The following is a 111246-nucleotide window of genomic DNA, read 5'->3' as shown; positions in this document are numbered from 1 at the left end:
GCTGGCACGGCCACGACGCCGGCCAGTTCGCCTTCGTCACCTTCGACGAGGCCGAGGGCGCGCACCCGTTCACGATCGCCTCGGCCTGGGCCGGCGACGGCCGGCTGCGTTTCCTCATCAAGGCGCTGGGCGACTACACGCGCACGCTGCCCCAGGCGCTGAAGGCCGGCCACGCGGCGGCGGTGGAAGGCCCGTACGGCCGCTTCCGCTTCGACGGCGAGGCGCGGCGCCAGGTGTGGATCGGCGCCGGCATCGGCGTCACGCCCTTCGTCGCCCGGCTGCAGTCGCTGGCGCGCCGCCCGGACGGCCGCACGATCGACATGTTCCACCCGACCGCGGCCGTCGACGCCACCGCGCTGGCGCGGCTGCAGGCCGACGCCGGTGCCGCCGGCGTGCGCCTGCACGTGCTGCAGGACGCCCGCGACGGCCGCCTGGACGCCGCCCGGCTGCGCCAGCTGGTGCCCGACTGGCTGCAGGCCGACTTCTGGTTCTGCGGCCCGGCCGCCTTCGGCGAGGCCCTGAAGCGCGACCTGGCCGCCGCCGGCCTGCCGCCGGGGCGTTTCCACCAGGAGCTGTTCGAGATGCGCTGAGGCGCGGGGCGGCCTCAGCCATCGCGCGTGAAATCGCGCTCAGGCCTTCGGCAGGCGCAGAACGCCTCCCGGCGTCCTGCGTCCGGGCTCAGCCCTCGCGCGTGAAATCGCGCTCGGGCCTTCGGCAGGCGCAGAACGCCTCCCGGCGTCCTGCGTCCAGGCTCAGCCCTCGCGCGTGAAATCGCGCTCAGGCCTTCGGCAGGCGCAGAACGCCTTCCGGCGTCCTGCGTCCGGCCTCAGCGCCGCTGCAGCGCCCGCGCGATGCGCCCGCGCGGCACCGTCGGCTTGGGCACACGCTGGTCGAACCAGCTGCGCACGTCGGCCTCCAGGCCGATGCCGTGCATGTAGTTGTAGATCGCCTTCTTCAGCGCCACGCCGAGCGCGTCGTGGTCGACACCCGTGGGGTCGACGAAGCCGACGTCGTTGCGTGCGAAGCTCGTCGGCGGCAGCGGCTGCAGCGTCACGCCGTAGGCCGCCGGGTCGCGGCCCACCGGCGAGTGCACGGTGCAGGTGAAGCGGTGGAAGAAGCCCGACTGGATGCAGCCGGCCTCGAAGAGCTGGCGCACGTACTCCAGCGCGTCGACCGTGTCCTGCACCGTCTGCGTCGGGAAGCCGTACATCAGGTAGGCGTGCACCAGCACGCCGGCATCGCTGAAGGCGCGCGTGACCCGCGCCACCTGCTCGACCGACACACCCTTCTGCATCAGCCCCAGCAGCCGGTCCGACGCCACCTCCAGCCCGCCGCTGATCGCGATGCAGCCGCTGTCGGCGAGCTGGCGGCAGAGCTCGGGGCTGAAGCTCTTCTCGAAGCGCACGTTGCCCCACCACGAGATCGCCAGCTGCCGGCGCTGCAACTCGGCGGCCAGCGCCTTCAGCGACTTGGGCGGCGCGGCTTCGTCGACGAAGTGGAAGCCCGTCTGCCCGGTCTCGGCGACGATGGCCTCGATGCGGTCGACCAGGGTCTCGGCGCCGGCGGCGTCGTAGCGCGAGATGTAGTCCAGGCTGGTGTCGCAGAAGCTGCACTTCTTCCAGTAGCAGCCGTGCGCCACCGTCATCTTGTTCCAGCGCCCGTCGCTCCACAGCCGGTGCATCGGGTTGAGCATGTCCAGGAGCGACAGGTAGCGGCCCAGCGGCAGCCCGTCCCAGGTCGGCGTGCCGACCTCGGCAAACGGCACGTCGGCTTCGCCGATGTCGAGGTAGCGCACCGTGCCGCCTTCGTCGCGCATGAAGGTGCGCACCAGGCGCTGGCGCGAGCGTTTGCCGGCCCAGTGCTCCAGCAGCGCCAGCAGCGGGCGCTCGCCGGCGTCCAGCGTCACCGCGTCGACGTAATCGAACAGGCGCGCGTCCGACAGCTCGCGCAGCTCGGTGTTGACGAGGCCGCCGCCCAGCGCCACGCGCAGCCCCGGCTGCACCGCCTTCATCGCCTGGGCGATGCGCAGCGCGCCGTAGACCGAGCCGGGGAAGGGCACGCTCAAGAGCACGACGTCGGGCCGGTGTTCGGCCAGCGCGGCCTGCGCCAGGCGCTCGAGCGTCGCGTCGACGAGGTTGGGCGGCGCTGCCAGCGCCTGCGCCAGCGGCTCGAAACTCGGCTGGCTGGCGGCCAGTTGCTCCGCGTAGCGCACGAACTCGAAACGGGCGTCGACCGCGTCGCGCAGCACGTCGGCCAGGTCGTCCAGGTACAGCGTCGCCAGGTGGCGCGCGCGGTCCTGCGTGCCGAGTGCGCCGAAGGCCCAGGCCAGCGGGTCGCCACCTTCGGGGTCGTCGGGGTCGACGTAGACGTCGAGCGAGCAGAAACGTGCGCCCTCGGGCAGGAAGGCGCGGCCGGCGATGCGGTGCGCCAGCGTCGCGTCGCCGCCTTGCAGAAAGCGGATCGTCGGCGTGATCGTCGCCACGTAACGCTCGAACTGCGCCTCGAAGGCGTCCAGCCGCGCCGTGCGGCGTTCGGGCGGCAGCGCCTTGGCGGCTTCGCGCACGGCAGCCAGCCCGGCGGGCGTGAACAGCTCCAGCACCAGCGCCAGCGCGAGGTCGGTCTGCATCGCGGCGATGCCGCGCGAACGCAGGAAGCCGGTCAGGTAGGCGGTCGAGGGGTAGGGCGTGTTCAGCTGCGTCATCGGCGGGATGACGGCGAGCACGCGGAGGTCGGGGGCGCTCATCGGTGGCGGGATTCTCGCCCGCAGCGGCCGTGCGCGCGGCAAAGGCAGCAAGACATGCCTTTTCCGGCAAGTCTGAAAGCTGCGGAGTTCGGCTAGGCGCAAGCCAGCACGCTCCCTAGAGTGCGTGTTCCCGGCCCCCGCGGCCTGCCGTCCGGCAGGCCGCGGGGGCCGCCAAGAGAACCAGGAGACAAGATGAGACGATGGTTGCGGGCCACCCTGGCCCTGCTGCTGGCCGCGCCTGCGGCTGCGGCGCTGGCCCAGGCGGCGACATTCCCCGAACGCGGCAAGCCGCTGCGCATCGTCGTGCCGTTCGCGGCCGGCGGCGGCGTCGACGCCGCCGCGCGGCTGCTGGGCACGCAGCTGCAGAAGCAGCTCGGCGTCAACGTCGTCGTCGAGAACCGTGCCGGCGGCAGCGGCACGATCGGCGGTCGGGCGGTGCAGTCGGCTGCGGCCGATGGCCAGACGCTGCTGTTTTCGGCCGCCACGCACGTGCTGGCCCGGCAGGTCCTGAAGGCCTCGCCTTATGACCCGCAGACCGACTTCGTGCCGGTGGCGCGTGTCGGCGAGGCGCCGCTGATGCTGGTGCTCGCCCCCTCCAGGACGCAGACCCGGCTGGCCGACGTGCTGGCCACGATCCGCCAGCAGCCCGACAAGTGGTCGGCCGGCATTCCCGCGGCCGGCGCGCCCAGCCACCTGGCGACCCTGCTGATGGCGCGCGACGCGGGGCTCAAGCTCAGCTACGTCCCGTACAAGGGCACCCAGCCGGCGCTGATGGACGTCGCCGGCGGCCACACCGACCTGGTGCTGGACTCGATGATCTCGCTGCTGCCGATGGCCAAGTCGGGCAAGGTCCGGCCGATCGCGATCACCTCGGCGCGGCGCAGCGCGCTGGCGCCCGAGGTGCCGACCTTCCAGGAAGCCGGGCTGCCCGAGTTCGCCTATGCCTCGTGGTACGGCGTCTGGGCGCCCGCCGCCACGCCGCCGGCCCGGGTGGCGGTGCTGAACACGGCGATCAACGCCGCCACCGCCGAGCTGGCGCGCAGCGGGGCCTGGGCCAACCTGGGCATCACGCCGGTCACCGAGAACCCCGAGCAGTTCAGGCGCTTCGTCGCACGCGACGTCGCCCAGGGCGCCGAGCTGCTGCGCAGCGCCGGGTTCCAGCCGGAATGACGGCGCGGCGCGCCGCGCCGGCCTTCGCATTCGGGACGTCGCGGGCAATCCCGGGCCTGACGACAGGATGGCCGCCGAATAATGCGGCAGCGCATCCACCGGCCGCTCGCCTGCCGGTGCGAGGCCTGGCCCGAGTGACTGGAGCGCGCCGTGACCCGACCCGCCGTTCGTTCTCCTGCCGCAGCGCATGCGTGAGCGCGCGCCGGCCCCGCGCCGCTGGCCCTACCTGCTCGCGCTGTTGGCGACCCCGGCCGTGCTGCTCGCCTGGCGCCAGGCGGCCGCGCCCGCCGACACGCTGTTCCTGCTCTTGCTGCTGCCCGTCATCGCCTGCGTGTCGACCGGCGGCGTCGGGCCGGGCCTGCTGGCGGCCGCGCTCGCGGCAGCCGGGGCGGTGTATGCGGCGCCGGGCGCCGGCGCGCCGGCCTGGGGCGTGTTCGTGCTGGAGTCGCTGCTGATCTGCACGCTCGCCGTGTCGCGGCCGCGGCCCGCAGCGCCGCCTGCGGCCCCGGCGCCCGACGACACGCACGAGCGCCTGCGGCAGCTGGCCGCAGAACGCGACGCGCTGGCCGAGCGCGAGCGTTTCATGCGCGCCATCGCCGACGCGCTGCCCGGCATGGTCGGCTACTGGGACGCGGACCTGCGCTGCCGCTTCGCCAACGTCGCCTACCTGAAGTGGTTCGGCCGCACGCCCGAGCAGATGCTGGGCATTCGCATGCAGGACCTGCTGGGCGAGGAGCTGTTCCGCGTCAACGAGCGCTACATCCGCGGCGCGCTGGCCGGCGAGGAACAGCGCTTCCAGCGCACGCTGACGCGCGCCGACGGCAGCATCGGCTACACGCTCGCGTCCTACATCCCCGACCGGGTCGATGGCCGGGTGCGCGGCTTCAACGTCATCGTCGCCGACATCTCCGACGTCAAACGCGCCGAGCTCGAGCTCGAGCGCGTCAACGTGCAGCTGCTGCAGCGCGCCGCCGAAGCCGAGGCCGCCACGCGGGCCAAGAGCGCCTTCCTGGCCAACATGAGCCACGAGATCCGCACGCCGATGAACGCCATCATCGGCCTCACGCACCTGCTGGCGCGCGACGCCACCGACGATCAGCAGCGCAGTCGCCTGGGCAAGGTGGACGGTGCCGCCCGCCATCTGCTGCAGGTGATCAGCGACATCCTCGACCTGTCCAAGATCGAGGCCGGCAAGATGAGCCTGGAGCGCGAGGAGTTCCGGCTCGACGAAGTGCTGGAGCGCTCGCTGTCGATGGTGCGTACCAAGGCGGCGGAGAAGGGGCTGGAGCTGGCCGTCGACACCGCGCCGCTGCCCGAGCGCCTGATCGGCGACCCGACGCGGCTGGCGCAGGTGCTGATCAACCTGCTGGCCAACGCCGTGCGCTTCACCGACCGTGGCGTCGTGCGGCTGCACGGCCGCGAGCTGCGGCGCGACGAGCACCGGCTGCTGGCGCGCTTCGAGGTGCAGGACAGCGGGCCGGGCATCGCCCCGGACCAGCTCGCGCGGCTGTTCGAGGCCTTCGACCAGGGCGACAACTCGACGACGCGCCGCCACGGTGGCACCGGCCTGGGCCTGGCGCTGACGCGTCGCTTCGCCACGCTGATGGGCGGCGAGGCCGGCGTCGACAGCCGCCTGGGCGAAGGCAGCAGGTTCTGGTTCAGCGCCGAGTTCGAACTGCCGCCGCCCGAGAGCGTGCAGGCGCCGCTGCCGCCGCCGTCGCTCGACGACCCGTGGCCGCTGCGTGCCGACCTGCGCGGCCGGCGCATCCTGCTGGCCGAGGACAACCCGATCAACCAGGAGGTGGTGGTCGATCTGCTCGAAGCGGCCGGGCTGCAGGTGGACACCGCCGACAACGGCCGCCAGGCGCTGGAGATGGCGCTGCGCACGCCTTACGCGCTGATCCTGATGGACGTGCAGATGCCCGGGCTGGACGGCCTGGCCGCCACGCGCCAGATCCGCGAGCACCTGGGCAGCGCCGTCCCCATCGTCGCGATGACCGCCAATGCCTTCGCCGAGGACCGCGCCGCCTGCCTGGAGGCCGGCATGAACGACCACCTGCCCAAGCCGGTCGAGCCACAGCGCCTGTTCGACACCTTGCAGCGCTGGCTGTAGAAGCCGCCCGGGCCGGGCCGAAGGCGCGCGCGGCGGGCCGACAATGGCCGCCCCGCCACCACGCCCGCGCCCATGTCCCGCCCCATCACGACCCTGTTCATGCTGTGCTCGGTGGACGGCAAGATCTCCACCGGCGACGTCGACACCCGCGACTTCGACCGCGACCTGCCGGCGCTGCCCGGCGTCGGCGATGGCCTGGCGCAGTACTACGAGCTGGAACGCTGCACCGACCTGTTCGCGCTGAACAGCGGCCGCGTGATGGCCAAGATCGGCGTCAACGAGGCCGGGCCGGCGACCGTGCGGCTGCCGGTCAGCTTCGTCATTGCCGACGACCACCACCTGACGCTGGCCGGCGTCGACCACCTGCTAGGCCGCTGCCGCCGGCTGTTCCTGGCGACCGCCAATGCGCAGCACCCGGTCTTCCAGCGCCGAGGGGCGCACGGGCTGGAGATCCTGCCCTTCGACGGCCGCATCGACTTCGCGCGCCTGCTGCACACGCTGAAGGCGCAGCACGGCGTCGAGCGCCTGACGATCCAGACCGGCGGCACGCTCAACGCGCTGCTGCTGCGCCAGGGCCTGGTCGACCGTGTGTCGCTGGTGCTCGCCCCGGCGCTGGTGGGCGGCGCGACGACGCCGACGCTGGTGGACGGCGCACCGCTGCGCGACGCCGCCGAACTGCGCCAGGTGAAGGCCCTGGTGCTCAACGAGGTGCGCCGGCTGCAGCACTCGTGGCTGCTGCTGGACTACGAGGTGCTCAACGGCGAAGGCGCGGCCGCCGGCTGATGGCGTGCGTCGGCGAGACCGTCCGAGCTTGCGGCTTGGTGCCCGGGACATGCCGGCGTCGCGCGCACGGCGCTCGCGCGGAGGCGGACCTGGGCCAAGGGCGACACCTCAGCGCGGGGCCTCCGTGACCGTCCAGCGGCCACGGCGGAAGCGGCGCACGAAGCCTGGCTCCGCGGCGGCGGCGGACGGCGATGCGGCCGCCGCCTCGCCGTCACGCAGCGTCGGCGCACACGGCGCCGCGCCGCGGGTCTCGCCCGGCGGCTGCGCCGGCGCGCCGCCCTCGGCGGTGCAGCCGTCATCGTCCGCCGCGCGGCTGCCTTCGTCCTGGGGAATCTCGGGGTCTCGGGCCATGTTCGTCGTTCCCGCACGGCGTACCACGAAGGTGGCGCCAAGGCCGGCGTTTGTCGGAGTATGGGCGTGGTCCGTGACGGCGTGGCTGCGGGCGCGGCGAAGCACCTTGCCGCCGTGTTGCGGTTCGCCCGCGCCGGCCGTCCGTCGCCGACCTCGGACTGGCGAGCTCAGGGCGCTTCGTGCGCTCGGCCGACGGGGTGGCGTCGTTCTCGTTCACGACGGCAGGCTGAAGAAGAAGCTCGCACCGTCGCCGGGCCGGCCCTCGGCCCAGACCCGCCCGCCGTGGCGCTCGACAATGCGCCGCACGATCGTCAGGCCGATCCCCGTGCCGTCGAACGCGTTGCCGTGCAGGCGCCGGAAGGGCTGGAACAGCTCGTCCGCGCGCGCTTCGGGGAAGCCGACGCCGTTGTCGCGCACCTCCACCACCACCTGGCCCGGCGTGCGCTCGCCGCTCACGCGCACCCGCACGCCGGGCCGTCCGGCGCTGAACTTCAGCGCGTTGCCCAGCAGGTTGACGAACACCTGGCGGATCAGCCGGCCGTCGGCCTGTGCCTCGGGCAGCGACTCGCGGGAGATGGCCTGTGCCAGCTCGGCGCCGTGGCTCAGCGCGAGGACCTGCAGAGCCTCGTCGAGCACGCCGTCGAGTGCCGTGGGACGCAGCTCGATGTCCTCATGGCTGACGCGGGCCAGCGTGAGCAGGTCGCTCACCAGCTCCACGAGGCGCCCGGTTTCGCTGCGCATCAGGTCCAGCATGCGCTGGGCGCGCTGCGTGTCGCCTTCGGATAGCGCCTGTCCGGCCAGTGCCGACAGCCCGCTCAGGCCGCCCAGCGGACCGCGAAGGTCGTGCGACACCATCCGGTTGAAGGACTCGAGCCCTTCGACCATGTCGCGCAGCTCGACGGTGCGCGCCTCGATGCGTTCCTCGAGCGAAGCGTTCAGCCGCCGCAGCTGGGACTCGGCGCGTTCGCGCCGGTCCAGCTCGGCGTCGAGCTCCACCTGGTAGCGCCCCAGCGCCGCCACCACCAGGCCCAGCCCGACCAGCGCGAACGGCACCGCCGCCCAGAGGTTGAGCGCGGTGGTGTCCATGCCGAGCCCGAGCGCGCTCAGCACCATCACCGGATAGACCAGCATCGAGGCCAGTGCCACCCGGTTGCCGATGCCGGCCACCTGGCGCAGGGCACCGGCGCACAACACCGCCAGGTAGACGAAGAGCGCACTGGCGGCCATCTGGCCGCCGAGATCCTTAAAGCCCAGAGCCCGCAGCAGGCTCGAGGCGGCGACGAAGCCCACGAAGGCCAGTGCGAAGCCCAGTGCCGGCTGGCGGCCGCGGCCGATGAACTGGCGCACGCCTGCCACCAGCGCGGCCAGCGCCGAGACGCCCAGCACCAGGACGACGAAGAAGCCGGCCGTCAGGGGCTGGCGTGCGGCACCCGAGGGCAGCAGGCCGGGCATGTTGACGAGCGCCGACGCGGCGTAACTCAGTGCCAGCCAGCTCAGGCCCCAGTCGGGGCGGAACCGGCGCCCGTACCAGAACACCAGTGCCAGCGTGAAGTGCACGAGGCCGGCGCCAAATGCGTAAGCCTCGGCTGGGGTCAGGCCCGACAACATGGTGGTGGTCTCCGGTCCGGGGCTGCGTCGACGGGCAGGATAGGGACATTTCTCTTCCCCGAGGCGGTCCCGCTTACCGCGGCGGCGGCAAGTCCTCGCCCAGCGCGCGCCGCCACAGCCAGGCCAGGCCCAGGCGGACATCGAGGCTGGCGCTGCGCTGCTCGGGCGTGGCCAGCGGCCGAACGGGGCTGTGCCGTTCGGCCACGGCGAACGTGAACACGTAGGCCGGCTCCTGCCCCATGCGCAGGTCGGTGACGAAGAGCGCGTCGCCTTCGGCGTGCAGCTTGTAGAAGCCTTTGCTGAACGCGGCGACGAGGCGCACGCCGGCGACGTCCTGCAGCTCCGTCGCGAGTTCGGCGCCGCGGTCGAAGCCGTCGAAGTGCATCGCCCGGCCGCGGTCGAGCAGCGAATGGAAGCCTTCGTGGTAACGATCCCCGTCGATCGCGACGACGCGCCAGAGCACCGTGTTGAAGGCCGTCGGCGTGACCAGCACCTGCCCGGCGGCGATGCCCTGCGCCGCCAGCGCGGCGCGCGCCACGCGTTCGACATGGGCCTGCGCTGCCGCGCTCCAGGCGAGATAGGCGCAGCCCAGCAGCAGCCCGGCGGCGTTGGCCTGCAGCCCGCGCGCGCTGCCCCGCGAAGCCAGCGCCCAGCCGGCGCCGGCCAGCAGCGGCAGCGTGAACAGCGGGTCGATAATGAAGATGCTGCCGACGGCGAACGGCCAGTCGCTGAAGGGCAGCGCCAGCCGCGTGCCGTAGACCGTCATCGTGTCCAGCAGCGGGTGCGTGACGAGTGCCAGCCAGATTGCCAGCCACCAGCGCCGCCACAGCGCGGCCTCGCCGTGCAGCCGCGCCACGGCGGCGGCCAGCGGCAGCGACAGCAGCGTCAGCCAGAACAGCGAGTGCGTCGCGCCGCGGTGCAGCACCATGTTGCGGATGGCGTCGCCGTGGTCGACCAGCACGTCCAGGTCGGGCAGCGTGCCGGCCACCGCGCCCCACAGCGCCGCCTTCCATACCGCCGTGCGCCGGCCCATCACCGCCACGCTGACGGCGGCGCCCAGCGCCAGTTGCGAAACGGAGTCCATGCGCCGATTCTGGCGGCGGCCTCCGCCCCCGGGTTAACACGGGTTTGCCGGCCCGGCGGGAACCTGGCTTGCTCCGCCGACGCCCCACCCTCGTTTCGGGAGACGCCCATGCCTTACGTCGACGGTTTCGTCATCGCGGTGCCCACCGCGAACAAGCAGCAGTTCATAGCCCACGCCAGCCGCTTCGACGCCCTGTTCATCGAGCAGGGCGCCACCCGCATCCTCGAGTGCTGGGGCGACGACGTGAAGGCCGGCCAGTGGACCGACTTCCGCCGCGCGGTGCAGGCCACCGAGGACGAGACCGTGGTCTTCGCCTGGGTCGAGTGGCCTGACAAGCCGACTCGCGACGAGGCGATGGCGCGGCTGGACGAGTTGATGAAGACCGACCCGCGTGTCGATCCGGCCGAGAACCCGATGCCCTTCGACGGCAAACGCATGATCTTCGGCGGCTTCGAGCCGGTGGTCGTGCTCGAGCAGGGCGCCTAGCGTGCGCCCGGCCGACGCCGGCCGCCGCCGCTGGCTGGCCGGCGCGGCGGTGCTTGCCGCCTGGCCCGGGCAGGCGCTGGCGGCCACCGTGCCGGCGCGCACCATCCCGTCCAGCGGCGAGGCGCTGCCGGCGGTGGGCCTGGGCAGCTGGATCACCTTCAACGTCGGCGAGGACGCGTCGGCGCGCGAGGCCTGCACCGAGGTCGTGCGCGCCTTCTTCGCCGCCGGCGGGCGCCTGATCGACAGCTCGCCGATGTACGGCTCGTCGCAAGCGACCATCGGCCACGCGCTGGCGCGCCTGGGGCGGCCGCCGGCGCTGTTCTCCGCCGAGAAGGTGTGGATCGGCGACGCCCGGCGCGGCGCGGCGCAGATGGAGGCTTCGCGCGCCTTCTGGGGCGTGCCGCGTTTCGACCTGATGCAGGTGCACAACCTGCTGGCCTGGCAGGAGCACCTGCCGCGCCTGCTGGAGATGAAGGCCGCCGGGCGGCTGCGCTACGTCGGCGTCACCACCTCCGAAGGGCGGCGGCACGGCGAGATCGAGCAGATCCTGCGCAGCCAGCCGGTCGACTTCGTGCAGCTCAGCTACAACCTGCTGGACCGCGAAGCCGAGCGCCGCCTGCTGCCGCTGGCGCAGGAGCGGCGCATCGCCGTCATCGTCAACCGCCCGTTCCGCCAGGGCCGGCTGCTGGACAGCCTGCAGCGCCACCCGCTGCCCGGCTGGGCCGCCGAGATCGGCTGCGACGGCTGGGCCCAGGTGGCGCTGAAGTTCGTGATCTCGCACCCGGCCGTCACCTGCGTGATCCCGGCGACGAGCCAGGTGGCGCACCTGCGCCAGAACATGGGCGCGATGCAGGGCCGCCTGCCCGATGCCGCGCTGCGCGAGCGCATGGCCGCCGAGGTGGCGGCGCTGTGACGGCCGCACGATGAGCGAGTGGTGGACCTACCGGCCGTCCGACTTCCTGATGTTCGCGCCGGCCACCTACTGGCGGCTGTTCGAGCTGCTCAACCGCGCCTGGTGGCCGCTGCAGCCGCTGCTGCTGGCGGCCGGCCTCGCCTGGCTGGTGGGGGCACAACGTGGTGCGCGCCTGGCGCCGCGGGCCGCGGCGGCGGGCCTGGCGGCGGCCTGGGCCTTCGTCGCCTTCGCTTTCCTGCAGCCGCTGTACGCGCCGATCAATTGGCTGGCGTCGGGTTTTGCCGTCGGCTTCGTCGTCCAGGCCGCGCTGCTGGCGCTGCTGGCCACGCGTGCCGACCTGCGGCCGCTGGGCCCGTGCGCGCGCCGCAGCGTCGGGCTGCTGCTGTGCGCCGCGGCGCTGCTGGTGTATCCGCTGCTGGCCGTGGTGTCAGGTCGGCCCTGGCGCCAGGCCGAAATCTTCGGCCTGGCGCCGGACCCGACCGCGATCGGCACGCTGGGCGCGCTGCTGATGGCAGGCGCTGCGGGCCGACTCACGCGCTGGCTGGTGGCCGGCGCGTGCACGCTGGCGCTGGGGTGGTGTGCGCTCGGCGTGACGACCTTGTTGACGATGGGTGCCGGGCAGGGCTGGGTGCTGCTGGGCGCCGCGGGGCTGGCGCTGGCGGGCCTGGCCGCGGGGCGACCCGGGCGATCCGGCCCGCGCCGGCCTAACCCGCCGCCCCCAGCCGCGCCGCCGCGCTGAGCACCGCCAGCACGCCGGCGGTGGCGATGTCGGCGTGGCGCCCGGCGCCGAAACGTGTGCCGGCCACGCCCGGCGTGGCGGCCTCGACCAGCGCCCAGGCCTGGGCGTCGGAGCCGCCGCCGATCGAACGTTCCTCGAAGTGCACGATCTCCAGCGCGATGCCGAAGGCGCTGCGCACCGCCTGCGCCGCCGCGTCCACCGGGCCGGCGCCGCGGCCGACCAGGCGGCGCGCGCTGCCGTCGGCGCCGGTGACGTCCAGCGTGATCTCCACGCCGCCCGGCACCGCCGCCAGCGCATGGCCGTGCCAGTCCAGCGCGCCGCCGGCGGCCGTCGGCGCCAGGTAGGCGGCGTCGAACAGCTGCCACAGCGTGTCGGCGTCGACCTCGGCTTCGGCGGCGTCGGCGTGCGCCTGCACGACGCTGCTGAACTCCACCTGCATCCGGCGCGGCATCGCCAGGCCGTGGTGGCGCTCCATCAGCCAGGCGATGCCGCCTTTGCCCGACTGGCTGTTCACGCGGATCAGGCCGTCGTAGGTGCGGCCCAGGTCCTGCGGGTCCACCGGCAGGTAGGGCACCTGCCACAGGCCGCCCGGCTCCTGCGCCGCCAGGCCCTTGCGGATGGCGTCCTGGTGCGAGCCCGAGAAGGCCGTGAAGACGAGGTCGCCCGCGTACGGGTGGCGCGGGTGCAGCGGCAAGCCGGTGCAGGCCCCGACCTCGCGCGCGACGTGGCCGATGTCCGAGAAGTCCAGCCCCGGCGCCACGCCCAGCGCGTAGAGGTTGAGCGCCAGCGTCACCAGGTCGACATTGCCGCTGCGCTCGCCGTTGCCGAACAGCGTGCCTTCGACACGCTGCGCGCCGGCCAGCAGCGCCAGCTCGGCGCAGGCCACGCCGGTGCCGCGGTCGTTGTGCGGGTGAATCGACAGCACGACGTGCTGGCGGCGCGGCAGGCGCCGGTGCATCCACTCGATCTGGTCGGCGAAGACGTTGGGCGTGGCCACTTCCACCGTGGTCGGCAGGTTCAGGATCACCGGGCGGCCGGGGCCGGCGTCCCAGGCTTCCAGCGCCGCGGTGCAGGCGGCCAGCGAGACCTCGGGCTCGGTCATGCAGAAGGTCTCGGGCGAGTACTGCAGCACCCATTCGGTCTCGGGCGCGGCGTCGGTCAGCGTGCGCAGCAGGCGCACGTGGCGGTCGACGAAGGCCAGCACCTCGTCGACGCCCATGCCGAAGACGACGCGGCGCCACAGCGGCGCGGTGGCGTTGTAGAGGTGCACGATGACGCGGCGCGCGCCGCGCAGCGACTCGACGGTGCGCACGAGCAGGTCTTCGCGCGCCTGGGTCATCACCATCGGCGTGACGTCGGCGGGCAGGCGCTGTTCGTCGATCAGGCGGCGCACGAAGGCGTGGTCGCTGGCCGAGGCGGCCGGGAAGCCGACCTCGATCTCCTTGAAGCCGACGCCGACGAGCAGCTCGAACAGGCGCAGCTTGCGCTCGGCGTTCATCGGCTCGAACAGCGCCTGGTTGCCGTCGCGCAGGTCGGTCGACAGCCAGACGGGCGCCTGGGTGAGCGTCTGCGACGGCCAGCGGCGGTCGGCCATCACGGGGGCGGGATAGGGGCGGTACTTGGTCTCGGGGGTTTGCAGCATCGGGGCCTCGAAGGCATGCGCCGCGTGGCCCATCGGCTGGGCGGCGTGCGGACGCAGGTGTCAAAGACGGAAGGCGAGGGGGAACGTGCTGCGGATGCCGGCGAACGGCACGACGCTCCCCTGCGGTGCCCTGGCAGGCGCCGCTTCGAGGCCGGGATCTGGGGGAGTGTCTAGCGACCCGCGAACGGGGTCGTGTCAGCCGCGCGCACGTGCGGATCCCGGCCCAGCGTCAGGCATAGGCGTAGGGAGTGCGGGAGGCGGGCGGGCATGGGGGGATTATGGGGGAAGCGGCAGGCATCACTCACTTGATGAATACCGGCTTGAATGGCGCAGCGCAGACGCTTGCGGCGAATTGGCGCGGGTAGGATTCACCGCCCCGCAGTAACAAGAGGAAATACCGCCACCATGGCCCGCCCGAAGGCTGACAAGCCCGCCCAGGAAGAACCCCTCGAGAAACAGCTCTGGAAGTCCGCCGACAAGCTGCGCAAGAACATCGACGCGGCCGAATACAAGCACGTGGTGCTGGGCCTGATCTTCCTGAAGTACATCTCCGATGCCTTCGAGGAACTGCATTCCAGGCTGGAGGCCGGTGTCGGCGTGTACGCCGGTGCCGACCCGGAAGACAAGGACGAGTACAGCGCCGAGAACGTCTTCTTCGTGCCGGCCGAGGCCCGTTGGTCCTTTCTGCTGAGCCAGGCCACGCAGCCCACCATCGGCAGCCTCATCGACGCCGCGATGGATGCCATCGAGCGCGAGAACGCGTTGCTCAAGGGTGTGCTGCCCAAGGTCTTCTCGCGCCAGAACCTTGACCCGCTCAGCTTGGGCGGGCTGATGAAGCTTATCGGCAACATCGCCCTGGGCGATGCCAAGGCTCGCAGCGCCGACGTGCTGGGCCATGTGTTCGAGTACTTTCTGGGCGAGTTTGCGCTGGCCGAAGGCAAGCAGGGCGGGCAGTTCTACACCCCGCGCTCCATCGTAGAGCTGCTGGTGGCGATGCTGGAACCTTACAAAGGCCGGGTGTTCGACCCCTGCTGCGGCTCGGGCGGCATGTTCGTGCAGTCGGAGAAGTTCGTGGCTTCGCACCAGGGCCAGGTGAAGGACATCTCCATCTACGGCCAGGAGAGCAACCAGACCACCTGGCGGCTGGCGCGCATGAACCTGGCCATCCGCGGCATCGAATCGTCGCAGGTCAAGTGGAACACCGAGGGCTCGTTCCTGAACGACGCCCACAAAGACCTGAAGGCCGATTTCGTCATCGCCAACCCGCCCTTCAACGTCAGCGACTGGAGCGGTGAACTGCTGCGCAAGGACGGGCGCTGGAAGTACGGCGTGCCGCCGGTGGGCAATGCCAACTTCGCGTGGCTGCAGCACTTCCTGCACCACCTGGCACCCAATGGCCGGGCGGGCGTGGTGCTGGCCAAGGGCTCGCTCACCAGCAAGAGCGGCGGCGAAGGCGAGATCCGCCGCGCGCTGGTGGCCGAGGCCAACCTGATCGACTGCATCGTCAACCTGCCGGCCAAGCTCTTCCTCAACACCCAGATCCCGGCCTGCCTGTGGTTCATGAACCGGGCGCGCGAAAACGGCCATCCGCGCAAGGGCGAGATCCTGTTCATCGACGCACGCAACCTGGGGCATCTGATCAACCGCCGCACGCGTGAGCTGAGCGGCGACGACGTCGAGCACATCGCCGCCACCTACCACGCCTGGCGCACCGGCGAGCCGGGCTACGCCGACGTCAAGGGCTTCTGCGCCTCGGTGTCGTTGACGCGCGTGGCCGAGCTGGACCATGTGCTGACCCCCGGGCGCTATGTCGGCCTGCCCGACGAAGAAGAGGACTTCGACTTCGCCGCGCGCTTCGCGGCGCTGAAGGCCGAGTTCGAGGCGCAGCTGCTGGAAGAAGCGCGGCTGAACGCCGCCATCGCCGAGAACCTGGCCAAGGTGAAGCTGTGAGCCGCAAGCGCGCCAGCGGCGGTACACCCGCCGGCCCGGCAAGCCTGGCCGAGGCCGAGGTCGACGCGCTGTACCAGGACATCCGGCAGCGCGTCGAGCAGGCGCGGGCGCAGGTGCTGACGCAGGTGAACCAGGCGCTGGTGCTCAGCTACTGGCAGGTCGGCAAGACCATCAGGACACGGGTGCTGCAGGGCGAACGCGCGGCCTATGGCGCTGGCGTGCTGAAGGCACTGGCCGGGCGCCTGACGCGCGACTACGGCAGCGGCTTCAGCCATTCGGGGCTGACACGCATGGCCCGGTTCTTCGACTGCCAGCCCGACGAGCAGATCGTTGCGACGCTGTCGCAACAATTGAGCTGGTCGCACTTCGTCGAGCTGATCAAGATCGACGACCCCACGCGCCGCGCCTTCTACACCGAGCTTTGCGCCCAGGCCCGCTGGCCGGTGCGCACGCTGCGCGAACGCATCGACGGCCTGCTGTTCGAGCGCACCGCCATCGCCAAACAGCCCGAGGCCGCGATCTGCCAGGAGCTGGCGCTGCTGCGCAACGCCCAGAGCCAGGGCGCCGGCGCCAACCCTGCGCTGTTTCTGAAGGATCCCTACCTGCTGGACTTCCTGGACCTGAAGGACGGCTTCACCGAGAAGGACCTGGAAGCCGCCATCCTGGCCGAGCTGGAGCGTTTCATTCTCGAGCTGGGCAGCGACTTCGCCTTCATGGGCCGGCAGAAGCGCATCCAGGTGGGCGGGCACGACTACGTCATCGACCTGCTGTTCTTCCACCGCCGGTTGCGGCGGCTGGTGCTGGTCGAGCTGAAGCTGGGCGAGTTCAGGCCCGAGCACAAAGGCCAGGTGGAGCTGTACCTGAAGTGGCTGGCCCGGCACGAGCAGCAGCCCGGCGAGAACGCGCCGATCGCCATCCTGCTGTGCAGCGACAAGGACGACGAGGTGGTCGAGCTGATGGACCTGGAAAAGGACCAGATCCACGTGGCCGAGTACTGGTTGCAACTGCCGCCGAAGGAGGTGCTGCGGGACAGGTTGCACCGGGCGCTGGGGGAGGCGAGGGCGAGGTTGGAGTTGCGGGGGGATGCCCAATGAAGGAATGGAAGACAACCAGTCTCGGCGAACACGCCACCATTCAGACCGGGCCGTTTGGCAGTCAGCTGCACGCAGCAGACTATGTTGATGTCGGAATTCCGACGATTATGCCTACCAATATCGGCGCGCGATTGGAGGTCATTCACAACGGAATAGCAAGAATCACCGAGGCGGATGCCGAGCGCCTGGATCGCTACCGAGTTAGCGAGGGGGATATCGTATACAGCCGAAGAGGTGATGTTGAGCGTTGTGCATATGTCACTCACGCTGAGTCGGGTTGGTTGTGCGGTACGGGTTGTCTGCGCATCCGCTTCTCCTCCTCGGATGTCCACCCGAGATTCTGCGCGTACTATCTCGCCACCGATGAAATCAAGGGCTGGGTAAGTGGGCACGCTGTGGGGTCGACGATGCCCAACTTGAACTCGTCAATCCTGCGGCGATTGCCGATTCAGTTGCCGCCGCTGCTTGAGCAGGTGGCTATTGCCGAAGCGCTTCACGGGTTCGACCAAAAGAGCGACTTTCTGCGTCGTCAGAGCCAAACCCTCGAAGCCATGGCCGAGACGCTGTTCCGGCAGTGGTTCGTCGAGGAAGCGGACGAACAGTGGGAGTCCTGCACGGTTGGCGAGATGCTCTCCATCCGCGGGGGCACGACACCCAGCACCAAAGAGGCGAGCTACTGGGATGGTGATATCGCCTGGACATCCCCCCGAGACTTGGCCGGAGCCAACGGCGTCTACCTGTTCGACACGAGTCGAAAGATCACACCCCTTGGCCTGGCGCAGATCGGCTCAGGCTTGCTACCGCCGGGCACGGTCCTGATGTCCTCGCGGGCGCCCATCGGCTATCTGGCGATCACCGATATTCCGATTGCCATCAATCAAGGCTACATTGCCATGATCTGTGACGATGGCATCCCGAACTACTTCGCGTACCTTTGGTGCAAGCACCACATGGACGACATCAAGGCGGCCGGCAACGGCTCCACCTTCGAGGAGATTTCAAAGTCGAACTTCAAGGCGCTGCCGTTCAAGCTGCCGCCGACGGAAAAGCTCGAAGCCTTTGACGAGATCGCGACACCGATCTTCGGCAAGCTGCGCAGCAACGAGTTGCAGATTCGTCAGCTCGAGTCTCTGCGCGACACGCTGCTGCCCAAGCTGATGAGTGGCGAAGTGCGGGTGAGCTTCTGATGCAAAAACTGCGGGCGGTGATCGAACAGCATGGCCGTTGGGCGCCTTTGACGCTGTACGTGGATCGTGTCGAAGCCGCCCGAGAAGCCGATTTCAGCAATGCCTTGGAGAATGCCAAGGCATTGCTGGAGAGCATCGGGAAGGAAATCTGCCTCGCTCGCGGCACACCGCTCGACGCTGCCTCAACGGTCAACGGCGTGCTGAAGAAGGCCTTTGCCGCCTTGGGCTACAGCGGCGCTCAGTTGGTCACCCAGATATCGGCCTCGCTGGCCAATATCGGCCAGCAGATCGGTGAACTGCGCAACGAGATCAGCCCCACGTCCCACGGCCGGCCGCTCGCCGAACTGGAAGCCCGCAACAGCCAGGTCGACCTGCTGACGCGCGAGTTCCTGCTGGACAGCACGGTGGTGGTGGCTGTGTTCCTCATCCGGGCCTTCGAAGATCGGCAGGCGCAGCGGGCCGCCCCGCCGGCGGCCGTCCTCGCCGAAGACGGCAGCGCCAAACTCGGTTACGAGGACAACGAGGCGTTCAACGACTACTGGGACGAGACCTTCGGCGAGTTCGCTATGGGCGAGTACGCCTACCCGGCCAGCGAGATCCTGTTCGCGCTGGACGGGCAGGCTTATGCGGCCGAGTGTCGGGCCTTCGCCGAGTCCGATGCCGACGACAGCCCTGGGGAAGGCGCATGAGCTACCTCACCGAATCCGCCATCGAAGCCTTCGCGATCAAGCTGCTGGAACGCCAGGGCTGGCGCCATCTGCACGGCGCGGTGCTGGCGCCCGATGGCGACGCGCCCGAGCGCGCCCGCTACAGCGAGGTGCTGCTGGCCGGGCGCTTCGAGCAGGCGGTGCGCCGCATCAACCACCGCCTGCCCGCGGCGGTGGTGGCGACGGCGATCAAGGAGGTGCAGCGCTACACCTCGCCGGACCTGCTGGCGGCCAACGAACACTTCCACCGCTGGATGACCGAAGGCGTGACGGTCGAGCGGCAGCAGGACGGCCAGACGCGCGGCGAACGTGTCGGGCTGATCGACTTCGTCCGCCCCGAAGCCAACGACTTCCTGGTGGTGAACCAGTTCACCGTGGCGCAGGACGAGCAGCCGCACGCGGAGCGCAAGCGCCTGGACCTGGTGCTGTTCGTCAACGGCCTGCCGCTGGTGGTGGTGGAGCTGAAGAACGCCGGCAGCGAGAACGCCACGCTGAAGACGGCGTACCAGCAGGTCGAGACCTACAAGCAGACACTGCCGGCGCTGTTCCACTCCAACGCCTGGGTGGTGATCTCCGACGGCCTGGAAGCACGGGCGGGTTCGCTGTCGGCCGGGCTGTCGCGCTTCATGGCCTGGAAGAGCGCCGACGGTCGCGCCGAGGCCTCGCATCTGGTGAGCCAGTTGGAGACGCTGATCCAGGGCATGCTGCCGCCGGCCACGATGCTGGACCTGCTGCGGCACTTCATCGTCTTCGAGCGGGCACGCAGGCAAGACCCTCAGACCGGGCAGATGACGGTCAGCAGCGTCAAGAAGCTGGCGGCCTACCACCAGTACTACGCGGTGAACGCGGCCGTGGCCTCCACGCTGCGGGCTGCCGACCTCAGCGCGCCGCAGGTCGTGCGCGAGACGCCGGCCTCCTACGGCGTGCCCGGTGTACAGGATCAGCCCCGGGGCGACCGCAAGGCCGGCGTGGTGTGGCACACGCAAGGCTCGGGCAAGTCGCTGTCGATGGTGTTCTATACCGGCAAGATCGTGCTGGCGATGGACAACCCGACGGTGCTGGTGCTGACCGACCGCAACGACCTGGACGACCAGCTCTTCGACACCTTCGCCGCGTCGCGCCAGTTGTTGCGGCAGGAGCCGGTGCAGGCGCAGGACCGCGAGCACCTGAAGCGCCTGCTGAAGGTGGCGGCCGGCGGCGTGGTGTTTTCGACGGTGCAGAAGTTCCAGCCCGCCAGCGGCAACGTGCACGACGAGCTTTCGCCGCGCCGCAACATCGTCGTCATCGCCGACGAGGCGCACCGCACGCAGTACGGCTTCGAGGCCCGCACGGTGGACGTGAAGGACGCCGCCGGTCAGGTCATCGGCAAGAAGCTGGTCTACGGCTTCGCCAAGTACCTGCGCGACGCGCTGCCCAACGCCACCTACCTGGGCTTCACCGGCACGCCGATCGAGAAGGCCGACGTCAACACGCCGGCGGTGTTCGGCCACTACGTCGACGTCTACGACATCGCGCAGGCGGTGGATGACGGTGCCACGGTGCGCATCTACTACGAAAGCCGGCTGGCCAAGGTGGGCCTGAGCGACGAGGGCCGGCAACTCGTCGCCGAGCTGGACGAAGCGCTGGAGGCCGACGAGCTGAGCGAGACGCAGGAGGCCAAGGCGCGCCGCACCCGGATGGAAGCGCTGATCGGCAGCGAGGCGCGCGTGCAGAACATCGCGCGCGACATCGTGGCCCACTTCGAGGCGCGGCAGGAGGTGTTCGCCGGCAAGGCCATGGTGGTGAGCATGTCGCGCCGCATCGCGGTCGAGCTCTACGAGCAGATCAGCAGGCTGCGGCCGGCGTGGCACGACCCCGACCTGCGGCGCGGGGTGATGAAGGTGGTCATGACGGCCTCGTCCGCAGACGGCCCGAAGCTGGCGTTGCACCACACCACCAAGGAGCAGCGCAAGCTGCTGGCCGAGCGCATGAAGGACGACGCCGACCCCTTGAAGCTGGTGATCGTGCGCGACATGTGGCTCACCGGCTTCGATGCTCCGGCCATGCACACGCTTTACATCGACAAGCCGATGAAGGGCCACAACCTGATGCAGGCGATCGCGCGCGTGAATCGTGTGCACCAGGACAAGCCGGGCGGTCTGGTGGTGGACTACCTGGGCATCGCGGCCGACCTGAAGCAGGCGCTGTCGTTCTACTCCGACGCCGGCGGCAAGGGCGACCCGGCGCTCGCCCAAGAGCAGGCGGTGCGGCTGCTGCTGGAGAAGATTGAGGTGGTCTCGGCCCTGTACCACGGCTTTGCCTACGAAGGGTTCTTCGCGGCCGACGTCGGCGAGAAGCTGTCGCTGATCCTGCGGGCCGAAGAACACATCCTGGGCCTGGAGGACGGTCGCAAGCGCTATATCCACGAGGTGGCCGCGATGTCGCAGGCCTTCGCGATCGCGGTGCCGCACGACGAGGCCATGGCCGTCAAGGACCAGGTGGGCTTTTTCCAGGCGGTCAAGGCGCGGCTGGTCAAGTTCGACGCCCCGTCGAACGGCCGTAGCAGCGAAGAACTGGAGACGACGATCCGCCAGGTGATCGACCGGGCGCTGGTGTCCGAACAGGTGGTCGACGTGTTCGACGCCGCCGGCATCAAGAAGCCGGACATCTCTATCCTCTCCGACGACTTCCTGGCCGAACTCAAGGGTTACGAGCACAAGAACGTGGCGCTGGAGGTGCTGAAGAAGCTGCTCGGCGACGAGCTGAAGGCGCGCGCCAGGCGCAACCTGGTGCAGAGCCGCTCGCTGACGGACCTGCTGGACGCCGCCATCCGCAAGTACCAGAACAAGATCCTGACGGCTGCCGAGGTGATGGACGAGCTGATCAAGCTCAGCAAGGACATCGTCGCGGCCGACGAGGAGGCCCGGCAACTGGGCCTGAGCCCCTTCGAGTACGCCTTCTATACCGCGGTGGCTCACAACGATAGCGCGCGCGAGCTGATGCAGAAGGACCAGTTGCGCGAGCTGGCGGTGGTGCTGACGCAGCGCGTGCGCGAGAACGCCAGCATCGACTGGACGATCAAAGAGAACGTGCGCGCCAAGCTGAAAGTTATGGTCAAGCGCACGCTGCGTCAGTACGGCTACCCGCCGGACATGCAGCTTCTGGCGACCGAGACTGTGCTGAAGCAGGCCGAAATGCTGGCCGACGAGCTGACGCGTTGAAGCCCTGCGCGCTTGCAAGCCGTGGCAAGCTCGCTCAGGAGCCGGGGAGTACGGCACCCTGTGGCGGGACCGCTTTCGTCTGGTTGTGTTCGCGCCTTCACCCGTCGGCGCTCTCCAGATACCCCCACACCATCCCCACCACCTCCTCCCCCATCGCCCGCACCCTCGCCTGAGACCTCCCCGTCTCCGATACCCGCTTCCCCACCGCACTCAGCGTCGTCGTGATCAGCTCCGCTGCCAGCGCGCGCCGCGCTTCGGGCGCCTGCGGCATCACCTCGTCGACAAACGCACGCAGCGCACGTTCCCCGGCCGCACGCGTGTCCAGCGCCTCCGGCGCATCCCGGTACAGCGGCGCCGCATCGTCCAGCGCCCCGCGGATCGCCGCTTCTTCGCATTCGGACTTCAGGAAGGCGTGCACCAGCCGCCGCAGGCGCTCGCGCGGCGGGCGGCGGCGGTCGTCCAGCAGGCGCGCCAGCATCTCGCTGGTGGCGCGCCACTCGTCGCTCTGCAGCCGGAACAGGATCGCCGCCTTGTTCGGGAAGTACTGGTAGATCGAGCCGACGCTGACGCCGGCGCGTTCGGCCACGCGGGTCGTCGTGAACCGGCGTGCGCCTTCCTTGGCCAGAACCTGAACCGCGGCCTCCAGGATGGCGGCCACCAGGTCGTTGCTGCGGGCTTGTTTCGGCTTGCGCCGCGAGGTGATCGCGGGCTGGCGCGGTTCGGTCATCGTCGGCTCCCGGAACGCGAATGGCGAATGTGAAGGGTGCTTCATATTATTCATGGCACTCCCCCTCGTGAAGGACTGCCATGAACACCCTCGACACCGCGCCGCTGGCGCCCCTGCTGAACCGCCTCTTCGCCGAAGCCGACGCCGCCATGCCGGCGCTGCACGCGCTGCTGGCCGAGCTCTCGCCCGACGAACAGGCCGCCGCAGTGCGCAGCCGCAGCGGCTACCGCGAGCTCTACGCCCGCCTGAAGGACCAGCCGCTGCCCGTCTCGCGCGAGACCGGCCGCCTGCTCTACCTGCTGGCGCGTGCCACCGGCGCGCGCACGGTGGTCGAGTTCGGAACCTCGTTCGGCCTGTCGACGCTGCACCTGGCCGCGGCGCTGCGCGACAACGGCGGCGGCCGGCTGATCGGCACCGAGTTCGAGCCCGGCAAGGTGGCGCGCGCCCGCCAGAACCTGGCCGCCGCCGGCCTGGCCGAAGGCGTCGAGATCCGCGAAGGCGACGCGCTGCAGACGCTGGCTGAAGGCCTGCCGCCGGTGGTCGACCTGCTGCTGCTCGACGGCGCCAAGGCGCTGTACCCCGACGTCCTGGCGCTGGTGCTGCCGCGGCTGCGGCCGGGCGCGCTGGTCGTCGCCGACAACGCCGACGACAGCCCCGACTACCTCGCCCAGGTGCGTGCGCCGGGCGCGGGCTGGGTCTCGCTGCCGTTCGGGGCCGACGTCGAGCTGTCGATGCGGCTGGGCTGAGCCGGCGGCTGCCAGGCAGCGCGCCCCGGCGTTACAGCGCGACGGCGTCGGCCAGCACGCTCTCGCGCAGCGCCGGATGCAGACTGGCCTCGGTGACGACGTCCACCCGGCGGCCCAGCAGTTCCTGGGCGTCCAGCAGCAGGCCACCGAGCGCCAGCGCGCTGACGCCGGGGCGCAGGCTGACGAGCAGATCGACGTCGCTATCGTCGTTGGCGTCGCCCCGGCTCATCGAGCCGAACACGCGCACCCCCGTCACCCCGCGCCGCCGGGCGAGCGCCAGCAGTTGTTCCCGGTGGGATTCGATCAGCGGGTGCATGGCGGCAGTTTATCCCGCGGTCCGCGCCGCGGCAGACAGCCGAACGCCACCTCCACCAACGCCCCGCAGGCCAGCGCCTCGTCCAGCCGGCGGCGCGCGCGGTCGCGGTGGGCGCGGTAGCGCGCCGCGTCGGGCGGCACGTCGCCCAGCGCGCTGGCGGGGTGGAAGACCAGCGCACGCTCCCATTCCTTCAGCACCGGCAGCAGGTGCGCGCGCAGCAGCGCCAGGCCGTCGGCGTCGGCCGGCGGCAGCACGCCGATCGAGCTGCCGGCGCGCAGCAGCCCGTGATAGAAGGGCCGCTCCAGCGCCAGCGCGATGTGCGTCTGCATCGCACGCACCTGGGCCTCGGCCTGGCGGCTGTCCATGCCGGCGTGGCGCCAGCCGGTCACGCGGCCGTCGCCGTCGCGCTCGATGCTCAGGCCGTAGCGCGCCGGGTCGCGCACCGCCGGGGCGGCCTCGTCGCGCACCTGGAAGGGCTGGGCCGAATAGAAGTCGGGCGCGCTGCGCGCGACGAAGTCCAGCGTCGTCGCGATCGTCGCCTCGGTCTCGCCCGGGAAGCCGACCAGCAGCTGCACCGACAGGATCATGCCGGCGCGCTGCACGTTGGCCAGGCCCTGCGCCAGCCCCAGGCTGGACGGCGGGCGCTGCATGCTCCGCAGCACGGCCTCGTCGGCCGACTCCACACCCACCGCGACGTAGCGGCAGCCGGCGCGGAACATGTCCTCCAGCAGCTCGGGGTCGAGCTCGTTGGGGTAGCCCCAGCAGCCCCAGAGCAACGGCGAGCCGCGCTCGATCAGCAGCCGCGTGAAGCGGCGCATGCGCGGCCGCGGCGTCAGCATGCTCGAGTCGTGGCAGGCGACGAAGCGCACGCCCTGCGCGGCGTAGAAGGCGAACTCGTCGGCCATGTGCTCGGCGCTCTTGTGGCGCGAGCTGGGCGACTGGTTCGGGTAGCTGCAGAAGGCGCACTTGTAGGGGCAGCCGCGGCGCGACTCGTAGAAGGTCGCCAGCGGCCAGCCGCCGCCGTCGCTGACGAGGTCGGGCCGCGGCAGCGGGATCTCGTCCAGCACCGCGGCATGCGTCAGGCCGCTGGCCATCACGCGGCCGCCCTGGCGCCAGCGCAGGTTGGGCACGGTGTCGACGGCGGCGCCGGCGTGCAGCCGCGCCAGCAGCGCCGGCAGGGCCTGCTCGCCGTCGCCCACCACCTGGTAGTCGGCGCCCGAGGCCTCGAACCACGACGGGTTCAGCGTCGCGCCGGCGCCGCCCAGCAGCACCGGCACGCCGGGCAGGTGGCGGCGCACACGCGCCACCAGCGCGGCCACCGACGGGGCGTCGAACAGGTGCGTGGTACTGAGGCCGACGGCGGTGGGCGCGCCGGGCGTGCGTACCAGCGGCGCGTCGGCCTCCAGCTCGCGCTCGCCGACGAGGTCGAAGGCGATGCCGGCCTGCGCCAGGATGCCGGCCAGCGCCGCGGTGGTCAGGAAGCCGGCGCCGGCGCCTTCATCGAACAGCTTGTCGGCGGAGAACGCCGCGCCGCGGCCGCCGGCGTAGTGCAGCGCCAGCAGCTCGGCGGGCTCGGCGCCGAGAAAGGGCGCCAGCTCCAGCGCGGGGTCGCCGACCAGCGGGTTGGGCGCGTCCTGCGTCGCGGTGCGGATGTGCTTGAAGCGGTCGTTGTAGACCAGCAGGAAGCGGGCCTCCCTGCGTGTCGTCGGATGGCTCAACGGCGTTCCCTCCGGCCTGCGGCGGCGGCGGCGCGGGCGGGGGCGGCGCTCGCCGGCGGCAGGTGGACTAGCGTCGCCCGGGCGCGCCCGGCTGCGGAACCCCGCAAATGCCGGGTGCGGCCGCCTGCGGGGCGGCGCAATCGTGTCCGTCGGTGAGAACTCGCCCCGGCGGGGCTGGGCAGGCGTCGGCGGGGCCGCTCAGACGACGCGCAGCACGACCATCGTCTGGTTCAGCAGCTGGTAGGCGATCTCGCCGAAGGTCGCCGGGCCCTCGACGCCGCCGATGGCCTTGCCTTCGAGCTCGCCGAACAGGAAGTTCAGCACGCAGTTGCAGGCCAGCACGGCGCCGGCTTGCTCCTGCTCGGCCAGCCTGGCGCGGAAGGCGGCGGCGTAGTCGTCGATGGGGCGCGCGACGCGGTAGTCCACGCCCGGGAACACCGGCGCGTAGAGCTGCACGCGGCCGCCCGCCGCCGGCACGCTCTGCAGCGAGGCGTTGATGCGCGCGCCGGCGAAGTCGCCCACCAGCGGCAGGCGGCCGTGCTCCAGCCCGCGCGAGCGCAGGTAGGCGGCGAAGTCGACGGTCTCGCCGTTGACGCGGCAGCTGCCGACCTCGAAGCTCGTCTCGTCGAAGCGCAGCACGTCGCCGTCGTCGGGCTCGAAGAGGTTGACGATGTCGAGGCAGGCCAGCTTGTCGGCCGGCAGCGTGATGTAGGCGACGACGGCGCGGTCTTCGTGGCGCGTGGCGCTGCGGCCGTCGTAGACGGTGGGTTTGACCTGGCCGATGTCCTCGACGCGGCAGCCGGCGATCCAGCCGACGGTCGGTTTGACGAAGGCGTCCTCGTAACCCGCGGCTTCGGCGGCGAAACGCTGGTGGGCAGCGCTGCCTCCGGGGATGATGGTCAGCGACACGCCGTTGTCCGGCGCGTTGCCGGCGATGCCGGCGAGCTCGTCGGCACCGTAGCAGGCGAAGCTCACCTGGCCCAACGGCGTCAGGTCGGTCACGAAGACCTGCTGCTCGTGGGCGACGGTACCGCCGGCGGCGACCATGAAGTACGGGATCGAGCCGCCGATCCAGTCCCCGGGCGGCAGGGCGCGCAGCGCGGCGTCGTGGCCGGCGATGCTCAGCGCGGCACCGGAACGGATCAGGTCGGCGGCGACCTGCAGCGAGACGAGTTGGTTCATCGGTGGCCTCAGACGGTGGTGAGCTGCTGGACTTCGTTCGGAAGAATGCGCTCCCACTTCGTGAAGAACGCGTGCATGTCGGCGATCTTGTTGCCCAGCGGGTCGCCGCTGCGCTCGATGCGCTTGCACAGCAGCTGGGTGCCCAGGTGCTGGGTCTTGATGCGTGCAATGGCGCCGTCGGCAAGCCGCTTCCAGCAGGGATGGTTCAGGTCGGGAATGGCCATGCGTGTCTCCATGAGGCGCACCGGCGCGCCTGTTGCCTCGAGCCCCGGGAGCCGGCCGGGGAAGCTGCGATTTGACACGCAGAAAACGGCAAAGTCGATCAGGCCAAACCTGAAGGCGGCAAAAATGATGCTGCGGCGTGATCGAAGTGGGATTCCGACCGTGTCGGCCGGTGCCTGCCGGGCCGCTCAGCTGATGCCGTATTCCTGCAGCTTGTAGAGCAGGGCGCGCCGGCTGATGCCCAGGCCGGCGGCGGTGCGTGCGCGGTTGCCCTGGTGGCGTGCCAGCGCACGCCGGATGGCCTCGGCCTCGAACTCGCCGACCTGCACGCGCAGCGGGCGGTCGCCTTCGTCGCGCGCTGCGGGTTCGCCGCGCTCCAGGCCGCAGCCGTCCTCGGGCCGGCATTGCAGGCTCTCGGGCAGGTCCTCGGGCAGGATCTGGCTGGAGGTCGTCATGACGACGGCACGCTCCACCGCGTTGGCCAGCTCGCGCACGTTGCCCGGCCAGTGGTAGGCGGCCAGGCACTTCAGCGCCGCCGGGTCGAAGCCGCGCAGCTCGACGCCGTTCTCGGCGCAGAAGCGGTCCAGGAAGTGATGCGCCAGCAGGATCACGTCTTCCGGCCGCTCGCGCAGCGGGATGGTGCGCAGCGAAACGACGTTCAGGCGGAAGAACAGGTCCTGGCGGAACGTGCCTTCGCGCACCATGGCCTCCAGGTCGCGGTTGGTCGCCGCGACGATGCGCACGTCGACCTTCACCGGCTTGCTGCCGCCCACGCGCTCGAACTCGCGCTCCTGCAGCACACGCAGCAGCTTGACCTGCAGCGCCGGCGTGATCTCGCCGATCTCGTCGAGGAACAGCGTGCCGTGTTCGGCCATCTCGAAGCGCCCGCGGCGCTGCGTGGTGGCACCGGTGAAGGCGCCTTTCTCGTTGCCGAAGAACTCGGTCTCCAGCAGCGTCTCCGGGATCGCGGCGCAGTTCACCTTGACGAAGGGCCCGGCGGCGCGCGGCGACCAGTAGTGGATGGCCGCGGCCACCAGCTCCTTGCCGGTGCCGCTCTCGCCGTGCACCAGCACCGTGGCGTGGCTGCGCGCCACCTTGGCCACCGTCTGCTTGAGCCGGATCATCTGCGGGCAGTCGGTGAGGATGGCCTCGGAGCCGATGCGCTCGGACAGCTCGCGGCGCAGCGAGGCGTTCTCCTCGCGCATCGAGCGGATGTCCAGCGCGCGCTTGACCAGCACCCGGATCTCGTCGAGGTCGAAGGGCTTGATGACGTAGTCGAAGGCGCCGTCCTTGATCGCGCGCACCGCGGTGCCGACCTCGGCGAAGGCGGTCATCAGGATCACCGAGGCCTTGCGGTCGGTGGCCATGATGGCCGACAGCGCCTCCAGCCCGCTCATGCGCGGCATGCGGATGTCCATCAGCACGACGTCGGGGCGCTCGCGGCGGTAGGCCTCGACGGCCTCGGCGCCGTCGCTGGCGGTGACGACGCGCAGGCCTTCCTTGCCGAGCACCGCCGACAGCATGCGGCGGATGGCCTCGTCGTCGTCGCAGACGATGGCGGTGGGGACGTTGGGGGTCATCGGGGTTCCTCGTTCGGGGCGGCGGGCCGCAGGCGCACCGGCAGCCGCATCTCGACGGTGGTGCCGGCGCCGGGGCGGCTGTCGATGCCGATCGTGCCGCCGTGGGCGTCGACGATGCGGTGCACCATCGCCAGCCCCAGGCCGGTGCCCGAGGCCTTGGTGGAGAAGAAGGGGTCGAAGACCTTGTCCAGGTTCTCCGGCGCGATGCCGACGCCGTCGTCGCGCACGCGCAGCGCCAGCTCGCCGGCGCCGGCGGCGGCCAGCTCGATCTCGACGTGGCCGCCGCCGGGCAGCGCCTGGATGGCGTTGATGACCAGGTTGAGGATCGCCTGCTTGAGCGCCTCGCGGTCGCCTTCGATGGCCGGCAGGCCGGGCTCGATCTGCACGCCGACCTGGGCGTCCGAGCGCCCGCGCGCGAGGAAGGCGGTCTCCTTGACCAGTGCGCCCAGGTCGATGGAGTCGACCTGCGGCGGCCGCGGCCGGCCGAAGGCGAGCAGCTCGCCGACGATGTGGTTCAGGCTGTCGACCTCGCGGATGATCAGCGGGCCGTAGTGGCGCCACTCCTCGATCGACTCGCACTCCTGCAGGTACTGCAGGAAGCCGCGGATCGAGGTCAGCGGGTTGCGGATCTCGTGCGCGATGCCGGCGGTCAGTTCGCCCAGCGCCGCGAGGCGGTCGGCGCGCATCACCTGCACCATCAGCCGGTCGCGTTCGCTGACGTCCTTTAACACGACGACGGCGCCGATCGGCCGGCCGTCGCCGTCGCGCAGCACGGTCGACGAGGCGTCGACCTTGAAGGTGTGCTCGCCGCGCTGCAGCTCCACCGAGATGCCCAGCTGCGGCCGGCCGCTGTCCAGCGTCTCCAGCAGCGCGCTGTGGCGGGCGTCGGTGTTGAACAGCTTGCTGTACGGGCGGCCCAGCACCTGGCGCGCGCTGACGCCGTACAGGCGTTCGGCGGCCGGGTTGATCGCCGTGACGACGCCGCGCCGGTCGACGGCGACGATGCCGTCGGCGACGCTGGACAGGATGTTCTCGGTCAGCGAGCGCGCGTCCAGCAGCGCCTTGGCCATGCCGTTGATCGCGTCGACGACCTCGCCGAGCTCGTCGCGCAGCGGCGGGATGCGCCGGCGCAGGTCGGTCTTCATCGCCGCCAGGCCGCGCACGACGACGTCGACCTCGCTGGACAGGCGCTTGGACGTCACCCACACGAGCACGAAGGCGACGGCGAAGCCGCACAGGCTGGTGGCGAAGACCGCCAGGTCGATCAGCCGCTGCTGCAGCCCGATGGCCTCGGTGGTCTCGTTGGCCCAGACGTAGCCGATGACCCCCCCGTCGCGTGCGATCGGATGCATTGCGTTGAGGATCGAGCCGCGCACCAGGCTGCCCTGGGTGATCTGCGGCCGGTTCTCGGCCATCACCTGGCGCCCCGGGTGGTCTGCCGGGATCGAGCGGCCCACCGTGTAGGCGTAGTCGCGGCTGGGGCCGTAGGTGACGATGGCGTCGAGCCGGCGCACGTAGTAGCCGACGCCGACGCCGGGGTCCGACGCGGCGATGCGGTCGGTCAGCGGCGTCAGCCGCTCGGCCAGCCGGGCGATCGCCGCTTCGCGGTTGTTCCAGCCGCCGGGCAGGCCGTCGAGGTAGGCGTCGAAGCCGGGGCCGAGCTCGGAGTCGAGGATGCGCGTGATCGCGAAGAGCTTCTTCTCCTTCTCCAGCAGCACCGCCTCGCGCTCCTGGTAGACGAGCACGACGGCCACGGCGCTGATCGGCAGCGCCACGATGAGCAGCGAAGTCGCGATCAGGCGCTGGCGCAGCGTGCGCAGCGGCCGCAGCAGCGCGGGCAGCCGGCGGCGGCGTCTGGGGCCCCGGGCAGGGCCGGGCTGGGGGTCGGGGGAGCTCATGCGCAGGCCTTTACTTCTGGCCGGCGACATTGTCGCCGGGCTTTCCCGGCGCCTCGCCAATAGACCGGCAAAACCGGTGTGCAGTTCTTTGCGCAGGTGCGCATCGGATTTCACGGGGATAACTCGCTTGAATATCCGACTGGATTATTAAGTCCTTGTAAATCAACAGCTTGGGTATTGGCACGGGGATTGCGAAAACCGCTTGTCCCTCGGCGGAATCGAGGGCAAAAGACGCAAAACGTCCCACGCCGCCGTACCTCCCATCGGTCGTACGGCGCTCACCGGAGAACCAAGACAATGTCCAAAGTAACCGCTCTCGCGGATGCCGTCGCCCGAATCCCGGACGGGTCCACGCTGATGATCGGCGGCTTCATGGGGGTCGGGTCGCCGCACCGCCTGATCGACGAACTCGTTCGCCAGGGCAAGCGCGACCTGACGGTGATCGCCAACGACACCGCCCGCAAGGGGGTCGACATCGGCAAGCTGATCGCCGCCGGCGCCGTCAAGCGCCTCGTCGCGTCGCACATCGGGCTGAACCCCGAAACCCAGCAACGCATGATCGCCGGCGAGATCGAGGTCGAACTCGTCCCGCAGGGCACGCTGGCCGAGCGCATCCGCGCCGGCGGCACGGGCCTGGGCGGCGTGCTCACGCCCACCGGCGTCGGCACCGTGGTCGCCGACGGCAAGCCCACGCTGGAGATCCAGGGCAAGACCTTCCTCGTCGAGACGCCGCTGCGCGCGGACTTCGCGCTCGTCGCCGCCTGGCGCGCCGACTACATCGGCAACCTCCAGTACGAACTCACGGCACGCAACTTCAACCCCGTGATGGCGCTGGCCGCCGACCACGTGATCGCCGAAGCCGGCGAGATCGTGCCGGTGGGCGTCATCGCGCCCGACCAGGTGGAGACCGTCTCCGTCGTCGTCGACACCCTCGTGGCCAAGGAGGCCTGACCATGGATGACAAGACCCTCATCGCCAAGCGCGTCGCCCAGGAACTGCGCGACGGTCAGCTCGTCAACCTCGGCATCGGCCTGCCGACGCTCGTCGCGCGCTACCTGCCCGCCGGCGTCAACGTCTTCTTCCAGTCGGAGAACGGCGTCATCGGCATGACCCCGCTGCCCGAAGCCGGCCTCGCCGCCGACGCGCTGACCGACGCCGGCGGCACGCCCACCAGCATCGTGCCGGGCGCGGCGGCCTTCGACAGCGTCGCCTCGTTCGGCTTCATCCGCGGCGGCCACCTCGACGTCACGGTGCTCGGCGGCCTGCAGGTCGACGAGAACGGCCAGCTCGCCAACTGGATGGTGCCGGGCAAGATGGTGCCGGGCATGGGCGGCGCGATGGACCTCGTGAGCGGCGCCAAGCGCGTGATCGTCGCGATGACGCACACCGCCAAGGGCGAGCCCAAGATCATCCCGAGCTGCCAGCTGCCGCTGACCTCGGTGCGCCGCGTCGACCTGATCGTCACCGAGATGGCGGTCATCGAGCCCACCGACGAAGGCCTGGTGCTGCGCGAAGTCGCGCCCGGCTTCACGGTCAAGGACGTGCTCGCCGCCACGGCCGCGCGCCTGGTCGTGCCCGCCGACGTCAAGACGATGTCGCTCGACGCCTGAGCCCACCCCTCTCTTCCAGGAAGACAACCATGTCAGCAGTTCTCGACAAGAACGGGGTTCCCCAGACCGACGGCGACGGCCCGCGCGGCCTCGCCCGCCTGGCCTACGCCTTCACCGGCTGGGCCGAAAAGTGGTTCCCCGACGCCTTCGTCTTCGTCATCCTGACGCTGTTCGCGGTCGTCATCGGCGATCTGGCGATCGGTGCCACGCCGCTGGCCATCGCCAAGGGCTTCGGTGACGGCTTCTGGTCGCTGATCCCGTTCACGATGCAGATGGCGATGGTGGCCATCGCCGGCTACGTGGTCGCCGCGTCGCCGCCGTGCACGCGGCTGATCGACCGCCTGGCCGCGGTGCCCAAGACCGGCCGTGGCGCGATCGCCTTCGTGGCCTTCGTCTCGATGATCGCGTCGCTGTTCAACTGGGCGCTCAGCCTGGTGCTCGGCGGCCTGCTGGTGCGTGCCCTGGCGCGCCGTGCCAACCTGAAGATGGACTACCGCGCCGCCGGCGCCGCGGCCTACCTGGGCCTGGGCGCGACCTGGGCGCTGGGTCTGTCCTCGTCGTCGGCGATGCTGCAGGCCAACCCGGCTTCGCTGCCCAAGTCGATCTCCGAGATCAGCGGCGTGATCCCGCTGTCGGACACGATCTTCCTGCCGCAGTCGATCCTGATGTGCGTGATCATCATGGCCTGCACGATCACGGTGGCCTACTTCTCGGCCCCGACCGGCGCCACGGTGAAGACCGCCGAGGACATGGGCTGCGACGTCTCGGCCGACACCAAGGTCGAAGAGAAGGCCGGCCGCCCCGGTGACTGGTTCGAGTTCTCGCCGATCCTGCCGATCCTCGTCGTGCTGCTGGCCGCCGGCTTCATCTGGACCGAGTTCCAGGCCAAGAGCCCGCTGAACGTCATCTCGAACCTGAACACCTACAACTTCGTGTTCCTGATGATCGGCCTGCTGCTGCACCGCAACATCCGCTCCTTCCTGAAGGCGGTGGCCAAGGCGGTGCCGACGACGGCCGGGGTGCTGATCCAGTTCCCGTTCTACGGCGCGATCGCAGCGATCCTGACGCACGTGACCGGCAGCGACGGCGTCTCGATCTCGCACCACATCTCCGAGCTCTTCGTCTCGATCGCCAACGGCAGCACCTTCCCGGTCGTCATCGGCATCTACTCGGCGATCCTCGGCTTCCTGGTGCCCTCGGGCGGCGGCAAGTGGATCATCGAAGCGCCGTACGTGCTGCAAGCCGCCAAGGACCTGCATGCGCACATGGGCTGGGCGGTCCAGGTCTACAACGCCGCCGAGGCGCTGCCGAACCTGATCAACCCGTTCTGGATGCTGCCGCTGCTGGGCGTGCTGGGCCTGCGTGCCCGCGACATCGTGGGTTTCTGCTTCACGCAGCTGATCTTCAACGCCCCGCTGGTGATGTTCCTGCTCTGGGGCCTGGCGCTGACGCTGTAGTGCCCTGCGCGGGCGGGGTGAGCCCCGCCCGCCGCCTGTTTCTCCCGACCGACTCTCCTTCACCCGTCCAACCCGCCGGGAGCGCTCCGCGAGGCGCTCCCGCCACTGGAGACCCCACATGACCGACATCGTCATCGCCGCCGCCGCCCGCACGGCCATCGGCTCGTTCAACGGCACGCTCGCCTCGCTCGAAGCGGCCGAACTCGGCACCATCGCCATCCGCGCCGCGCTGGAGCGTGCGCAGCTCGACGCCGCCCTCATCGACGAGGTGATCCTCGGCCAGGTGCTGCCCGCCGGCCAGAGCCAGAACCCGGCGCGCCGCGCCGCCGTCAACGCCGGCATCCCGCAGGAAGCCACGGCCTTCGGCCTGAACCAGGTCTGCGGCTCGGGCCTGCGCGCCGTCGCGCTGGGCGCGCAGCAGATCGCCTGCGGCGACGCGAAGTTCGTCGTCGCCGGCGGCATGGAGAGCATGAGCCGCGCGCGCCACGTCGCCCACCTGCGCAACGGCGTCAAGATGGGGCCGCTGGAGTTCGTCGACAGCATGATCTGCGACGCGCTGACCGACGCCTTCCAGGGCTACCACATGGGCATCACGGCCGAGAACATCGCCCGCCAGTGGGGCATCACGCGCGAGGAGCAGGACGCTTTCGCCGTGGCCTCGCAGAACAAGGCCGAGGCGGCGCAGAAGGCGGGCCGCTTCGCCGCCGAGATCGTGCCGGTGACGATCAAGTCGAAGAAGGGCGACACCGTCTTCGACCAGGACGAGTTCGTGCGCCACGGCGCGACGCTGGAAGCGCTGGCCAAGCTGCGCCCGGCCTTCGACAAGGCCGGCTCGGTGACCGCCGGCAACGCCTCGGGCATCAACGACGGCGCCGCCGCGGTGGTGCTGATGACGGCCCAGGAAGCCGAAGCCCGCGGCATCCGCCCGCTGGCGCGCATCGCGTCCTGGGCCACCGCCGGCGTCGACCCGTCCATCATGGGCACCGGCCCGATCCCCGCGTCGCGCAAGGCACTCGCCAAGGCCGGCTGGACCGTCGCCGACCTCGACCTCGTCGAAGCCAACGAGGCTTTCGCGGTGCAGGCCCTCTCGGTCGGGCGTGAACTCGGCTTCGACCCGGCCAGGCTCAACGTCAACGGCGGCGCGATCGCGCTCGGCCACCCGGTGGGCGCCTCCGGCGCACGCGTCCTGACCACGCTGCTGTATGAGATGCAGCGCCGCGAAGCCCGCAAGGGCCTGGCCACGCTGTGCATCGGCGGCGGCATGGGCGTCGCGATGTGCCTGGAACGTGCCTGAAGATGTGAGTACTTGACATTCGTCGCCTGCCGCCCATACCGCGGCGGGCGCCGATCGGGTATATATCGCGACTTCCGGTATGCGGGTTTACGTGCACTCGCAGCATCCGCCGGATCGCCCGCAGGCAGACAGGAGTGTCGTCATGCCGCGCGTTAGTCCCGAGATGGGCGCCCTTCCCAGCAGGCGATTTGCACGATCCTGATCCGACCCCTTGCCGGTGTCGGGCCTGCAAGCCCCTGTTCGAAAGAATTCAGATGTCCATCTCCACGCCGCTGACGCTGGTCGTCAACTGCGGCTCCTCCTCCCTCAAGTTCGCGCTGTTCGATCCGCGCGAGTCCGAAGCCCTGCTCGGTGGCCTGGCCGAGTGCCTGGACGCCGCCGACGCCCGCATCCGTTTCGACGCCGACGGCGAACGCACGGTCACGCAGCTCAACGGCGGCGGCCACCGTGAAGCGCTGGCCGCGCTGCTCGCCTTCCTGGCCGCTCGTGGCCTGCTCGAGCGTGTGGCCGCCGTCGGCCACCGCGTCGTGCACGGCGGCGAGCGTTTCACGCAGTCCGTCGAGATCACCGCCGAGGTGCTGGCCGACATCGAGGCCTGCGCCGAGCTGGCGCCGCTGCACAACCCGGCCAACCTGATCGGCATCCGCGCGGCCATCGCCGCGCTGCCGGCGGCGCGCCAGGTCGCGGTCTTCGACACCGCCTTCCACCAGACGATGCCGGCCGAGGCCTACCTGTACGCGCTGCCGCAGCAGTACCGCCGCGAGTACGGCGTGCGCCGCTACGGCTTTCACGGCACCTCGCACCGCTGCGTCTCGCAGCGTGCGATCGAGCGCCTGGAGCTCGACCCCACCGACAACGCGCTGATCGTGCTGCACCTGGGCAACGGCGCCTCGGCCACCGCGATCCGCAACGGCCGCAGCGTCGACACCTCGATGGGCCTGACCCCGGTCGAAGGCCTGGTGATGGGCACCCGCTGCGGCGACGTCGACGCCGGCGCGCTGCTGTACATCGCGCGCCGCGCCGGTCTCGACCTGGACGGCGTCGACACGATGATCAACAAGAAGAGCGGCCTGCTCGGCCTGTCCGAGCTGTCCAACGACTGCCGCACGCTGGAGCAGGCGGCCGCCGCCGGCCACGAAGGCGCGCGCACCGCGCTGGACGTGTTCTGCTTCCGCATCGCGCGCACCGTCGGCGCGCTGGCCGCATCGCTGCCGCGCCTGGACGCCGTGGTGTTCACCGGCGGCATCGGCGAGAACTCGGCCAACGTGCGCGCCAAGGTGCTCGAGCGCCTGGCGATCTTCGGCCTGGACGTCGACCACGAACGCAACGACGTGACACGTGGCGGCGCCTGCGCCGTCATCAGCCGCTCGCACCGCCCGGCCGCGATCGTCGTGCCCACCGACGAGGAAGGCACGATCGCACGCGACACCGCGGCGATCGCCTTCGGCCAGTCGGCTTCGGCCGCGGAGGTCGCGTGATGCAGGCCCGCCGCCATACCCGCCTGCTGTACGTGGCGCCGACGGCGCCCGGCTACGGTGCCTCCTCGATCGCGCTCGGCCTGGTGCGTGCGCTGCAGGCCGCCGGCGTGCGCGCCGGCTTCGTCAAGCCGATCGCCGACCCCGGCGTCGAGCGTGACGCCGAGGACCGCTCGGTGGTCTTCGCGCGCCGCCTGTTCAACCTGCCGGTGCCGCGTGCGCTGCCGATGGACACCGCCGAGGCGATGACCCGCGCCGGCGAGATCGACACGCTGCTCGAAGACGTGGTCGCGCTGGTCCAGGGCGTGGCCGCGACGGCCGACGTCGTCGTCGTCGAAGGCGCGACGCTGGCCGACGGCCACCCGCTGGTCGCCGACCTGGACCTCGCGGTCGCCAAGGCGCTGCAGGCCGAGGTGGTGCCGGTGGTGCCGGGCCAGGAAGACGACGCGCTGGCGCTGGCCGGCCGCATCGCCGACGTGGCGCACCGCTACGGCCGCGACGGCTTGCCGCCGGTGGGCGTGGTCATCTCGCGTGCCCGCGCCGACCTCGGCGAGGGCTTCGAGGCCGCCGCCCCGCTGCTGGGCATCGTGCCGGACGATCCGGCGATGGCCGCGCCGCGCGTGGCCGACGTCGTCGAGGACCTGGGTTTCGAGGTCGTCGAAGCCGGTGACCTGGCCAGCGCTCGCGTGCAGAACGTCGTCGTCGCCGCGCGCAGCCCCGAGCATCTGGTCGTGCGCCTGGGCCCGGGCACGCTGGTCGTGACGCCGGGCGACCGCGCCGACGTCGTGCTGACCACCACCTTCGCCAAGGCCACCGGCATGCCGATCGCCGGCGTGCTGCTGACCTGCGGCGAACAGCTGGCGCCCGAGCTCAAGACCTTCCTCGAGCCGCGCCGCGCCGGGCTGAACATCCTGCGCACCGAGCTGCAGACCTTCGAGGCCGTCAGCCAGCTGGCCAACCTCGACCGCCGCGTGCGCGTCGACGACCTGGAGCGCATGGAGCGCCTGGTCGAACATGCCGCCGACCACCTGGACGTCAGCGGCCTGGCCGCCACCGCGGCCGTGCCGCGTTCGGCGACGATGACGCCGCCGATGTTCCGCCACGCGCTGATCCACTCGGCGCGTGCGGGCCAGAAGCGCATCGTGCTGCCCGAGGGCGACGAACCGCGCACGCTGGCGGCCGCCGCGATCTGCGCGCGCAAGGGCATCGCCCACTGCGTGCTGCTGGGCGCGCCCGACGCGGTGCGTGCCGCCGCCACGCTGCACGGCATCGAGCTGCCCGACTCGGTCGAGATCCTCGATCCGGACGTGGTGCGCGAACGCTACATCGGCCCGATGGTCGAGCTGCGCAAGTCCAAGGGCCTGACCCCGGGGCAGGCGGCGATGCAGCTGGAAGACACCGTCGTGCTGGGCACGATGATGCTCGCCACCGGCGACGTCGACGGCCTGGTCTCGGGGGCGGTGCACACGACGGCGAGCACGGTGCGTCCGGCGCTGCAGCTGATCAAGACGGCGCCGGGTTCGTCGATCGTCTCGTCGGTGTTCTTCATGCTGATGCCCGACCAGGTGCTGGTCTACGGCGACTGCGCGATCAACCCCGACCCGAGCGCCGAGGAGCTGGCCGAGATCGCGATGCAGTCGGCCGACAGCGCCGCGGCCTTCGGCATCGAGCCGCGCGTGGCGATGATCTCGTACTCGACGGGTTCGTCGGGCACGGGCGCCGACGTCGACAAGGTGCGCGAGGCCACCCGCATCGTCAAGGAGCGCCGCCCGCAGCTGGCCATCGACGGCCCGATGCAGTACGACGCCGCCTCGGTGGAGAGCGTGGGCCGCCAGAAGGCCCCGAACTCGCCGGTGGCCGGCCGCGCCAACGTGTTCGTGTTCCCGGACCTCAACACCGGCAACACGACCTACAAGGCGGTGCAGCGCTCGGCCGGGGTCATCTCGGTCGGCCCGATGCTGCAGGGCCTGCGCAAGCCGGTGAACGACCTGTCGCGCGGCGCGCTCGTCGACGACATCGTCTACACGATCGCGCTGACGGCGATCCAGGCCGCGACGGCCTGATCGCCTGCACGGAGCGCCGCTCGGCGCTCCGCGGCGGGCCTCCCCGAGTGGCGGAGGCCCGCATGCGACGCTGCGCTACAGCCGCGTGCGGTACACGGCCGGCGTCTCGCCGAACGTGCGTCTGAACAAGCCGATGAACGCGCTCGCCGTGGCGTAGCCCAGGTCGAGCGCGATCGTGCCGACCGGCACGCCGGCGGCCAGCATCTCCAGCGCCTTCAACAGGCGCGCGCGCTGCCGCCAGGCGGTGAAGTGAAAGCCCGTCTCGTCGACGAAACGCCGGCTCAGCGTGCGCGCGCTGAGCGAGGCCCAGGCGGCCCATTGCTCCAGCTCGCGTGCGTCGGCCGGGTCGGCGATCAGCGCCCGGGCGATGCGCTGGGCGCGTGCGTCGCGCGGCAGTGGCAGCCCGAGCGGTTCGACCGGCAGCGTGCGGATCTCGTCGAGGATCAGTTCGGCCACCCGCGTGCGCGCCGCATCCAGCGGCCCGGGCGGCCAGGTGCTGGCGCGCAGCACCGCTTCGCGCAGCAGCCCCGAGGTCCGCAGCGTGCAGGGCCGCGACGGCAGGTCGTGGCAGGCCGATTCGGCGACGTAGGCGCTCCAGCCGTGGAACGGGCCGTGCGCCCGGCCGCTGTGCCACTGGTGCGGCGGCAGCCAGACCGCGTGGATCGCGGGCACGACCCAGACGCCGTCCTCGATCCCCACCGTCAGCAGGCCACGCAGCGAGCCGACCAGCTGGCCGCGTGCGTGGCGATGCGCTTCGGACGACAGTTCCTCGACGCCGGCGGCCGCGGCGGCGAAGACGATGGGGCCGTCGGCACTGTTCGTCGCGTCTGGATCGATCTGCATTCCCATGGCGGCTGCGTGATATTGATTGGCAGATCCAGTCTATAGCCGCCAGTCCGATGGCGCCTAAGCTGCCGCCCGCATCAGCGCTGGGGCGCAGGAGAAGGCAGATGACGAACGGCGGCAGGAATGTTCAACAGGCCTCGGCCAAGCCGGTCCCGCAGGCGGACCTCGACCTGGACACGCTCTACGACCCGCCGTCGGAGCGCATCCAGAAGGCGGTGACCGACCGCCTGCACGCCTTCCACGAGGCCTACCTGAAGGCGGCCAGCTTCTTCTGCCTGGCGACCGGCAGCGAGCACGGGCTGGACGCCTCGCCACGCGGCGGGCGGCCGGGTTTCGTCCAGGTGCTCGACGAGCGCCATGTGGTGTTTGCCGACTGGCCCGGCAACAACCGCATCGAGTCGCTGCGCAACCTGCAGCGCGACGAGCGCCTGGGCATGGTGTTCCTGTTCCCGGGGCTGGAAGTCTTCCTGCGCATCAACGGCCGCGGCCGCATCAGCACCGACCCCCGGCTGCTGGCGCAGTTGAAGGAGGGCGAGCGTGTGCCGAAAACGGCCACCGTGGTCGCCGTCGACGAGGTGCTGTTCCACTGCGGCAAGGCCATCAACCGCGCGCGGCTGTGGCAGCCGGAGTCGCGGCTGGACGCCGCCGCGCTACCCACGGTGGGCAGCGTGCTGGCCGAACTGGGCCGGCTGGCCGACGCGCGCGCGACGATGGACGCGGCTCAGATCGCCCAGGTCGACGCGCACTACACGCAGGCCGTGCGCCAGGACCTCTACTGAGAAGGTGTGAAAGAACCCGCCATGCCCGCGTCGATCCGCCCAGCGACCCCGAACGCGCCACGGCGAGACAACGCCTCGGAACTGATCGCAGCGCGCCCGGCACCGTCTCGGGGTCGCTCGTCGGCTCGCCCCTTCGGGACGGGGCCCATCCGGGCGTCGGGCGGCGTTGCGCCGCTTGCCGGTACATCGAGTACCGGCTGCGCGACGCGCCTTGCCCGACACCCGGCTGCACCCCGTCGCGGGCACGCCGGGTTCTTTCACACCTTCTGAACCGGCCTCAGCCTGCCAGCCGCCGCAGCACGTCCAGCAGCACGTTCGCACCCTGCGCGAGCTGCTCGGCCGGCGTGTGCTCGCGCGGGTTGTGGCTCAGGCCGCCGGCGCTGGGCACGAAGATCATCGCTGCCGGGCACACGCGCGCCAGCATCTGCGCGTCGTGGCCGGCGCCGGACGTCATGCGGCGCACGGCGTAACCGCGTGCCGCGGCGGCGGCTTCGATCGTGCGCACCAGGCGCTCGTCGAAGACCACCGGCTCGAAACGCGCCAGCCGGCGCGAGCTCACCGTCAGGCCGCGTTCGGCCGCCAGGCGTTCGAGGAAAGCCGCGAGTTCGGCTTCGGCCTGCTGCAGCCGGGCTTCATCGGTGTGGCGCAGGTCCACGGTCAGCGTCGCGCGTGCCGGGATCACGTTGATCAGGTCCGGGTGCAGGCGCAGCCGGCCGACGGTGGCGACCTGCGGTTCGCCGGCGCGCAGCGCCAAATCACGCACGAAGACGGCGATCTCGGCCGCTGCCGCGCCGGCGTCGCGGCGCAGCCGCATCGGCGTCGTGCCGGCGTGGTTGGACTGGCCCTCGACCGTGATCTCCTGCCAGGAGATGCCTTGCAGGTCGGCGACGGCGCCGATCGCCACGCCCTCGGTTTCCAGCACCGGGCCCTGCTCGATGTGCAGCTCGACGAAGGCGTGCGGGCGGATCGCACCGACGTCCAGGTCGCCGGCGTAGCCGATGCGCACCAGCTCGTCGCCCAGACGGGTGCCGTCGATGCCGATCGTGTCCAGCGCGTCGGGCAGCGCCAGGCCGCCGGTGTGCACCAGCGAACCCATCATGTCGGGCGGGTAGCGCACGCCTTCCTCGTTGCTGAACGCGGCGACGACGATCGGCCGGCGCGTCGTGACACCCAGCTCGTCGAGCCGGCGCACGGCTTCCAGCGCCGCCACCACGCCGTAGACACCGTCGTAGCGCCCGCCGGTGGCCACCGTGTCCAGGTGCGAGCCGGTCATCACCGGCGCCGCGCCCGGCTCGCTGCCGGCGCGGGTGCCGAAGACGTTGCCGATGCGGTCGACCTGCACTGTCAGGCCCAGCTCGTGCATCCAGGCGACGAGGCGGTCGCGGCCGTCGCGGTCGGCGTCGCTCAGCGCCAGGCGGCAGACGCCGCCGTCGGGCGTGGCGCCGATCTCGGCGTGTTCGGCGATTCGTGAGGCGAGACGGTCGGCGGCGATGCCGTCGCGCGCCAGGTGCTCGTGCTGCGCGGCCAGCACCGCCTCGGCGTCGCGGCCGACGAGGCCGGCGTAGACCCCCGGCGCGGTCGCGCCTTCGCTGTTGATCAGCAGCACCCGCGACCGGGCATCGAGCCCCAGCCGCTCGCGCGCCGCCGGGTCGGCGCACAGCGCCTGCAGTGCCGCCAGCCCGGCGACACCCGACTCGCCGCCGACCAGCGGCAGGTCGCCGTGGGCGCCGTCGGCCAGTTCGCGCATCGCCTGCGCCGCCGCCTCGTCGGGCACGGTGAGGAAGGTGTCGACGGCCGGTGCGAGAAAACGCCAGGCCAGCGGCGAGGGTTCGCCGCAGGCCAGCCCGGCCATCAGCGAGTCGGTGCTGCCGCTGGCGCGCACCGGGCCGCCGGCGAGCGCGCTCTGCAGCAGGCAGTCGGCCTGTTCGGGTTCGACGACGATGAAACACGGCCGCGCCGCACCGGCGGCTTCCCACAGGCGGCTGACGACACCCGCGGCCAGCCCGCCGACGCCGCCTTGCAGCACGACGTGGGTGTAGGGCCGGTCCACCAGCTCCAGCACCTCGTCGGCGATCACCGCGTAGCCCTGCATCACGTCGCGCGGCACGGCTTCGTAGCCTTCGTACGAGGTGTCGGAGACGACCTCCCAGCCGTTGGCCGCGGCCAGGCGTGCGGCCTCGACGACCGAAGCGTCGTAGTCGCCGGCGATGCGCACGATCTCGGCGCCGAAGGCGGCGATCGCGTCTTCGCGCTCGGGGCTCACCTGGGCGTGCAGCACGATGACGCAGCGGCAGCCCAGGCTCTGCGCGGCGGCGGCGAGTGCTCGGCCGTGGTTGCCGTCGGTCGCGGCGATGACGGTGAAGCCGGCCAGCGCGGCGGCGTGGTGACCGGCGAAGAGCTCGGCGGCGGTCCAACCGGCTTGTGCATGCCGGCGCTGCACCAGGCGCAGCAGCGCATACGGCGCGCCCAGCGCCTTGAAGCTCGCCAGCGGCGAGCGCCGGCTCTCGTCCTTCAGGTCGATGGCGGCCAGGCCCAGCGCCGCGGCGCGGCCGGGCAGGGCCCACAGCGGTGTCGGCAGGCGCGCCAGCAGCGGCCAGTGGGCCAGCGCCTCGCGGGCGGCACGGGCGGCGTCGGCGTTCAGCAGCGCGGCGAGTTCGGCGTCGTAAGGGCGGCGCGTGGCCTGCGGGTTGTGGGCGATCACGGGCGGGTATCCGAGGCGTTGGCGGGCAGGCGCAGGCGCACCAGTTCGGCGAACCAGCGGGCGCCGACGGGCAGCAGGGCGTCGTTGAAGTCGTAGCCGGCGTTGTGCAGCGGCGTCGCGCCGGGCTCGGCGCCGCTGCCGTTGCCGAGGAAGACGAAAGCGCCGGGGCGATGCAGCAGGAAGCGGCCGAAGTCCTCGGACGCCATCACCGGCGGCGTGTCGCCGTCCACCTGCGCGGCCGCGACGACACGCCGCGCGGCGTCCAGCGCCGCGGCCACCGGCGCGGCGTGGTTGATCGTCGGCGCGAACTCGTGCGTGTACTCAACCTCGCAGCGCGCGCTGTGGGCGCGCGCGATGCCGTCGGCCAGTTCGCGGATGCGGCGTTCCAGCAGCGCCTGGACTTCCGGCGCGTAGCTGCGTGTGTCGCCTTGGATCACCACCTCGGACGGCACGGCGTTGCGGATGCCGTCGGTGTGGAACTCGGTGCACGACAGCACGGCCGGCTGCTGCGGGTCGACCGAACGCGCGACCACGCTCTGCAGCGCCAGCACGATCTCGGCGCCGACGACCAGCGGGTCGACCAACTGATGCGGCCGCGCCGCGTGGCCGCCGCGGCCGCGCACGCGGATGACGAAGTTGTCCTCGCTGGCCATCAGGCCGCCGACACGCGTGGCGATCTGGCCGGCCGGCAGGCCCGGCATGTTGTGCACGCCGTAGATCTCGTCGAACGGGAAACGCTCCAGCAGCCCGTCGGCCAGCATCGCCGCGGCGCCGCGGCCGTGTTCCTCGGCCGGCTGGAAGACGAAACGCACCGTGCCGTCGAAGCCGCCGCCTTCGGCCAGCAGCTGGGCCGCCGCGAGCAGCATCGCCATATGGCCGTCGTGGCCGCAGGCGTGCATGCGGCCGGCGTGTTGCGACGCGTAGGCGCGGCCGGGCGCGTGTTCGTGGATCGCCAGCGCGTCCATGTCGGCGCGCAGCGCGACGATGCCGGCCCCGCTGCCGCGGCGCAGCGTGCCGACGACGCCGGTGCCGCCGATGCCGCGTGCCACCTCGATGCCCAGCAGCGTCAGCACCTGGGCGACACGCTCGGCGCTGCGGTGTTCGTCGAAGCCGGTCTCGGGGAAACGGTGGAAGTCGTGGCGCCAGCGGCGCCAGGTGGTTTCGGTGTCGGGGTCGTGGGGCGTCATCGGCGTGCGCAAGGGGGCGGCGGTGGCCGTCATTGTCGGCACGCTGCCGCGAGGCAAACAATCGATCCGCCGGGCCCCGCTGCTATCGTTGTCTCATGACCGATCTGCTCGCCGAGACGAAACCCGCCGCCACGGTGCTGGACGCGCCGGACGCGCTCGACCTGCGCCTGCTCGACCTGCTGCAGGACGACGCCACGCTGCCGATGCGCACGCTGGCGGCCAAGGTCGGTTCGTCGCCGGCCACCTGCCAGCGCCGCATCGCGGCGATGCGCGCCTCGGGCGTGCTGCTGCGCCAGGTCGCGATCGTCGACCGCCAGCGTGTCGGCCGGCCGCTGACGGCCTTCGTCTCGGTGGAACTGGACCGCCAGAACGACGCGCTGCTGCGCCAGTTCGAGCAGCGCATGGCCGCCGAGCCGGCGGTGCAGGCCTGCTACGAGGTCTCGGGCGAGTACGACTTCCTGCTCGTCGTCACTGCGGCGTCGATGCAGGAGTACCACGCGTTCACGCGGGCGGTCTTCTCGTCGAACCACAACGTGCGCAACTTCAAGAGCATGTTCGCGATGCACTGCTCGAAGTTCGAGACGCGGGTGCCGTTGGCGCAGGCGGCGCAAGTGTGAGCTTGGTGCTGCTCGAGGCCGACCCGCTGGGCGCCGACGCGCTGGCGCTGCTGCGCCTGGCCGCGGCCGAGGCGCGTGCGCTGTACCCGGAGGCTTTCGCGCCCGGCGCGCCCGAACCGGGCAATCGGCCGACGCCGCCGCGCGGCGCCTACTTCGTCGCTCATGACGGCGGGCGCGCCGTCGGCATGGCTGCGCATCAGCCGCTGGACGCCGACACCAGCGAACTGCGCCGGCTCTACGTGCACCCCGAGGCGCGGCGCCTGGGCGTCGCGCGCGCGCTGCTGGCGGCCGTCGAGGCGCACGCCCGCGGCCAGGGTTTCGTCTGCCTGCGGCTGGAGACCGGCCACCGCCAGCAGCCGGCGATGCGGCTGTACGAAGCGGCCGGCTGGGTGCCGATTGCGCCGTTCGGGCCTTACGTCGGCGACCCGACCAGCGTCTGCTACGAGAAACACCTCGTGCCGGAGCACGGCTGAAATCTTCAGACGGAGCGCACGACCTCGGCGCCGGCGGCTTCCAGTGCCGCGCTGGCTTCGTGCGCCGCGGCTTCGTCGCGCGGGTGGGCGACGACCGCCGTGCGGCCATGGCGCAGCGCGTGGCGCACGCGGCGGATCACCAGCGCGCGGTCCGGGCGCAGCGTCAGCAGGCCGGCGACCAGCATGCCGGCGATGGCCATGAAGCCGGCGGCGGCGCCGGTGGTCGCCCAGGGCGAGGCCACCGCGGCCGGCCAGCCGCCGACGATCAGCGCCGCGGCCAGCAGCAGGCCCAGGCCGAAGCCCAGCGCGCCCAGCAGCACGTGGCTGCGCAGCATCGTGTGCCAGATGCCGCGCTGCTCGGGTTCCAGCGTGCGCGCGATGTCGGGGTCGCCGGGGGCGACGACGGCGACCTCGCGTTCGTCGGCCGACAGCCGCGTGCGCAGCGCCTCGGCGGCGCGGCGCGCGGCGGCCGGTTCGGGGAACAGGCCGGCGACGAGGGTCAGCGAACGTTCGCCGAACAGCGGGGCGTGGGTCGTGCTCATCTCGGGCTCCTTTGGAATGCGGGCGGCGCGGACGTCGCCCGTGTGCCATTGCAGGCCCGCGACGGGGCCGCGGCCATCGCCGGACACCGCGTCCGTGTGTGGGCACCGGCCTACACCCCGGCGCGGGCCTTAAGCTGCGGCGCCTCGAGACACCGCCGCACCGTCCATGTCCGTCCGTTTTCTGCCGTTGTCGCTGCCCTTGCCGCTGCTCTGCGCCTGGGCCGCCGCCGTCGCCCAGACGCCCGACGAACGCCTCGCCGCCTGCGTCGAGATCGCCGCCGCACCCGACCGCCTGTCCTGCTACGACCGCCTGGCCGGCCGCGCCCCGGTGGCGCCGCCGCCGGCCGCCGAGGCCCCGCCGACGCTGCTGGCCGCGCGCGGCGCGCCGGTCGAGGACCCGGCCGAGCCCCGGACAACGAGTCTGCTGTCGCGCTACTGGGAGCTCGACCGCGCCGACAAGCGCGGCATCTTCAACTTCACCGGCTACCGGCCCAACTACGTGATGCCGGTGCATTACACCGACCGCATCAACCGGCGCCCGGGGACGCCGACGCAGCCCGAGGTCGACCAGCCCAACTACCGCAACGTCGAGGCCAAGTTCCAGCTCTCGGTGCGTGCCAAGCTGGCGCAGGGGCTGCTGCTGCCCGACGCCGACCTGTGGTTCGGCTACACCCAGCAGGTGCTGTGGCAGATCTGGAACACCACGGACTCCAAGCCCTTCCGCAACGCCGACTACGAGCCCGAGCTGATCTACATGGTGCCGACGCCGCAGGGGCTGCAGCCGCTGCCGCTGGGCTGGCGCTGGCGCTACACCGAGCTCGGCCTGGCGCACCAGTCCAACGGCCAGAGCGACCCGCTGTCGCGCAGCTGGAACCGCAGCTACCTCGGGGCCGGCTTCGAGCGCGGGCCCTGGACGCTGCAGGCGCGCCTCGCGCACCGGCTGTCGGAGTCGCGCGACGACGACGACAACCCCGACCTCGTGCACTACCGTGGCCGTGCCGACTTCACGCTCGGCTGGGCCTCGGGGCTGCACACCGCCACGCTGCTGTATCGCACGACGCTGCAGGAGGGCCGCACCGGCGCCTTCCAGTTCGACTACACCTACCCGGTGTTCTCCGACCAGCCCAACGGCCTGCGCTGGTACTTCCAGCTCTTCAGCGGTTACGGCGAGACGCTCACCGACTACAACTTCCGCCAGAACAGCGTCGGCCTGGGGCTGAGCTTCCTGCAGTTCTGACGCGGCGCTGCCGGCTTGGCCGGGGGGATACTTGCCGCCGTTCCCGTCCCTTCCTGCTTCCCATGACCGACTTCCTCGTCCGCGGCGCCGCCGAACTGTGGACCGGCCGCCGCGACGCGATGCGCGTGCGCGGGCCGGTGGACCTGCGTGTGCGCGCCGGCCGCGTCGCCGCCATCGGCACGCTGGCCGCCGAGCCCGGCGAACGTGTGCTCGACGCCGCCGGCTGCATCGTCTACCCCGCCTGGGTCAACACCCACCACCACCTGTTCCAGAGCCTGCTCAAGGGCATCCCCGGGGCGATCGACCTGCCGCTCGTGCCCTGGCTGGGCGCGGTGACGGTGCCTTACCGCGCGGGTTTCCGCAGCGAGGACGCCTTCCGCGTCGCGGTGCGCGTGGGCCTCGTCGAGCTGGCGCTGTCGGGCTGCGGCACGGTGGCCGACCACCAGTACCACGTCTACCCGGGCATGGACTACGACCCGTCGGAGGTCTGCTTCGAGGAAGCCGAGCGTCTGGGCCTGCGTTTCGTGCTCTGCCGCGGCGGCCAGACGCTGCCCAGCGCCGACGCCCCGCCCGAGGCGGTGCCTGAGACGCTGGAGCAGTTCCTGGCCGGCGTCGAACACGACGCGGCACGGTTCCACGACCCCTCGCCGCACGCGATGCGGCGTGTCGTCAGCGCGATCACCACGCCGCACACCAGCTGCACGTCAGGCGAGCTGCGCGAGATCGCGCGCCACGCCCGCGGCCTGGGGCTGCGCCTGCACAGCCATCTGTCGGAGACCGACGACTACCTGCGCTGGGCACGCGAGCACCACGGCTGCTCGCCGATCGAGTTCGCCGAGCGCCACGAGTGGCTGGGCCCCGACGTCTGGTACGCGCACATGGTGCATCTGGACGACGCCGAACTGCGCCGCTGCGCCGAGACCGGCACCGGCATCGCGCACTGCCCGCAGAGCAACGCGCGCCTGGGTTCGGGCATCGCGCGCATCCCCGAGGCGCTGGCGCTGGGCGTGCCGGTCGGCCTGGCGGTCGACGGTGCGGCGTCCAACGAAGCCTGCGACATGTTCAGCGAAGCCCACGCCTGCTGGCTGACGCACCGCGCCGACCCGCGTTCGGGCCGCTTCGCCGGCCAGCCCGGCGGCCACGCCGGGGCGATGACGGTCGAGGACGTGGTGCACGTCGGCACCGCCGGCGGTGCACGGGTGCTGGGGCTGGACGGCGTCGGCACGCTGGCCGTGGGGCAGGGCGCCGATTTCGCGGTCTACGACCCGCGCGAGCCGCGCCACTTCGGCCTGCACGACCCGGCGGTGGCGCCGGTGGCCAGCGGCGGGCGCACGCCGCTCAGGGCGCTGGTCGTCGCCGGGCGTGTCGTCGTCGAGCACGACACGATCCCCGGGCTGGATCTGGCGGGCCTGCGCGAGGATGCCGCGCGCTGGGTGCGCGCGCTGCGCCGCTGATCAGGCCGCTTCGAGGCGGAAACGCGCCACCAGCGTCTGCAGCGCCTCGGCCTGGCGGCGCAGGCTGTCGGCGGCGGCGGCGCTCTGCTCGACGAGCGCGGCGTTCTGCTGCGTCACGTCGTCCAGCGTCGTCACGGCCTGGCCGACCTGGTCGATGCCCGAACGCTGCTCGGCGCTGGCATTGCCGATCTCGCCGACCAGGGTGCTGACACGTTCGACCTGGGCGACGATGGCGGTGATGCGCTCGCCGGCATCGGCGACCAGCCGGTTGCCCGACTCGACGGTGTCGCGGCTCTGGCCGATCAGCGTCTTGATCTCGCGCGCCGCCTCGGCGCTGCGCTGGGCCAGCAGGCGTACCTCGCCGGCGACGACCGCGAAGCCGCGGCCCTGCTCGCCGGCGCGCGCCGCTTCCACCGCGGCGTTGAGCGCCAGGATGTTGGTCTGGAAGGCGATGCCGTCGATCGTGCCGATGATGTCGCCGATGCGCTGCGAGCTCGTGCCGATCTCGTGCATCGTCGCCACGACACGCTGCATCGCCTGGCCGCCAGCGCCGGCGCCGGTGCTGGTCTCGGCGGCCAGGCGCGCGGCCTCGCTGGCGGTTTCGGCGTTGCTGCGCACCGTCGAGGCCAGTTCCTCCATCGACGCGGCGGTCTGCTGCAGGCTGCTGGCCTGGGACTCGGTGCGCCGGCTCAGGTCGGCATTGCCGACCGCGATCTCGGAGCTGCTGGTGGCGATCGAGTCGGCGGCGCCGCGCAGTTCGCCCACCAGCTGAACCAGCGCCGCGTTCATGCGCGACAGCGCGGTCAGCAAGCGGCCGGTCTCGTCGCGCCCGCCTTCGGGGATGCGGCTGCCGAGGTCGCCGGCGGCGACGCGGTCGGCCACGGCGACGGCGGCATTCAGCGGCACCGTGATCGAGCGCGTGATCAGCCAGGCCAGCAGCGCGCCGGTGGCCAGCGCGATCAGCGCCGCGACGATCATCATCACGCGCGCCCGGTCGTAGGCGGCGGCGTCCTCGGCGGTGGCGTTCTGCATCGCCGTCTGGCTGAACTTCTGCAGGTCACGCAGCGCGCCGGCGAAGGCGTGCAGCGATTCGTAGGTGACGCCGAAGAGCTGCGCCGCGGCAGCGCCCTCGTCGGCGTTCTCCACCGTCTTGAAGACCTCGGCGACCTCGCGCTTGTAGCGCTGGCGCGCGGCCTCGGCCTTGTCGAACAGCGTCACCGCCTCGGCGTCGTCGAGCAGCGGCTTGAGCTCGGCCATCGCGTCGTCGAAGGCCTTGATGTTGACCTCCAGCCGTTCCCGCGCCTTGGCCAGGCGCTCGGGGCTGGTGTCGCCGACGATCTGCATCACCCGGCCGATGCTGCCGCGCACGTTGTCCAGCGCCGCGCCCACCAGCGAGACCTTGCGGTACTCGGTGACGGCGATGTGCTCGGTGCGCGCGTGCATGCCGGACATCGTCCAGCCGGCCAGCGCCAGCGTCGCCACCATCATCAGCAGCACGGCGACGAAGGCGGCGGCCAGGCGCACGCCGATGCGGAGATCTCGGAACACAGTCATGCCAGCCCTCGTCGGCCAATCGGGATTGCCGTCTCTATCGGCCAGGGAGGTGGGCGTCTTGAGTCTGCGTGGCCAACATTTCCATCAATTCTGCCAATGGAGGCGATCTTGACCCGGGCGCACCGGCCGCGGCGCCCATGCGGGACAATACGGACATGATCCAGCAGCGCACCCTGAAGAGCCTCACGAGGGCCGTGGGCGTCGGTGTCCACAGCGGGCAGAAGGTCGAGCTGACCCTGCGCCCGGCTCCGCCGGACACCGGCATCGTCTTCCGCCGCACCGACCTGCCGGTGCCGGTGGACATCCCGGTGCGCCCCGACACCGTCAGCGACACGCGCATGGCGACGACGATCAGCCCGAACGGCGACCCCGGCGCGCCCAAGGTGCAGACCATCGAGCACCTGCTGTCGGCCTGCGCCGGCCTCGGGCTGGACAACGTCTACATCGACATCACCGCCGAGGAGGTGCCGATCCTTGACGGCTCGGCGGCGAGTTTCGTCTTCCTGCTGCAGAGCGCGGGCATCCAGCTGCAGAACGCGCCCAAGCGTTTCCTGCGCGTGAAGAAGCCGGTCGAGCTGCGCGAAGGCGAGGGCGCGTCGCTGAAGTGGGCGCGGCTGGAGCCCTACCACGGCTACAAGCTGAGCTTCGAGATCGAGTTCCACCACCCGGCGCTCGACGCCACCGGCCAGCGCCACGAGTTCGACTTCGGCAGCGGCCGCTACAAGACCGACATCGCGCGCGCACGCACCTTCGGCTTCACGAAGGACGTCGAGATGATGCGTTCGCGCGGCCTGGGGCTGGGCGGCAGCATGGACAACGTCATCGTCGTCGACGAGTACCGCGTGCTCAATGCCGACGGCCTGCGCTACGACGACGAGTTCGTGAAGCACAAGATCCTCGACGCGATCGGCGACATGCACGTCGCCGGCAAGCCGCTGCTGGCCAGCTACACCGCGTTCAAGGGCGGCCACGCGCTGAACAACCGGCTGCTGCGCAAGCTGCTGGCCGACAGCACGGCCTACGAGATCGTCAGCTTCGAGCGCGAGAGCGACGCGCCGCGCGGCTTCGCCGAGCTGGCGCCGGCCTGGTGATGCCCGGCCGATGCTGATCTTCCGCCTCGTCTTCGGCCTGCTGCTGCTGGCCGGGCTGCTGTGCTTCGCGATGTACATCGCCACCGGCCAGGCCGGCTGGCGGCGGCGCGGCATCGTCATCGTCAAGTGGACGGTGCTGGCGGCGATCGGCTTTTTCGCCGTGCTGATCCTCGAACGCCTGGCGCTGATGCTGTAGCCGCCGGCGCGGCGGTTATCCTGCGCGCGCCATGAACGTCGAGTCCTTCTTCGGCCTGGCGCGCGAGCCCTTCTCGATCGCGCCCGACCCGCGTTTCCTCTTTCCCAGCGAACAGCACCGCGAGGCGCTGGAGCTGCTGAACTACGGCCTGGCGCGCGGCGCGAGTTTCGTGCTGCTGACCGGCGAGATCGGCGCCGGCAAGACCACCGTCTGGCGCACCTTCCTCGAGCAGCTGCCGTCCAACGTCGACGTCGCCAGCGTCGTCAACCCGAGGCTGGGCGTGGACGCGCTGATCGCGCGGGTCTTCGAGGACCTGCGCGTCGAGCTGCCGCCCGCCGACGGCCCGGTGGACATGATCGACGCGCTGCATGGCCACCTGCTGCTGGCGCACGCGCAGGGGCGGCGCACGCTGATCGTCATCGACGAGGCGCAGGCGCTGTCGCACGAGGTGCTCGAGCAGCTGCGCCTGCTGACCAACCTGGACTCCAGCGGGCGCAAGCTGCAGGTACTGCTGATCGGCCAGCCCGAGCTGCGCGAGATGCTGACGCGGCCCGATCTGGAGCCGCTGGCGCAGCGCATCGTCGTGCGCTTTCACCTCGGCGCGCTGTCGGAGACCCAGACCGCGGCCTACATCGAGCACCGCCTGGCCGTCGCCGGCTACGAAGGCACGATGCCTTTCGACGGCGAGTCGCTGGGCCTGGTGCAGCGTTTCAGCGGCGGCGTGCCGCGGCGCATCAACGTGCTCTGCGACCGCGCGCTGGCTGTCGCCGCGCAGACCGGAACACGCCGCATCGGCCGCGAGATCCTGGAGCGCGCCGCGCACGACGTCGCCGGGCCGCCGGTGCTGCCGGCCTCGCGTGCCGCTTCGTCCCCCGCGGCCGCGCCGGCACCCGCACCGGCGGGCGGCACGGCGACGATGTGGGCTTTCGGCGCCGGCGTGGCCGCGGCGCTGGCCGGCGGGCTGCTGCTGGCGCCGGCCTGGCGCGACACGGCCCCGGTGGCCAGGCCGGCCGTGGCCGCGGCGCCGGCACCGGCCTCGGCCCCGGCCGCGCCGGTGGCTGTCGCGGCGGCCTCGGAGGCTTCCGCGCCCGAGGCCGCGGCTTCCGCCGAGGCGGCCGCCGAGCCGCCTCTCGCCGCGGCGATCTCGGCCGAGGCCTGGTTCACGCCGCTGGCCGCCGACGAGGCCCTCGCCTGGCGCGCGCTGGCTCGGCTGTGGGGTGCCGCGCCGGCGGCCGGCGAGCCCTGTGCGGCGCTGGCGGCCTCGGGGCTGTCGTGCTGGAGCGGGCGGGTCGGCCTGGCGACGCTGCGCCAGCTCGACCGTCCCGGCCTGCTGCGCCTGGTCGACGAACGCGGGCGCAGCGCGCAGGTGATGCTCGTCGGCCTGGGCGAGGACACGGCGACGCTGCAGCTGGGTGAACAACGCGAGCGTGTGCCGCTGCTGGCGCTGGCGCGCTGGTGGCGCGGCGACTTCGCCACGCTGTGGAAGCCGCCGGCGGCGACCGACACGCTGGCGCGCCGGCTGCACGCGCTGGACGGCGAAGCGGCCGAGGACAGCGACGCCGCCTCGATCGCGCGCCGCGTGTCCAACTTCCAGCGTGCACGCGGTCTCACGGTCGACGGCATCGCCGGGCCGCAGACGCAGATGCTGCTCGCGCGTGCCGAACGCGGCGGCGAGCCGCGGCTGGGCGACTGAATCAGCCGTTCAGCGCGGCGGCCAGGAACTGCAGCGCGCGGCCATGGGCCAGCGCCGCGGCACGCGGCTCGTAACTCTCGCGCGCCCAGCAGTTGAAGCCATGCGGTGTGCCGGGGTAGACCTGGACCTCGGCTGCGGCGTGCCCGGCGAAGGCGCTGCGCACCGCGTCGACCGCCGGCGGCGGGATGTAGGCGTCGTCGCCGGCGTAGTGGAACTGGATCGGCACCTTGACCTGCGGCGCCAGCGCCAGGTGGTCCTGGATGCGGCCGCCGTAGTAGGCCACCGCGGCATCGGCGCCGGCGGTCGCGGCGGCGAAGAAGGCCAGGCGGCCGCCCATGCAGAAGCCGAGCGCGCCGCAGCGCTGTCCCGCGGCCTCGGGCAGCGCACGGGCGGCAGCCACCGCCGCGGCGACGTCGGCCAGCTGCTGCTCGTGCGTGTAGGCCTGGTGCAGTGCCATGCCCTGGGCGTGGTCGTCGCCGGAGTAGGCGAGCTCGATGCGCGGCGCGCTGCGGTGGAACAGGTCCGGCGCGAGCACGACGAACCCGTCCAGCGCCCATTGGCGCGCGACGGCGCGGATGTGCGTGTTGACGCCGAAGATCTCCTGGAACAGCACGATCGCCGGGCCGCGGCCCGAGGGCGGCAGCGCCAGGTAGCCGGCAAAGCCGGGCGTGATGTCGAGCCAGCGCGTGGCGACGGGGTCTTCGGCGGTGTTCGGGATCATCGGCTTCTCCGTGGCGGTGCGGCGCGGTAGGCGCGGCCGCGGCGGTACTGGGCGTGGGCGCGGCGCGCCAAGGGCGTGGCTTCGGCCAGCGCCGCCAGCGTGCCGCCGGCGTGGGCGTGTGCGATCGCCAGCCCCAGCGCGTCGGCGGCGTCCTTGCCGGGCACGCCGGGCAGCGCGAGCAGGCGCCGCACCATCTCCTGGATCTGCGCCTTGGCCGCCAGGCCGTGGCCGGTGACCGCCTTCTTCATCTGCACCGCGGTGTACTCGGCCACCGGCAGCCCGGCCGAGACCAGCGCCGCCAGCGCGGCGCCGCGTGCCTGGCCCAGCAGCAGCGTGCTCTGCGGGTTGACGTTGACGAAGACGATCTCGGCCGATGCGGCGGCGGGCTCGTAGCGCGAGACGACCTCGGCGACGCCCTCGAAGATGATCTTCAGCCGCAGCGGCAGGTCGCCGCGCGGCGCCTCGGCGGTGTCGATGACGCCGCTGGCGACGTAGGCCAGCCGCGGGCCGTCGGTGTCGATGACGCCGAAGCCGGTGCGTTGGAGACCGGGGTCGATTCCGAGGATGCGCATGAGGCGGGCGGCCGCCGGGCGGCGGCGCGGCCCGCAGTATCTCAGACGGCCTCAGCGTGCCGTGGCCTGGACGACGAGGCGGTTGTCGACACGCAGCACACCCTCGGGCGCACCGGCCAGCGCCGTCGCACGCTCGCGCGCGACCTCGTCGGGCGCCGGACCTTGCAGACGCACGACGCCGGCGTCGGTGTCGACGTCGATGCGCAGCGCGCTCAGCCCGGGGTCGGTGGCGAGCGCGGCCTTGACCGCGGTCGTGATGCGCGCGTCGGCCACCGCGTCGGCCGCGCGTCCGGTCGCGTTCTCCGCCGCGCCCTGGGCCGCGACCGCGCCTTCGCGTGCGTCCTGGCGGATCTCGGCCGTGCCACCGCGCAGCCCGTCCGCGGCGGCGCTGAGCGTGGCGTCCAGGCGCTGGCCCAGCGTGCGCGAGTCGTAGTGGTTGGAGACCAGCAGCGCGCCGACGGCGGCGCCCACCAGCGCCGCGGCCAGCAGGCCGGGCCAGCGGCGGCGGCGCACCGGCGCCACGCGCTGATGTCTCAGCGCCTCGGCGTCGGCACGGGCGCGTGCCGCCTCGGCTTCAGCGCGTGCGGCGTCGCGTCGCAGCGCCGCGGCTTCGGTGTCGTTCAGGGTGGTGCTCATCGCGGCTCCTGTCGCAAACCCGGTCGGGCGAGCCCCGATCGTGGCCGCCGCAGCGGCCGCGGCCCATCAGCCGAGGAGCGGGCGGCGCGTCCGCCGCGCTGCGTGTCACGATGTCGGCGCCGTCCTACGCGCCGGGTGGCGGCGGCTCGATAGACTGGCGCGAACAGGCCGCAGTGACGGCCACCCGCCTTCACCGCCGCACCCCCCATGTCCTTGATCAGAGCCTTCGTCGTCGAGGACAGCCCCGTCATCCGCGAGAACCTGATCTCGGCGCTGGAGGACCTGGTGCCCCTGCGCGTCGTCGGCTGGGCCGACGACGAGGCCGGTGCGCTGCGCTGGCTGGCCGATCCGGCCAACGGCTGCGACCTGGCGATCCTCGACATCTTCCTGCGTGCCGGCTCGGGCACCGGCATCCTGCGTGCGCTGCGCGACACCGGCAACCCGCTGCAGCGCGTGGTGCTGACGAACTATGCCTCGCCGGAACTGGCGCGCCAGTGCCTGGAACTGGGTGCGGCCCGGGTGTTCGACAAGTCGCGCGACATCGACGCGCTGATCAACTTCTGCGCCGCGCTCTCGGCGCCGGCCTGATCACTGGATCAGGCCGTTCTTCAGCGCGTAGTAGGTCAGGTCGCTGTTGCTCGCGAGCTTGAGCTTCTCCAGCACCCGCGTGCGGTAGGTGCTGACCGTCTTGACGCTGAGGAACATGCTCTCGGCGATGTGCCCCACCGTCTCGCCCTTGGCCAGGCGCAGGAAGACCTGCAGCTCGCGTTCGGACAGCGACTCGTGCGGCAGCTTGTCCAGGCCGCCGGCCATCGTGTCGGCCAGCAGCTCGGCCACCTGGCTGGTGATGTAGCGCCGGCCGCGGGCGACGGTGCGGATCGCCTTGACGATCTCCTCCGGGTCGCATTCCTTGTTCAGGTAGCCGCTGGCGCCCTGGCGCAGCAGCGTCGTCGCGTAATGCGTCTCGGGGAAGCCGCTGAGGATCAGGATCGGCAGTTCGGCGGCGCGGGCGCGGATCGCGGCCAGCGCGTCGACGCCGCTCTGGCCGGGCATCGACAGGTCCATCAGCAGCACGTCGACCTCGCCGCGGCGCACGAGCTCAAGGGCCTCGGTACCGTTGGCGGCCTCGCCGGTGACACGCAGGTCCACCTGCTCGGAGAGGAACTGGCGCAGCCCGGTGCGCACGATGGCGTGGTCGTCGACGATGCCCACCCGGATGATCAACGGCTTCTCCTCGGTCGCGGCCGGCGGCCCAGCCCCGGCGCAGTGTAGCGAGCGTCAAATCCCGGATCCAGCCGGGGTCGGAAGCCGCTGGCGCGCCGGGTCGGAGCCGTCCGACGGAGGGCGGCGCCGGCGGCCGACGGTGCTGCGCCCGCGTGGCGACGAAGCTGGATGCAAGGAGAGATCGCCATGAAGCCCCGCACTGCTATCCCCAGCGCACTCGTCCCGGGCATCGCCGTCGCGGCGCTGGTGACCGCCTGCGCCAGCGCGACCCCGGGCGCGACCCGCTCCGTCTACACCGAACGTGGCCCCGACGGCCGGCCGGTCGAGGTGACCGTCGTCTTCGACGCCGCGGGCCGCGTCGTACGGGCCGAGTCCGAGCGGCTCGCCACCGCGGCGCGTTAAGCGCGGAACTGGAAGTACCAGCGCACCGAGTGGAAGAACACCGGTGCCGCGAAACACAGCGGCGCGACGCGGTCGAGCAGGCCCACGGCACCGGTGATCGCGCTGCGGTTGCCCCAGGACGGCACGCCGGCGTCCTTCTTCAGCGCCTTCATGACGAACTCGCCGAAGGTGCCGGCGCCGGCGGCGATGAACCCCATCGCCAGCGCCTGACCGGCCTTGAACGGCGTCGCCCAGTACATGGCCGCGCCGACGATGGCGGCGGTGGTCGCGCCGATCGCCCAGGCGCGGTAGGAGAACGATCGGTCGATGTGGCGCGCCACCGGGCGGCGGCGCAGCCAGCGTGCCACGCCTTCCTGCGTGCGCTGCGCGGTGGCGGCGACGATGACGAGGAACAGCACGAGGAAGGCGCCGCGTCCCTGGTAGTTCTTGAACTCCAGCAGCAGCAGCGCCGGCGCGTGGCTCAGGCCGTAGACGCAGACCATCACCCCCCACTGGATCTTCGCGTTGCGCTCCAGGAAACGCTCGGGATCGCCCGACAGCGCGCTGATCACCGGGATCGCGAGGAAGACGTAGACCGGGATGAAGACGGTGAACAGGTCGAAGGTGCGAAAGCCCACCAGCAGGTACTGCACCGGCAGCACGACGAAGAAGGCCAGGATCAGGCTGCGGTGGTCGCTGCGCCGGGTGTGCGCGATGGTGATGAACTCGCGCAGCGCGAAGAACGAGAACACCGCGAACAGCAGCGTCGCGCCGAGCGGCCCCGAGACCCAGGCGAGCCAGAAGACGATCGCACCGGCCCAGATCGCGCGCAGCTCGGACTTCACGCGCTGGTGCCAGTGGCTGCCTTCCTGGTCGGAGCGGCGCAGCATCACCAGGCCCGAGATCGCGCTGACGACGATCAGCGCGCCGAAAAGGATGACGAACAGCAGGCCGACCTGCTGGTCCACGGTGAGCGCGCGCAGGTGTCCCATCTCAGCTCAGGTGCGGGCGCAGTGCGACCACCGCCTCGCGCGCACGGTCGAGGAAGGCGCGTTTGTCCTCGCCGGGTTCGAGCTGGATCGGCGCGCCGAAGGTCACGGTGCACAGGATCGGCACCGGCACCACCTCGCCCTTGGGCATCACGCGCTGCACGTTGTCGATCCAGGCGGGGATCAGCTGCACGTTCGGGAACTGTTCGGCAAGGTGGTAGAGCCCGGTCTTGAACGGCTGCGGCAGCCCTTTGTTGCTGCGCGTGCCCTCGGGGAAGATGACCAGCGAGTCACCGGCGTCGAGCACCTCGACCAGCGGCTCCAGCGGATCCTGGTCCTCGCTGCGCTGGCGGCTGACGTAGACGGCGTGGAACACCTCGCGCGTCAGCCAGGCCTTGAACTTCGACGAGGTCCAGTAGTCGCGCGCCGCGATCGGCCGCGTCGTCGCACGCAGGTCGCTGGGCAGCGCCGCCCAGATCAGCATCCAGTCGAGGTGGCTCTGGTGGTTGGCGAAGTAGATGCGCTGCTCCGCCTTCGGCGGGCAGCCTTTCCAGTGCCCCTGGGCGCCGGTGATCAGCCGCACGATCGCCGTCAGCAGCAAGCCCATCAGGTCGGCTTTCGAAGCCATGGCGGGATGCTAGCGGTGCAGGAGGCCCGGTGCCGCGAACGGGCGCATCGCGGCAGCACGTGTAAAGGTCATGGTGGTCAGGCGATAAGCCATCCGCATGGTCCCCCCGGGGACAGACCGCCGCAGGCGGTCAGGGGGAGCAGCGCCTCCGGAGCGGGCCGAACCCGATCCGGGTCTCCCGGTCGGGTTCGGAGCCCCCTCGGGGGGCGGCCGCCAGGCGGCCGGGGGCTCCACTCAATGCCGGAAGTGGCGCGTGCCCGTGAGCACCATCGCGATGCCACGTTCGTTCGCAGCATCGATGACCTCCTGGTCGCGCATCGAGCCGCCCGGCTGGATGACGCAGGTGGCGCCGGCGTCGACGACGACGTCCAGGCCGTCGCGGAACGGGAAGAAGGCGTCGCTGGCCACGGCCGAACCGTGCAGCGTCAGCCCGGCGTTGCCGGCCTTGATGCCGGCGATGCGCGCGCTGTCGATGCGGCTCATCTGGCCGGCGCCGACACCCAGCGTCATGCCGCCGCCGCAGAAGACGATGGCGTTGCTCTTGACGAACTTGGCGACCTTCCAGGCGAACAGCAGGTCCTCCATCTGCTCGGCCGTGGGCGCCAGCGTCGTCACGACACGCAGCTCGCCCGGCTCGACGTTCTTCGCGTCCTGGCTCTGCAGCAGCACGCCGCCGCCGACGCGCTTGAAGTCCAGCGTGTTCATCGCCCGCGCCAGCGGCACCTCCAGCAGGCGCACGTTCTGCTTGCCGGCGAAGACTGCGCGTGCTTCGGCGCTGATCTTCGGCGCGATCAGCACCTCGACGAACTGCTTGACGACCAACTGCGCGGCGGCCTCGTCGAGCTCGCGGTTGAAGGCGATGATGCCGCCGAAGGCCGAGGTCGGGTCGGTCTTGAAGGCCTTGGCGTAGGCCTCGGCGCAGTCGGCGCCGACGGCCACGCCGCAGGGGTTGGCGTGCTTGACGATGACGCAGGCCGGCACCTCGAAGGTCTTCACGCACTCCCAGGCGGCGTCGGAGTCGGCGATGTTGTTGTAGCTGAGTTCCTTGCCCTGCAGCTGCGTCCAGCCCGACAGCGTGCCGTCGGCCGGCCGGGCGTCGCGGTAGAAGGCGGCGCTCTGGTGCGGGTTCTCGCCGTAACGCAGGGCCTGGGTCTTGGTGAGCTGCAGGTTGAAGACCGCCGGGTACTCGGCCTTCGCCGGCACGGCCTCCAGCGCGTCCTCGACGCCGGGCTCCAGCGCCGTCAGGTAGTTGGTGATCATGCCGTCGTAGGCCGCGGTGTGCGCGTAGACCTTCTTGGCGAGCATGAAGCGCGTGGCGCGCGTCGTCGCGCCGGCGGCCAGTTCGGCCAGCACGCGTTCGTAGTCGGCCGGGTCGATGACGACGGCGACGTCGGTCCAGTTCTTGGCCGCAGCGCGCAGCATTGCCGGGCCGCCGATGTCGATGTTCTCGATCGCGTCGGCCAGCGTGCAGTCGGCCTTGGCCGTGGCCTGCGCGAAGGGGTAGAGGTTGACGACCAGCAGGTCGATCGTGCCGATGCCGTGTTCGGCCAGCGCCGCCATGTGCGCCGGGACGTCGCGGCGCGCCAGCAGGCCGCCGTGGATGCGCGGGTGCAGCGTCTTCACGCGGCCGTCGAGCATCTCCGGAAAGCCGGTGACCTCGGCCACCTCGGTGACCGGCAGGCCGGATTCGGCGAGCAGCCTGGCGGTGCCGCCGGTGGACAGCAGCTTGACGCCCAGCCCGTGCAGCGCACGGGCGAAGTCGACGATGCCGGTCTTGTCGGATACGGAGAGGAGGGCGGTGGTCATCGGTGGTCTCAGATCAGCTTGTGTTCGAGGAGTTTGCGGCGCAGCGTGTTGCGGTTGATGCCCAGCCACTCGGCGGCCTTGCTCTGGTTGCCGGCGGCGTGCTGCATCACGACGTCGAGCATCGGCTTCTCGACGGCGGCCAGCACCATCGCGTGGATGTCGTGCGGCTCGGTCCCTTTGAGGTCCTTGAAGTACTGCTCGAGCGTCGCGCGGACGCACTCGTCGATGTGTTTCTTGCTCATGCGCTTCTGACGACCAGGTCGTCGTTGGCGGCTGTCGCGCAGGGCAGCTGCGGGTGGTGTTCGGCCAGTTCGGAGAAGAAGCCGTCGACGGCGCGCCACTGCGCGCCGGCTTCGGCGATGGTGTTCATCGCGGCGCGGAAGTCCTCGCCGCCGGGCAGGCCGCGCACGGCCCAGCCGATGTGCTTGCGCGCGCTGCGCACGCCGGCGTGCTCGCCGTACAGCGCGTAGTGCTCCTCGAGGTGTTCGAGCAGCCAGCCGCGCACCTCGTGCGTGGCCGGCGGCGCCAGCAGCGTGCCGGTGGCCAGGTAGTGCGCGATCTCGCGGAAGATCCACGGCCGGCCCTGCGCGGCGCGGCCGATCATCAGCGCGTCGGCGCCGGTGCGTGCGAGCACCGCGGCGGCCTTGGCCGGCGAGTCGATGTCGCCGTTGGCGACGACGGGAATGGCGAGCGCGGCCTTCACCGCGGCGATCGTGTCGTACTCGGCCTGGCCCTGATAGCCCTGTTCGCGGGTGCGCCCATGAACCGTGACCATCGCGATGCCGGCGGCCTCGGCGGCACGCGCCAGGCGCAGCGCGTTGCGTTCGCCAGCGCACCATCCGGTGCGCATCTTCAGCGTCACCGGCACGCCGCGCGGCGCGCAGGCGCCGACGACGGCCTCGACGATCGAGATCGCCAGCGCCTCGTCCTGCATCAGCGCCGAGCCCGCCCACTTGTTGCAGACCTTCTTGGCCGGGCAGCCCATGTTGATGTCGACGATCTGCGCCCCGCGGTCGACCTCGTGGCGCGCGGCGTCGGCCATCATCGCCGGCTCGGTGCCGGCGATCTGCACCGCGATCGGCGCCACCTCGCCGGTGTGGTCGGCGCGGCGCGAGGTCTTGCGCGAGTCGCGCAGGTCCGGCCGCGACGTGATCATCTCGCTCACGGCGTAGCCAGCGCCCAGGCGCTTGCACAGCTTGCGGAACGCCCGGTCGGTCACCCCGGCCATCGGGGCGACGAACAGGCGATTCGGCAGCTCGAAAGCGCCGAGTCTCATCATGGGGGGTGCTGAAAAAGGAGGCAGGAGTATACCGGCCGGCACCGGGGGCACCGGGCCGGCCCGCAGGGCGGCGGATAATCATTGCCGAGATGGAAGCATGGTTCTCCGCGCTGCTGGCGGCGCTGGCGCTGCCGCAGTACGGCCTGTCGACGGTCTTCGTCGTCGCCCTGGTGTCGGCCACGCTGCTGCCGATGGGCAGCGAGCCCGCGGTCTTCGGCCTCGTCAAGCTCGACCCCTCGCTGTTCTGGCCCGCGATCCTCGTGGCCACCGCCGGCAACACCGTTGGCGGCGCGATCACCTGGTGGATGGGCTACGGCAGCGAAGTCGCCTACGAACACGCGACGCACCGCCGGCCCAGCGAGGCGCGGCCGCTGCAGTGGCTGCGCCGCTTCGGCGCCAAGGCCTGCCTGCTGTCGTGGCTGCCGGTCGTCGGCGACCCGCTGTGCGCGGTGGCCGGCTGGCTGAAGCTGCCGTTCTGGCCCTGCGTGGCCTACATGGCCGTCGGCAAGTTCCTGCGCTACCTCGTGATGACCGCCGGGCTGGTCTGGGCCTTCCCGGGCCAGCTCTCCTATTGACCGCGGGCGGCGAAAATCGCGGCCCGCCCCGTTTCCTCGACTCCGCATGACCGCCACGCCCGCCTACGACGCGCTCGCCGCCACCTGGACCCGTTTGCACCGCCTGGGCCACCTGCAATCCATCGCCAGCTGGGACCAGTCGGCCAACATGCCGCCCAAGGGCAACGAGGCGCGTGCCGAGGCGATGGCCGAGATGGCGGCGCTGCTGCACGGCCTGGTCACCGACCCGGCGCTGGCCACGCGCCTGCAAGCCGCCGAGGCCGAGCCGCTGGACGAGGCGCGCCGCGCCAACCTGCGCGAAATGCGCCGCCAGTGGCGCGCCGCCAACGTGCTGCCGACCGATCTCGTCGAGCGCCAGCAGATGGCCACCGCGCGCTGCGAGCACGCCTGGCGCACGCAGCGCCCGGCCAACGACTGGGCCGGCCTGGTGCCGAACCTGAAGGAGGTCGTCGCGCTGGCGCGCGAGGAGGCCTCGCGCCTGGCCGACGACCTGGGCGTGTCGCGCTACGAGGCGCTGATGGACCGCTACGAGCCCGGGCTGACGACGGCCCAGGTCGACCGTGTCTTCGGCGAGCTGCGCCAGTGGCTGCCGGGGCTGATCCGCCAGGTCGTCGAGCGCCAGTCGCGCGAGACCGTGCGGGTGCCCGAAGGCCCGTTCCCGCGCGACGCCCAGCGCCGGCTGTGCGAGGAGACGATGCGCCTGCTGGGCTTCGACTTCGACGCCGGCCGGCTGGACGTCAGCACGCACCCGTTCTGCGGCGGCGTGCCCGAGGACGTGCGGCTGACGACGCGTTTCCGCGACGACGAGTTCCTCGGCAGCCTGATGGGCACGATCCACGAGACCGGCCACGCGCGCTACGAGCAGAACCTGCCGCGCGAATGGCTGGGCCAGCCGCTGGCGCAGGCCCGTTCGATGGCCATCCACGAGAGCCAGTCGCTCGCCTTCGAGATGCAGCTCGGCTGCCACCCCGGTTTCGTCGCCGGCCTGGCGCCGCGCATCGCCGCGGCCTTCGGCGATCAGCCGGCCTTCGCGCCGGCCAACCTGCAGAGGCTGCTGACGCGCGTGAAGCCGGGTTTCATCCGCGTCGACGCCGACGAGGTCAGCTACCCGGCGCACGTGATCCTGCGCTACGAGATCGAGCGCCCGCTGGTCGAAGGCGAGATCGAGGTCGAGGACATCCCGGCGCTGTGGGACGCCAAGATGGCCGAGCTGCTGGGCGTGGACACGCGCGGCAACTTCAAGGACGGGGCTATGCAGGACGTGCACTGGCCGCTGGGGCTGATCGGCTACTTCCCCTGCTACTCGCTGGGCGCGATGTACGCCGCGCAGTGGTTCGCGGCGATGCGCCGTGCGATGCCCGACCTGGACCAGCGCATCGCCGCCGGCGAGCTGGCGCCGGTCTTCGACTGGCTGCGCGACAACATCTGGACCCAGGCCAGCCGCTGGGGCACCGACGAACTGGCACTGCGCGCCAGCGGCGAGACGCTGAACCCGGCGCACTTCCGCGCCCACCTCGAGGCGCGTTACCTGGGCTGACTCAGCGCGCGGCGGCCAGCCGGCGCTCGAGCTCGTCGAGCACCTCGTCGAGCCGCCGCATCGCCTTCGCGGTGGCGCCGCGTGCCGGGCGCTGGCGGCGTTTCAGCGGGATCAGCCGCCGCGTCTCGTCGTCGAGCGCGGCGTCGTCCAGGCGGATGCCGTGCGCGGCCAGCCGCGGCGCCAGCGTCTCGCGGCGCGCACGCAGGTCGGCCCGCGTCTGCTGGTAGGCGTGTTCGGCCATCGCCCGGCGCTGCGAGTAGCCGAAGGTGTTGGCCAGGAACATCTCCGGGTCGCGCTGGTCGGGCTCGAAGAGCACGATCTCGGTGTCCGGGTGGGTCTGCTCGTAGCCGCGCAGGCCGAGCTCCAGCCGCGAGTGGATCAGCGTGCGGAAGGTCTGGCTCAGCACCACCGGCAGGCCGCCGTCGGCCAGCCGCGGAATGCGCTGGCCGGCGCGGGCGTTGGGTGTCGCGTGGCGTCCGAGGTGGCCCGACTCGAAGGGCACCAGCGGGTTCAGGCACAGCACCAGGTCCATGTCCAGGTCGAGCAGCACGCGCGCGTGCAGCGTCTTCTTCAGCGCGCCGTCGACGTAGCAGCGGCCGTCGATGGGCACCGGCGGGAACAGCCCCGGCAGCGCCGCGCTGGCGGCCACCGCGCGCGAGATCGGCACGTGTTCCCAGCCCGGCCGGCCGAACGGCGCCGACTGGCCGCTGTCGAGGTCGGTGGCGACGATGACCAGCGGCCGCGCGACCTGGCGGAAGTCGTTGCTGCGCCCCGGCGCCGACAGCATGCGCGCGACCTGGCGCTCCAGCGCCTCGTGGCCGAACAGCCCGGCCGGCAGCGCGCGGCCCAGGCGTTCGAGCGCCGTCAGCAGCGAGCGGCGCTCGAAGGCGTAGTCCCAGGCGGCGTGCGCCACCAGCGCCGGCAGCATCGCCAGCCGGCGGCCGTACTCGCGCCAGGCCGGCTGCACGAACAGCCCCGGGTGGATGACGTCGTCGCCCGGCCCCTGGTTGATGATGAACGAGGTGCAGAGCTCGCGCGGCGTGATGCCGTTGGCCAGCCCCGCGGCGATGAAGCCGCCGGCGGAGACGCCGACGTAGCCGTCCAGCCGCGTGAAGTCGACGCCGACGAAGGACTCGTCGAGCGCGCACAGCGCGCCGATCTCGTAGATCGCGCCCAGCGGGCCGCCGCCGGCCAGGGCGAGGCCGATGCGCTTGGAGTCGGGTGTCGTCATCGCTTGCCGGGGCGATGCGGCCCGTGGCGGGCCCTCGCCCCGCTCCGTTCAGAGGTGGTGATCAGGCGGTCTTGGGACGGCGCACGCGCTTCTTCGCCGGGGCCGGCGCCTCGGCGGGCGCTTCGGTGGCGGCCGGCGCTGCCGGGGCTTGGGCCACCGGCGCGGGCCTGGCGGCGGCTTTGCGCGCGGTCTTGCGCGGTGCGGGGGCGGCCTTGGCCGGGGCCGTGGCGGTGTTCAGGCGTTCGACCGCGGCGGCCAGCGCGTCGACCCGCTCGACCAGCGCCTGCACGTCCTTGGCCGTCGGCACGCCCAGGCGCGACAAGGCCTTGGCGGTGCGCTGCTCGAAGATCGCCTCGAGCTTGTCCCAGTTCTGCCCGGCGCGTGCGGTGACGCTGCCCGCCATCGCGCTCATGCGGTCGGTGACCTCGCCCAGCTTCTCCTCGGCCACGGCCTGGGTCTTGCGCTGCAGGTGCACGCCTTCCTTGACCAGGGCGTCGAAGACGCGGCCGCCTTCTTCCTGCGCCTTGGCGAAGGCGCCCATGCCGGCGAGCCAGATCTGCTGCGCCGAGTCGCGCACCGCGCCGGCCATCGCCTTGTCCGTGCGCTCGGCCGCGGCCGTCTTGCGCGCGGCGGGCCTCGCCGCCTTCTTCGTCGCGGCCTTGGGTGCCGTCGGGGCCTTCTTCGTTGCCATCGTCGCTCCTCGTCGTTCGTGCTGCCCTGCTTGCATCTTGGATGCAGGGCGGGCGGCCTGCATCCGTTAACTCTAGTGAGACGGCTCTATCCGTGCCGGCGCACCGCCGCGGCACTGTACGCCGGCGCGCTCGTGCCTGGCCGGCGGGGTGGCCGGCGGCGCCCGGGGCGCGTCCCTACAATGCCGGCCACCCCTGTTCTGCCGACGGAAAGCCGCCCGATGTCCACCGCCGAGACCCCCACCGACCACATCACGCCGCGCGAGAAGGCCGAGATCCTGGCGCAGGCGCTGCCCTACATCCGCAAGTACCACGGCAAGACGCTGGTCATCAAGTACGGCGGCAACGCGATGACCGACCCGGCGCTGCAGCAGGACTTCGCCGAGGACATCGTGCTGCTGAAGCTGGTCGGCATGAACCCGATCGTCGTGCACGGCGGCGGCCCGCAGATCGACGAGGCGCTGTCGCGCCTGGGCAAGAAGGGCACCTTCATCCAGGGCATGCGCGTCACCGACGAGGAGACGATGGAAGTCGTCGAGTGGGTGCTCGGCGGCGAGGTGCAGCAGGACATCGTCGGCCTGATCAACGCCGCCGGCGGCAAGGCCGTGGGCCTGACCGGCCGCGACGGCGGCATGATCCGCGCGCGCAAGCTGAAGATGCTCGACAAGAACGACCCGTCGATCGAGCACGACGTCGGCCAGGTCGGCGAGATCACCGCCATCGACCCTTCGGTCGTGCAGGCGCTGCAGGACGACCAGTTCATCCCGGTCATCAGCCCGATCGGCTTCGGCGAGAAGAACGAGAGCTACAACATCAACGCCGACCTCGTCGCCAGCAAGCTGGCCACGGTGCTGAAGGCCGAGAAGCTGATGCTGCTGACGAACACGCCGGGCGTGCTCGACAAGAACGGCACGCTCTTGACCGACCTGACGGCGCGCGAGATCGACGGCCTGTTCGAGGACGGCACGATCAGCGGCGGCATGCTGCCCAAGATCGCCGGCGCGCTGGACGCCGCCAAGAGCGGCGTCAACGCGGTGCACATCATCGACGGCCGCGTGCCGCACGCGACGCTGCTGGAGATCCTGACCGAGCAGGCCTTCGGCACGATGATCCGCAGTCATTGAGCGGCGCCGCGCACGACCGGGTCTGGCTGTTCGACCTGGACAACACGCTGCACGACGCGTCGCACGCCGCGTTCGGCCAGTTGAACGTCGGCATGACCGACTACATCGAGCGCGAGCTGGGGTTGAGCCGAGCCGAGGCCGACGCGCTGCGCCGGCGCTACTGGCTGCGCTACGGCGCGACGCTGCTCGGGCTGATGCGCCACCACGGCGTGGACGCCGCGCACTTCCTCGAACAGACCCACGTGCTGCCCGGGCTGGAGGAGCGTGTGCGTGGCCACGCCCACGACTTCGCGGCGCTCGCCCGGCTGCCCGGGCGCAAGCTGCTGCTGACCAATGCGCCGGCGCGCTACACGCAGCGTGTGCTCGGCGTGCTGGGCATCGCGCACCTGTTCGAGCAGGTGATCCCGATCGAGGACATGCGTGTCTTCGGCCAGCTGCGGCCCAAGCCCGACACGCGCATGCTGCGCCGCGTCGCGGCGCGGCTGAAGGTGCCGCCCTGGCGCTGCATCCTCGTCGAGGACACGCTGGGCCACCTGAAGGCCGCACGCTCGGTGGGCATGGGCACGGTCTGGATGCAGCGTTTCGCGCGCCGCACGCGTGTCGCGATGCCGGTGGCCTCGCGCATGACGCTGGCGCCGCCCTATGTCGACCGCAGGATCGTGCGGCTGTCCACGCTGCTGCGGGGATGACGGCAGGCGGCCATATGCCAGAATCCCAAAGCCCCCTCCCGCCCGAACGACATCCCCTTCTCGCCGCCCGCATGGAAGACCAGAGCGCCCACGCCGACCCGCTGGCCCCGGCGGCGGTCTCCGAGCCGGCGACGCCGGCGCTTGCCACCGCCACCCCGGCGCGCAAACGCCCGCGCCCGGGCGAGCGCCGCGTGCAGATCCTGCAGACGCTGGCGCAGATGCTCGAGCAGCCGGGTGCCGAGCGCATCACGACGGCGGCGCTGGCGGCCAAGCTCGAGGTCAGCGAAGCGGCGCTGTACCGCCACTTCGCGAGCAAGGCGCAGATGTTCGAGGGGCTGATCGAGTTCATCGAGTCCAGCGTCTTCACGCTGGTCAACCAGATCGCCGAACGCGAGCCCTCGGGCGCGGCGCAGGCCCAGCGCATCGTCGCCGTGCTGCTGCAGTTCGGCGAGAAGAACCCGGGCATGACGCGGGTGATGGTCGGTGACGCGCTGGTCTTCGAGCACGAGCGCCTGGCCGCGCGCATGAACCAGTTCTTCGACCGGCTGGAGTCGCAGCTGCGTCAGAGCCTGCGTGCCGCGGCCGACGAACGCGGCTCGACGACGCCCACCGTCGACGCCAACGCCGTCGCCTCGGCGCTGGTCGCCTTCGCGGTCGGCCGCCTGCACCGCTACGCACGCTCGGGTTTCCGCCGTTCGCCGACGGAGCTGCTCGAGCCGGCGCTGCAACGCCTCGTCGCCTGAGACGGCGGTGGTCCAGATCGAGGTCGCCGGGCAGGCGCTCGTCCTGCTGCCCGAACGTGCCGCCTTCCTGCCGGCCGAGAACGCGCTGCTCGTCGCCGACGCCCACCTGGGCAAGGCGCAGAGCTTCCGCAGCCTGGGCGTGCCGGTGCCCGCTGGCACCACGAGCCAGACGCTGGAGGCGCTGGACGCCGCGCTGGCGCGCACCGGCGCCGGCCAGGTGATCTTCCTCGGCGACCTGATCCACTCCTCGCGTTCGCGCACGCCGGGCACGGCCCAGGCCGTGGCGCGCTGGCGCGCGCGGCACCCCGGCCTGGCGCTGACGCTGGTGCGCGGCAACCACGACCGCCACGCCGGCGACCCGCCGCCGGACTGGGGCATCGACTGCGTCGACGGTCCGCTGCGCTTCGGCGCGCTGGCGCTGGCGCACGAACCCGAACCGATCGCCGGCGCCTACGTCATCGGCGGCCACCTGCACCCCGCGGCGTCGCTGGGCGGCCCGGCGCACGACCGGCTGCGGTTGCCCTGTTTCCACTTCGGGCCCGAGGCCGGCGTGCTGCCGGCTTTCGGCGCCTTCACCGGCTGCGCCACCGTCGAGCACCGCCCGGGCGACCGCACCTGGGTCGTCGTCGACGACGTGCTGCGCCCCCTACACTCGGTTTCATGATCCCGACGTCTTCCTTGGAGGCGCTGCTCGCACGCGCCGAATCGCTGCTCGCGCGGCTGGAGTCGGTGCTGCCGCACCCGCCGGCCGCACCCGACTGGGCCGCCTCGCCCGCCTTGCGCTACCGCCGCCGCGGCAACGCCGGCGTGCTTGAACCGGTGCGCCACGTCGCGACGATCCGCCTCGCCGACCTGAAGGAGATCGACGCGCAGAAGGAACGCCTGGTGCGCAACACCGAGCAGTTCGTCGCCGGCCGTGGCGCCAACAACGTGCTGCTGACCGGCGCGCGCGGCACGGGCAAGAGCTCGCTGATCAAGGCCTGCCTGAACGAGTACGCGCCGCGTGGGCTGCGCCTGATCGAGGTCGACAAGGCCGACCTCGTGGACCTGCCCGACATCGTCGACCTCGTCGCCGACCGGCCCGAGCGTTTCGTCGTCTTCTGCGACGACCTCAGCTTCGATGAGGGCGAGCCCGGCTACAAGGCGCTGAAGAGCATGCTCGACGGCTCGGTGGCGCAGACCGCCGACAACGTGCTGATCTACGCCACCAGCAACCGGCGCCACCTGCTGCCGGAGTACATGCGCGAGAACCTCAGCTACACCCACACCGACGACGGCGAGGTGCACCCGGGCGAGGTCGTCGAGGAGAAGATCTCGCTGTCCGAGCGTTTCGGGCTGTGGATCAGCTTCTACCCGTTCAGCCAGAACGAGTACCTGGCGATCGTCGCGCAGTGGCTGCGCGCCTTCGGCGTCGGCGAGGAGGCGATCGCCGCGGCGCGCCAGGAGTCGCTGGTCTGGGCGCTGGAGCGCGGCTCGCGCTCGGGGCGTGTCGCGCAGCAGTTCGCACGCGACTTCGCCGGGAGGCTGGGCGATGGCTGAGGCGACGGAGCGCACGCCGGTGGACGTGGCGGTCGGGGTTCTCGTGGCCCCCGACGGCCGCTTCCTGCTGACCAGCCGCCCCGAAGGCAAGGTCTACGCCGGCCACTGGGAGTTCCCGGGCGGCAAGCTGGAGGCCGGCGAGACGGTCGAAGAGGCGCTGCGGCGCGAGCTGCACGAGGAGCTCGGCATCACGATCGGCCCGGCCGAGCCCTGGAAGATCGAGCTGATGGACTACCCGCACGCCCGCGTGCGGCTGCACTTCTGCAAGGTCTACGCCTGGCAAGGCGAGTTCGAGATGCGCGAGCGCCAGCAGATGGCCTGGCAGACGCTGCCCGTCGAGGTGGTGCCGGTGCTGCCGGGCACGGTGCCGGTGCTCGCCTGGTTCGCCGAGGAACGGGGATTCACCGGCGCGACGCACACGGCTGCGTAAACTGCCCCCCATGGACTGGCTCGACAGCGTGAAGTGGGGCGATGACGGCCTGGTGCCGGCGATCGCCCAGGAAGCGACCACCGGCGACGTGCTGATGGTCGCGTGGATGAACCGCGAGGCCCTGGCCGAGACCGCGCGCCGCGGCGAGGCGGTCTACTGGAGCCGCTCGCGCCAGCGCCTCTGGCACAAGGGCGAGGAATCGGGCCACGTGCAGACCGTGCACGAGCTGCGCCTGGACTGCGATGCCGACGTGATCCTGATGAAAGTCACGCAGACCGGGCATGAACCGGGCATCGCCTGCCACACCGGTCGGCACAGCTGCTTCTTCCGGCGTTACGAGGGTGGGGCCTGGCAGACGGTGGAGCCGGTGCTGAAGGACCCCGAGAGCATCTACAAATGAACGATTCCGTTTCCGCGTCGCCGGCCGGCGGCGACGACACGCTGGCGCGGCTGGCCGACGTCATCGACTCGCGCCACGGCGGCGACCCCGACAAGAGCTACGTCGCGCGCCTGTTCCACAAGGGCACCGACGCGATCCTGAAGAAGGTCGGCGAGGAGGCCACCGAGGTCGTGATGGCGGCCAAGGACGGCGTGCCCGAGCGCCTGGTCGGCGAAGTGGCCGACCTGTGGTTCCACAGCCTGGTTGCGCTGTCGCACTTCGGGCTGCGGCCCGAGCAGGTGCTGGCGGAACTGCGGCGCCGCGAAGGACTCTCCGGACTGGAGGAGTTCGCGCTGCGCAAGGTCCGCCAGCGCGAGAACTCCGAAGGAGGATGACGATGACGAACGATGTCGTGGCCAACGCCGAGCGCGAGGCCTCGCTGAAGACGCTGGGGCACGTGAGCTACCTGCTGCACGCGATCGTCGCGGTCAGCGCGGTCGTGCCCGGCATCCAGGCGAGCATCGTGCTGCTGCTGATCGCCTTCGTCATCGACCTCGTCAAACGCGGCGATGCGCTGGGGTCCTGGCAGGAGTCGCACTTCCGCTGGCGCATCCGCAGCGTGATCTTCGCCGGGCTGGCCTACCTGCTGACGATCCCGCTGTGGCTGCTGTTCGTCTTGCCGGGCTGGATCGCCTGGATGCTGATCTCGATCTGGTTCCTCTACCGCATCGTCCGCGGCTGGAGCGCCCTCAATTCCAACCAGGCCCTCCCGGCATGAAGCACGACCCGAACTGCATCTTCTGCAAGATCGCCGCCGGCCAGATCCCGGCGAAGAAGGCCTACGAGGACGAGGAACTGCTCGTCTTCCACGACATCAACCCCTGGGCGCCGGTGCACCTGCTGGTGATCCCCAAGCAGCACGTCGCGACGCTGGCCGACACCGGCCCGGAGCACGAGGCGCTGCTGGGCCGCATGCTGGCGCTGGCCCCCAAGCTGATGCGCGAGCAGGGCGTGACCAATGGCTTCCGTGTCGTCGTCAACAACGGGCCCGACGGCGGGCAGGAGGTCTACCACCTGCACATGCACGTGATGGGCGGCCCGCGGCCCTGGGCCAAGGGCTGACCTCACCGCCCCCGGGGTGCCCGGCGCACTCGCCATAGAATTTACGGTTCCTCCAAAGGAGTTAAGACATGGGTTCCTTCAGCATCTGGCACTGGCTCATCGTGCTGCTGGTCGTGGTGTTGATCTTCGGCACGAAGAAGCTGAAGAACATCGGCGCCGACCTCGGTGGCGCCGTCAAGGGCTTCAAGGACGGCGTCAAGGGCGCCAACGAAGCCGAAGACACGCCGCCGGCGCCGCCGCAACAGGTGACGACGGCCCAGCGCAACGACGCCAACACCGTCGACGTCGACGCCAAGACCAAGCACTGATCCCGTGCTCGACTTCGGTTTCGACAAGATCGCGCTGATCGGTGCGGTCGCGCTGATCGTCATCGGGCCCGAAAAGCTGCCCAAGGTGGCGCGCACGCTCGGACATCTGTTCGGCAAGGCGCAGCGCTACGTCGCCGACGTCAAGGCCGAGGTCAACCGCTCGATCGAGCTCGACGAGCTGCGCAAGATGAAAGACCAGTTCCAGGACGCCGCGCGCGACGTCAGTCAGAGCGTGCAGCGCGAGGTGCAGGCCGCGAGCAGCGCCGTCGAGTCCGAGTGGCGCGAGGCGGCCGACGCCTATGCCGGCGGCACCCCGTCGGGTGCGTCCGAGGCGCTGTCGACGCCGGTGCCCGAGTACCGGCCGCCGAAGAAGAACTGGCGCCTCAAGCGCGGCGCCACGCCGCTCTGGTACAAGCAGCGCCACGGCGTGCGCACGCGGGCCCAGTCGGGCGCGGCGCGTGTCGCGCGCTTCCGTCCGCCCGGCATCGGGCCGCGTCGATGAGCGCGCCGGACCCGAAGGACGACGAACTCGCCGGCACCGAAGCCCCGTTCGTCTCCCACCTGATCGAACTGCGCGACCGGCTGATCCGGGCGCTGATCGCCGTCGGCGTCGCCTTCGCCGTGCTCGCGTTCTGGCCCGGGCCCTCGGCGCTTTACGACCTGCTGGCCGCGCCGCTGGTCGCGCACCTGCCCAAGGGCGCGACGCTGATCGCGACCAACGTCATCTCGCCGATCCTGGTGCCGCTGAAGATCACGCTGATGGCTGCGCTGATGGTGGCGCTGCCGGTCGTGCTCTACCAGGTCTGGGCCTTCGTCGCGCCGGGGCTGTATTCGCACGAGAAGAAGCTGGTGCTGCCGCTGGTTGTCAGCAGCACGGTGCTGTTCATCGTCGGCGTGGCCTTCTGCTACTTCATCGTCATCCCGGGGATGTCGAAGTTCATCCAGGCCTTCGCGCCGAGTGCGATCACCGCGGCTCCGGACATCGAGGAGTACTTCGGCTTCGTGCTGACGCTGTTCCTGGTCTTCGGCGTGGCGTTCGAGGTGCCGGTGGCGGTGGTCGTGCTGGCGCGAATCGGCATCGTCACGATTGCCCAGCTGCGCAAGGCGCGTGGCTACTTCATCGTCGGCGCGTTCATCGTCGCCGCGGTGGTGACGCCGCCGGACGTGATCTCGCAGCTGGCGCTGGCGATCCCGATGATCGTGCTCTACGAGGCCGGCATCATCGCCGCGCAACTCTTCATCAGGCACACCAAGGCGCCCGAAGACGCCGCCGAGGGCCGCGGCGAGGCCGGCTGACGCCGGCGCGTCTCAGCGCGGCGTGCGCCGCATCGCCGCCGGCCGCTCGCCGATCACCAGCCGCACCTCCAGCGCACGTTCACCGCGCTGCACGCCGATCACGGCTTCGGTGCGCGGCCTGAGCGCCGCCACCGCCGACATCAGCTCGGTCGTGTTGGCGACTTCGGTCTCGCCGATGCGCGTGACGACGTCGCCCGGGCGCAGCCCGCCGCGGCTGGCCGGCCCGTCCTGCAGCACGCCGGTGATCAGCACGCCGTTGTTCACCGGCAGGCCCAGGCTCCTGGCGATCTCGGGCGTCAGGTCGCGCGGCTCGACGCCGATCCAGCCGCGTGTCACGCGGCCTTCGCGCACGATCGACTCCATCACCTGGCGCGCGATGTCCACCGGGATCGCGAAGCCGATGCCCATGCTGCCGCCGCTGCGCGAGAAGATCGCGGTGTTGATGCCGATCAGATTGCCGGCCGCGTCGACCAGCGCGCCGCCCGAGTTGCCGGGGTTGATCGCGGCGTCGGTCTGGATGAAGTTCTCGAAGGTCGACAGGCCGAGCTGGTTGCGTCCCAGGGCGCTGACGATGCCCGCGGTGACGGTCTGGCCTACGTTGAACGGGTTGCCGATGGCCAGCACGACGTCGCCGACCTGCAGCGAGAGCGCGTCGCCGAAGGCGACGATCGGCAGCTTGTCCAGGTCGATCTTCAGCACCGCGAGGTCGGTCTCGGGGTCGGCGCCGATGACACGCGCACGCACCTGGCGGCCGTCGGCGAGCTGGACCTCGATCTCGTCGGCGCCCTCGATGACGTGGTTGTTCGTCAGCAGGTAGCCCTCGGGCGAGACGATGACGCCCGAGCCCAGGCCGGTCTGCGCCTGCCGGCTCGCCGCCTCGTCGCCGAAGAAGAAACGAAAGCGCGGGTCGTCGGCATGCGGGCTGCGGCGCGCCATCTTGGTCGCGACGATGCTGACGACAGCCGGCGTCGCGCGCCGCGCCGCGGCGCTGTAGCCTCCGGCGTGCACGCCGCTGGCGGCACCGGCCACCGGCAGCGTGGCCTGCACGATGGTCGCGCCGGGCAGCACCGGGCCGCGTGGCAGCCACTCCGGCTTGAGCGTCTCGACGACGAAGAGTCCGCCCAGCGCGACGGTGACCGCCTGCGAGAATACGAGCCAGGTTCTGCGCAACATGGACGAGAAGGAGACGGCGCCGGTGGCCGAGCTGAAAGAGATCGACGCCTTCCTCAAAGGGCTGCTGAAGCCCGAGGCGTTCCGGGATTATGGGCCGAACGGCCTGCAGGTCGAGGGCAGGGCCGAGGTGCGCCGCATCGTCTCGGGCGTCACCGCCTGCCGCGAGTTCATCGACGCCGGCATCGCCGCCGGGGCCGACCTGCTGTTCGTGCACCACGGCCTGTTCTGGCGCGGCCAGGACGGGCGGCTGACCGGCTGGCTGGGCGAACGTGTGCGCCGGCTGATGAAACACGACCTGAGCCTCGTCGCCTACCACCTGCCGCTGGACGCGCACGCCGAGCTCGGCAACAACGCTCAGCTCGGTCTCCGGCTGGGCCTGCTGGCCGACGCACGCTTCGGCGAGCAGGACATCGGTTTCATCGGCCCGGCCGCCGGCACCGGCGACGCGGCGGCGCTGGCCGCGCGTGTCGAGCTGGCGCTGGCACGCCGGCCGCTGCTGCTGCCCGGCGACGGCCGGCCGCTGCGGCGCATCGCCTGGTGCAGCGGCGGTGCCCAGGGCTACTTCGAGGCCGCGATCGCCGCTGGCGCCGACGCCTTCCTGAGCGGCGAGGTCTCGGAGCAGCAGGCGCATCTGGCGCGCGAGACCGGTGTCGCCTTCCTGGCCTGCGGCCACCACGCGAGCGAACGCTACGGCGCTCCGGCCGCCGCGGCCGCGGTGGCGGCGCACTTCGGCATCGAGCACCGCTTCATCGAGATCGACAACCCGGTATGAACACGCCGCTGCTGGTCACGATGGGCGACGCCGCCGGCGTCGGCCCGGAGATCATCGCCGCCGCCTTCCGCCAGGGCGAGGCCGCAGGCTGCGTCGTCGTCGGCGACCCGGCGGTGCTGCGCCGCGCCGGTGCCGGCATGGTGGCCGTGATCGACTCGCCGGCCGACCTGGCCGCGGTGCCACCGGGCTGCCTGCCGGTGCTGGTGCCGCCCGGGCTGCCCGAAGGCCTGGTGGCGCTGCCCTGGGGACGCGTCGACGGGCGCGCCGGAGCGGCTGCGGCGGCCTGCATCGAGGAGGCGGTGCGCCGCGTGCGCGCCGGCGAGGCCTCGGCCATCGTCACCGCGCCGATCCACAAGGAGGCGCTGGCCGCCGCCGGCGTGCCGTTTCCGGGCCACACCGAGATGCTGCAGGCGCTGGCCGCCGACAGCGGCGAGCTGCCGCCGGTGCGCATGATGCTGGCCAACGAGGAGCTGCGTGTGGTGCTGGTGACGATCCACGTCGCGCTGCGCCAGGCGATCGAGCTCGTCACCCATGAGGCCGTGCTGCGAACGCTGCGCATCGCGCACTCGGCCGCCGCCGCCTGGGGTCAGGCGCGGCCCCGCATCGCGGTGGCCGGGCTGAATCCGCACGCCGGCGAAGGCGGGCTCTTCGGCCGCGAGGAGATCGAGATCATCGCCCCGGCCGTCGAGGCCGCGCGCGCCGAGGGCATCGACGCGCAAGGCCCGTTCCCGCCGGACACCGTGTTCATGCGCGCGCGCCGCGGCGCCTTCGACCTGGTCGTCGCGATGACCCACGACCACGGCCTGATCCCGGTGAAGTACCTGGGCGTCGAGCAGGGCGTCAACGTGACGCTGGGCCTGCCCTTCGTGCGCACCAGCCCCGACCACGGCACCGCGTTCGACATCGCGGGGCAGGGCGCGGCCGATCCGTCCAGCCTGGTGGCGGCCATCGGCTGGGCGCGTGCGGCGGTGGCCGCGCGCGCCTGAATCAGGCGCCTGCGCTGCCCATCGCGGCGAGCTGGCGCCGCGCACGCGCCGTCGCGCGCTCGAGCAGGTAGGCGTTCTCGTAGGCGCGCAGGCGCCCGGTCTCGCACAGCCGCAGCAGCATGCGCTGGGTCAGCGAGATGGTCTGCTTGTGGCGTCCGCCGTGGTGGAAGACGAAGAACGTGCGTCCGGCGCTGACGTGCACCAGCCGAACCTTCTGCCAGGCGTCGCCGGCGTGCATGCGGTAGGCGAAGCCGACCTGCACGTGTTCGGCGAGCGCGCGGCCCTCGGTGGGTTCGACCGGCTCGGACGGTGTGGGCAGGCCGCCGATCGCGGTGTCGGCGCTGGTGACCGGGGCGTCCTCGCCGACGACGATGTCGATGTGGCCGCTCCAGTCGACCTGGCTCTCGTCGACGAGGCCGATGCGCGCGGCCTCCTCGGCGCTGAAGCTGGGCTCGGCGATGACCTCGTCGAGCACCGGCAGGCTGGCCGGCGCGGCGCGCAGCGCCTCGCGCGACGGCAGCGGGCGCTGCAGGGCGCCGTCGACCTCGCGGGCGAGCAGGTTGAAGTCCAGCGGCCGAACCGGCTGCGCCTTCAGCGACTCGGCGTGCGCCGGCAGCAGGCGGCCGAAGAACTCGCGCCGCGAGGCCTCCGGCCAGCCGATCAGGTCCAGGCCTTCGCCCAGGTCCTTCATCAGCCTGGGCAGCTCGGCCAGGAAGCTCTTGCGCTGCGCCGACGAGGTCTTGGGCTGCACGCTCATGAAGAGCTCGCGGCCGACCTGGCGCAGGTGGCGCACCTTGTCGGCCTCCGCGCCGTGGCGCTCGCTCGCGGCGACGACGACCTGGCTCCAGACCTGGCTGATGAAGTCGCGCAGGAACTCCGGCGCCGACAGGCCCTTGAGCTCGCCGTGCAGCTGCTGCGCGTAGAGCTGGCGCAGCCGCAGCTCGTCTTCCTTGGCGGCCAGCAGCTCGGCGGCGTCGCCTTGTTCGCGCACCTCGTCGCGGCCCTGCTCGGCGACGAAGGCCTCCAGCGCGGCGAGCTTGCTCTGGTAGACCTCGAGCTGGTCGAAGTCACCCTGCACGACCTCGTCGACGAGTTCGCGGATGCGGGCCAGCACGCGCTGGGCGCCGTCGCCGCCGATGTCGTCGAAGCCTGCGCCCAGCGAGGCGATGCGGTTGACGAAGCGGCGCACCGGATGGCGGCGCGACGAGAAGAAGCTCGGGTCGCCGAGCGCCGCGCGCAGCACCGGCAGCTGCAGGCGCGCGATCTGGCGCGCGACCTGCGGCGGCACCTTCGGGTCCGACAGGATCTGGTCGAACAGGCTGCCGATGACGTCGATGACCATCAGGTCCAGCGAGCCGCCGGCAGCCTGGCGAAGCTCGTCGCGATGGGCGTGGATCAGGTTGGGCAGCGCCGGGCCGGAGCCGGCGTCGGCCACATCGGCCATCGCCGCAGCCTCGGCGAAGGTGATGCGGCGCATCAGCGCCATCATCGCCGGATCGACGTCACCCAGCGGCGTGCCGCGTCCGCCGGCTTGCCCCGAGCGCGTGCTCGGGCCGAAGCTGCTGCCGCTGCCGCGGCGGCTGCCCCAGCGGCTGTCCACCTCCGGGCCCAGCGCCGCGCGTTCGGACTCGCCGCCGCGCTCGGACGCGCCGAAGCCGGTGCTCGGCGCACCGCTGCGCGACTCGGTGTTGCGCACCGTCAGCCCGGCGGGCTGCACGCCGGCGCGGCGCAGGTCGGCGACGATCTCGGCATAGGTGGCGCGCAGCAGCGTGCCCAGCGAGCGCGCCATCTCCTTGGCGAGCGCGTCGCGCACCTCGGGGCGATCGGAGACGGTCTCGACGGCCTGGTACATCGCGTGTCCCACGACCTCGGGGCGCAGCGGGTTGCGCTCGCGCTCGGCGCGCACCCCGCCCAGCAGTGCGCCGACGTAGGCGCCGAGCTCGCGCAGCTCCCATTCGCAGGCGTGCGCGGCCTCCAGGCCGAAACGCTCCGCGGCGACCTCGATCTCGAGTTCACGGTCCTCGACGAGGCGCAGCGACTCCCAGCTCGGGCTCTGCGTCGAGTCCTCGCCGGCGCGCGGCGCAACCTCGCGCAGCACGCGCCGGTCGAACTCCTCGTTGAAGGCGAGCGCGAAGACGGCGGACTTGCGGTTGAGCTCGAACTGCGCACCCAGCAGCCCGTCGCGCTGGAAGGCGTTGTTCGACGCGAGCGCGGCCAGACCCAGGCTCTCGATGGTGCGTTCGGTGGCCTGACGCGCCGCCAGCTTGATGCGCTGGACGGCGGCCTCGAGTGCGGCGGGCAGGCGATGGACGGGGTGCGGATTCATGCGGACGACAGCCCCCCGAGTATGCGGCAACTGCCGCCCGCTCCTGCCGGTTTACTTGCGTGCGAGCGCGTCGCGGATCTCGCGCAGCAGCAGCACGTCTTCGGGCGTGGGCGCGGGCGCCGGCGGCGGGGGCGGCGGGGCGTTGCGCTTGATGCGGTTGATCTGCTTGACCATCACGAAGATGATGAAGGCGAGGATCACGAAGTTCACCGACACGGTGATGAAGCTGCCGTACGCGAAGACCGCGCCGCCCTTCTTGGCCTCGGCCAGCGTGGTGGCCGCCTGCCCCGCCAGCGGGATGAAGTAGTTGCTGAAGTCCAGCCCGCCGAATATCTTGCCCACGAGCGGCATGATGACGTCACCCACGAGGGACTCGACGATCTTCCCGAAGGCGCCGCCGATGATCACGCCGACGGCGAGATCGACGACGTTGCCCTTGGTGGCGAACTCCTTGAATTCCGATGCGAAGCTCATCTGAGCCCCTCCTGATGATCGTTGGATGGATGTCGGCGCCCGGGGCGCTCGAGCGTGCCGAGAGGCGCCGATGACGGTAGGACCGAGCCCGGGCATCGTCAAGCACGCCGGTGGGCGGCCGATGCCCCTTCGGCGTCGGCTAGAATCACGGGTTGACCCGAATCCACCCTCCCGAGCAACACCCGAGGACATCCATGAGTGACGCTGCCGTCGACCAAGGACGACGCACCTGGATCGCCATCACCTGCGGCGCTGGTGCCGTTGGTGGCGCGGCGGTCGCCGTTCCGTTCGTCAGCACTTTTGCGCCTTCCGAACGGGCCCGCGCCGCCGGCGCTCCCGTCGAAGTCGACATCAGCAAGCTGGCACCCGGTGAGCGCATGACCGTCGAATGGCGCGGCAAGCCGGTCTGGATCCTGCGCCGCACGCCCGACCAGATCGAGCAGCTGAAGTCGCTCGACGGCCAGCTTGCCGATCCGAACTCCGAGCGCACCGCCTACCCGATCCCCGAGTACGCGAAGAACACCGGGCGCTCGATCAAGCCGGAGTACTTCGTCGCGATCGGCATCTGCACCCACCTGGGCTGCTCGCCGAGCGGCCTGGCCAAGGGCAGCGGAAGCTCCAGCGTGCCCGCCGACTGGCCGGGCGGCTTCCTGTGCCCCTGCCACGGCTCGACCTTCGACCTGGCCGGCCGCGTCTACAAGAACAAGCCCGCGCCGGACAACCTCGAGGTTCCGCCGCACATGTACCTGTCCGACACCGTTCTGCTGATCGGTGAGGACAAGAAGGCCTGACGCCGCAAACCACGAAGTCCGAGGTCAATTCGATGGCTGAATTCAAGCAAGCGCGGCCGGGTGCACCGATGGCCGAGCAGTTCATGACATGGGTGGACAACCGGTTTCCGGCCACCAAGCTCTTCAAGGAGCACATGTCGGAGTACTACGCTCCGAAGAACTTCAACGTCTGGTACTTCTTCGGTTCGCTGGCGATGCTGGTCCTCGTGATCCAGATCGTCACCGGCATCTTCCTCGTGATGCACTACAAGCCCGACGCCGCGCTCGCGTTCGCGTCGGTCGAGTACATCATGCGCGACGTGCCCTGGGGCTGGCTGGTGCGCTACATGCACTCCACCGGAGCCTCGGCGTTCTTCATCGTCGTGTACCTGCACATGTTCCGCGGGATGATCTACGGCAGCTACCGCAAGCCGCGCGAGCTGGTGTGGGTCTTCGGCTGCGCGATCTTCCTCGCGCTGATGGCCGAAGCCTTCATGGGCTACCTGCTGCCGTGGGGCCAGATGAGCTACTGGGGCGCCCAGGTCATCATCAACCTGTTCGCCGCGATCCCCTTCGTCGGCAACGACCTGTCGCTGCTGATCCGCGGTGACTTCGTCGTCGGCGACGCGACGCTCAACCGCTTCTTCAGCTTCCACGTCATCGCGGTGCCGCTGGTGCTGCTGGGTCTGGTGGTCGCGCACATCATCGCGCTGCACGAAGTGGGTTCGAACAACCCCGACGGCATCGAGATCAAGGCCAAGACCGACGACAAGGGCATCCCGCTGGACGGCATCCCGTTCCACCCGTACTACTCGGTGCACGACATCTTCGGCGTGGCGGTGTTCCTGATCATCTACAGCGCGGTGCTGTTCTTCGCGCCCGAAGGCGGCGGCTACTTCCTGGAGTTCAACAACTTCATCCCGGCCGACCCGCTGAAGACGCCGGCGCACATCGCCCCGGTGTGGTACTTCACGCCGTTCTACTCGATGCTGCGCGCGGTGACCGACGACATGGTCACGGTGCTGGTGGTCCTGGTGGCGGCAGCCGGCGTGCTGGGCTTCCTGAAGGGCGGTTTCAAGGGCCCGTGGAAGTTCGCCCCGCTGATCGGCGCGGTCGCGCTGGTCGTGCTGCTGAAGGTCTTCGACGCCAAGTTCTGGGGCGTCGTCGTGATGGGCGTCGCGGTGCTGATCCTGTTCTTCCTGCCCTGGCTGGACCGCAGCCCGGTGAAGTCGATCCGCTACCGTCCGACCTGGCACAAGGCCGTCTACGCGGTGTTCGTCGTCAACTTCGTGGTGCTGGGCTACTACGGCATCCAGCCGCCGTCGACCGCCGGCACGATCATCTCGATGGTCGGCACGCTGTTCTACATGGGCTTCTTCCTGCTGATGCCCTGGTGGAGCCGCATCGGCGAGTTCAAGCCGGTGCCCGAGCGCGTGACGTTCCGCGCCCATTGAGCCGACGAGAGCGGAGTCCTAGACACCATGAAGAAACTGATCCTCTCCCTGCTCGCCTGCCTGGCCTTCGTCGGCGCGGCTCACGCCTCGTCGGCCGGCCCGGCCTGGGACAAGTTCCCGGCCGAGCGCCTGAATGACCAGGCGGCGCTGCAGCGTGGCGCCAAGACCTTCGTCAACTACTGCCTGAACTGCCATTCGGCGTCGTTCATGCGGTACAACCGCCTGCGCGACATCGGTCTGAGCGAGCAGCAGATCCGCGAGAACCTGATCCTCACCGGAGTGAAGGTCGGCGACCTGATGACCTCGGCCATCGACGCGCGCGACGCCAAGGAATGGTTCGGCGCCATGCCGCCGGACCTGACGCTGGTGGCGCGCTCGCGTGCCGACGGCTCCAAGGGCAGCGGCGCCGATTACCTCTACACCTACCTGCGCGGCTTCTACCGCGACGACAGCCGTCCCACCGGCTGGAACAACATCGTCTTCCCGGCCGTCGGCATGCCGCACGCGATGTGGGAGATGCAGGGCACGCAGCACGCGGTGTTCGAGGAAGAGAAGGACGCGCACGACCCGACCAAGGTCACGCAGGTGTTCAAGGGCTTCGAGATCGAGACCCCGGGCACGATGTCCAAGGCCGAGTACGACGGCACCGTCGCCGACCTCGTCGCCTTCATGACCTGGATGGCCGAACCCGTGCGCTCCACCCGCACGCAGCTGGGCATCGGCGTGCTGATCTTCCTGGCCATCTTCACCGTGATCGCCTGGCGCCTGAACGCGGTGTACTGGAAGGACATCAAGTAGGTGTCCGCCACGCCCGGCGGTGGGCCGGGCCATGGAGCGCAGTGGCAGCCCGCGGGCGACCACTGCGTTCGCTTCTTTTGACGCGGGGCCTGTCCTTGGCCCCCACTGACGATTGAGGGCCCCACGCCATGATGGTGCTTTACTCCGGAACGACCTGCCCCTACTCGCACCGCTGCCGCTTCGTGCTGTTCGAGAAGGGCATGGATTTCGAGATCCGCGACGTCGACCTCTTCGCCAAGCCCGAAGACATCGCGATGATGAACCCGTACAACGAGGTTCCCATCCTCGTCGAACGCGATCTCATCCTGTACGAGTCGCACATCATCAACGAGTACATCGACGAGCGTTTCCCGCATCCGCAGCTGATGCCGGGCGACCCGGTGGCGCGTGCGCGCGTGCGGCTGTTCCTCTTCAACTTCGAGAAGGAACTGTTCGCCCACGTCAACCTGCTCGAGAGCCGCGGCGTCAAGGCGACCGACAAGCAGCTGGAGAAGGCACGTTCGCAGATCCGCGACCGCCTGACGCAGCTCGCGCCGATCTTCCTGAAGAACAAGTACATGCTCGGCGACGACTTCTCGATGCTCGACGTCGCCATCGCTCCGCTGCTGTGGCGCCTGGACTACTACGGCATCGACCTGTCCAAGAACGCCGTGCCGCTGCTGAAGTACGCCGAACGCATCTTCTCGCGTCCGGCCTACATCGAGGCGCTGACGCCCTCGGAAAAGGTGATGCGCAAGTAAGCCGACAGGGCCTCGAGCGATGAGCGCGACCAGCGACAACCAGGGTTCCTCCACCCGCCCGTACCTGCTGCGGGCGCTGCACGACTGGTGCACCGACAACGGCTTCACGCCGTATCTGGCGGTCTACGTCGACGCCAGCGTGCAGGTGCCGATGGAGTACGTGAAGAACCACGAGATCGTGCTCAACGTCGGCTTCGAGGCCACGTCCGGGCTCAAGCTCGGCAACGAGTTCATCGAGTTCAAGGCCCGCTTCGGCGGCGTGCCGCGCGAAATCGTCGTGCCGGTCGACCACGTCGTGGCGATCTACGCTCGCGAGAACGGCCAGGGCATGGCCTTCCCGGCGCCTGCCGATGCCGCTGCGGTGCCGCCAGCCGAAGCGACGCGTGCGCCGACGCCCTTGCGTTCGGGGCTGCGCCTGGCCTCGGAGGCCGGCGAGCCGCCGGCTCCCGCGGAGGCCGCGCCCGAGCTGCCGCCGGAGGATCCGCCCGAGCCCGGCGGGCCCGGCGGTCGTCCCTCGCTCAAGCGGATCAAGTAGGCGCTCCTACAATCCCCAGCTCGCGCCGGCTTAGCTCAGTTGGTAGAGCACCCGCCTTGTAAGCGGAAGGTCGTCAGTTCGACTCTGACAGCCGGCACCAGCCACCCGGCGCCCGCGCCTCAGCGGCGGATGCCGGGCTCGGGTGGCAGCACCCGTACCTTGATGGCCACCGGCGCCCAGCCGGCGTCGCGCAGCCGGGTGTCCAGGCGCGGCAGCAGCTGCCGCAGCTTGGCCGCCGCGGCGCCGTGCGCGGCCAGCAGCGTCCAGCCTTCCTCGTCCAGCGGCCCGGGCCGCACCGCGGTGCGCAGTCCGCCGGCCAGCAGCGGCGCGATCACGTCGTAGCGTTCACGCGACTCGCGCACGCGCTGCAGCAGCGCCGCCAGCGGCGCGTGACCGCTCAGCGCGTCGCTGAATGCGAGCGTGCCGGCCAGGGGTGAACGGGGAGCCATCGGCGACAGTCTACCGATGGCCGCCCGGACACGGGGCCGCAGATCCCGCGCCATGCCCGGGTGCTAAACTCGTCGGCTTCGTGCCCGTGCGCCAGCGCGACGCCCGAGCGCCGCCGAGCGAACCGCCCGCTCCTCGCCGCCGCCAGGCTTTGCGAGGCTCGCACCGTGCGGCTCGCCTGAGCCCGCCCGGCCCGCAGCGCCGGCACCGCATCACACCTCGAGCGCGGACCTCATGTTTCCCAAGATCCTGACCCAGATTTTCGGCAGCCGCAACGAACGCCTGCTGAAGGGCTACCGGCGCACGGTCGAGAAGATCAACGCGCTGGAGTCGCAGCTGCAGACGCTCGACGACGCCGCGCTGCGCGCCAAGACCGACGAGTTCCGCCAGCGCCTAGCCCAGGGCACCGCGCTCGACGACCTGCTGCCCGAAGCCTTCGCCGTCGTGCGCGAGGCCGGCAAGCGCGTGCTGAAGATGCGCCACTTCGACGTCCAGCTGATCGGCGGGATGGCGCTGCACGAAGGCAAGATCGCCGAAATGCGCACCGGCGAAGGCAAGACGCTGGTGGCGACGCTGCCGGTGTACCTGAACGCGCTGCCGGGCAAGGGCGTGCACGTGGTCACCGTCAACGACTACCTCGCACGCCGCGACGCCGAGTGGATGGGCCGGCTCTACGGCTTCCTGGGCCTGACGGTCGGCGTCAACGTGCCGGGGCTGTCGCGCGAGGAGAAGCAGGCCGCGTTCGCCGCCGACGTCACCTACGGCACGAACAACGAGTTCGGCTTCGACTACCTGCGCGACAACATGGTCTACGACGTGCGCGAGCGCGTCGCGCGCGGCCTGAACTACGCCATCGTCGACGAGGTCGACTCGATCCTCATCGACGAGGCGCGCACGCCGCTGATCATCAGCGGCCAGGCCGAGGACCACACCGAGCTGTACGTCAGCGTCAACGCGGTGATCCCGAAGCTGAAGAAGCAGATCGGCGAGGCCGACCCGCGCACCGGCGAAGGCGTCATCGAGCCCGGCGACTTCACCGTCGACGAGAAGGCGCACCAGGTCTTCCTGACCGAAGCCGGCCACGAGAAGGCCGAGCAGATCCTCGGCGAGGCCGGCCTGCTGGCGCCCGGCGCCAGCCTGTACGACCCGGCCAACATCGCGCTGATGCACCACGTGTACGCGGCGCTGCGCGCGCACCAGCTCTACAACCGTGACCAGCACTACGTCGTGCAGAACGACGAGGTCGTCATCGTCGACGAGTTCACCGGCCGCCTGATGACGGGCCGGCGCTGGAGCGACGGCCTGCACCAGGCCGTGGAAGCCAAGGAAGGCGTCCGGATCCAGAGCGAGAACCAGACGATGGCCTCGGTCACGTTCCAGAACTACTTCCGCATGTACGGCAAGCTGTCGGGCATGACGGGCACGGCCGACACCGAAGCCTACGAGTTCCAGGAGATCTACGGCCTGGAGACGGTGGTCATCCCGCCGAACAAGCCGACGATCCGCCAGGACGAGAACGACCTGATCTACAAGACGGCCAAGGAGCGCTACGACGCCGTCATCGCCGACATCCGCGAGTGCTACGAACGCGGCCAGCCGGTGCTCGTCGGCACCACGTCGATCGAGAACTCCGAGCTGATCTCCGATCTGCTGAAGAAGGCGGACCTGCCGCACCAGGTGCTCAACGCCAAGCAGCACGCCAAGGAAGCCGAGATCGTGGCCCAGGCCGGCCGGCCGAAGATGGTGACGATCGCCACCAACATGGCCGGCCGCGGCACCGACATCGTGCTCGGCGGCAACGTCGAGAAGCAGATCCAGTTCCTCGAAGCCGACCCGGCGCTGTCCGACGACGAGAAGAAGGCCCGCGCCCGGCAGCTGACCGACGAGTGGCAAGGCCTGCACGACCAGGTCAAGTCGCTGGGCGGGCTGCGCATCGTCGCCACCGAGCGCCACGAGAGCCGGCGCATCGACAACCAGCTGCGCGGCCGCTCGGGCCGCCAGGGCGACCCGGGCTCCAGCCGCTTCTACCTGAGCCTGGACGACCCGCTGATGCGCATCTTCGCCGGCGACCGCGTGCGCGCGGTGATGGACCGGCTGAAGATGCCCGAGGGCGAGGCCATCGAGGCCGGCATCGTCAACCGCTCGATCGAGGGCGCGCAGCGCAAGGTCGAGGCGCGCAACTTCGACATCCGCAAGCAGCTGCTCGAGTACGACGACGTCTCCAACGACCAGCGCAAGGTCATCTACCAGCAGCGCAACGAGATCCTCGAGTCGGCCTCGCTGGACCAGCAGATCGCCAACCTGCGCCGCGCGACGATGCAGGACGTCGCGCGCACCTACGTGCCGGCCGAGAGCCTGGAAGAGCAGTGGGACCTCGACGCCCTGGAGCGCGTGCTGCGCGACGAGTGGCAGCTGGAGCTGCCGCTCAAGAGCATCGTCGAGGGCAGCGAGAGCATCACCGACGACGAGATCGTCGAGAAGGTCGTCGCCGCCGCCGATGCGATGTTCCAGGCCAAGGTCGACCTGGTCGGGGCCGAGCAGTTCACGCCGTTCATGCGCATGGTGCTGCTGCAGGCGATGGACTCGCACTGGCGCGAGCACCTGGCCGCGCTGGACTACCTGCGCCAGGGCATCCACCTGCGCGGCTACGCGCAGAAGAACCCGAAGCAGGAGTACAAGCGCGAGGCTTTCGAGCTCTTCAGCCAGCTGCTCGACGTCGTGAAGATGGAAGTCACGCGCGTGCTGATGACGGTGCGCATCCAGTCGCGCGACCAGGCCAGCGAAGCCGCCGAGGCGCTCGAGGAGCAGGCCAGCCAGGTCAGCAACGTGACCTACACCCACCCCAACGAGGACGGCAGCGTCTCGCAGGAGGCCGACGCCGCGACGGCGGTGGCCGAGGTGCCGCGTGTCGGCCGCAACGACCCCTGCCCCTGCGGCAGCGGCAGGAAGTACAAGAACTGCCACGGCAAGCTGGCCTGAAGTCCGGCATCGCCGCAACGACGACGGGGCCCCGCGGGGCCCCGTTTCAATTTCCGGCCGGCATGAAGAAGGGGCCCCGCAGGGCCCCTTCGGCGATCGCCGTGCCGCTTACTGCGGGCGGGCGATCGTGATCACCGGCGAGGTCCAGGTTTCCCAGTCGCTGGCCACGCTTTCGTCGCCCAGCGCCTTGAGCACCGAGATCTTCACGACGTAGCGGCCGTTGGGCACCGTCTTCCAGGCCTTGGGGTTCTCGCCCTTGCCGCGGAAGGTCGTGCCGTCCCAGGCGTAGGCGAAGAAGCCGGTCGGCGTGGAGCTGCGCGTGACGTACTCCTCCATGCTGACGCGGTTCCACGACTTGCCGGTGTCGGCGTCGTAGGCCTCGAACAGCACCTTGCGCGACAGGTGGTCGTAGTGCACGAGGAAGTACGGGACGTTCCCGTCGGCCATCGTGTAGGTCGCGCCGCCCGGCTGGTTGGTGTAGCTGCCGGAGGCGAGCGTGGCCAGCCAGGGGAACCCGTTGGCCGTCGGCGTCAGCACCACGGTCGACTGGTAGTCGCCCTTGAAGCCGGCGTAGGGCACGCGCAGCGCCGCGGTGCCGTTGGTCGGCGTCAGCACGACGTAGCCGCCGTACAGGCCGCGGTCGACCAGCGATGCGTTCGCGGTGATCGTCACCGAGAACTTGGCCGTGCCGCGCGCGGGCACCGTCAGCGTCGACTGGCTGAAGCTCACCGTGGCCGGAGCGTCGTAGACGCCGCTGATGTTGTACGAGCTGCCCGTGGTCGTGTTCGGGCCTGCGGCCAGCGACGCGACATGGCTGATCGTGTAGGTCACCGGCGCGCCGGAGCGGTTGGTGACGGTCAGCGTCTTCAGCGAGCTGCCGGCTGCGCTCTCGCCCAGCGCCAGCTGGCTCGGCGACACCGTGGCGGTGTTCTGGATCACGCCGACGATGTCGAGCATGCCCGAGCCCTGGCGGAACGCGAAGTCGAGCAGGCCCAACCCGGCGTTGCCCGACCAGTTCTTCGGATCGGCCGTGTTGTAGATGCGGTCGGCCACCTGACCCGGCTTGAGCCTGGGGTTGGACTCCAGGATCAGCGCGACGCCGCCGGCGACGTGCGGCGCGGCCATCGAGGTGCCCGACAGCGTGGCCGTGCCGCCCTGCTCGAGCGGGTAGCTCGACAGGATCGCGCCGCCCGGCGCGCCGACGTTCGGCTTGAAGCCGAGTTCGGCATCCAGCCCATAGGAGCTGAAGCCCGAGACCAGGCCGCCGGTGCCGTACGGGTAGGAGACGTAGGTGCCCGACCAGCTCAGGCTCGTCGGCCCGGCGGCGATCGCGGCGTCGAGCGCTGCGCCCTGTTCCTGCGTGATCGCGACCACCGGGATCGTCACCGCCGGCGTGCCGGCCACCGTCGGCGACAGCGCGCCCGCCGCGTTGTTGTAGAGCACCACGGCGGCCGCACCGCCGACCTGAGCGTTGTAGGCCTTCTGGTAGAACGAGCAGCTGCCGCGGCGGATCAGCACCGCCTTGCCGGCCAGACTGCCGGCGGCCGGCGCGACGCAGGCGTCGTCGGCGGTGCTCGTGGTGCCGGTCTTGGTCATCTCCAGCGAGCCGCTGGTCGGTGCCACCGGCGAGCCGGTGGCCGGCGTGAAGCCGTAAGGCGTGCCGCCGACCGTGAACGACAGCTGCGCGTTGTCGAACGACGCGACGCTGATCGCCTTGTCCGCGACGCCCGGTGCGCCGGTGGCGAACAGCGCGTCCGGCGACGAACCGCCGGGGCCGTTGTTGCCGGCCGAGGCGACGACGATGACGCCCTTGGCGACCAGCTTGTTGGATGCCTTGGCAGTCGGGTACTCGGGCCACTGGCGTGCGGCGCCCAGGCTCATGTTGATGACCTGCATGCCGTCCTCGTAGGCACGCTCCAGTGCCGCGAGGATGATGTCCGACGAGGTCGTGCCGGTGCAGCCGAAGACGCGGTACGCGCCCAGCGAGGTCTTGGGTGCGACGCCGATCACGCCCCCGCCGTTGCCGCCGACGATGCCGGCGACGTGCGTGCCGTGGCCGCCGCAGTCGTCGGGGTTGTCGTCGGGAACCGGGTTCAGCGCGTCGCCGCTGCCGCTGCTGTTGTAGGCGTCACCGACGAAGTCGTAGCCGGTGACCACGCGTGCGGTCGGGAACGAGGTCGACCCGTTCGTGCCGCTGCCGCCGAAGGCCGGGTGGTCGATGTCGATGCCGGTGTCGATGATGCCGACCTTGACACCCGCGCCGCTGAGGCCCAGCTGTTGCTGGGCCACCGAGGCACCGGTCATCGTGATCGCCGCAGCGAGTTCAGGCGAGGCCGCGGCGCCCTTGGCGGGCTCGGGTGCGGCGACGTTGAGCACCGGGTAGATCGCCTTCACGCCCGGCAGCGCGGCCAGCTTGGCGCGGTCGCGCTGGTCGACCTTGACGACGAAGCCGTTGAACAGCTTGTCGAAGCTGCGGCGCTCGGTGACGCGCAGCTTGGCGTTCTTGATCGCCGTGCGCAGCGAGGCTTTCTCGGCGCGCACCGAGGCCAGCGTGTTGCCGTCGGCCACGGCCTTGCCGTCGAGTTCGACGAACCACAGCGTCCCGGACTCGGCGGTGGATGCCGGGACCGTGCGCTGCGCGGCCTGCGCCGGTGCGCCCGCGAGCGCGGCTGCCGCGGCGATCGCGGTCAGCATCGGCACGAGGTGATGCTTTCTCATGGGGTCATTCACTCCTGTGCGGGCGCCGTCGTTCGGCGCCTCGGTGGCGGCCATGGGATGCGTGCGAAAGCGACCGTCGCGGCGCGCGCCGCGGGGCAGCTGTCGGAGGCGTTCCGGGGGGCAGGCTGCCGGTCCGCCCCCCGAGGTGCGAACGATTATGGGTAGCGCCAACCGGCCCGGGCAGGGGCATTTCACCCTGCTGCAATCCCCATCCCGCGACTGCGGGGGCGGGTTCCACCGGGGTTCCCCGCGGCGGCGCAGCGGCGCACCGCGCGGGGGCAGGGTCGCACCGGATGCGCTCCTAGAATCGGCGCTCCATCCGCCTTGCCGTTGCGCTGCCGCCATGCCCGTGAACCTCGCCGCTCCCGTCCCCGAGTCCCTGCTGCCGGTCGCCGGCGTGCGCCTGGGCGTCACGATGGCCGGGATCCGCAAGGCCGGCCGGCGCGACCTCGTCGTCTTCGAGCTGGCCGAAGGCTCGGCGGTGGCCGGTGTCTTCACGCAGAACCGCTTCTGCGCCGCGCCGGTCCAGGTCTGCCGCGAGCACCTGGCCGCCGGCGAGGGCATCCGCGCGATCGTCGTCAACACCGGCAACGCCAACGCCGGTACCGGTGCCGACGGCCTGGCGCGCGCGCGCCGCAGCTGCGACGCGCTGGCCGCGGTGGCCGGCGTCGCGCCGCGCCAGGTGCTGCCGTTTTCCACCGGCGTCATCATGGAGACGCTGCCGGTCGAACGCATCGAAGCCGGCCTGCCGGCCGCCTGGGCCGCGCTGCGCGCCGACGGCTGGGCCGAGGCCGCCGAAGGCATCATGACCACCGACACGCTGCCCAAGGCGGCGTCGCGCCAGCTGCAGATCGGCGGCCGCACGGTCACCGTCACCGGCATCGCCAAGGGCGCCGGCATGATCCGCCCGAACATGGCGACGATGCTGGGTTTCGTCGCCACCGACGCCGCCGTCGATGCGGCGCTGCTGCAGCCGCTGCTGCGCGAGGCCGCCGACCTGAGCTTCAACCGCATCACGATCGACGGCGACACGTCGACGAACGACTCCTTCGTGCTGATCGCCACCGGCCAGGCCGGCCACGCGCCGATCACCACGCTGGACTCGGCCGAAGGCCGCGCGCTGCGCGAGGCGGTCGTCTCGGTGTCGCAGCACCTGGCGCAGGCCATCGTGCGCGACGGCGAGGGTGCGACCAAGTTCATCACCGTCACCGTGCAGGGCGGCCGCGACGAGGCCGAGTGTCGCGCCGCGGCCTATGCGGTGGCGCATTCGCCGCTGGTCAAGACGGCGTTCTTCGCCAGCGACCCCAATCTCGGCCGCATCCTGGCGGCCGTCGGCTACGCCGGCATCGCCGATCTCGACCAGGGCCTGATCGACCTCTTCCTCGACGACGTTCACGTCGTGCGCGAGGGCGGCCGCCACCCCGGGTACCGCGAGGAGGACGGCCAGCGCGTGATGAAGCAGGCCGAAATCACGGTGCGTGTCGACCTGCACCGCGGCGCCGCGGCGGCGACGGTCTGGACCTGCGACTTGTCGCACGACTACGTCAGCATCAACGCCGACTACCGCTCCTGATCCCTTCTGCGGCGGTCGTGCCGCCGCAGAAGGGCTGCTAGGATCGCTGCCCCTTTACCCCGACGGCCGGCCGGTGCTCACCGCCCGAGCAGCCGTCGACAGGCCGGCGCTGCGTGCGCCGGCCGCGGGCCGCCGGTCGAGTCGTCCTGGTGCCGCCCGTGTTTCGCGGCTCAGCCCGCACCGACGACCGGAGACCTGCACGATGACCCGCGCGCTGCTCGCCCGCCTGCGCGCCGCCCTGACGCTGCCGCCGGGCGACCTGCTTCGAAACGCCACCTACCGCCGGCTGTGGAGCTCGATCCTGATCAGCTCGCTCGGCGGCCAGGTGACCATGCTTGCGCTGCCGCTGACCGCGGCGGTGCTGCTGCACGCCACGCCGACCCAGATGGGCCTGCTGACGGCGATGGAGATCGCGCCCTTCGTGCTGTTCTCGCTGCCGGCCGGCGTCTGGCTGGACCGCGTGCGCAAGCTGCCGGTCTACATCGCCGGCGAACTGCTGATCGGCGTGGCGGTGGCCAGCGTGCCGCTGGCCTGGGCGATGGGCTGGCTGGCGATGCCCTGGCTGTACGCGGTCGGTTTCTTCATCGGCTGCATCTTCACGGTGGCCGGCACGGCGTCGCAGATCGTGCTGACCCAGGTCGTCGAACGCGACCGGCTGGTCGAGGCGCACGCCAAGAACGCGCTCGCCACCTCGGGCTCCGACGTCGCCGGGCCGGGTTTCGCGGGCCTGCTGATCAAGCTCTTCGGCGCGCCGCTGGCGCTGCTGGTCGACGCGGTGCTGGTCATCGTCTCGGCGGCCATCCTGCGCGGCATCCACGTCGACGAGCGCCGCACGCCGCGCCCCGACGCAGGTTTCGGCCGCGAGCTTGCCGAGGGGCTGCGTTTCGTCGCCGAGCACAAGCTGCTGGTCGCGCTGGCCATCGCCGTCGGCACCTGGCAGCTGTGCCAGAACGCCGCGCAGGTGGTGCAGATCCTGTTCGCGACGCGCACGCTGGGGCTGTCCGAACACGCGGTGGGCCTGTGCTACATCGCGCTCGGCGCGGGCACGGTGACGGCCAGCGTCTGGGGCAACCGCATCAGCCGGCGCATCGGCCCGGGGCCGAGCATGGTGCTGGGCTTCGCCGTCTGCGGCAGCGGCTGGCTGCTGCTGGCCGCCGCGCCGCTCGGGCCCTGGGGCGTGGCCGCGTTCGCGGCGACGCTGGCGCTCTACGGCGCCGGCGCGGTGCTGGCCTTCATCAACTTCCTCGCGCTGCGCCAGGCGGTGACGCCCGAGCCGATGCTGGGCCGCATGACGAGCACGATGCGCTGGCTGATCCTGCTGCCGGCCGGCCCCGGCGCGCTGATCGGCGGCTGGCTGGGCGAACACCACGGCCTGCGTTCGGCGCTGGCGTTCGCCGGCGGCGTGTCGATGCTGCTCGTCGTCGCCGCGTGGTGGCATCCGGTGATCCGCGGGGTGCGCTCGCTGCCGAGCGCAGCCAAGCCGGTGACGGCCGGCGGCGCCTGATTCAGTCGATGACGCGCGCCGCGTCGGGCGAGAAGCGGTCGACGGCGTCGGTGATCAGCCCGGCGACCCCCGCGGCCAGCAGGCGCCGCGCCTCGGGCGGGTCGTTGACGGTGTAGCAGAGCACGCGCAGGCCGTCGGCGCGCGCGCGTTCGACCAGCGCCGCGTCGACCGTCATGTAGTTCGGGATGATCGCGACGCAGCCCAGTTCCAGCGCCGCCTCGTACCAGCCGTCCCAGAACTCGTCGACCAGCAGCGCGCGCGGCAGCTCCGGCGCCACGTCGCGCGCGCCGGCCAGCGCCTCGGCCTTGAATGAACTGAGCAGCGGCGGCACCGCCTGGGCAGCCCACAGGCGGCGGCAGTGCTCGGCGACGACCTGGCCGGTGCGCCGCGCGGTGCCGGGTGTCGGCTTGATCTCCAGGTCGAGATGGAAGCCGTTGCGCAGCAGCCAGGTGGCCAGCGACTCCAGGCTCGGTGGCGGTTCGCCCGCGTAGGCGCGCGAGTGCCAGCCGCCGGCGTCCAGCCGCGACAGTTCGCTCCAGGGGCGCTCGCCGGCGACGCCGCGCTCGGGCGTCGTGCGCTCCAGCGTCGCGTCATGCATCAGGAAGGGCACGCCGTCGGCGCTGAGCTTCACGTCGCATTCGAAGGCACGGTAGCCGTAGGACGCGCCGAGGCGGAAGGCCGCCAGCGTGTTCTCCGGCGCCAGCTTGCCGGCGCCGCGGTGGGCCAGCCACAGCGGGTAGGGCCAGTCCTGCATCACGCCACCCGCTTGCCGCTGGCGGCGTCGAACCAGTTCAGGTGCTGCGCGCGCACGACCAGGCCGACGGTGTCGCCGATGGCCGGCGGCACGAGCGTGCCGTCGATGCGCAGCGTGAACGCGGCTTCGCCGACGCGGCCGTAGACCAGGCGTTCGGCACCCAGCATCTCCAGCATCTCGACCTTCAGCGGCCAGCCGCCTTCGCCCAGCGTCGCGTGCTCGGGGCGCACGCCCAGCGTCAGCGCGCCGTCGCGCGGCGCCGCGGCGGGCAGGGCGATCGTCGCGCCGCCGAGCTCGAAGCGGCCGCCTGCGGCCTGGCCCGGCAGCAGGTTCATCGGCGGCGAGCCGATGAAGCCGGCGACGAAGGTCGAGGCCGGGCGGCCGTAGACGTCCTCGGGCGTGCCGATCTGCTCGATGCGCCCGGCGTTCATGACGATCAGCCGCTGGCCGAGCGTCATCGCCTCGACCTGGTCGTGGGTGACGAACAGCGAGGTGACGCCCAGCTCGCGGTGCAGCTTCTGGATCTCCAGCCGGGTCTGGGCCCGCAGCTTGGCGTCGAGGTTGGACAGCGGCTCGTCGAACAGGAACACCGCCGGCTGGCGCACGATGGCGCGCCCCATCGCGACCCGCTGGCGCTGGCCGCCGGAGAGTTCACGCGGGCGGCGCTGCAGCAGCGTGCCGAGCTCCAGGATCTTCGCCGCCTTCTGCACGCGGCGCTCGATCTCGTCCTTGGGCACCTTCGCGATCTTCAGGCCGTAGGCCATGTTGTCGTAGACCGTCATGTGCGGGTACAGCGCGTAGTTCTGGAAGACCATCGCGATGTCGCGCTGCGCCGGTTCGAGCTGGTTGACGACGCGCCCGCCGATGTCGATCTCGCCGCCGGAGATGTCTTCCAGCCCCGCGACCATGCGCAGCAGCGTGCTCTTGCCGCAGCCCGAGGGCCCGACGATGACGATGAACTCGCCGTCGGCGATCTCGGCGTCGACGCCGTGGATCGCCTTGAAGCTGCGCGCGCCGGCGCCGTAGGTCTTCTCGACCTGTCTGAGGGATATCGAACCCATGTGTCTGTCGTTCTGGAGTCAGGCTGCGGCCGGCGTCATTTCTCGGAGTCGGTCAAACCTTTGACGAACCACTTCTGCATCAGGATGACCACCGCCGCCGGCGGCAGCATCGCCAGGATCGCGGTGGCCATCACCGCGTTCCACTCGGTGTAGGCGTCGCCGCCGGAGATCATGCTCTTGATGCCGAGCACGACCGGGTACATGTCCTCGCTGGTCGTGATCAGCAGCGGCCACAGGTACTGGTTCCAGCCGTAGATGAACTGGATGACGAAGAGCGCCGCGATCGAGGTGCTCGACAGCGGCAGCAGCACGTCCTTGAAGAAGCGCATCGGCCCGGCGCCGTCGATGCGCGCGGCCTCCACCAGCTCGTCGGGCACCGTCAGGAAGAACTGGCGGAACAGGAAGGTCGCGGTCGCCGAGGCGATCAGCGGCACCGTCAGCCCGGCGTAGGTGTTGAGCATGCCGAGGTTGGAGACGACCTCGTAGGTCGGGCCGATGCGCACTTCGACCGGCAGCATCAGCGTCACGAAGATCATCCAGAAGACGATGCCGCGGCCGGGGAAGCGGAAGTAGACGACGGCGAAGGCCGACAGCAGCGAGATGACGATCTTGCCGATGGCGATGACCAGCGCCATCACCAGGCTGACCTCGAGCATCGGCAGCACCGGCGCGATCCTGCCGCCGTAGCCGCTCTGGCCGCCGAACAGCGCCAGCTTGTAGCTCTCGAGCATGTTGTCGCCGGGCAGCAGCGACATCGGCACGTTCTGCACGATCTGCTCGGCGGTCTGCGTGCTGGCGATGAAGGTGACGTAGACCGGGAAGGCGACGATCAGCACCCCCAGCACCAGCACCAGGTGCGACAGCAGCGTCGCGACGGGGCGGTTCTCGACCATCAGTAGTTGACCCGTTTTTCGACGTAGCGGAACTGGATCACCGTCAGCGCGACGACGATGACCATCAGCACCACGCTCTGCGCGGCCGAGCCGCCCAGATCCAGCGCCTTGAAGCCGTCGTAGTAGACGCGGTAGACGAGAATCGCCGTGTCCTTGCCCGGGCCGCCGTGCGTGGCGGCGTCGACGATCGCGAAGGTGTCGAAGAAGGCGTAGACGATGTTGATGACCAGCAGGAAGAAGCTGGTCGGCGTCAGCAGCGGGAACTGCACCGTCCAGAAGCGCCGCCAGGGGCCGGCACCGTCGATCGCGGCGGCCTCGATCAGCGACTTCGGGATCGACTGCAGCCCGGCCAGGAAGAACAGGAAGTTGTAGGACACCTGCTTCCAGACCGCGGCCATCACGATCAGCGCCATCGCGTCGTCGCTGTCGAGCAGGTGGTTCCAGTCGACGCCGGCCTCGCGCAGCCAGTAGCTGACGATGCCGATCGACGGCGCGAACATGAACAGCCACAGCACCCCGGCCAGCGCCGGCGCCACCGCGTAGGGCCAGATCAGCAGCGTGCGGTAGAAGCGTGCGCCGCGCACGACGCGGTCGGCCATCACCGCCAGCACCAGCGACACCGAGATGCCGACGACGGCCACCAGCGTCGAGAACACCGCGGTGGTCTTGAACGACTGCAGGTAGCTCTCGTCGTCGATCAGGCGGCGGAAGTTCTCCAGCCCGACGTACTCGACGCTGGTGCCGAACGCGTCCTGCTGCAGCAGGCTGTAGTGCAGCGCCTGGGCCGCAGGCCAGAAGAAGAAGACGAGGATGACCGCCATCTGCGGTGCGATCAGCACCCAGGGCAGCCACGCGTTCTTGAAGCGGACTCTTTTTTCTGCAGCCAACGCTGGCTTCCCGTCACGACGACGGCGGGCGCCCGCCAGGGGAACGCCCGCCGCCCAGAGCGCCCCGCAGGGCGCGAAACAAAGACCGCGAGCCTAACAGGCCCGCGCGTCGCGTCCACCCGGCAACGGATGCGCGGGTGTCGCGTCGGCACTCACGACCGGTTGGCCTTCTCGAAGCGCTGCAGTTGCTCGTCGCCGCGCTTCTTGGCGGCTTCCAGCGCTTCCTTGGCGCTCTTCTTGCCGCCCCAGACCTGCTCCATCTCCTCGTCGACGATGGTGCGGATCTGCACGAAGTTGCCCAGGCGCACGCCGCGCGACTTGTCGGTGACCTTGCGGATCATCTGCGTCACGGCGACGTCGGTGCCCGGGTTCTCCTTGTAGAAGCCGGACTTCTCGGTCAGCTCGTAAGCCGCGGTCGTGATCGGCAGGTAGCCGGTGCGCTGGTGGCTGGCGGCCTGCACCTTCGGGTCCGAGATGTACTGGAAGAACTGCGCCACGCCCTTGTACTCGGCCGGCTTCTTGCCGCTCATCACCCACAGGCTGGCGCCGCCGATGACGGTGTTCTGCGGCGCGCCCTGGACGTCGGGGTAGTAGGGCAGGGCGCCGATGCCACCGGTGAACTTGGCGTTGCGCTTGACGTTGCCGTACAGGCCCGAGGAGCCGGTCATCATCGCGCACTCGCCCGAGACGAAGGTGGCGTCGGCCGCGTTGCCGCGGCCCTTGTAGACGAACAGGCCCTGCTTGGCCATGTTGGCCAGGTTCTCGATGTGGCGCACGTGCAGCGGCGTCGTGAACGCCAGGCGCGTGTCCAGGCCGCCGAAGCCGTTGCGCTTGGTCGAGTACTCGACGTTGTGCCAGGCCGAGAAGCTCTCCAGCTGCGTCCAGCTGACCCAGCTCGTCGTGAACGGGCACTTGTGGCCGCTGGCCTTGAGCTTGGCGGCGGCCAGCGCCACTTCCGGCCAGGTGGTCGGCGGCTTGTTCGGGTCCAGGCCGGCGGCCTTGAAGGCGTCCTTGTTGTAGTGGAAGACGGTGGTCGAGCTGTTGAACGGCAGGCTCATCATCTGGCCGTTCGGCGCCGTGTAGTAGCCGGCCACGGCGCTGATGTAGCGCGTCGGGTCGAACTTGACGCCGGCTTCGTTCATCAGCGTGGCCACCGGCTTCACCGCGCCCTTGCTGGCCATCATCGTCGCGGTGCCGACTTCGAAGACCTGCAGGACGTGCGGCGCGTTGCCGGCGCGGAAGGCGGCGATCGCGGCGGTCATCGACTCGTCGTAGCTGCCCTTGAACACCGGCACGACCTTGTAGTCCTTCTGCTGGGCATTGAAGTCCTTGGCCAGGTCGTTGACCCATTCACCCAGGGCGCCGCCCATCGAGTGCCACCGCTGGATCTCGACCTGGGCCTGCGCGGGCACGGCAAACAGCGCCGCCACCGCGGCGGCGGCGGCGAACATCGGCTTCTTGATCATGAAAGAGGGCTCCTGCAGCGAGAGTTGTACGTACGCGAAAGGATGCGTGCGTTTTGTGACAGTTCCCGGTTCTGTCACGCGCCGCCCGGCGCGGGCACCCGGGTTTACCCGCTGGCACACAAGACCCGGCTGCGGTCTCGATGCTGCACTGCGGTAGGATGCGAGGTTCGCCATGAACGCGCCGCAAGCCTTTGCCACACCTCAAGTCCCGGCCGATGTCGCCTCTCGTGGCGCCGCGGACCGTGGCGACGACGCACCCGCTCGGCTGCGCGAGATCCCGTACAACTACACCTCGTTCTCGGACCGCGAGATCGTGCGCCGCCTGCTCGGCGCGCGTGCCTGGGAGCTGCTGGACCGGCTGCGCCAGGAGCGCCGCACCGGCCGCTCCGCGAGGATGCTCTACGAGGTGCTGGGCGACATCTGGGTCGTCCAGCGCAACCCGTACCTCGAGGACGACCTTCTCGACAACCCGAAGCGCCTGCGCCTGCTGACCGACGCGCTGGAGCACCGGCTGCGCGAGATCGAGCGCCGCCGCCAGCCCGACGACGCCGAGCGTGACGCCCATGTCGGCGAGCTGCTGGACGCCGCGCGCGCCGCGGTCGCGCGCTTCTCCGATCGCTTCGAGGAGGTGCGCGCGCTGCGCCAGCGCACGCGGCGCGTGCTCGGCCGCGTGACGGCCCAGGACAACATCAAGTTCGACGGCCTGTCGCGCGTGGCCCATGTCACCGACGCCACCGACTGGCGCGTCGAGTACCCCTTCGTCGTGCTGACGCCCGACACCGAGGCCGAGATGGCCTTGCTGGTCAAGGGCTGCATCGAGCTGGGCCTGACGATCATCCCGCGTGGCGGCGGCACCGGCTACACCGGCGGTGCCGTGCCGCTGGCCTGGAACAGCGCGGTCATCAACACCGAGAAGCTCGAGGCGATGACCGAGGTCGAGCACGTGACGCTGCCGGGGCTGGACGCGCCGGTGGCCACGATCTGGACCGAAGCCGGCGTCGTCACGCAGCGCGTGGCCGACGCCGCCGAACGTGCCGACCACGTCTTCGCCGTCGACCCGACCTCGGCCGAGGCCTCGTGCATCGGCGGCAACATCGCGATGAACGCCGGCGGCAAGAAGGCGGTGCTGTGGGGCACGGCGCTGGACAACCTGGCGTCCTGGCGCATGGTCACGCCCGACGCCAAGTGGCTGGAGGTGGTGCGCGTCGGCCACAACCTCGGCAAGATCCACGACGCCGAGACCGCGGTCTTCGAGCTGCGCACCTACGACACCAGCGGCCGCACGCTGGAGCACACCGAGCGCCTGGAGATCCCGGGCCGCGTGTTCCGCAAGGAAGGCCTGGGCAAGGACGTCACCGACAAGTTCCTCGCCGGACTGCCCGGCGTCCAGAAGGAAGGCTGCGACGGCCTGATCACCAGCGCGCGCTGGGTCGTGCACCGCATGCCGGCGCACACGCGCACGGTCTGCCTGGAGTTCTTCGGCAACCCGAAGGAGGCGGTGCCCTCGATCGTCGAGATCAAGGACTACCTCTTCGCCGAAGCGAAGAAGCCCGGTGGCGCGATCCTCGCCGGTCTGGAGCACCTGGACGACCGTTATCTGAAGGCCGTCGGCTACGCGACCAAGAGCAAACGTGCGCTCAAGGGCAAGGGCCTGCCGAAGATGGTGCTGATCGGCGACATCGTCGGCGACGATGAGGACGCTGTCGCACGTGCCACCAGCGAGGTCGTGCGCATCGCCAACAGCCGCAGCGGCGAGGGTTTCGTCGCCGTCAGCGCCGACGCGCGCAAGAAGTTCTGGCTCGACCGCAAGCGCACCGCGGCGATCGCGCGCCACACCAACGCCTTCAAAGTCAACGAGGACGTCGTCATCCCGTTGCCGCGCATGGGCGAGTACACCGAGGGCATCGAGCGCATCAACGTCGAGCTCTCGCTGCGCAACAAGCTGGCGCTGGTCGAGCGTCTGAAGGCCTTCTTCTCCGAAGGCCCGCTGCCGATCGGCCCCGGCGGGGAAGCCGGCGAGATCCCCAGCGCAGAGATCCTTGAGGACCGCGCCGCCGAGGCGCTGACCCTGCTGTCCGAGGTCGGCGTGCTGTGGCGCTTCTGGCTCGAGAACCTGGACGTCGTGCAGGCCGACAGCGGCCGCTCGGTGTTCTCGCTGCTGCAGGACGACACGCTGCGTGCGTCGTGGAAGCGGCAGGTCCTCAAGCCGCTGCAGGCCGTGTTCGCCGGCGGCGCCTTCGCGCCCATCCTCGACGCCTGCCGGGCGATCCACAAGGAGGTGCTGCGCGGGCGCGTGTGGGTGGCGCTGCACATGCATGCCGGCGACGGCAACGTGCACACCAACATCCCCGTCAACAGCGACAACTACGAGATGCTGCAGACGGCGCACGAGGCCGTCGCCCGCATCATGGCGCTGGCGCGCCGGCTGGGCGGCGTCATCAGCGGCGAGCACGGCATCGGCATCACCAAGCTGGAGTTCCTGACCGACGAGGAGCTGGCGTCGTTCGCCGCCTACAAGGCCAAGGTCGACCCCGAGGGGCGCTTCAACAAGGGCAAGCTGATGCGCGGCGGCGTCGCCGGCGCGATGGCCGCCGACCTGAGCGACGCCTACACGCCGAGCTTCGGCCTGATGGGCCACGAGTCGCTGATCATGCAGCAGAGCGACATCGGCGCGATCAGCGAGAGCATCAAGGACTGCCTGCGCTGCGGCAAGTGCAAGCCGGTGTGCTCGACGCACGTGCCGCGCGCCAACCTGCTGTACAGCCCGCGCAACAAGATCCTCGCCACCTCGCTGCTCGTCGAGGCCTTCCTCTACGAGGAGCAGACGCGCCGCGGCGTCAGCCTGCGCCACTGGGAGGAGTTCGAGGACGTCTCCGAGCACTGCACCGTCTGCCACAAGTGCCTGACGCCGTGCCCGGTGAAGATCGACTTCGGCGACGTGTCGATGAACATGCGCAACCTGCTGCGCAAGATGGGGCAGAAGAGCTTCCGTCCGGGCAGCGCGGTGGCGATGACCTTCCTGAACGCCACCAGCCCGCGCACGATCAAGGTGATGCGCGGCGCGATGGTCGGCGTCGGCTTCAAGGCCCAGCGCCTGGCCAACGACCTGCTCAAGCCCGTCGTGCGCCGCCAGACCGCCGCGCCGCCGGCGACGCTGGGCCCGGCGCCGGTGAAGGAGCAGGTGCTGCACTTCATCAACAAGAAGCTGCCCGGCGGGCTGCCGACGAAGACCGCGCGTGCGCTGCTGGACATCGAGGACCGCGATTACGTCCCGATCATCCGCGACCCGCAGGCGACGAGCTCCGAGACCGAGGCCGTCTTCTACTTCCCCGGCTGCGGCAGCGAACGATTGTTCAGCCAGGTCGGCCTGGCGACGCAGGCCATGCTCTGGCACGCCGGCGTGCAGACCGTGCTGCCGCCGGGCTATCTGTGCTGCGGCTATCCGCAGCGTGGCAGCGGCCAGTTCGACAAGGCCGAGAAGCTCATCACCGACAACCGGGTGCTGTTCCACCGCGTGGCCAACACGCTGAACTACCTGGACATCAAGACGGTGGTCGTGTCCTGCGGCACCTGCTTCGACCAGTTGCAGGGCTACAAGTTCGAGGACATCTTCCCCGGCTGCCGCATCGTCGACATCCACGAGTACCTGCTCGACAAGGGCATCACGCTGCCCGCGGGCGGCGAGGGTGCCTTCCTGTACCACGACCCCTGCCACACGCCGATGAAGCAGCAGGACCCGATGAAGACCGTCAAGGCGCTCGTCGGCCCCAACGTCGTGAAGAGCGAGCGCTGCTGCGGCGAGAGCGGCACGCTGGGCGTGACGCGCCCGGACATCAGCACCCAGGTGCGCTTCCGCAAGGAAGAAGAGATCCGCAAGGCCGAGGCCGCGCTGCGCGCCTCCGGCGCGGTGCCCGCGGGCGCCGGCGTGAAGATCCTCACCAGCTGCCCGAGCTGCCTGCAGGGCTTGAAGCGCTACCAGGACGACCTGTCCTCCGGCCTGCTCGAAGCCGACTACATCGTCGTCGAGATGGCGCGCCGCCTGCTCGGCGAGAGCTGGCTCGAGGATTACGTGCGCCGCGCGAATTCGGGCGGCATCGAGCGCGTACTCGTGTAACGCCTCATTGCATTTCGATTCAATTCGCCCGGATGCGCGCTGGGGTTGAATCGAATGCAATTCGAATCACTTCTCCGCGCTGCCCGCCCAGAGGGTTTCATCTCGCGGCGCGGCGCATCACACCGTTACCCTTGAAGTGGTCCCATCCCCGGTTCGCGGGGTGAAGATCGCGGCTCTTGACCCAGTACAACGACCGAACGGGCGGGTCCGAAATCCGCCTTTGTCCCTTCAACGTTTACTGCCAGGAGTTGCAATGAAATTGAAACCACTTGCCGTGGCGGCATTGCTTGCCACCAGTGCGTCGGCATTTGCCGCCACCGACCTCGGGACGCTGGGAAGCGATCCGGTGTTCTTCAACGGCAGCGGGTCGGGCTTCGTGTTCGACACGTTCACCTTCACGCTGTCGGAGCTGTCGACGCTGCGCGTCGATGTCACCGACCTGAAGTTCCCGCCGACCTGGTCGTTCAGCAACCTGGGCATCGCCCTGCTCGACTCGTCGTTCGCGACGGTCGGCAGCGCCAACGCCGCCGACGGCCTGTCCTTCTCCGGGCTGGCCGCCGGCACCTACGCGCTGGCGCTGACGGGCTTCACCTCGGGCTCGATGGGAGGTGCCTACGCCGGCGTCCTGGCCGCCGCGCCGGTGCCGGAGCCGGAGACCTACGCGCTGATGCTCGCCGGCCTGGGCATCGTGGGCTTCATCGCCTCGCGCCGCCGCAACCACAACGTCTGACCGGCAGACGTCCCCACCTGGGTCAAGGGCGGTGCCATGCACCGCCCTTTTTCATGGGGTGCGGCGATAAACTCGCGCGTTCCGTTCACGCCCCGCCGTCCGCATGAGTCCGCCCCGCGCGCCGCAGCCCACCTCGATCACCGTGCACCAGGCCTCGCGCGTGCTGGAGGTCGGCTTCGAAGACGGTGCACGTTTTCGCATCCCGTTCGAGCTGATGCGCGTGTATTCGCCGTCGGCCGAGGTGCAGGGCCACGGCCCGGGCCAGGAGACGCTGCAGACCGGCAAGCGCGGCGTGCTCGTCGAGGCGCTGGAGCCCGTGGGCCACTACGGCGTGCGCCCGACCTTCTCCGACGGCCACGACAGCGGCATCTTCACCTGGGGCTACCTCTACCGCCTGGGCGCCGACGAAGCCGCGCTGTGGGCGCGCTACGAGGACAACCTGGCCGCCGCAGGCGTCGACCGCGACGCGCCGATGCCGCCCAAGCCCGGCCGCGCCTGCGGCTCCCATCACTCCTGAATCCCCCCATGGCCCAGACCCATTTCGGCTACGAGACCGTCGACGAGAGCGAGAAGGCGCGCCGCGTGCGCGGCGTCTTCGATTCGGTCGCCTCGCGCTACGACCTGATGAACGACCTGCTGTCGATGGGCATGCACCGGGCGTGGAAGGCCTACACGGTGGCGGTGGCCAACGTGAAGTCCGGCGACCGCGTGCTCGACATCGCCGGCGGCACCGGCGACCTCGCGCGCGCCTTCGCACGCAAGGTCGGCGAGAGCGGCACGGTGGTGCACACCGACATCAACGAGGCCATGCTGCGCACCGGCCGCGACCGCCTGCTCGACGAGGGCATGGTGCTGCCGACGACCACCTGCGACGCCGAGCACCTGCCGTTCGCCACCGGCAGCTTCGACCTCGTCACCGTCGCCTTCGGCCTGCGCAACATGACGCACAAGGACGCCGCGCTGCGCGAGATGTGCCGCGTGCTGCGCGACGGCGGCCGGCTGATGGTGCTGGAGTTCTCCAAGGTCGCCGCGCCGCTGGCGAAACCCTACGACTGGTATTCCTTCAACGTCATGCCGAAGATCGGGCGCTTCGTGGCCGGCGACGAGGACAGCTACCGCTACCTCGCCGAGTCGATCCGCATGCACCCCGACCAGCAGACCCTCAAGGCGATGATGAAGGAGGCCGGTTTCGGCCACGTCGACGTGCACAACATGAGCGCGGGCGTCGTCGCGCTGCACGTGGGGATCAAGTGCTGAGTCGGCTGGCGCGCCTGAAACGGCGCGTCGCGCCGCAACGGCACGCCGGGCGCCCGATGGCGCCCCTGTCGGCCGCCGGCGCCGACGTCGAGGCCTTCCTGCGCGTCGCGCGGGCGAGCTTCGTCGAACTGCAGGCTGCCTGGGACGCCGCGGACCTGCGCGCCCTGGCCTCGATCACGACCGAGGAACTGCTCGCCGAGCTGCGCGAGCAGCTCGAGGTGCGCGGCCCCGGTCCGAACCGCACCGAGGTGCTCGCGCTCGAAGCGCGGCTGCTGGGCCTGGACGAGGTGGGCGACGGCCTCGTGGCCAGCGTCGAGTTCTCGGGCTGGATCCGCGAGCGCCTGGAAGAGCGTGCGGCGCCGTTTCGCGAACTCTGGCTGCTGGCCAACCTGAAGTCGGCCGGTCGCGGCTGGCAGATCGCCCGGGTCCAGGCGCTCAGCTGAAGCCCCCGCCGCGCCGCGGCGATTGGTTCACATCCGTTGACACTTCGGGTCGTCCCGCGGTCTCGTCGCGCCCCCCGTTCCGAGGGCTGCTTGTAACCGCCGCGCGGGCGCGCCGAAGCGGGGCTCTGCCGCGCTGGCGCCTCTTCCTGCCTCGTGGCGCACCGGGCGCGCCGTTTGCCGTGCCCGTGGCTGGTCCCGCCGGCCCGGCGTCGCTGTCACGAGTACCGAACCGAAGTTGCACCCTGTAAGGGGCGACGCCCGGGGAGGCCCTCATAGACTGGCCCGGCCCCGCGGTGCCAGGCCCCCGGCATCGGAGCCGGGGCACCGCGACCGTCGCGCGCCCCGTGCCGCGGCGACCGATCGACTACCGGGGACCTCCTCATGGATCTGATGCTGACCGGAGGCGCCAGGCGCTCCGCGCCGCGCAACGCCTTCGCCCTCGTCGCGCTGTGCGCCGTGCTGGCGGCATGCGGCGACCGCCAGGAACGTGCAAGCCAGACGGCCGCGAAGGTCAACAAGGACGAGATCACCGTTCACCAGATCAACTTCGCGCTGCAGCAGCAGCGCGTGCGGCCCGAGCAGAGCGAGGCTGCGGCGCGGCAGGTGCTCGAGCGCCTGATCGATCAGCAACTGGCGCTGCAGAAGGCCGACGACCTGAAGCTCGACCGCGAGCCACGGGTCGTGCAGCAGCTGGAGACGGCGCGCCGCGAGATCCTGGCGCGTGCCTACTTCGACAAGATCGGCGAAGGCGCGGCCAAGCCCACGGCCGACGAGATCCGGGGCTACTTCGAGGCCAAGCCGGCGCTGTTTCGCGAGCGTCGGGTCTACAACCTGCAGGAGATCCTGATCGACGCACCGGCCGAACAGGTGCCGGCGCTGCGCCAGCGGCTGGCGCAGTCGGCCGACGTCGCGGCCTTCGTCGAGCACCTGAAGGCCGAAGGCATCCGCTACACCGGCAACCAGATCGTGCGCGGCGCCGAGCAGCTGCCGCTGGCCGCCGTCGACCGCATCGCGGCGATGAAGGAAGGCGAGGCGATGGTGACGCCGACGCCGGCCGGGCTGCAGGTGCTGGTCGTCGTCGGCTCGCGCGCGCAGCCGGTGAGCGAGGAGCAGGCGCGCGGCGCGATCGAGCAGTTCATGCTCAACGACCGCCGCCGCCAGATGGTCGAGGCGGACCTGAAGACGCTGCGCGAGGCGGCGGCGATCGAGTACGTGGGGCGCTTCGCGGCGGCGGCCTCGGCACCCGGCGGCAGCGCCGCCAACGGTGGCCAGGCCGACGGCCTGGCCGACGCCGGCAAGGGACTGGGGCTCAAGTGATGACGATGATCCGTTCGTTTCTGCTCCTCGTCTGCGCCGTGCTGGCCGGCTGGGCGCCCGCCGTCGGCGCGCAGCAGCGCCCCGCCGCGGTGTCCACCCCGGCCGCGCCCGAGTACCGGCTGGGTTCCGGCGACGTCGTGCGCATCAACGTCTACCAGAACCCGGACCTGTCGCTGGAGACGCGCATCACCGAGGCTGGCCTCGTCAGCTACCCGTTGCTGGGCAGCATCCGCATCGGCGGGCTCTCGGTGACGCAGGCCGAGCGCCTGATCGCCGACGGCCTGCGCAACGGCAACTTCGTCAAGCAGCCGCAGGTGACGCTGGTGGTGGCGCAGATCCGGGGCAACCAGGTCAGCGTGCTCGGCCAGGTGAACCGGCCGGGGCGTTATCCGCTGGAAGTCGCCGGCATGCGCCTGACCGACGTGCTGGCGATGGCCGGCGGTGTCGCCCAGGGGGGGGCCGAGAGCGTCGTCGTCAGCGGCGTGCGCGACGGCCGCACGCTGCGCCAGGAGATCGACCTGCCGGCGCTGTTCGCGCCCGGCGGCGGCGAGCGCAACCTCGTGCTGCTCGACGGCGACACCGTCTGGGTCGACCGCCAACCGCTGGTCTACATCTACGGCGAGGTGCAGCGCCCCGGGCCGCTGCGCATCGAGCGCGAGATGACGGTGATGCAGGCGCTGGCCGCCGGCGGCGGGCCGACGCAGCGCGGCACGCACAAGGGCATCCGCGTGCACCGCAAGGCCGCGGACGGCCAGGTGCAGGTCATCGAGCCGCAGATGGACGCCCGCGTGCACGACGGCGACGTCGTCTACGTGCGCGAGAGCCTGTTCTGAGGAGCGCACGATGTCTCTCGCGCAGATGATCGACATCCTGCGGGCGCGCAAGTGGGTGTTTCTCGGCCTCACCGGCGTCGTGATGCTGGCGACCCTGGTGCTGTCGCTGTTGCTGCCGCGCCAGTACCTGGGCACGGCCAGCGTGGTCGTCGACGTGCGGCCCGACCCGGTGTCGGTGACCGGGCTGCCGCCGCTGGCGCTCACCGGTTTCATGGCCACGCAGATCGACATCCTCAACAGCGAGCGTGTCGCGCTGCGTGTCATCCAGGACCTGGGCCTGGCGCGCGACCCGCAGATCCGCCAGCAGTGGCTGGAAGACACGGATGGCCGGGGCAGCGTCGAGCAGTGGCTCGTCGGCGCGCTGCAGAAGCGCCTGGACGTGCAGCCCTCGCGCGACAGCAACGTGATCTCGATCCAGTACAAGGCGCCGGACCCGCGTTTCGCCGCTGGCCTGGCCAACGCCTTCGCCCAGGCCTACATCGCGACGACGCTGGAGCTGCGCGTCAACCCGGCGCAGAACTTCAGCCGCTTCTTCGACCAGCGCACGAAGGAGGCGCGCACGGCGCTGGAGCAGGCCCAGACGCGGCTGTCCGAGTTCCAGCGCGCCAAGGGCATCGTCGCCAGCGACGAGCGCTTCGACATCGAGAACTCGCGCCTGAACGAGCTGTCGACGCAGCTGACGCTGATGCAGTCGGCCACCGCCGACTCGACGAGCCGCCAGAGCCAGGCGGCCGCCGGCCGCGGTGACCAGCTTCAGGAGGTGCTGGCCAACCCGGTCGTGGCCGGGCTGAAGTCCGACCTCGCGCGTGCCCAGGCCAAGCTGCAGGAACTGCTGCAGCGCCTGGGCGAGGCCAACCCGCAGGTGCAGCAGGCCCGCGCCAACATCGGCGAGCTGCAGCAGCGCATCGCCAGCGAGACGCGGCGGCTGACGGGCGGCGTGGCCGTGGCCGACACGATCAACCGCCAGCGCGAGGCGCAGATCCGCCAGGCGCTGGAGCAGCAGCGCCAGCGCGTGCTGCAGATGAAGGCGGTGCGCGACGAGGGCCTGGTGCTGGTGCGCGAGGTCGAGAACGCCCAGCGCCTGTACGACGGGCTCGCCGGCCGCTTCAACCAGACGACGCTGGAGGCGCAGTCGACGCAGTCCTACGTCGGCCTGCTGTCCGAGGCGCGCGAGCCGGCCGAGCCCTCGTCGCCGCGGCCGGTGCTCAACACCGTCATCGGCACCTTCCTGGGCGCGCTGCTGGCGCTGGCGGCGGTGCTGGTGCTCGAGCTCGCCGACCGCCGCGTGCGCTCGCCCGAGGACGCGGTCGCGGTGCTCGGCCTGCCGGTGCTGGGCGTGCTGCCGACGCCGGGCGCCAAGCGTTATCTCCCCGGCAGTCGCCGGCTCCTGGTGCCGCCGCGCCAGGACGGGCCGCAGCCATCCTCCTCGCTGACCGTGGGCGGCTGACCGCAGATGGAAAAGCTCAAGACTCCCCCGCGTTTCAGCGGCGAACGCCTGCTGGAGGACGCTTCCGCGAACGCGGTGCTCGACCGTTCGATCGGCAGCATCATCGCCGAGACCCGCAGCCTCAGCAGCGAGGAGATCGACCGCGTGCTGGTCTACCAGCGCCAGCAAGGCATCCGCTTCGGCGAGGCCGCCGTGGCGCTGGGCCTGGCCAGCCACGACGACGTGATGTTCGCGCTGGCGCAGCAGTTCCACTACCCGTATGCGCCGCAGCAGCGGCGCGACACCAGCCCTGAACTGGTGGCGCTGAACCAGCCCTTCGGCGTGCAGGCCGAGAGCTTCCGCTCGCTGCGCAGCCAGTTGCTGATGCGCCTGTTTGCCGACGGCCAGCCGCGCCGCGCGCTGGCCGTCGTCAGCCCTGACTCCAAGGACGGCAAGACCTTCTTCGCCGCCAACCTTGCCGTCGTGCTCGCGCAGACCGGCGCGCGCACGCTGCTGATCGACGCCGACCTGCGCCACCCGCGCCAGCACGAGGTCTTCGGCCTGGACAACCAGGCGGGGCTGTCGGGCATCCTGGCCGGGCGCGCCGAGTTCAACGTCGTGCAGATGGCGCCCGGGGTGGACAGCCTGTTCGTGCTGCCGGTGGGCTCGACGCCGCCGAACCCGACCGAACTCGTCGAGCGGCCGGCGTTCCGGCTGCTGATGTCCGAACTCGTCGCCAAGTTCGACCACGTGATCGTCGACACGCCGGCGGCCTGCTACGGCAGCGACAGCATCGCGATCGCCGCGCGCTGCGGCGCGGCGCTGGTCCTGGCACGACGCAATACCTCGCGCGTGGCGGCGCTGCAGTCGCTGGTCGGCACGCTGCAGGACGGCACGGCGGCGGTCGCCGGTGTCGTCTTCAACACCTTCTGACGGGCGGGGCCAGGTGTCCAGCGCCACCGGCTCCGCCGCCCCGGGCCTGCTCGCCGGCCCGCCGGAGGGCGGCCGCGTGCCCGATGCCGCCGCCTGGCTGCTGGTCGCGGCCGCGCTCGCGCTGCTGTACCTGCCCACCTTCTGGGGGCTGGCGGGCACGATCTGGGCCAGCGACGAGCAGGGCCACGGCCCGATCGTGCTCGGCCTGTCGGCCTGGCTGATCTGGCGCCAGCGTGCCGTGCTCTTCGGCCCGGGCGCGGCGGCTCCGCGCCCGGGCCTGGCCTGGGCGCTGCTGCTGGCCGCAGGCGCCGCCTATGCGCTCGGCCGCTCGCAGGACATCCTGCTGCTGGAGGTCGGCTCGCTGATCCCGATGGTCGCCGGCAGCGTGCTGATGCTGCGCGGCCCGCGCCAGCTGCGTGCGATCGCGTTCGCGCTGTTCTTCATGCTCTTCATGGTGCCGCTGCCGTCCAGCGTCGTCGACGCGCTGACGCAGCCGATGAAGATGGCCGTCTCGCAGGTCGCCACGCAGCTGCTGTTCTGGTTCGGCTATCCGGTGGGGCGCTCGGGCGTCATCATCCACATCGGCCAGTACCAGCTGCTGGTCGCCGACGCCTGCGCCGGGCTGCACACGCTGTTCACGCTCGAGGCCATCGGGCTGCTGTACCTGAACCTGGTGCGCTCGCAGTCGATGGCGCGCAACGTCACCCTGGCGCTGCTGATCGTGCCGATCAGCTTCATCGCCAATGTCATGCGCGTCATCGTGCTGGCGCTGATCACCTTCTACTTCGGCGACGCCGCGGGGCAGGGCTTCATGCATGGCTTCGCGGGCATGCTGCTGTTCGTCACCGCCCTGCTGCTGATCCTGCTCGTCGACGGCGTGCTGGCGATGCTGCTGCGCGGGCGGAGGCGGGCGTGAGCGCGGCCCTCGCGGCGCCGCGACCGCGCCGGCCCCTGCTGCACGCGGCGGCGCTGCTCGCGCTGGCGCTGCTGGTCTCGGCGGCGGCGGCCTGGATGCGGCCGCGGCAGGAGATCGCGCTCTTCGCCAGCGTACAGCTCGAGGCCGCGATCCCCGAACGCTTCGGCAGCTGGTCGCTGGATCCGGGCGTGCGCCCGGTGATCCCCGACCCGACGCTGCTGGCGTCGATCAACCGCATCTACAGCGACACGCTGGCCCGCACCTACGTCGATCGCGAGGGCCGGCGCATCATGCTGTCGGTGGCCTACGGCCGGCGCCAGAACGACACGATGCGCGTGCACCAGCCCGAGGGCTGCTACCGCGGCCAGGGCTTCGGCGTGCGTTCCTTCGGCCAGGAGGCGGTCGACTACGCCGGCACGCCGCACGCCGTGACTCGCCTGGAGGCCACGATCGGCCCGCGGCGCGAGCCCGTCACCTACTGGATGGTGATCGGCGGGCGCCACGCGACGACGCAGTGGCAGGCCAAGATCGCGCAGCTGCGGTTCGGCCTGCGCGGCTACGTTCCCGACGGGCTGATCTTCCGCGTCTCCTCGATCTCCGAGGACCCGCGCGCCGGCTTCGAGCTGCAGGACCGCTTCGTGCGCGAGCTGCTCGCCGCCGTGCCCGAGGCGCATCGCCAGGGCTTGCTGGGGCAATGAGGGCGCTCGCCTGGCCCGGCGTGCCGGTGCTGCCTCTCGTGCTGGGTGGCGGCCTGGTGCTGCTGCTCGTGCTGGCGATCGCGCTGTTCGCCGCCTCGGGCTTCTGGCTCGGCGGGATGCTGATCGCCGGCCTGCTGCTGGGGGCGATGCTGCTGATGCTGCCGATCCCGGTGCTCACCGTCGTGCTGCTGCTCGTCACCTTCGTCGCGCAGGGCACGGCGGGCTACTTCCTGCGGTTCCCGCAGGCCGCCTGGCTGCCGTATCTGCTGTGCCTGCTGCTGGCCGCGCGCGCCGTGGCCGGCGCAGCGGCACCGGCGGGCCATGGCCCGCGCCCGGCCTCGCCCTGGTCGAGCGCGCCGGTGCTGTTCCTGCTGCTGTACTGCGTCGCGCTGGCGCTGGCGACGCTGGTGAACCTGCCGCCGCTGGTGCAGGTGGTGGTCGGGCTGAAGAACGCCCTGCCGATCTGGGTCGCCGCGGCGATCGTGCTGCTGGGCGCGGGGCGCGCCGGCTTCGCGCCGCTGGTCTGGCGCGTGCTGCAGGTGGTGTTCTTCGTGCAGCTGCCGGTGGTGCTGTACCAGCACTTCGTCATCGTGCCGCGCCGCCACGACGCGCTGACGACGGGCATGGACGCGGTGGTCGGCACCTTCGGCGGCCTGATCGACGCCGGCGGCGCGAATGCCACGCTGGTCGCGTTCACGCTGCTCGTGATGGCCTACCGCCTCGCGCTGTGGGACCGCGGGCGCGCCGGCTTCGGCTCGCTGCTGCTGTACTGGGCGGTCGGGCTGGCGATCATTCTCTCCGGCGAGGTCAAGGCGGTGCTCGCCTGGTTGCCGCTGGTGCTGTTCTGGGTGCTGCGGCGGCGCGTGTTCACCAGCTTTGCCACCGCGGTGATCGCGCTGGCGCTGGGCGCGGTGCTGGTGGCCGGCACCTTCACCGCCTATGCCGCGCTGTACTGGCAGAAGATCGAGCACCGGTCGAACGCGGACCTGGTCGAGAAGATGGGCTACTTCTTCGACACCCGCAACATCGACTACTCGCGTGGCCAGATCAGCCGCGGCGCGTCGATCGCGCTGTGGGCAGCCGACCGCCACAACGACGTGCCGCACCGTCTGGTCGGCTGGGGTCCGGGCGCCAGCCGCGTCTCGGCCACCGGCGGCCTGGGCGAGGTGGCGCAGCGCTACGCGCCGCTGACGATCGCCGCCACCGGCGCGGCGCTGCTGCTGTGGGACGTCGGCCTGCTCGGGCTGGCCGCCTTCGCCGGGCTGCTCGCCAGCCTGGCCTGGACGCTGGCGCGGGCCTCGCGGTCCTCGGCCCTGCCGCCCGAGGACCGCGTCGCCGCCGACGCCTTCGCGGCGGTGGTGCTGGTCTTCCTCTCGCTGCTCGTCTACAACCGCTCGCTGCACGACGACGCCGGCATGCAGCTGATGCTGGCGCTGGCGCTGGGCTTCGCGCTGCATTGGCGCCGCGCCTGGACGGGTGCGCGCACGGGGCCGGCCCGGCGGGCCGCCGGCCAGCCCTGATGGCGTCGCTCGGACGGTTCGCGGCGACGCGCCTGCTCGCCGGCGTGATCGGATTGCTGCAGGTGCTGCTGCTGGCGCGCTGGATGCCGGTGGCCGAGTTCGCCTCCTACTCGGTGTTGATGGCGGCCATGGCGGTGGCCACCGTCGTCGGTTCTCTGGGCGTGGACCGGGTGCTCTATCGCCAGCTGCCGCTGGCGCATCTGGCCGGTGCCAGCGCCGAGGTGCTGCGCCTGGGCCGCTGGGCGCTGGCGGCCCGGCTGGCCGTCGCGACGCCGGTGGCTGCGGCCATCGTCGCCGTGACCGGCGCGCCGGGCGGCGCGCTCGGGCCGCTCGAGTCGATGGCCTTCGTCGCGCTGCTGACGGCCACCCAGGTGCAGGCGGACTTGAGTTCGGCCACCGCCAACGCGCTGCTGCGTTTCGAGG

The 111246-nt window shown here is 71.1% G+C and carries 105 protein-coding genes, 1 tRNA gene and 1 pseudogene (2 of these 107 only partly in view); 68 read left to right on the top strand and 39 right to left on the bottom strand.

All coding sequences use genetic code 11. From position 1 onward, the window contains the following. On the top strand, window positions 1-590 hold the 3' end of the coding sequence (locus EV684_RS16290) for a ferredoxin reductase family protein (RefSeq protein ID WP_132648338.1). 745 nt of this gene lie to the left of the window's left edge; only the last 590 of its 1335 coding nucleotides appear in the window; its start codon lies beyond the left edge, outside the window; the stop codon is at window positions 588-590. A 236-nt stretch (window positions 591-826) separates the two neighbouring features. Here EV684_RS16290 and EV684_RS16285 read toward each other — a convergent pair whose 3' ends face one another. Next, window positions 827-2743 carry a B12-binding domain-containing radical SAM protein gene (locus EV684_RS16285; protein WP_132648337.1) on the bottom strand — a complete coding sequence of 639 codons (1917 nt, stop codon included), beginning with the start codon at window positions 2741-2743 and terminating at the stop codon, window positions 827-829. Window positions 2744-2935: 192 nt separating this feature from the next. On the opposite strand from EV684_RS16285, the gene EV684_RS16280 reads away from it, so the two are divergent. The 3 genes from EV684_RS16280 to EV684_RS16270 all read left to right on the top strand — a co-directional run bounded on the left by EV684_RS16280 (window position 2936) and on the right by EV684_RS16270 (window position 6809). After that, window positions 2936-3913 (top strand): Bug family tripartite tricarboxylate transporter substrate binding protein, encoded by a 978-nt coding sequence (locus EV684_RS16280; RefSeq protein ID WP_132648336.1) that lies wholly within the window; start codon window positions 2936-2938, stop codon window positions 3911-3913. 187 nt (window positions 3914-4100) lie between these two features. Further along, entirely contained in the window at window positions 4101-6026 is a 1926-nt protein-coding gene (locus tag EV684_RS16275; RefSeq protein WP_132648335.1) for a hybrid sensor histidine kinase/response regulator, read from the top strand. A 72-nt stretch (window positions 6027-6098) separates the two neighbouring features. Continuing rightward, window positions 6099-6809 carry a dihydrofolate reductase family protein gene (locus EV684_RS16270; RefSeq protein ID WP_242478683.1) on the top strand — a complete coding sequence of 237 codons (711 nt, stop codon included), beginning with the start codon at window positions 6099-6101 and terminating at the stop codon, window positions 6807-6809. A 108-nt stretch (window positions 6810-6917) separates the two neighbouring features. Here EV684_RS16270 and EV684_RS16265 read toward each other — a convergent pair whose 3' ends face one another. From EV684_RS16265 to EV684_RS16255, 3 genes are all read right to left on the bottom strand, one after another. After that, window positions 6918-7160 carry a hypothetical protein gene (locus EV684_RS16265; RefSeq protein WP_132648334.1) on the bottom strand — a complete coding sequence of 81 codons (243 nt, stop codon included), beginning with the start codon at window positions 7158-7160 and terminating at the stop codon, window positions 6918-6920. Between the two features lie 213 nt (window positions 7161-7373). Further along, a complete protein-coding gene (locus EV684_RS16260; RefSeq protein ID WP_132648333.1) occupies window positions 7374-8768 on the bottom strand; it encodes a sensor histidine kinase in 1395 nt (464 codons plus the stop codon). Between the two features lie 73 nt (window positions 8769-8841). After that, window positions 8842-9852: a metal-dependent hydrolase gene (locus EV684_RS16255; RefSeq protein WP_132648332.1), complete on the bottom strand. Its 1011-nt coding sequence runs from the start codon at window positions 9850-9852 to the stop codon at window positions 8842-8844. A gap of 108 nt (window positions 9853-9960) precedes the next feature. On the opposite strand from EV684_RS16255, the gene EV684_RS16250 reads away from it, so the two are divergent. The 3 genes from EV684_RS16250 to EV684_RS16240 are packed head-to-tail and all read left to right on the top strand — an operon-like array spanning window position 9961 to window position 11990. Further along, window positions 9961-10338, top strand: a complete 378-nt coding sequence (locus EV684_RS16250) for a DUF1428 domain-containing protein (RefSeq protein WP_132648331.1) — start codon at window positions 9961-9963, stop codon at window positions 10336-10338. 1 nt (window position 10339) lies between these two features. After that, window positions 10340-11251 carry an aldo/keto reductase gene (locus tag EV684_RS16245; protein WP_132648330.1) on the top strand — a complete coding sequence of 304 codons (912 nt, stop codon included), beginning with the start codon at window positions 10340-10342 and terminating at the stop codon, window positions 11249-11251. Between the two features lie 10 nt (window positions 11252-11261). Next, window positions 11262-11990: a DUF6064 family protein gene (locus tag EV684_RS16240; protein ID WP_207896859.1), complete on the top strand. Its 729-nt coding sequence runs from the start codon at window positions 11262-11264 to the stop codon at window positions 11988-11990. On the opposite strand, the gene EV684_RS16235 is transcribed toward EV684_RS16240, so the two are convergent. Then, window positions 11956-13632, bottom strand: coding sequence for a 2-isopropylmalate synthase (locus tag EV684_RS16235; RefSeq protein WP_132648329.1), 1677 nt, complete (start codon window positions 13630-13632; stop codon window positions 11956-11958). The two genes, EV684_RS16240 and EV684_RS16235, sit on opposite strands and share 35 nt — an antisense overlap. Before the next feature lie 405 nt (window positions 13633-14037). On the opposite strand from EV684_RS16235, the gene EV684_RS16230 reads away from it, so the two are divergent. Genes EV684_RS16230 through EV684_RS16210 form a run of 5 tightly spaced genes read left to right on the top strand, consistent with a single transcriptional unit; the run spans window position 14038 to window position 21770 of the window. Beyond that, window positions 14038-15582, top strand: a complete 1545-nt coding sequence (locus EV684_RS16230) for a type I restriction-modification system subunit M (RefSeq protein ID WP_132648328.1) — start codon at window positions 14038-14040, stop codon at window positions 15580-15582. Further along, the gene (locus tag EV684_RS16225) at window positions 15579-16676 is read left to right on the top strand and encodes a PDDEXK nuclease domain-containing protein (RefSeq protein WP_132648327.1); all 1098 of its coding nucleotides are present in this window, start codon (window positions 15579-15581) and stop codon (window positions 16674-16676) included. The genes EV684_RS16230 and EV684_RS16225 overlap by 4 nt, the downstream gene beginning before the upstream one ends. Continuing rightward, on the top strand, window positions 16673-17863 hold the full coding sequence (locus tag EV684_RS16220; protein WP_132648326.1) for a restriction endonuclease subunit S: 1191 nt from the start codon (window positions 16673-16675) through the stop codon (window positions 17861-17863). Before EV684_RS16225 ends, EV684_RS16220 begins: the two co-directional genes overlap by 4 nt. Further along, the gene (locus EV684_RS16215) at window positions 17863-18552 is read left to right on the top strand and encodes an abortive infection family protein (protein ID WP_132648325.1); all 690 of its coding nucleotides are present in this window, start codon (window positions 17863-17865) and stop codon (window positions 18550-18552) included. Before EV684_RS16220 ends, EV684_RS16215 begins: the two co-directional genes overlap by 1 nt. Next, window positions 18549-21770, top strand: a complete 3222-nt coding sequence (locus EV684_RS16210; RefSeq protein ID WP_132648324.1) for a type I restriction endonuclease subunit R — start codon at window positions 18549-18551, stop codon at window positions 21768-21770. Before EV684_RS16215 ends, EV684_RS16210 begins: the two co-directional genes overlap by 4 nt. Before the next feature lie 97 nt (window positions 21771-21867). Here the strand turns inward: EV684_RS16210 and EV684_RS16205 are convergent, their stop codons facing one another. Beyond that, the gene (locus EV684_RS16205; protein ID WP_132648323.1) at window positions 21868-22497 is read right to left on the bottom strand and encodes a TetR family transcriptional regulator; all 630 of its coding nucleotides are present in this window, start codon (window positions 22495-22497) and stop codon (window positions 21868-21870) included. A gap of 80 nt (window positions 22498-22577) precedes the next feature. On the opposite strand from EV684_RS16205, the gene EV684_RS16200 reads away from it, so the two are divergent. After that, complete coding sequence (locus EV684_RS16200) at window positions 22578-23243, top strand: O-methyltransferase (RefSeq protein ID WP_132648322.1); 666 nt, start codon at window positions 22578-22580, stop codon at window positions 23241-23243. A 31-nt stretch (window positions 23244-23274) separates the two neighbouring features. Here the strand turns inward: EV684_RS16200 and EV684_RS16195 are convergent, their stop codons facing one another. The 6 genes from EV684_RS16195 to atoS all read right to left on the bottom strand — a co-directional run bounded on the left by EV684_RS16195 (window position 23275) and on the right by atoS (window position 30159). After that, a complete protein-coding gene (locus EV684_RS16195; RefSeq protein WP_132648321.1) occupies window positions 23275-23559 on the bottom strand; it encodes a nucleotidyltransferase family protein in 285 nt (94 codons plus the stop codon). Further along, window positions 23547-25277: a B12-binding domain-containing radical SAM protein gene (locus EV684_RS16190; RefSeq protein WP_132648320.1), complete on the bottom strand. Its 1731-nt coding sequence runs from the start codon at window positions 25275-25277 to the stop codon at window positions 23547-23549. Before EV684_RS16190 ends, EV684_RS16195 begins: the two co-directional genes overlap by 13 nt. Before the next feature lie 198 nt (window positions 25278-25475). Further along, on the bottom strand, window positions 25476-26459 hold the full coding sequence (locus EV684_RS16185) for a DUF6976 family protein (protein ID WP_132648319.1): 984 nt from the start codon (window positions 26457-26459) through the stop codon (window positions 25476-25478). Between the two features lie 8 nt (window positions 26460-26467). Beyond that, complete coding sequence (locus EV684_RS16180) at window positions 26468-26683, bottom strand: hypothetical protein (protein ID WP_132648318.1); 216 nt, start codon at window positions 26681-26683, stop codon at window positions 26468-26470. Window positions 26684-26869: 186 nt separating this feature from the next. Next, on the bottom strand, window positions 26870-28261 hold the full coding sequence (gene atoC, locus EV684_RS16175) for an acetoacetate metabolism transcriptional regulator AtoC (RefSeq protein WP_132648317.1): 1392 nt from the start codon (window positions 28259-28261) through the stop codon (window positions 26870-26872). Next, entirely contained in the window at window positions 28258-30159 is a 1902-nt protein-coding gene (gene atoS / locus EV684_RS16170; protein ID WP_132648316.1) for a two-component system sensor histidine kinase AtoS, read from the bottom strand. The genes atoC and atoS overlap by 4 nt, the downstream gene beginning before the upstream one ends. Window positions 30160-30456: 297 nt before the next feature. On the opposite strand from atoS, the gene EV684_RS16165 reads away from it, so the two are divergent. The 6 genes from EV684_RS16165 (at window position 30457) to pta (ending at window position 38058) form a co-directional block, all read left to right on the top strand. After that, window positions 30457-31110 carry a CoA transferase subunit A gene (locus tag EV684_RS16165; protein WP_132648315.1) on the top strand — a complete coding sequence of 218 codons (654 nt, stop codon included), beginning with the start codon at window positions 30457-30459 and terminating at the stop codon, window positions 31108-31110. A 2-nt stretch (window positions 31111-31112) separates the two neighbouring features. Continuing rightward, the gene (locus tag EV684_RS16160; protein ID WP_132648314.1) at window positions 31113-31769 is read left to right on the top strand and encodes a 3-oxoacid CoA-transferase subunit B; all 657 of its coding nucleotides are present in this window, start codon (window positions 31113-31115) and stop codon (window positions 31767-31769) included. 29 nt (window positions 31770-31798) lie between these two features. Then, a complete protein-coding gene (locus EV684_RS16155; RefSeq protein WP_132648313.1) occupies window positions 31799-33226 on the top strand; it encodes a short-chain fatty acid transporter in 1428 nt (475 codons plus the stop codon). Window positions 33227-33344: 118 nt separating this feature from the next. Continuing rightward, window positions 33345-34520 (top strand): acetyl-CoA C-acetyltransferase, encoded by a 1176-nt coding sequence (locus tag EV684_RS16150; protein ID WP_132648312.1) that lies wholly within the window; start codon window positions 33345-33347, stop codon window positions 34518-34520. A 254-nt stretch (window positions 34521-34774) separates the two neighbouring features. Further along, window positions 34775-35998 (top strand): acetate/propionate family kinase, encoded by a 1224-nt coding sequence (locus EV684_RS16145; protein ID WP_132648311.1) that lies wholly within the window; start codon window positions 34775-34777, stop codon window positions 35996-35998. Continuing rightward, complete coding sequence (pta, locus tag EV684_RS16140) at window positions 35998-38058, top strand: phosphate acetyltransferase (protein ID WP_132648310.1); 2061 nt, start codon at window positions 35998-36000, stop codon at window positions 38056-38058. The genes EV684_RS16145 and pta overlap by 1 nt, the downstream gene beginning before the upstream one ends. Before the next feature lie 75 nt (window positions 38059-38133). Here the strand turns inward: pta and EV684_RS16135 are convergent, their stop codons facing one another. Continuing rightward, window positions 38134-38907, bottom strand: coding sequence for an AraC family transcriptional regulator (locus tag EV684_RS16135; RefSeq protein WP_132648309.1), 774 nt, complete (start codon window positions 38905-38907; stop codon window positions 38134-38136). A gap of 101 nt (window positions 38908-39008) precedes the next feature. On the opposite strand from EV684_RS16135, the gene EV684_RS16130 reads away from it, so the two are divergent. After that, on the top strand, window positions 39009-39683 hold the full coding sequence (locus EV684_RS16130) for an MSMEG_1061 family FMN-dependent PPOX-type flavoprotein (protein ID WP_132648308.1): 675 nt from the start codon (window positions 39009-39011) through the stop codon (window positions 39681-39683). A 277-nt stretch (window positions 39684-39960) separates the two neighbouring features. On the opposite strand, the gene EV684_RS24415 is transcribed toward EV684_RS16130, so the two are convergent. The 3 genes and pseudogenes from EV684_RS24415 to EV684_RS16120 form a co-directional block, all read right to left on the bottom strand. Further along, entirely contained in the window at window positions 39961-41211 is a 1251-nt protein-coding gene (locus EV684_RS24415; protein WP_375138665.1) for a Zn-dependent hydrolase, read from the bottom strand. A 12-nt stretch (window positions 41212-41223) separates the two neighbouring features. After that, window positions 41224-42384 (bottom strand): annotated as a pseudogene (locus tag EV684_RS24410) (diaminopropionate ammonia-lyase); the annotation flags it as partial. Next, window positions 42381-43571 carry an amidohydrolase gene (locus tag EV684_RS16120; protein ID WP_132648306.1) on the bottom strand — a complete coding sequence of 397 codons (1191 nt, stop codon included), beginning with the start codon at window positions 43569-43571 and terminating at the stop codon, window positions 42381-42383. The pseudogene EV684_RS24410 and the gene EV684_RS16120, both read right to left, overlap by 4 nt. A gap of 95 nt (window positions 43572-43666) precedes the next feature. On the opposite strand from EV684_RS16120, the gene EV684_RS16115 reads away from it, so the two are divergent. Further along, window positions 43667-44188 (top strand): Lrp/AsnC family transcriptional regulator, encoded by a 522-nt coding sequence (locus EV684_RS16115; protein WP_242478678.1) that lies wholly within the window; start codon window positions 43667-43669, stop codon window positions 44186-44188. Next, window positions 44185-44661, top strand: coding sequence for a GNAT family N-acetyltransferase (locus tag EV684_RS16110; RefSeq protein WP_132648305.1), 477 nt, complete (start codon window positions 44185-44187; stop codon window positions 44659-44661). The genes EV684_RS16115 and EV684_RS16110 overlap by 4 nt, the downstream gene beginning before the upstream one ends. A 5-nt stretch (window positions 44662-44666) precedes the next feature. Here the strand turns inward: EV684_RS16110 and EV684_RS16105 are convergent, their stop codons facing one another. Beyond that, window positions 44667-45203: a hypothetical protein gene (locus EV684_RS16105; RefSeq protein WP_132648304.1), complete on the bottom strand. Its 537-nt coding sequence runs from the start codon at window positions 45201-45203 to the stop codon at window positions 44667-44669. A gap of 166 nt (window positions 45204-45369) precedes the next feature. On the opposite strand from EV684_RS16105, the gene EV684_RS16100 reads away from it, so the two are divergent. Both EV684_RS16100 and EV684_RS16095 read left to right on the top strand, forming a co-directional pair. After that, complete coding sequence (locus EV684_RS16100; RefSeq protein WP_132648303.1) at window positions 45370-46440, top strand: phospholipase A; 1071 nt, start codon at window positions 45370-45372, stop codon at window positions 46438-46440. Window positions 46441-46502: 62 nt separating this feature from the next. Further along, window positions 46503-47894: an amidohydrolase family protein gene (locus EV684_RS16095; RefSeq protein WP_132648302.1), complete on the top strand. Its 1392-nt coding sequence runs from the start codon at window positions 46503-46505 to the stop codon at window positions 47892-47894. On the opposite strand, the gene EV684_RS24595 is transcribed toward EV684_RS16095, so the two are convergent. Beyond that, complete coding sequence (locus tag EV684_RS24595; protein ID WP_132648301.1) at window positions 47895-49448, bottom strand: methyl-accepting chemotaxis protein; 1554 nt, start codon at window positions 49446-49448, stop codon at window positions 47895-47897. Window positions 49449-49603: 155 nt separating this feature from the next. Here EV684_RS24595 and lpxC point away from each other — a divergent pair, with 155 nt between their 5' ends. Genes lpxC through EV684_RS16075 form a run of 3 tightly spaced genes read left to right on the top strand, consistent with a single transcriptional unit; the run spans window position 49604 to window position 52428 of the window. Further along, on the top strand, window positions 49604-50539 hold the full coding sequence (gene lpxC, locus EV684_RS16085; protein WP_132648300.1) for a UDP-3-O-acyl-N-acetylglucosamine deacetylase: 936 nt from the start codon (window positions 49604-49606) through the stop codon (window positions 50537-50539). A gap of 10 nt (window positions 50540-50549) precedes the next feature. Beyond that, window positions 50550-50735, top strand: coding sequence for a hypothetical protein (locus tag EV684_RS16080; protein ID WP_014427223.1), 186 nt, complete (start codon window positions 50550-50552; stop codon window positions 50733-50735). Between the two features lie 31 nt (window positions 50736-50766). After that, window positions 50767-52428, top strand: a complete 1662-nt coding sequence (locus EV684_RS16075; RefSeq protein ID WP_132648299.1) for an ExeA family protein — start codon at window positions 50767-50769, stop codon at window positions 52426-52428. Between the two features lies 1 nt (window position 52429). On the opposite strand, the gene EV684_RS16070 is transcribed toward EV684_RS16075, so the two are convergent. Genes EV684_RS16070 through EV684_RS16060 form a run of 3 tightly spaced genes read right to left on the bottom strand, consistent with a single transcriptional unit; the run spans window position 52430 to window position 54357 of the window. Continuing rightward, window positions 52430-53149, bottom strand: coding sequence for a dienelactone hydrolase family protein (locus tag EV684_RS16070; protein WP_132648298.1), 720 nt, complete (start codon window positions 53147-53149; stop codon window positions 52430-52432). Next, window positions 53146-53721, bottom strand: coding sequence for a crossover junction endodeoxyribonuclease RuvC (ruvC, locus tag EV684_RS16065; RefSeq protein WP_132648297.1), 576 nt, complete (start codon window positions 53719-53721; stop codon window positions 53146-53148). The genes EV684_RS16070 and ruvC overlap by 4 nt, the downstream gene beginning before the upstream one ends. 51 nt (window positions 53722-53772) lie before the next feature. Further along, complete coding sequence (locus EV684_RS16060) at window positions 53773-54357, bottom strand: BON domain-containing protein (RefSeq protein WP_132648296.1); 585 nt, start codon at window positions 54355-54357, stop codon at window positions 53773-53775. Between the two features lie 207 nt (window positions 54358-54564). Here EV684_RS16060 and EV684_RS16055 point away from each other — a divergent pair, with 207 nt between their 5' ends. Further along, window positions 54565-54945 (top strand): response regulator, encoded by a 381-nt coding sequence (locus EV684_RS16055; protein WP_165908509.1) that lies wholly within the window; start codon window positions 54565-54567, stop codon window positions 54943-54945. Here EV684_RS16055 and EV684_RS16050 read toward each other — a convergent pair whose 3' ends face one another. Beyond that, a complete protein-coding gene (locus EV684_RS16050; protein ID WP_132648417.1) occupies window positions 54946-55578 on the bottom strand; it encodes a response regulator in 633 nt (210 codons plus the stop codon). Window positions 55579-55767: 189 nt separating this feature from the next. Here EV684_RS16050 and EV684_RS16045 point away from each other — a divergent pair, with 189 nt between their 5' ends. Further along, on the top strand, window positions 55768-55983 hold the full coding sequence (locus tag EV684_RS16045) for a hypothetical protein (RefSeq protein WP_132648295.1): 216 nt from the start codon (window positions 55768-55770) through the stop codon (window positions 55981-55983). Here EV684_RS16045 and EV684_RS16040 read toward each other — a convergent pair. The 5 genes from EV684_RS16040 to dusB form a co-directional block, all read right to left on the bottom strand. Beyond that, the gene (locus EV684_RS16040; RefSeq protein ID WP_132648294.1) at window positions 55980-56954 is read right to left on the bottom strand and encodes a phosphatidate cytidylyltransferase; all 975 of its coding nucleotides are present in this window, start codon (window positions 56952-56954) and stop codon (window positions 55980-55982) included. The genes EV684_RS16045 and EV684_RS16040 overlap by 4 nt on opposite strands. 1 nt (window position 56955) lies before the next feature. Continuing rightward, window positions 56956-57579: a lysophospholipid acyltransferase family protein gene (locus tag EV684_RS16035; protein WP_132648293.1), complete on the bottom strand. Its 624-nt coding sequence runs from the start codon at window positions 57577-57579 to the stop codon at window positions 56956-56958. Between the two features lie 234 nt (window positions 57580-57813). Next, entirely contained in the window at window positions 57814-59385 is a 1572-nt protein-coding gene (gene purH / locus EV684_RS16030) for a bifunctional phosphoribosylaminoimidazolecarboxamide formyltransferase/IMP cyclohydrolase (protein ID WP_132648292.1), read from the bottom strand. Window positions 59386-59393: 8 nt separating this feature from the next. Next, window positions 59394-59627: a Fis family transcriptional regulator gene (locus EV684_RS16025; RefSeq protein WP_132648291.1), complete on the bottom strand. Its 234-nt coding sequence runs from the start codon at window positions 59625-59627 to the stop codon at window positions 59394-59396. Further along, window positions 59624-60661, bottom strand: a complete 1038-nt coding sequence (gene dusB / locus EV684_RS16020) for a tRNA dihydrouridine synthase DusB (protein WP_132648416.1) — start codon at window positions 60659-60661, stop codon at window positions 59624-59626. Before dusB ends, EV684_RS16025 begins: the two co-directional genes overlap by 4 nt. Before the next feature lie 92 nt (window positions 60662-60753). Between dusB and EV684_RS16015 the strand changes: the two genes are divergently transcribed. Together EV684_RS16015 and EV684_RS16010 are read left to right on the top strand one after the other, a co-directional pair. Continuing rightward, window positions 60754-61239: a YqaA family protein gene (locus EV684_RS16015; protein WP_132648290.1), complete on the top strand. Its 486-nt coding sequence runs from the start codon at window positions 60754-60756 to the stop codon at window positions 61237-61239. A 46-nt stretch (window positions 61240-61285) separates the two neighbouring features. After that, a complete protein-coding gene (locus tag EV684_RS16010; RefSeq protein WP_132648289.1) occupies window positions 61286-62776 on the top strand; it encodes a carboxypeptidase M32 in 1491 nt (496 codons plus the stop codon). Between the two features lies 1 nt (window position 62777). On the opposite strand, the gene EV684_RS16005 is transcribed toward EV684_RS16010, so the two are convergent. Next, entirely contained in the window at window positions 62778-64007 is a 1230-nt protein-coding gene (locus tag EV684_RS16005; RefSeq protein ID WP_132648288.1) for a patatin-like phospholipase family protein, read from the bottom strand. A gap of 61 nt (window positions 64008-64068) precedes the next feature. After that, window positions 64069-64698, bottom strand: a complete 630-nt coding sequence (locus EV684_RS16000; RefSeq protein ID WP_132648287.1) for a phasin family protein — start codon at window positions 64696-64698, stop codon at window positions 64069-64071. Between the two features lie 219 nt (window positions 64699-64917). Here EV684_RS16000 and argB point away from each other — a divergent pair, with 219 nt between their 5' ends. From argB to tatC, 13 genes are all read left to right on the top strand, one after another. Beyond that, window positions 64918-65820 (top strand): acetylglutamate kinase, encoded by a 903-nt coding sequence (argB, locus tag EV684_RS15995; RefSeq protein WP_132648286.1) that lies wholly within the window; start codon window positions 64918-64920, stop codon window positions 65818-65820. Continuing rightward, a complete protein-coding gene (locus tag EV684_RS15990; protein WP_132648285.1) occupies window positions 65817-66509 on the top strand; it encodes a pyrimidine 5'-nucleotidase in 693 nt (230 codons plus the stop codon). The genes argB and EV684_RS15990 overlap by 4 nt, the downstream gene beginning before the upstream one ends. A gap of 71 nt (window positions 66510-66580) precedes the next feature. Next, complete coding sequence (slmA, locus tag EV684_RS15985) at window positions 66581-67252, top strand: nucleoid occlusion factor SlmA (RefSeq protein ID WP_132648284.1); 672 nt, start codon at window positions 66581-66583, stop codon at window positions 67250-67252. A 7-nt stretch (window positions 67253-67259) separates the two neighbouring features. Beyond that, window positions 67260-67916, top strand: a complete 657-nt coding sequence (gene pdeM, locus EV684_RS15980; protein ID WP_132648283.1) for a ligase-associated DNA damage response endonuclease PdeM — start codon at window positions 67260-67262, stop codon at window positions 67914-67916. Beyond that, window positions 67913-68791 carry an ATP-binding protein gene (locus EV684_RS15975; RefSeq protein ID WP_132648282.1) on the top strand — a complete coding sequence of 293 codons (879 nt, stop codon included), beginning with the start codon at window positions 67913-67915 and terminating at the stop codon, window positions 68789-68791. The genes pdeM and EV684_RS15975 overlap by 4 nt, the downstream gene beginning before the upstream one ends. Further along, window positions 68784-69221, top strand: coding sequence for an NUDIX domain-containing protein (locus EV684_RS15970; RefSeq protein ID WP_132648281.1), 438 nt, complete (start codon window positions 68784-68786; stop codon window positions 69219-69221). Before EV684_RS15975 ends, EV684_RS15970 begins: the two co-directional genes overlap by 8 nt. A gap of 10 nt (window positions 69222-69231) precedes the next feature. Then, window positions 69232-69621, top strand: coding sequence for a phosphoribosyl-AMP cyclohydrolase (gene hisI / locus EV684_RS15965; protein WP_132648280.1), 390 nt, complete (start codon window positions 69232-69234; stop codon window positions 69619-69621). Further along, window positions 69618-69995, top strand: coding sequence for a phosphoribosyl-ATP diphosphatase (locus tag EV684_RS15960; protein ID WP_132648279.1), 378 nt, complete (start codon window positions 69618-69620; stop codon window positions 69993-69995). The genes hisI and EV684_RS15960 overlap by 4 nt, the downstream gene beginning before the upstream one ends. Window positions 69996-69997: 2 nt before the next feature. After that, window positions 69998-70378 carry a DUF4870 family protein gene (locus EV684_RS15955; RefSeq protein ID WP_132648278.1) on the top strand — a complete coding sequence of 127 codons (381 nt, stop codon included), beginning with the start codon at window positions 69998-70000 and terminating at the stop codon, window positions 70376-70378. Further along, the gene (locus EV684_RS15950; protein ID WP_132648277.1) at window positions 70375-70722 is read left to right on the top strand and encodes a histidine triad nucleotide-binding protein; all 348 of its coding nucleotides are present in this window, start codon (window positions 70375-70377) and stop codon (window positions 70720-70722) included. Before EV684_RS15955 ends, EV684_RS15950 begins: the two co-directional genes overlap by 4 nt. 68 nt (window positions 70723-70790) lie before the next feature. Then, the gene (tatA, locus tag EV684_RS15945) at window positions 70791-71030 is read left to right on the top strand and encodes a Sec-independent protein translocase subunit TatA (RefSeq protein WP_009856608.1); all 240 of its coding nucleotides are present in this window, start codon (window positions 70791-70793) and stop codon (window positions 71028-71030) included. 4 nt (window positions 71031-71034) lie between these two features. After that, window positions 71035-71532: a Sec-independent protein translocase protein TatB gene (tatB, locus tag EV684_RS15940; protein WP_132648276.1), complete on the top strand. Its 498-nt coding sequence runs from the start codon at window positions 71035-71037 to the stop codon at window positions 71530-71532. Further along, window positions 71529-72326, top strand: a complete 798-nt coding sequence (gene tatC / locus EV684_RS15935) for a twin-arginine translocase subunit TatC (protein ID WP_132648275.1) — start codon at window positions 71529-71531, stop codon at window positions 72324-72326. The genes tatB and tatC overlap by 4 nt, the downstream gene beginning before the upstream one ends. Before the next feature lie 12 nt (window positions 72327-72338). On the opposite strand, the gene EV684_RS15930 is transcribed toward tatC, so the two are convergent. Then, window positions 72339-73499 carry a S1C family serine protease gene (locus EV684_RS15930; RefSeq protein ID WP_200222336.1) on the bottom strand — a complete coding sequence of 387 codons (1161 nt, stop codon included), beginning with the start codon at window positions 73497-73499 and terminating at the stop codon, window positions 72339-72341. On the opposite strand from EV684_RS15930, the gene EV684_RS15925 reads away from it, so the two are divergent. After that, window positions 73498-74271: a Nif3-like dinuclear metal center hexameric protein gene (locus tag EV684_RS15925; RefSeq protein WP_132648274.1), complete on the top strand. Its 774-nt coding sequence runs from the start codon at window positions 73498-73500 to the stop codon at window positions 74269-74271. The two genes, EV684_RS15930 and EV684_RS15925, sit on opposite strands and share 2 nt — an antisense overlap. After that, window positions 74268-75257, top strand: a complete 990-nt coding sequence (gene pdxA / locus EV684_RS15920) for a 4-hydroxythreonine-4-phosphate dehydrogenase PdxA (protein WP_132648273.1) — start codon at window positions 74268-74270, stop codon at window positions 75255-75257. Before EV684_RS15925 ends, pdxA begins: the two co-directional genes overlap by 4 nt. Before the next feature lies 1 nt (window position 75258). Here the strand turns inward: pdxA and EV684_RS15915 are convergent, their stop codons facing one another. Then, window positions 75259-77583: a DUF1631 family protein gene (locus EV684_RS15915; protein ID WP_132648272.1), complete on the bottom strand. Its 2325-nt coding sequence runs from the start codon at window positions 77581-77583 to the stop codon at window positions 75259-75261. A gap of 51 nt (window positions 77584-77634) precedes the next feature. Beyond that, a complete protein-coding gene (gene mscL, locus EV684_RS15910) occupies window positions 77635-78057 on the bottom strand; it encodes a large conductance mechanosensitive channel protein MscL (protein WP_132648271.1) in 423 nt (140 codons plus the stop codon). A 194-nt stretch (window positions 78058-78251) separates the two neighbouring features. Here mscL and petA point away from each other — a divergent pair, with 194 nt between their 5' ends. The 6 genes from petA (at window position 78252) to EV684_RS15880 (ending at window position 82454) form a co-directional block, all read left to right on the top strand. Further along, window positions 78252-78848, top strand: a complete 597-nt coding sequence (petA, locus tag EV684_RS15905) for a ubiquinol-cytochrome c reductase iron-sulfur subunit (RefSeq protein ID WP_132648270.1) — start codon at window positions 78252-78254, stop codon at window positions 78846-78848. Between the two features lie 32 nt (window positions 78849-78880). Further along, window positions 78881-80281, top strand: coding sequence for a cytochrome b (locus EV684_RS15900; RefSeq protein ID WP_132648269.1), 1401 nt, complete (start codon window positions 78881-78883; stop codon window positions 80279-80281). Between the two features lie 27 nt (window positions 80282-80308). Continuing rightward, a complete protein-coding gene (locus EV684_RS15895) occupies window positions 80309-81079 on the top strand; it encodes a cytochrome c1 (RefSeq protein WP_132648268.1) in 771 nt (256 codons plus the stop codon). Window positions 81080-81207: 128 nt separating this feature from the next. Next, window positions 81208-81819: a glutathione S-transferase N-terminal domain-containing protein gene (locus EV684_RS15890; RefSeq protein ID WP_132648267.1), complete on the top strand. Its 612-nt coding sequence runs from the start codon at window positions 81208-81210 to the stop codon at window positions 81817-81819. A gap of 19 nt (window positions 81820-81838) precedes the next feature. After that, the gene (locus tag EV684_RS15885) at window positions 81839-82354 is read left to right on the top strand and encodes a ClpXP protease specificity-enhancing factor (protein ID WP_132648266.1); all 516 of its coding nucleotides are present in this window, start codon (window positions 81839-81841) and stop codon (window positions 82352-82354) included. A gap of 24 nt (window positions 82355-82378) precedes the next feature. Continuing rightward, window positions 82379-82454: transfer RNA gene (locus tag EV684_RS15880), tRNA-Thr, on the top strand. A gap of 19 nt (window positions 82455-82473) precedes the next feature. Here EV684_RS15880 and EV684_RS15875 read toward each other — a convergent pair. After that, window positions 82474-82803, bottom strand: a complete 330-nt coding sequence (locus tag EV684_RS15875) for a hypothetical protein (protein ID WP_132648265.1) — start codon at window positions 82801-82803, stop codon at window positions 82474-82476. Window positions 82804-83035: 232 nt separating this feature from the next. Here EV684_RS15875 and secA point away from each other — a divergent pair, with 232 nt between their 5' ends. Then, entirely contained in the window at window positions 83036-85780 is a 2745-nt protein-coding gene (gene secA / locus EV684_RS15870) for a preprotein translocase subunit SecA (protein ID WP_132648264.1), read from the top strand. 108 nt (window positions 85781-85888) lie between these two features. Here secA and EV684_RS24555 read toward each other — a convergent pair whose 3' ends face one another. Further along, window positions 85889-88498, bottom strand: a complete 2610-nt coding sequence (locus tag EV684_RS24555) for a S8 family serine peptidase (protein WP_132648263.1) — start codon at window positions 88496-88498, stop codon at window positions 85889-85891. A gap of 343 nt (window positions 88499-88841) precedes the next feature. Here EV684_RS24555 and argJ point away from each other — a divergent pair, with 343 nt between their 5' ends. Both argJ and EV684_RS15855 read left to right on the top strand, forming a co-directional pair. Further along, window positions 88842-90071, top strand: a complete 1230-nt coding sequence (gene argJ / locus EV684_RS15860) for a bifunctional glutamate N-acetyltransferase/amino-acid acetyltransferase ArgJ (RefSeq protein WP_132648262.1) — start codon at window positions 88842-88844, stop codon at window positions 90069-90071. 202 nt (window positions 90072-90273) lie between these two features. After that, complete coding sequence (locus EV684_RS15855) at window positions 90274-91575, top strand: MFS transporter (RefSeq protein WP_132648261.1); 1302 nt, start codon at window positions 90274-90276, stop codon at window positions 91573-91575. Between the two features lies 1 nt (window position 91576). Here EV684_RS15855 and ugpQ read toward each other — a convergent pair whose 3' ends face one another. From ugpQ to ugpB, 5 genes are all read right to left on the bottom strand, one after another. Continuing rightward, window positions 91577-92329, bottom strand: coding sequence for a glycerophosphodiester phosphodiesterase (gene ugpQ, locus EV684_RS15850; RefSeq protein ID WP_132648260.1), 753 nt, complete (start codon window positions 92327-92329; stop codon window positions 91577-91579). Continuing rightward, window positions 92329-93390 carry a sn-glycerol-3-phosphate import ATP-binding protein UgpC gene (locus tag EV684_RS15845; protein ID WP_132648259.1) on the bottom strand — a complete coding sequence of 354 codons (1062 nt, stop codon included), beginning with the start codon at window positions 93388-93390 and terminating at the stop codon, window positions 92329-92331. Before EV684_RS15845 ends, ugpQ begins: the two co-directional genes overlap by 1 nt. A 35-nt stretch (window positions 93391-93425) precedes the next feature. After that, window positions 93426-94283, bottom strand: a complete 858-nt coding sequence (gene ugpE, locus EV684_RS15840; protein ID WP_132648258.1) for a sn-glycerol-3-phosphate ABC transporter permease UgpE — start codon at window positions 94281-94283, stop codon at window positions 93426-93428. Next, window positions 94283-95104 carry a sn-glycerol-3-phosphate ABC transporter permease UgpA gene (gene ugpA / locus EV684_RS15835; protein ID WP_242478515.1) on the bottom strand — a complete coding sequence of 274 codons (822 nt, stop codon included), beginning with the start codon at window positions 95102-95104 and terminating at the stop codon, window positions 94283-94285. The genes ugpE and ugpA overlap by 1 nt, the downstream gene beginning before the upstream one ends. A 218-nt stretch (window positions 95105-95322) precedes the next feature. Continuing rightward, on the bottom strand, window positions 95323-96636 hold the full coding sequence (gene ugpB, locus EV684_RS15830) for a sn-glycerol-3-phosphate ABC transporter substrate-binding protein UgpB (RefSeq protein ID WP_200222335.1): 1314 nt from the start codon (window positions 96634-96636) through the stop codon (window positions 95323-95325). 172 nt (window positions 96637-96808) lie between these two features. On the opposite strand from ugpB, the gene EV684_RS15825 reads away from it, so the two are divergent. From EV684_RS15825 to EV684_RS15765, 13 genes are all read left to right on the top strand, one after another. Continuing rightward, window positions 96809-100750: a DUF3683 domain-containing protein gene (locus tag EV684_RS15825; RefSeq protein WP_200222334.1), complete on the top strand. Its 3942-nt coding sequence runs from the start codon at window positions 96809-96811 to the stop codon at window positions 100748-100750. Between the two features lie 253 nt (window positions 100751-101003). Then, entirely contained in the window at window positions 101004-101480 is a 477-nt protein-coding gene (locus EV684_RS15820; RefSeq protein WP_132648256.1) for an FxDxF family PEP-CTERM protein, read from the top strand. Window positions 101481-101583: 103 nt separating this feature from the next. Continuing rightward, window positions 101584-101997 carry a gamma-butyrobetaine hydroxylase-like domain-containing protein gene (locus tag EV684_RS15815; RefSeq protein WP_132648255.1) on the top strand — a complete coding sequence of 138 codons (414 nt, stop codon included), beginning with the start codon at window positions 101584-101586 and terminating at the stop codon, window positions 101995-101997. A gap of 8 nt (window positions 101998-102005) precedes the next feature. Then, window positions 102006-102737, top strand: a complete 732-nt coding sequence (gene ubiE, locus EV684_RS15810) for a bifunctional demethylmenaquinone methyltransferase/2-methoxy-6-polyprenyl-1,4-benzoquinol methylase UbiE (protein ID WP_132648254.1) — start codon at window positions 102006-102008, stop codon at window positions 102735-102737. A gap of 56 nt (window positions 102738-102793) precedes the next feature. Then, a complete protein-coding gene (locus tag EV684_RS15805) occupies window positions 102794-103180 on the top strand; it encodes a Tim44 domain-containing protein (protein ID WP_242478509.1) in 387 nt (128 codons plus the stop codon). A gap of 381 nt (window positions 103181-103561) precedes the next feature. After that, the gene (locus EV684_RS15800) at window positions 103562-104497 is read left to right on the top strand and encodes an EpsD family peptidyl-prolyl cis-trans isomerase (RefSeq protein WP_132648252.1); all 936 of its coding nucleotides are present in this window, start codon (window positions 103562-103564) and stop codon (window positions 104495-104497) included. Window positions 104498-104502: 5 nt separating this feature from the next. After that, window positions 104503-105330 (top strand): polysaccharide export protein EpsE, encoded by an 828-nt coding sequence (gene epsE / locus EV684_RS15795; RefSeq protein ID WP_242478508.1) that lies wholly within the window; start codon window positions 104503-104505, stop codon window positions 105328-105330. 10 nt (window positions 105331-105340) lie between these two features. Further along, window positions 105341-106777: a chain length determinant protein EpsF gene (gene epsF / locus EV684_RS15790; protein ID WP_132648250.1), complete on the top strand. Its 1437-nt coding sequence runs from the start codon at window positions 105341-105343 to the stop codon at window positions 106775-106777. 6 nt (window positions 106778-106783) lie between these two features. Further along, on the top strand, window positions 106784-107689 hold the full coding sequence (locus EV684_RS15785) for a polysaccharide biosynthesis tyrosine autokinase (protein ID WP_132648249.1): 906 nt from the start codon (window positions 106784-106786) through the stop codon (window positions 107687-107689). A 13-nt stretch (window positions 107690-107702) separates the two neighbouring features. After that, entirely contained in the window at window positions 107703-108605 is a 903-nt protein-coding gene (xrtB, locus tag EV684_RS15780) for an exosortase B (RefSeq protein ID WP_243651183.1), read from the top strand. Next, window positions 108602-109303, top strand: a complete 702-nt coding sequence (epsI, locus tag EV684_RS15775; protein ID WP_132648248.1) for an exosortase-associated protein EpsI, B-type — start codon at window positions 108602-108604, stop codon at window positions 109301-109303. Before xrtB ends, epsI begins: the two co-directional genes overlap by 4 nt. Further along, window positions 109300-110823: a hypothetical protein gene (locus tag EV684_RS15770; RefSeq protein ID WP_132648247.1), complete on the top strand. Its 1524-nt coding sequence runs from the start codon at window positions 109300-109302 to the stop codon at window positions 110821-110823. Before epsI ends, EV684_RS15770 begins: the two co-directional genes overlap by 4 nt. Then, window positions 110823-111246, top strand: the beginning of a protein-coding gene (locus EV684_RS15765; protein ID WP_132648246.1) for a hypothetical protein. It continues 1058 nt past the right edge of the window; the window shows 424 of its 1482 coding nt (coding positions 1-424); it begins with the start codon at window positions 110823-110825; the stop codon falls past the right edge of the window. The genes EV684_RS15770 and EV684_RS15765 overlap by 1 nt, the downstream gene beginning before the upstream one ends.

Origin of the sequence: Rubrivivax gelatinosus (assembly GCF_004340905.1) — a bacterium.
In the GTDB taxonomy this organism is placed as follows: domain Bacteria; phylum Pseudomonadota; class Gammaproteobacteria; order Burkholderiales; family Burkholderiaceae_C; genus Rubrivivax; species Rubrivivax gelatinosus.
The sequence above is the reverse complement of the archived record's forward strand: the minus strand, read 5'-3'. Positions and strand labels throughout refer to the sequence as shown.

Bases quoted from the DNA above. Each gene is read 5' to 3' on its own strand.
- epsF (WP_132648250.1), top strand. From the start codon at position 105,341: ATGTCTCTCGCGCAGATGATCGACATCCTGCGGGCGCGCAAGTGGGTG.
- EV684_RS16285 (WP_132648337.1), bottom strand. From the start codon at position 2,743: ATGAGCGCCCCCGACCTCCGCGTGCTCGCCGTCATCCCGCCGATGACG.
- EV684_RS16100 (WP_132648303.1), top strand. From the start codon at position 45,370: ATGTCCGTCCGTTTTCTGCCGTTGTCGCTGCCCTTGCCGCTGCTCTGC.
- ugpA (WP_242478515.1), bottom strand. From the start codon at position 95,104: ATGGCGGTCATCCTCGTCTTCTTCTTCTGGCCTGCGGCCCAGGCGCTG.
- EV684_RS16215 (WP_132648325.1), top strand. From the start codon at position 17,863: ATGCAAAAACTGCGGGCGGTGATCGAACAGCATGGCCGTTGGGCGCCT.
- EV684_RS16160 (WP_132648314.1), top strand. From the start codon at position 31,113: ATGGATGACAAGACCCTCATCGCCAAGCGCGTCGCCCAGGAACTGCGC.
- EV684_RS16070 (WP_132648298.1), bottom strand. From the start codon at position 53,149: ATGATCCCGAACACCGCCGAAGACCCCGTCGCCACGCGCTGGCTCGAC.
- atoC (WP_132648317.1), bottom strand. From the start codon at position 28,261: ATGACCCCCAACGTCCCCACCGCCATCGTCTGCGACGACGACGAGGCC.
- EV684_RS16005 (WP_132648288.1), bottom strand. From the start codon at position 64,007: ATGACGACACCCGACTCCAAGCGCATCGGCCTCGCCCTGGCCGGCGGC.
- EV684_RS15845 (WP_132648259.1), bottom strand. From the start codon at position 93,390: ATGGGTTCGATATCCCTCAGACAGGTCGAGAAGACCTACGGCGCCGGC.
- EV684_RS16240 (WP_207896859.1), top strand. From the start codon at position 11,262: ATGAGCGAGTGGTGGACCTACCGGCCGTCCGACTTCCTGATGTTCGCG.
- ugpB (WP_200222335.1), bottom strand. From the start codon at position 96,636: ATGATCAAGAAGCCGATGTTCGCCGCCGCCGCCGCGGTGGCGGCGCTG.
- EV684_RS16000 (WP_132648287.1), bottom strand. From the start codon at position 64,698: ATGGCAACGAAGAAGGCCCCGACGGCACCCAAGGCCGCGACGAAGAAG.
- argJ (WP_132648262.1), top strand. From the start codon at position 88,842: ATGCCCGTGAACCTCGCCGCTCCCGTCCCCGAGTCCCTGCTGCCGGTC.
- EV684_RS16180 (WP_132648318.1), bottom strand. From the start codon at position 26,683: ATGGCCATTCCCGACCTGAACCATCCCTGCTGGAAGCGGCTTGCCGAC.
- EV684_RS16165 (WP_132648315.1), top strand. From the start codon at position 30,457: ATGTCCAAAGTAACCGCTCTCGCGGATGCCGTCGCCCGAATCCCGGAC.
- atoS (WP_132648316.1), bottom strand. From the start codon at position 30,159: ATGAGCTCCCCCGACCCCCAGCCCGGCCCTGCCCGGGGCCCCAGACGC.
- EV684_RS16055 (WP_165908509.1), top strand. From the start codon at position 54,565: ATGTCCTTGATCAGAGCCTTCGTCGTCGAGGACAGCCCCGTCATCCGC.
- EV684_RS16185 (WP_132648319.1), bottom strand. From the start codon at position 26,459: ATGAACCAACTCGTCTCGCTGCAGGTCGCCGCCGACCTGATCCGTTCC.
- EV684_RS24595 (WP_132648301.1), bottom strand. From the start codon at position 49,448: ATGACTGTGTTCCGAGATCTCCGCATCGGCGTGCGCCTGGCCGCCGCC.
- EV684_RS15950 (WP_132648277.1), top strand. From the start codon at position 70,375: ATGAAGCACGACCCGAACTGCATCTTCTGCAAGATCGCCGCCGGCCAG.
- EV684_RS16280 (WP_132648336.1), top strand. From the start codon at position 2,936: ATGAGACGATGGTTGCGGGCCACCCTGGCCCTGCTGCTGGCCGCGCCT.
- EV684_RS16035 (WP_132648293.1), bottom strand. From the start codon at position 57,579: ATGGCTTCGAAAGCCGACCTGATGGGCTTGCTGCTGACGGCGATCGTG.
- EV684_RS16260 (WP_132648333.1), bottom strand. From the start codon at position 8,768: ATGTTGTCGGGCCTGACCCCAGCCGAGGCTTACGCATTTGGCGCCGGC.
- mscL (WP_132648271.1), bottom strand. From the start codon at position 78,057: ATGAGCTTCGCATCGGAATTCAAGGAGTTCGCCACCAAGGGCAACGTC.
- EV684_RS16235 (WP_132648329.1), bottom strand. From the start codon at position 13,632: ATGCTGCAAACCCCCGAGACCAAGTACCGCCCCTATCCCGCCCCCGTG.
- tatC (WP_132648275.1), top strand. From the start codon at position 71,529: ATGAGCGCGCCGGACCCGAAGGACGACGAACTCGCCGGCACCGAAGCC.
- ruvC (WP_132648297.1), bottom strand. From the start codon at position 53,721: ATGCGCATCCTCGGAATCGACCCCGGTCTCCAACGCACCGGCTTCGGC.
- EV684_RS15900 (WP_132648269.1), top strand. From the start codon at position 78,881: ATGGCTGAATTCAAGCAAGCGCGGCCGGGTGCACCGATGGCCGAGCAG.
- secA (WP_132648264.1), top strand. From the start codon at position 83,036: ATGTTTCCCAAGATCCTGACCCAGATTTTCGGCAGCCGCAACGAACGC.
- EV684_RS16150 (WP_132648312.1), top strand. From the start codon at position 33,345: ATGACCGACATCGTCATCGCCGCCGCCGCCCGCACGGCCATCGGCTCG.
- EV684_RS16075 (WP_132648299.1), top strand. From the start codon at position 50,767: ATGAACGTCGAGTCCTTCTTCGGCCTGGCGCGCGAGCCCTTCTCGATC.
- epsE (WP_242478508.1), top strand. From the start codon at position 104,503: ATGATCCGTTCGTTTCTGCTCCTCGTCTGCGCCGTGCTGGCCGGCTGG.
- EV684_RS15915 (WP_132648272.1), bottom strand. From the start codon at position 77,583: ATGAATCCGCACCCCGTCCATCGCCTGCCCGCCGCACTCGAGGCCGCC.
- EV684_RS16130 (WP_132648308.1), top strand. From the start codon at position 39,009: ATGACGAACGGCGGCAGGAATGTTCAACAGGCCTCGGCCAAGCCGGTC.
- ugpE (WP_132648258.1), bottom strand. From the start codon at position 94,283: ATGGTCGAGAACCGCCCCGTCGCGACGCTGCTGTCGCACCTGGTGCTG.
- EV684_RS16080 (WP_014427223.1), top strand. From the start codon at position 50,550: ATGCTGATCTTCCGCCTCGTCTTCGGCCTGCTGCTGCTGGCCGGGCTG.
- EV684_RS16195 (WP_132648321.1), bottom strand. From the start codon at position 23,559: ATGCACCCGCTGATCGAATCCCACCGGGAACAACTGCTGGCGCTCGCC.
- EV684_RS16275 (WP_132648335.1), top strand. From the start codon at position 4,101: ATGCGTGAGCGCGCGCCGGCCCCGCGCCGCTGGCCCTACCTGCTCGCG.
- EV684_RS15970 (WP_132648281.1), top strand. From the start codon at position 68,784: ATGGCTGAGGCGACGGAGCGCACGCCGGTGGACGTGGCGGTCGGGGTT.
- EV684_RS16230 (WP_132648328.1), top strand. From the start codon at position 14,038: ATGGCCCGCCCGAAGGCTGACAAGCCCGCCCAGGAAGAACCCCTCGAG.
- EV684_RS16060 (WP_132648296.1), bottom strand. From the start codon at position 54,357: ATGAGCACCACCCTGAACGACACCGAAGCCGCGGCGCTGCGACGCGAC.
- EV684_RS15930 (WP_200222336.1), bottom strand. From the start codon at position 73,499: ATGTTGCGCAGAACCTGGCTCGTATTCTCGCAGGCGGTCACCGTCGCG.
- petA (WP_132648270.1), top strand. From the start codon at position 78,252: ATGAGTGACGCTGCCGTCGACCAAGGACGACGCACCTGGATCGCCATC.
- EV684_RS15805 (WP_242478509.1), top strand. From the start codon at position 102,794: ATGGCGCCCCTGTCGGCCGCCGGCGCCGACGTCGAGGCCTTCCTGCGC.
- EV684_RS15820 (WP_132648256.1), top strand. From the start codon at position 101,004: ATGAAATTGAAACCACTTGCCGTGGCGGCATTGCTTGCCACCAGTGCG.
- EV684_RS16205 (WP_132648323.1), bottom strand. From the start codon at position 22,497: ATGACCGAACCGCGCCAGCCCGCGATCACCTCGCGGCGCAAGCCGAAA.
- pdxA (WP_132648273.1), top strand. From the start codon at position 74,268: ATGAACACGCCGCTGCTGGTCACGATGGGCGACGCCGCCGGCGTCGGC.
- ubiE (WP_132648254.1), top strand. From the start codon at position 102,006: ATGGCCCAGACCCATTTCGGCTACGAGACCGTCGACGAGAGCGAGAAG.
- lpxC (WP_132648300.1), top strand. From the start codon at position 49,604: ATGATCCAGCAGCGCACCCTGAAGAGCCTCACGAGGGCCGTGGGCGTC.
- EV684_RS15975 (WP_132648282.1), top strand. From the start codon at position 67,913: ATGATCCCGACGTCTTCCTTGGAGGCGCTGCTCGCACGCGCCGAATCG.
- hisI (WP_132648280.1), top strand. From the start codon at position 69,232: ATGGACTGGCTCGACAGCGTGAAGTGGGGCGATGACGGCCTGGTGCCG.
- EV684_RS16120 (WP_132648306.1), bottom strand. From the start codon at position 43,571: ATGACGCCCCACGACCCCGACACCGAAACCACCTGGCGCCGCTGGCGC.
- EV684_RS16025 (WP_132648291.1), bottom strand. From the start codon at position 59,627: ATGAGCAAGAAACACATCGACGAGTGCGTCCGCGCGACGCTCGAGCAG.
- EV684_RS16095 (WP_132648302.1), top strand. From the start codon at position 46,503: ATGACCGACTTCCTCGTCCGCGGCGCCGCCGAACTGTGGACCGGCCGC.
- EV684_RS16135 (WP_132648309.1), bottom strand. From the start codon at position 38,907: ATGGGAATGCAGATCGATCCAGACGCGACGAACAGTGCCGACGGCCCC.
- EV684_RS15785 (WP_132648249.1), top strand. From the start codon at position 106,784: ATGGAAAAGCTCAAGACTCCCCCGCGTTTCAGCGGCGAACGCCTGCTG.
- EV684_RS16265 (WP_132648334.1), bottom strand. From the start codon at position 7,160: ATGGCCCGAGACCCCGAGATTCCCCAGGACGAAGGCAGCCGCGCGGCG.
- pta (WP_132648310.1), top strand. From the start codon at position 35,998: ATGCAGGCCCGCCGCCATACCCGCCTGCTGTACGTGGCGCCGACGGCG.
- argB (WP_132648286.1), top strand. From the start codon at position 64,918: ATGTCCACCGCCGAGACCCCCACCGACCACATCACGCCGCGCGAGAAG.
- EV684_RS16115 (WP_242478678.1), top strand. From the start codon at position 43,667: ATGACCGATCTGCTCGCCGAGACGAAACCCGCCGCCACGGTGCTGGAC.
- EV684_RS16250 (WP_132648331.1), top strand. From the start codon at position 9,961: ATGCCTTACGTCGACGGTTTCGTCATCGCGGTGCCCACCGCGAACAAG.
- EV684_RS16255 (WP_132648332.1), bottom strand. From the start codon at position 9,852: ATGGACTCCGTTTCGCAACTGGCGCTGGGCGCCGCCGTCAGCGTGGCG.
- slmA (WP_132648284.1), top strand. From the start codon at position 66,581: ATGGAAGACCAGAGCGCCCACGCCGACCCGCTGGCCCCGGCGGCGGTC.
- EV684_RS15815 (WP_132648255.1), top strand. From the start codon at position 101,584: ATGAGTCCGCCCCGCGCGCCGCAGCCCACCTCGATCACCGTGCACCAG.
- EV684_RS15895 (WP_132648268.1), top strand. From the start codon at position 80,309: ATGAAGAAACTGATCCTCTCCCTGCTCGCCTGCCTGGCCTTCGTCGGC.
- purH (WP_132648292.1), bottom strand. From the start codon at position 59,385: ATGACCACCGCCCTCCTCTCCGTATCCGACAAGACCGGCATCGTCGAC.
- EV684_RS15770 (WP_132648247.1), top strand. From the start codon at position 109,300: ATGAGGGCGCTCGCCTGGCCCGGCGTGCCGGTGCTGCCTCTCGTGCTG.
- tatA (WP_009856608.1), top strand. From the start codon at position 70,791: ATGGGTTCCTTCAGCATCTGGCACTGGCTCATCGTGCTGCTGGTCGTG.
- ugpQ (WP_132648260.1), bottom strand. From the start codon at position 92,329: ATGCAGGACTGGCCCTACCCGCTGTGGCTGGCCCACCGCGGCGCCGGC.
- EV684_RS16270 (WP_242478683.1), top strand. From the start codon at position 6,099: ATGTCCCGCCCCATCACGACCCTGTTCATGCTGTGCTCGGTGGACGGC.
- EV684_RS16220 (WP_132648326.1), top strand. From the start codon at position 16,673: ATGAAGGAATGGAAGACAACCAGTCTCGGCGAACACGCCACCATTCAG.
- EV684_RS16145 (WP_132648311.1), top strand. From the start codon at position 34,775: ATGTCCATCTCCACGCCGCTGACGCTGGTCGTCAACTGCGGCTCCTCC.
- dusB (WP_132648416.1), bottom strand. From the start codon at position 60,661: ATGAGACTCGGCGCTTTCGAGCTGCCGAATCGCCTGTTCGTCGCCCCG.
- EV684_RS15925 (WP_132648274.1), top strand. From the start codon at position 73,498: ATGGACGAGAAGGAGACGGCGCCGGTGGCCGAGCTGAAAGAGATCGAC.
- EV684_RS16200 (WP_132648322.1), top strand. From the start codon at position 22,578: ATGAACACCCTCGACACCGCGCCGCTGGCGCCCCTGCTGAACCGCCTC.
- EV684_RS15855 (WP_132648261.1), top strand. From the start codon at position 90,274: ATGACCCGCGCGCTGCTCGCCCGCCTGCGCGCCGCCCTGACGCTGCCG.
- EV684_RS15960 (WP_132648279.1), top strand. From the start codon at position 69,618: ATGAACGATTCCGTTTCCGCGTCGCCGGCCGGCGGCGACGACACGCTG.
- EV684_RS24555 (WP_132648263.1), bottom strand. From the start codon at position 88,498: ATGAGAAAGCATCACCTCGTGCCGATGCTGACCGCGATCGCCGCGGCA.
- EV684_RS15955 (WP_132648278.1), top strand. From the start codon at position 69,998: ATGACGAACGATGTCGTGGCCAACGCCGAGCGCGAGGCCTCGCTGAAG.
- EV684_RS15800 (WP_132648252.1), top strand. From the start codon at position 103,562: ATGGATCTGATGCTGACCGGAGGCGCCAGGCGCTCCGCGCCGCGCAAC.
- EV684_RS15875 (WP_132648265.1), bottom strand. From the start codon at position 82,803: ATGGCTCCCCGTTCACCCCTGGCCGGCACGCTCGCATTCAGCGACGCG.
- EV684_RS16010 (WP_132648289.1), top strand. From the start codon at position 61,286: ATGACCGCCACGCCCGCCTACGACGCGCTCGCCGCCACCTGGACCCGT.
- EV684_RS16045 (WP_132648295.1), top strand. From the start codon at position 55,768: ATGAAGCCCCGCACTGCTATCCCCAGCGCACTCGTCCCGGGCATCGCC.
- EV684_RS15885 (WP_132648266.1), top strand. From the start codon at position 81,839: ATGAGCGCGACCAGCGACAACCAGGGTTCCTCCACCCGCCCGTACCTG.
- EV684_RS15825 (WP_200222334.1), top strand. From the start codon at position 96,809: ATGAACGCGCCGCAAGCCTTTGCCACACCTCAAGTCCCGGCCGATGTC.
- EV684_RS16155 (WP_132648313.1), top strand. From the start codon at position 31,799: ATGTCAGCAGTTCTCGACAAGAACGGGGTTCCCCAGACCGACGGCGAC.
- EV684_RS16105 (WP_132648304.1), bottom strand. From the start codon at position 45,203: ATGAGCACGACCCACGCCCCGCTGTTCGGCGAACGTTCGCTGACCCTC.
- EV684_RS15890 (WP_132648267.1), top strand. From the start codon at position 81,208: ATGATGGTGCTTTACTCCGGAACGACCTGCCCCTACTCGCACCGCTGC.
- EV684_RS16015 (WP_132648290.1), top strand. From the start codon at position 60,754: ATGGAAGCATGGTTCTCCGCGCTGCTGGCGGCGCTGGCGCTGCCGCAG.
- EV684_RS16210 (WP_132648324.1), top strand. From the start codon at position 18,549: ATGAGCTACCTCACCGAATCCGCCATCGAAGCCTTCGCGATCAAGCTG.
- EV684_RS16040 (WP_132648294.1), bottom strand. From the start codon at position 56,954: ATGGGACACCTGCGCGCGCTCACCGTGGACCAGCAGGTCGGCCTGCTG.